Source organism: Methylobacterium sp. Leaf87 (assembly GCF_001422775.1).
Lineage (GTDB): Bacteria > Pseudomonadota > Alphaproteobacteria > Rhizobiales > Beijerinckiaceae > Methylobacterium.
Map to the genome: position 1 here is coordinate 114,016 of NZ_LMMI01000056.1, position 114,498 is coordinate 228,513.

The 114,498-nt window shown below is 69.5% G+C and carries 98 protein-coding genes and 1 tRNA gene (2 of these 99 cut by a window edge); 48 read left to right on the forward strand and 51 right to left on the reverse strand.

Features of this window, described 5'->3' with window-relative positions:
• Together ASF22_RS19480 and ASF22_RS19485 are read right to left on the reverse strand one after the other, a co-directional pair.
• A protein-coding gene (locus ASF22_RS19480) for a hypothetical protein (protein ID WP_056267351.1) crosses the window boundary here: on the reverse strand, positions 1-853 show its 5' portion. It extends 248 nt beyond the left edge of the window; only the first 853 of its 1,101 coding nucleotides appear in the window; it begins with the start codon at positions 851-853; the stop codon falls past the left edge of the window.
• Entirely contained in the window at positions 840-2,042 is a 1,203-nt protein-coding gene (locus ASF22_RS19485) for a glycosyltransferase family 2 protein (protein WP_056267354.1), read from the reverse strand. Before ASF22_RS19485 ends, ASF22_RS19480 begins: the two co-directional genes overlap by 14 nt.
• Before the next feature lie 459 nt (positions 2,043-2,501).
• On the opposite strand from ASF22_RS19485, the gene ASF22_RS19490 reads away from it, so the two are divergent.
• From ASF22_RS19490 to ASF22_RS19500, 3 genes are all read left to right on the forward strand, one after another.
• Complete coding sequence (locus ASF22_RS19490; protein WP_056267356.1) at positions 2,502-3,317, forward strand: WecB/TagA/CpsF family glycosyltransferase; 816 nt, start codon at positions 2,502-2,504, stop codon at positions 3,315-3,317.
• 48 nt (positions 3,318-3,365) lie between these two features.
• Complete coding sequence (locus ASF22_RS19495) at positions 3,366-4,643, forward strand: glycosyltransferase family 4 protein (RefSeq protein WP_082483859.1); 1,278 nt, start codon at positions 3,366-3,368, stop codon at positions 4,641-4,643.
• 192 nt (positions 4,644-4,835) lie between these two features.
• Complete coding sequence (locus tag ASF22_RS19500; RefSeq protein ID WP_056267359.1) at positions 4,836-5,678, forward strand: exopolysaccharide biosynthesis polyprenyl glycosylphosphotransferase; 843 nt, start codon at positions 4,836-4,838, stop codon at positions 5,676-5,678.
• A gap of 138 nt (positions 5,679-5,816) precedes the next feature.
• Here ASF22_RS19500 and ASF22_RS19505 read toward each other — a convergent pair whose 3' ends face one another.
• The 4 genes from ASF22_RS19505 to ASF22_RS19520 form a co-directional block, all read right to left on the reverse strand.
• A complete protein-coding gene (locus tag ASF22_RS19505) occupies positions 5,817-6,080 on the reverse strand; it encodes a hypothetical protein (RefSeq protein WP_244474349.1) in 264 nt (87 codons plus the stop codon).
• Positions 6,077-8,908: a glycoside hydrolase family 9 protein gene (locus ASF22_RS19510; protein ID WP_056267365.1), complete on the reverse strand. Its 2,832-nt coding sequence runs from the start codon at positions 8,906-8,908 to the stop codon at positions 6,077-6,079. Before ASF22_RS19510 ends, ASF22_RS19505 begins: the two co-directional genes overlap by 4 nt.
• Before the next feature lie 87 nt (positions 8,909-8,995).
• Complete coding sequence (locus ASF22_RS19515; RefSeq protein ID WP_162239593.1) at positions 8,996-10,213, reverse strand: glycosyltransferase; 1,218 nt, start codon at positions 10,211-10,213, stop codon at positions 8,996-8,998.
• A 359-nt stretch (positions 10,214-10,572) separates the two neighbouring features.
• Positions 10,573-11,940: an O-antigen ligase family protein gene (locus ASF22_RS19520; protein WP_162239594.1), complete on the reverse strand. Its 1,368-nt coding sequence runs from the start codon at positions 11,938-11,940 to the stop codon at positions 10,573-10,575.
• A 337-nt stretch (positions 11,941-12,277) separates the two neighbouring features.
• Between ASF22_RS19520 and ASF22_RS19525 the strand changes: the two genes are divergently transcribed.
• From ASF22_RS19525 to ASF22_RS19545, 5 genes are all read left to right on the forward strand, one after another.
• The gene (locus ASF22_RS19525; RefSeq protein ID WP_056267369.1) at positions 12,278-13,624 is read left to right on the forward strand and encodes an oligosaccharide flippase family protein; all 1,347 of its coding nucleotides are present in this window, start codon (positions 12,278-12,280) and stop codon (positions 13,622-13,624) included.
• Between the two features lie 10 nt (positions 13,625-13,634).
• Positions 13,635-14,627 carry a glycosyltransferase gene (locus ASF22_RS19530; protein WP_056267372.1) on the forward strand — a complete coding sequence of 331 codons (993 nt, stop codon included), beginning with the start codon at positions 13,635-13,637 and terminating at the stop codon, positions 14,625-14,627.
• Positions 14,628-15,031: 404 nt separating this feature from the next.
• Entirely contained in the window at positions 15,032-16,150 is a 1,119-nt protein-coding gene (locus ASF22_RS19535) for a calcium-binding protein (RefSeq protein WP_056267374.1), read from the forward strand.
• Positions 16,151-16,306: 156 nt separating this feature from the next.
• On the forward strand, positions 16,307-18,055 hold the full coding sequence (locus ASF22_RS19540) for a type I secretion system permease/ATPase (protein WP_156647876.1): 1,749 nt from the start codon (positions 16,307-16,309) through the stop codon (positions 18,053-18,055).
• Positions 18,055-19,413, forward strand: coding sequence for an HlyD family type I secretion periplasmic adaptor subunit (locus tag ASF22_RS19545; RefSeq protein ID WP_082479341.1), 1,359 nt, complete (start codon positions 18,055-18,057; stop codon positions 19,411-19,413). Before ASF22_RS19540 ends, ASF22_RS19545 begins: the two co-directional genes overlap by 1 nt.
• A gap of 19 nt (positions 19,414-19,432) precedes the next feature.
• Here ASF22_RS19545 and ASF22_RS19550 read toward each other — a convergent pair whose 3' ends face one another.
• Complete coding sequence (locus tag ASF22_RS19550; RefSeq protein WP_056267382.1) at positions 19,433-21,463, reverse strand: oligopeptide transporter, OPT family; 2,031 nt, start codon at positions 21,461-21,463, stop codon at positions 19,433-19,435.
• A gap of 372 nt (positions 21,464-21,835) precedes the next feature.
• Here ASF22_RS19550 and gntA point away from each other — a divergent pair, with 372 nt between their 5' ends.
• From gntA to ASF22_RS19570, 4 genes are read left to right on the forward strand one after another with little or no spacing between them, the layout of a single operon-like run.
• Positions 21,836-22,588 carry a guanitoxin biosynthesis heme-dependent pre-guanitoxin N-hydroxylase GntA gene (gene gntA / locus ASF22_RS19555; RefSeq protein ID WP_056267563.1) on the forward strand — a complete coding sequence of 251 codons (753 nt, stop codon included), beginning with the start codon at positions 21,836-21,838 and terminating at the stop codon, positions 22,586-22,588.
• A gap of 48 nt (positions 22,589-22,636) precedes the next feature.
• Positions 22,637-23,584 carry a methyltransferase gene (locus tag ASF22_RS19560; RefSeq protein ID WP_056267385.1) on the forward strand — a complete coding sequence of 316 codons (948 nt, stop codon included), beginning with the start codon at positions 22,637-22,639 and terminating at the stop codon, positions 23,582-23,584.
• A gap of 39 nt (positions 23,585-23,623) precedes the next feature.
• Positions 23,624-24,571, forward strand: coding sequence for an L-histidine N(alpha)-methyltransferase (gene egtD, locus ASF22_RS19565; protein WP_056267387.1), 948 nt, complete (start codon positions 23,624-23,626; stop codon positions 24,569-24,571).
• A gap of 43 nt (positions 24,572-24,614) precedes the next feature.
• Positions 24,615-25,103 (forward strand): DUF2243 domain-containing protein, encoded by a 489-nt coding sequence (locus tag ASF22_RS19570; protein ID WP_056267390.1) that lies wholly within the window; start codon positions 24,615-24,617, stop codon positions 25,101-25,103.
• Between the two features lie 665 nt (positions 25,104-25,768).
• Here the strand turns inward: ASF22_RS19570 and ASF22_RS19580 are convergent.
• The 3 genes from ASF22_RS19580 to ASF22_RS19590 all read right to left on the reverse strand — a co-directional run bounded on the left by ASF22_RS19580 (position 25,769) and on the right by ASF22_RS19590 (position 28,222).
• Positions 25,769-26,629 (reverse strand): SDR family oxidoreductase, encoded by an 861-nt coding sequence (locus ASF22_RS19580; RefSeq protein WP_056267395.1) that lies wholly within the window; start codon positions 26,627-26,629, stop codon positions 25,769-25,771.
• A gap of 211 nt (positions 26,630-26,840) precedes the next feature.
• Positions 26,841-27,698: a manganese catalase family protein gene (locus ASF22_RS19585; RefSeq protein WP_056167237.1), complete on the reverse strand. Its 858-nt coding sequence runs from the start codon at positions 27,696-27,698 to the stop codon at positions 26,841-26,843.
• 257 nt (positions 27,699-27,955) lie between these two features.
• The gene (locus ASF22_RS19590; RefSeq protein WP_056267398.1) at positions 27,956-28,222 is read right to left on the reverse strand and encodes a general stress protein; all 267 of its coding nucleotides are present in this window, start codon (positions 28,220-28,222) and stop codon (positions 27,956-27,958) included.
• A gap of 980 nt (positions 28,223-29,202) precedes the next feature.
• Between ASF22_RS19590 and ASF22_RS19600 the strand changes: the two genes are divergently transcribed.
• A complete protein-coding gene (locus ASF22_RS19600) occupies positions 29,203-29,883 on the forward strand; it encodes a sensor histidine kinase (protein WP_162238656.1) in 681 nt (226 codons plus the stop codon).
• 1,238 nt (positions 29,884-31,121) lie between these two features.
• Positions 31,122-31,198 (forward strand) — tRNA-Arg (locus ASF22_RS19605).
• A 77-nt stretch (positions 31,199-31,275) separates the two neighbouring features.
• Here ASF22_RS19605 and ASF22_RS19610 read toward each other — a convergent pair.
• The 6 genes from ASF22_RS19610 to ASF22_RS19635 all read right to left on the reverse strand — a co-directional run bounded on the left by ASF22_RS19610 (position 31,276) and on the right by ASF22_RS19635 (position 37,367).
• Positions 31,276-32,493: a monooxygenase gene (locus ASF22_RS19610; protein ID WP_056267401.1), complete on the reverse strand. Its 1,218-nt coding sequence runs from the start codon at positions 32,491-32,493 to the stop codon at positions 31,276-31,278.
• A 253-nt stretch (positions 32,494-32,746) separates the two neighbouring features.
• Positions 32,747-33,805 carry an LLM class flavin-dependent oxidoreductase gene (locus tag ASF22_RS19615; protein ID WP_056267404.1) on the reverse strand — a complete coding sequence of 353 codons (1,059 nt, stop codon included), beginning with the start codon at positions 33,803-33,805 and terminating at the stop codon, positions 32,747-32,749.
• Between the two features lie 2 nt (positions 33,806-33,807).
• Entirely contained in the window at positions 33,808-34,782 is a 975-nt protein-coding gene (locus ASF22_RS19620; RefSeq protein ID WP_056267567.1) for an aliphatic sulfonate ABC transporter substrate-binding protein, read from the reverse strand.
• A 57-nt stretch (positions 34,783-34,839) separates the two neighbouring features.
• Entirely contained in the window at positions 34,840-35,037 is a 198-nt protein-coding gene (locus tag ASF22_RS24670; protein WP_056267407.1) for a hypothetical protein, read from the reverse strand.
• Positions 35,034-36,044 carry a 2-oxoglutarate and iron-dependent oxygenase domain-containing protein gene (locus ASF22_RS19630; protein ID WP_056167219.1) on the reverse strand — a complete coding sequence of 337 codons (1,011 nt, stop codon included), beginning with the start codon at positions 36,042-36,044 and terminating at the stop codon, positions 35,034-35,036. Before ASF22_RS19630 ends, ASF22_RS24670 begins: the two co-directional genes overlap by 4 nt.
• Positions 36,045-36,047: 3 nt before the next feature.
• Complete coding sequence (locus tag ASF22_RS19635) at positions 36,048-37,367, reverse strand: PLP-dependent transferase (protein WP_156647877.1); 1,320 nt, start codon at positions 37,365-37,367, stop codon at positions 36,048-36,050.
• Positions 37,368-37,828: 461 nt separating this feature from the next.
• Here ASF22_RS19635 and ASF22_RS19640 point away from each other — a divergent pair, with 461 nt between their 5' ends.
• A complete protein-coding gene (locus tag ASF22_RS19640; RefSeq protein ID WP_056167215.1) occupies positions 37,829-38,935 on the forward strand; it encodes an HD domain-containing phosphohydrolase in 1,107 nt (368 codons plus the stop codon).
• 366 nt (positions 38,936-39,301) lie between these two features.
• On the opposite strand, the gene ASF22_RS19645 is transcribed toward ASF22_RS19640, so the two are convergent.
• Positions 39,302-39,880, reverse strand: a complete 579-nt coding sequence (locus ASF22_RS19645; RefSeq protein WP_056167212.1) for a fasciclin domain-containing protein — start codon at positions 39,878-39,880, stop codon at positions 39,302-39,304.
• A 232-nt stretch (positions 39,881-40,112) separates the two neighbouring features.
• Here ASF22_RS19645 and ASF22_RS19650 point away from each other — a divergent pair, with 232 nt between their 5' ends.
• The 4 genes from ASF22_RS19650 (at position 40,113) to ASF22_RS19665 (ending at position 43,385) form a co-directional block, all read left to right on the forward strand.
• A complete protein-coding gene (locus ASF22_RS19650) occupies positions 40,113-40,664 on the forward strand; it encodes a sigma-70 family RNA polymerase sigma factor (RefSeq protein WP_056267413.1) in 552 nt (183 codons plus the stop codon).
• Positions 40,661-41,392 carry an anti-sigma factor gene (locus ASF22_RS19655; RefSeq protein WP_056267415.1) on the forward strand — a complete coding sequence of 244 codons (732 nt, stop codon included), beginning with the start codon at positions 40,661-40,663 and terminating at the stop codon, positions 41,390-41,392. The genes ASF22_RS19650 and ASF22_RS19655 overlap by 4 nt, the downstream gene beginning before the upstream one ends.
• Positions 41,393-41,686: 294 nt before the next feature.
• Positions 41,687-42,877 (forward strand): Na+/H+ antiporter NhaA, encoded by a 1,191-nt coding sequence (gene nhaA / locus ASF22_RS19660; RefSeq protein ID WP_056267418.1) that lies wholly within the window; start codon positions 41,687-41,689, stop codon positions 42,875-42,877.
• A gap of 16 nt (positions 42,878-42,893) precedes the next feature.
• A complete protein-coding gene (locus tag ASF22_RS19665) occupies positions 42,894-43,385 on the forward strand; it encodes a DUF2721 domain-containing protein (RefSeq protein ID WP_056267421.1) in 492 nt (163 codons plus the stop codon).
• Between the two features lie 21 nt (positions 43,386-43,406).
• On the opposite strand, the gene ASF22_RS19670 is transcribed toward ASF22_RS19665, so the two are convergent.
• From ASF22_RS19670 to ASF22_RS19725, 12 genes are all read right to left on the reverse strand, one after another.
• A complete protein-coding gene (locus tag ASF22_RS19670) occupies positions 43,407-43,958 on the reverse strand; it encodes a hypothetical protein (protein WP_056267424.1) in 552 nt (183 codons plus the stop codon).
• A gap of 77 nt (positions 43,959-44,035) precedes the next feature.
• A complete protein-coding gene (locus ASF22_RS19675; RefSeq protein WP_056167198.1) occupies positions 44,036-44,275 on the reverse strand; it encodes a hypothetical protein in 240 nt (79 codons plus the stop codon).
• A gap of 22 nt (positions 44,276-44,297) precedes the next feature.
• Positions 44,298-45,338: a formate dehydrogenase subunit gamma gene (locus tag ASF22_RS19680; RefSeq protein ID WP_056167194.1), complete on the reverse strand. Its 1,041-nt coding sequence runs from the start codon at positions 45,336-45,338 to the stop codon at positions 44,298-44,300.
• Between the two features lie 64 nt (positions 45,339-45,402).
• A complete protein-coding gene (fdh3B, locus tag ASF22_RS19685; protein WP_056167191.1) occupies positions 45,403-45,999 on the reverse strand; it encodes a formate dehydrogenase FDH3 subunit beta in 597 nt (198 codons plus the stop codon).
• 16 nt (positions 46,000-46,015) lie between these two features.
• Positions 46,016-48,958, reverse strand: coding sequence for a formate dehydrogenase subunit alpha (locus ASF22_RS19690; RefSeq protein WP_056167189.1), 2,943 nt, complete (start codon positions 48,956-48,958; stop codon positions 46,016-46,018).
• A gap of 7 nt (positions 48,959-48,965) precedes the next feature.
• Complete coding sequence (locus ASF22_RS19695; RefSeq protein ID WP_056167341.1) at positions 48,966-49,220, reverse strand: formate dehydrogenase; 255 nt, start codon at positions 49,218-49,220, stop codon at positions 48,966-48,968.
• Between the two features lie 68 nt (positions 49,221-49,288).
• Positions 49,289-49,873, reverse strand: coding sequence for a molecular chaperone TorD family protein (locus tag ASF22_RS19700; protein ID WP_056358464.1), 585 nt, complete (start codon positions 49,871-49,873; stop codon positions 49,289-49,291).
• Between the two features lie 256 nt (positions 49,874-50,129).
• A complete protein-coding gene (locus ASF22_RS19705) occupies positions 50,130-50,804 on the reverse strand; it encodes a DUF3306 domain-containing protein (RefSeq protein ID WP_056267430.1) in 675 nt (224 codons plus the stop codon).
• Complete coding sequence (locus ASF22_RS19710; protein WP_056167181.1) at positions 50,801-51,334, reverse strand: DUF3305 domain-containing protein; 534 nt, start codon at positions 51,332-51,334, stop codon at positions 50,801-50,803. The genes ASF22_RS19705 and ASF22_RS19710 overlap by 4 nt, the downstream gene beginning before the upstream one ends.
• A gap of 11 nt (positions 51,335-51,345) precedes the next feature.
• Positions 51,346-52,356: a DUF6352 family protein gene (locus tag ASF22_RS19715; RefSeq protein WP_056267433.1), complete on the reverse strand. Its 1,011-nt coding sequence runs from the start codon at positions 52,354-52,356 to the stop codon at positions 51,346-51,348.
• Positions 52,357-52,390: 34 nt separating this feature from the next.
• Positions 52,391-52,954, reverse strand: coding sequence for a DUF6505 family protein (locus tag ASF22_RS19720; protein ID WP_056267436.1), 564 nt, complete (start codon positions 52,952-52,954; stop codon positions 52,391-52,393).
• The gene (locus ASF22_RS19725) at positions 52,951-53,700 is read right to left on the reverse strand and encodes a biotin/lipoate--protein ligase family protein (RefSeq protein WP_056267439.1); all 750 of its coding nucleotides are present in this window, start codon (positions 53,698-53,700) and stop codon (positions 52,951-52,953) included. Before ASF22_RS19725 ends, ASF22_RS19720 begins: the two co-directional genes overlap by 4 nt.
• 214 nt (positions 53,701-53,914) lie before the next feature.
• Between ASF22_RS19725 and ASF22_RS19730 the strand changes: the two genes are divergently transcribed.
• Entirely contained in the window at positions 53,915-55,906 is a 1,992-nt protein-coding gene (locus tag ASF22_RS19730) for a 4Fe-4S binding protein (RefSeq protein ID WP_056267570.1), read from the forward strand.
• A 9-nt stretch (positions 55,907-55,915) separates the two neighbouring features.
• Positions 55,916-56,404, forward strand: a complete 489-nt coding sequence (locus ASF22_RS19735) for a GNAT family N-acetyltransferase (RefSeq protein WP_082483865.1) — start codon at positions 55,916-55,918, stop codon at positions 56,402-56,404.
• Between the two features lie 10 nt (positions 56,405-56,414).
• Here the strand turns inward: ASF22_RS19735 and ASF22_RS19740 are convergent, their stop codons facing one another.
• Positions 56,415-57,692: a c-type cytochrome gene (locus ASF22_RS19740; protein ID WP_056267575.1), complete on the reverse strand. Its 1,278-nt coding sequence runs from the start codon at positions 57,690-57,692 to the stop codon at positions 56,415-56,417.
• 237 nt (positions 57,693-57,929) lie between these two features.
• On the opposite strand from ASF22_RS19740, the gene ASF22_RS19745 reads away from it, so the two are divergent.
• From ASF22_RS19745 to ASF22_RS19775, 7 genes are all read left to right on the forward strand, one after another.
• Positions 57,930-59,021 (forward strand): molybdopterin-binding protein, encoded by a 1,092-nt coding sequence (locus ASF22_RS19745; RefSeq protein WP_244473109.1) that lies wholly within the window; start codon positions 57,930-57,932, stop codon positions 59,019-59,021.
• 2 nt (positions 59,022-59,023) lie between these two features.
• Complete coding sequence (locus ASF22_RS19750; protein ID WP_056267440.1) at positions 59,024-60,994, forward strand: molybdopterin biosynthesis protein; 1,971 nt, start codon at positions 59,024-59,026, stop codon at positions 60,992-60,994.
• Positions 60,991-61,545, forward strand: coding sequence for a molybdopterin-guanine dinucleotide biosynthesis protein B (gene mobB, locus ASF22_RS19755; protein WP_056267443.1), 555 nt, complete (start codon positions 60,991-60,993; stop codon positions 61,543-61,545). The genes ASF22_RS19750 and mobB overlap by 4 nt, the downstream gene beginning before the upstream one ends.
• A complete protein-coding gene (gene glp, locus ASF22_RS19760) occupies positions 61,533-62,786 on the forward strand; it encodes a gephyrin-like molybdotransferase Glp (protein ID WP_056267446.1) in 1,254 nt (417 codons plus the stop codon). Before mobB ends, glp begins: the two co-directional genes overlap by 13 nt.
• A 118-nt stretch (positions 62,787-62,904) precedes the next feature.
• On the forward strand, positions 62,905-63,600 hold the full coding sequence (locus tag ASF22_RS19765) for an ABC transporter permease (protein WP_056167165.1): 696 nt from the start codon (positions 62,905-62,907) through the stop codon (positions 63,598-63,600).
• A 5-nt stretch (positions 63,601-63,605) separates the two neighbouring features.
• Positions 63,606-64,316, forward strand: coding sequence for an ATP-binding cassette domain-containing protein (locus ASF22_RS19770; protein WP_156629943.1), 711 nt, complete (start codon positions 63,606-63,608; stop codon positions 64,314-64,316).
• A complete protein-coding gene (locus tag ASF22_RS19775) occupies positions 64,289-65,152 on the forward strand; it encodes an extracellular solute-binding protein (protein WP_056267449.1) in 864 nt (287 codons plus the stop codon). The genes ASF22_RS19770 and ASF22_RS19775 overlap by 28 nt, the downstream gene beginning before the upstream one ends.
• Before the next feature lie 3 nt (positions 65,153-65,155).
• On the opposite strand, the gene ASF22_RS19780 is transcribed toward ASF22_RS19775, so the two are convergent.
• Positions 65,156-65,380, reverse strand: coding sequence for a hypothetical protein (locus ASF22_RS19780; RefSeq protein ID WP_056267452.1), 225 nt, complete (start codon positions 65,378-65,380; stop codon positions 65,156-65,158).
• Positions 65,381-65,390: 10 nt separating this feature from the next.
• On the reverse strand, positions 65,391-66,053 hold the full coding sequence (locus tag ASF22_RS19785) for a PRC-barrel domain-containing protein (protein ID WP_056267580.1): 663 nt from the start codon (positions 66,051-66,053) through the stop codon (positions 65,391-65,393).
• Between the two features lie 156 nt (positions 66,054-66,209).
• On the opposite strand from ASF22_RS19785, the gene ASF22_RS19790 reads away from it, so the two are divergent.
• The 6 genes from ASF22_RS19790 to mnhG are packed head-to-tail and all read left to right on the forward strand — an operon-like array spanning position 66,210 to position 72,126.
• Positions 66,210-69,122 (forward strand): monovalent cation/H+ antiporter subunit A, encoded by a 2,913-nt coding sequence (locus ASF22_RS19790; RefSeq protein ID WP_056267456.1) that lies wholly within the window; start codon positions 66,210-66,212, stop codon positions 69,120-69,122.
• Entirely contained in the window at positions 69,122-69,460 is a 339-nt protein-coding gene (locus ASF22_RS19795) for a Na+/H+ antiporter subunit C (RefSeq protein ID WP_056167144.1), read from the forward strand. The genes ASF22_RS19790 and ASF22_RS19795 overlap by 1 nt, the downstream gene beginning before the upstream one ends.
• Positions 69,457-71,022 (forward strand): monovalent cation/H+ antiporter subunit D, encoded by a 1,566-nt coding sequence (locus tag ASF22_RS19800; protein WP_056267460.1) that lies wholly within the window; start codon positions 69,457-69,459, stop codon positions 71,020-71,022. The genes ASF22_RS19795 and ASF22_RS19800 overlap by 4 nt, the downstream gene beginning before the upstream one ends.
• A complete protein-coding gene (locus tag ASF22_RS19805; RefSeq protein WP_056267462.1) occupies positions 71,019-71,507 on the forward strand; it encodes a Na+/H+ antiporter subunit E in 489 nt (162 codons plus the stop codon). The genes ASF22_RS19800 and ASF22_RS19805 overlap by 4 nt, the downstream gene beginning before the upstream one ends.
• Positions 71,504-71,788 (forward strand): K+/H+ antiporter subunit F, encoded by a 285-nt coding sequence (locus ASF22_RS19810; protein ID WP_056167134.1) that lies wholly within the window; start codon positions 71,504-71,506, stop codon positions 71,786-71,788. The genes ASF22_RS19805 and ASF22_RS19810 overlap by 4 nt, the downstream gene beginning before the upstream one ends.
• On the forward strand, positions 71,785-72,126 hold the full coding sequence (gene mnhG / locus ASF22_RS19815; protein WP_056167132.1) for a monovalent cation/H(+) antiporter subunit G: 342 nt from the start codon (positions 71,785-71,787) through the stop codon (positions 72,124-72,126). Before ASF22_RS19810 ends, mnhG begins: the two co-directional genes overlap by 4 nt.
• A 10-nt stretch (positions 72,127-72,136) precedes the next feature.
• Here the strand turns inward: mnhG and ASF22_RS19820 are convergent, their stop codons facing one another.
• From ASF22_RS19820 to ASF22_RS19910, 19 genes are all read right to left on the reverse strand, one after another.
• A complete protein-coding gene (locus ASF22_RS19820) occupies positions 72,137-72,871 on the reverse strand; it encodes an ABC transporter ATP-binding protein (protein WP_056167129.1) in 735 nt (244 codons plus the stop codon).
• 8 nt (positions 72,872-72,879) lie between these two features.
• Positions 72,880-73,722: an ABC transporter permease gene (locus ASF22_RS19825; protein ID WP_056267466.1), complete on the reverse strand. Its 843-nt coding sequence runs from the start codon at positions 73,720-73,722 to the stop codon at positions 72,880-72,882.
• Between the two features lie 2 nt (positions 73,723-73,724).
• Complete coding sequence (locus tag ASF22_RS19830; RefSeq protein ID WP_156647880.1) at positions 73,725-74,675, reverse strand: aliphatic sulfonate ABC transporter substrate-binding protein; 951 nt, start codon at positions 74,673-74,675, stop codon at positions 73,725-73,727.
• Positions 74,676-74,771: 96 nt separating this feature from the next.
• Positions 74,772-76,808, reverse strand: a complete 2,037-nt coding sequence (locus ASF22_RS19835; protein ID WP_056267472.1) for a family 2A encapsulin nanocompartment cargo protein cysteine desulfurase — start codon at positions 76,806-76,808, stop codon at positions 74,772-74,774.
• On the reverse strand, positions 76,795-78,186 hold the full coding sequence (locus tag ASF22_RS25265) for a family 2B encapsulin nanocompartment shell protein (RefSeq protein ID WP_056167115.1): 1,392 nt from the start codon (positions 78,184-78,186) through the stop codon (positions 76,795-76,797). Before ASF22_RS25265 ends, ASF22_RS19835 begins: the two co-directional genes overlap by 14 nt.
• A 327-nt stretch (positions 78,187-78,513) precedes the next feature.
• Complete coding sequence (cysE, locus tag ASF22_RS19845; RefSeq protein WP_056267474.1) at positions 78,514-79,377, reverse strand: serine O-acetyltransferase; 864 nt, start codon at positions 79,375-79,377, stop codon at positions 78,514-78,516.
• 55 nt (positions 79,378-79,432) lie between these two features.
• Positions 79,433-79,624 (reverse strand): hypothetical protein, encoded by a 192-nt coding sequence (locus tag ASF22_RS19850; protein WP_056167109.1) that lies wholly within the window; start codon positions 79,622-79,624, stop codon positions 79,433-79,435.
• Between the two features lie 308 nt (positions 79,625-79,932).
• Positions 79,933-80,805 carry an ABC transporter permease gene (locus tag ASF22_RS19855; protein WP_056167096.1) on the reverse strand — a complete coding sequence of 291 codons (873 nt, stop codon included), beginning with the start codon at positions 80,803-80,805 and terminating at the stop codon, positions 79,933-79,935.
• Positions 80,805-81,701, reverse strand: a complete 897-nt coding sequence (locus ASF22_RS19860; RefSeq protein WP_056267477.1) for an ABC transporter ATP-binding protein — start codon at positions 81,699-81,701, stop codon at positions 80,805-80,807. Before ASF22_RS19860 ends, ASF22_RS19855 begins: the two co-directional genes overlap by 1 nt.
• 14 nt (positions 81,702-81,715) lie before the next feature.
• A complete protein-coding gene (locus tag ASF22_RS19865; RefSeq protein ID WP_056267480.1) occupies positions 81,716-82,747 on the reverse strand; it encodes an ABC transporter substrate-binding protein in 1,032 nt (343 codons plus the stop codon).
• 345 nt (positions 82,748-83,092) lie between these two features.
• Positions 83,093-85,021: an SWIM zinc finger family protein gene (locus tag ASF22_RS19870; RefSeq protein ID WP_056267483.1), complete on the reverse strand. Its 1,929-nt coding sequence runs from the start codon at positions 85,019-85,021 to the stop codon at positions 83,093-83,095.
• Between the two features lie 6 nt (positions 85,022-85,027).
• Positions 85,028-86,158 carry a VWA domain-containing protein gene (locus tag ASF22_RS19875; RefSeq protein ID WP_056267485.1) on the reverse strand — a complete coding sequence of 377 codons (1,131 nt, stop codon included), beginning with the start codon at positions 86,156-86,158 and terminating at the stop codon, positions 85,028-85,030.
• Positions 86,155-90,063 (reverse strand): DUF4132 domain-containing protein, encoded by a 3,909-nt coding sequence (locus tag ASF22_RS19880; RefSeq protein WP_056267488.1) that lies wholly within the window; start codon positions 90,061-90,063, stop codon positions 86,155-86,157. Before ASF22_RS19880 ends, ASF22_RS19875 begins: the two co-directional genes overlap by 4 nt.
• A gap of 14 nt (positions 90,064-90,077) precedes the next feature.
• Complete coding sequence (locus tag ASF22_RS19885) at positions 90,078-93,899, reverse strand: DUF4132 domain-containing protein (protein ID WP_056267490.1); 3,822 nt, start codon at positions 93,897-93,899, stop codon at positions 90,078-90,080.
• 44 nt (positions 93,900-93,943) lie between these two features.
• Positions 93,944-96,247: a DUF5682 family protein gene (locus ASF22_RS19890; RefSeq protein WP_056267492.1), complete on the reverse strand. Its 2,304-nt coding sequence runs from the start codon at positions 96,245-96,247 to the stop codon at positions 93,944-93,946.
• The gene (locus ASF22_RS19895; RefSeq protein WP_056167072.1) at positions 96,244-97,353 is read right to left on the reverse strand and encodes an AAA family ATPase; all 1,110 of its coding nucleotides are present in this window, start codon (positions 97,351-97,353) and stop codon (positions 96,244-96,246) included. Before ASF22_RS19895 ends, ASF22_RS19890 begins: the two co-directional genes overlap by 4 nt.
• 142 nt (positions 97,354-97,495) lie before the next feature.
• The gene (locus ASF22_RS19900; RefSeq protein ID WP_056167067.1) at positions 97,496-98,389 is read right to left on the reverse strand and encodes an NAD(+)/NADH kinase; all 894 of its coding nucleotides are present in this window, start codon (positions 98,387-98,389) and stop codon (positions 97,496-97,498) included.
• A gap of 7 nt (positions 98,390-98,396) precedes the next feature.
• Positions 98,397-99,392: an SPFH domain-containing protein gene (locus ASF22_RS19905; RefSeq protein WP_056267495.1), complete on the reverse strand. Its 996-nt coding sequence runs from the start codon at positions 99,390-99,392 to the stop codon at positions 98,397-98,399.
• A gap of 28 nt (positions 99,393-99,420) precedes the next feature.
• Positions 99,421-100,158 (reverse strand): NUDIX domain-containing protein, encoded by a 738-nt coding sequence (locus ASF22_RS19910; RefSeq protein WP_056267498.1) that lies wholly within the window; start codon positions 100,156-100,158, stop codon positions 99,421-99,423.
• A gap of 250 nt (positions 100,159-100,408) precedes the next feature.
• On the opposite strand from ASF22_RS19910, the gene ASF22_RS19915 reads away from it, so the two are divergent.
• From ASF22_RS19915 to ASF22_RS19980, 14 genes are all read left to right on the forward strand, one after another.
• Positions 100,409-100,672 (forward strand): hypothetical protein, encoded by a 264-nt coding sequence (locus ASF22_RS19915; RefSeq protein ID WP_056267500.1) that lies wholly within the window; start codon positions 100,409-100,411, stop codon positions 100,670-100,672.
• A 189-nt stretch (positions 100,673-100,861) separates the two neighbouring features.
• Positions 100,862-102,964 carry a caspase family protein gene (locus ASF22_RS19920; RefSeq protein ID WP_056267503.1) on the forward strand — a complete coding sequence of 701 codons (2,103 nt, stop codon included), beginning with the start codon at positions 100,862-100,864 and terminating at the stop codon, positions 102,962-102,964.
• On the forward strand, positions 102,961-104,313 hold the full coding sequence (locus ASF22_RS19925; protein ID WP_056267504.1) for a hypothetical protein: 1,353 nt from the start codon (positions 102,961-102,963) through the stop codon (positions 104,311-104,313). The genes ASF22_RS19920 and ASF22_RS19925 overlap by 4 nt, the downstream gene beginning before the upstream one ends.
• Before the next feature lie 102 nt (positions 104,314-104,415).
• Entirely contained in the window at positions 104,416-105,828 is a 1,413-nt protein-coding gene (locus ASF22_RS19930; RefSeq protein ID WP_056267506.1) for a hypothetical protein, read from the forward strand.
• Complete coding sequence (locus tag ASF22_RS19935) at positions 105,825-106,352, forward strand: hypothetical protein (protein WP_056267509.1); 528 nt, start codon at positions 105,825-105,827, stop codon at positions 106,350-106,352. The genes ASF22_RS19930 and ASF22_RS19935 overlap by 4 nt, the downstream gene beginning before the upstream one ends.
• Before the next feature lie 44 nt (positions 106,353-106,396).
• On the forward strand, positions 106,397-107,548 hold the full coding sequence (locus ASF22_RS19940; protein WP_056267512.1) for a hypothetical protein: 1,152 nt from the start codon (positions 106,397-106,399) through the stop codon (positions 107,546-107,548).
• An 84-nt stretch (positions 107,549-107,632) separates the two neighbouring features.
• Complete coding sequence (locus ASF22_RS19945) at positions 107,633-108,619, forward strand: serine protease (RefSeq protein ID WP_056267515.1); 987 nt, start codon at positions 107,633-107,635, stop codon at positions 108,617-108,619.
• 120 nt (positions 108,620-108,739) lie between these two features.
• Positions 108,740-109,579, forward strand: coding sequence for an OmpA family protein (locus ASF22_RS19950; protein WP_082483868.1), 840 nt, complete (start codon positions 108,740-108,742; stop codon positions 109,577-109,579).
• A gap of 26 nt (positions 109,580-109,605) precedes the next feature.
• Entirely contained in the window at positions 109,606-110,571 is a 966-nt protein-coding gene (locus tag ASF22_RS19955) for a hypothetical protein (protein WP_244474350.1), read from the forward strand.
• An 18-nt stretch (positions 110,572-110,589) separates the two neighbouring features.
• The gene (locus tag ASF22_RS19960; RefSeq protein ID WP_056267518.1) at positions 110,590-111,546 is read left to right on the forward strand and encodes a hypothetical protein; all 957 of its coding nucleotides are present in this window, start codon (positions 110,590-110,592) and stop codon (positions 111,544-111,546) included.
• Positions 111,547-111,563: 17 nt separating this feature from the next.
• Positions 111,564-111,998, forward strand: a complete 435-nt coding sequence (locus ASF22_RS19965; protein ID WP_056267520.1) for a lysozyme inhibitor LprI family protein — start codon at positions 111,564-111,566, stop codon at positions 111,996-111,998.
• A gap of 23 nt (positions 111,999-112,021) precedes the next feature.
• Positions 112,022-112,303 (forward strand): hypothetical protein, encoded by a 282-nt coding sequence (locus tag ASF22_RS19970; protein WP_056267523.1) that lies wholly within the window; start codon positions 112,022-112,024, stop codon positions 112,301-112,303.
• Positions 112,304-112,400: 97 nt separating this feature from the next.
• Positions 112,401-113,903: a hypothetical protein gene (locus tag ASF22_RS19975; protein ID WP_244474351.1), complete on the forward strand. Its 1,503-nt coding sequence runs from the start codon at positions 112,401-112,403 to the stop codon at positions 113,901-113,903.
• A gap of 158 nt (positions 113,904-114,061) precedes the next feature.
• Positions 114,062-114,498, forward strand: partial view of an amino acid racemase gene (locus tag ASF22_RS19980; protein ID WP_056267524.1) — the 5' portion only. The gene runs 295 nt beyond the window's last position; only the first 437 of its 732 coding nucleotides appear in the window; its start codon is at positions 114,062-114,064; its stop codon lies beyond the right edge, outside the window.

Here is a 114,498-nt window from a genome sequence, read left to right on the forward strand (position 1 = left end):
AGTCCTGCAACGCCCTCGCCGTCTGCGGGTCGATCCCTTCGGGAGCCCAGGTGCCGATCGGTGCACGCCCGGTCATCGCCGCATAGGTGACGAGGGCCAGGGCGTAGTGGCCGAGGCGCGTCGGATGAACTTGGTCTTGGATGAGCAGCGCAGTGGTTCGGCCGGCATCCTTTTCCGGCCATCCCGGAGGCGCGGACCCGTTCGCCGCCCGCTCGATCAGCGTGACGAGGGCGGTGGCGGCGGGGAGGATGGCGATGGGGTTGCCCCGCCGGGCGGCCACCGAGCGCCGGTTGGCCGCCGCGACGAGGCAGTGCCAGAGCGGAGCCGCCGCGCGCTCGTAGGCGATCCAGGCGCTCGGCTCATCCTTGTCGTCGAGGGACATCCACGGAACGTAAAACCATGTCTTGATCCCCGGATTGGCGGCAGAGGCGCAGTCGTGCAGCCGACCGAGCGCGCCGATGGTGTCGTTCCACAGGAACGCACCCATGAGGTCGTGCTGCTCGGTCACCACGAGGGTGTCGTAGAGCCCGCCTGGCCCGTCCGGGTCCGAGGCCTCGTCGGTCACGAACGCGCCGTCACGGCAGGCACGCTGCCGGATCGTCGATCCGGAGCCGTGGCGCCGGCCCCAGGCGAGCGGCTGTCCCAGGCTTGCGGCGATCCGTTCGAGATCGTCGGGAATCGGCCGGTCGGTCAGGCTGTGTCCCGAGATGAAGATTCGCGCCGGAGCGGCCGCCTCGTCCGCCCGGGCCGGTCCGGTGCTCGGAGCGAAATGGCTAACAGCCAGGAGGTGAGCGGCGAGGCCGGCGGCCGCGAGACGGCGCGGCCGCCGGCCCGGACGGTCACGGCGTTCCACTGCGATCGGTCCTGGTCCAGGCGACCGGCGTCCGTGCCAGGAGCCGCTGGTAGAGGACGGCGTTGCCCGCGAGGTAGGCCATGAGCGCACGTGGCCCGCCGCCGCCATGGCCCTCGGCACCCGCCAGTCGCCAGCCGGCGACGATCGCGACCGTAAGGGACGCCGCACTGGCCGCACCGATGGCGAACGGCACCGGCGAAGCGCCCGCCACGGCCGCGGCGGCGGCGATCGCCACGAGGGCGGCATTGGCCAGAAGCAGCAGCGTCAGGGGCGGCACCATCGCGTCGAGCATCTGGGCCACGCATGCGCGGTCGCCGCGGCGCAGACCGGTGATGAGCTGCGGCAGCGCCGTGCGGATCTGTCCCAGATGCCCCCGCTGCCAACGCTCGCGCTGACTCGCGACGGCGGGTTGCGCCGTCGGAAACCGGCTCGTCACGAGCGCCGCATCGCACAGCATCGGGGCGTGCCCCGCCAGGGCGCAGTCGAGGCCGAGCTTCAGGTCCTCGACGATCTCGCCGCTGTCGAGCCGGGCCTGCGCGATGATCGGCCAGGGGAAAGCCATGCCGCTGCCCGTGAGCTGGCAGGGCAGGCCCAGGGCGGCGAGTCCGCGCGGCCGGAGCGCGTTCTTCACGAAAAAGGCGAACTCCGCCACTTTGAGGCCCGGACGGGCACCGGGCGGGGCGAGGCAGAGGTAGCGCGCCTGGACGGGACGCCCGTGGGCCAGCGCTTGCCCCGCGAGGGCGTCGAGGGCACCGGTGCCGAGATGGCAATCGGCATCGACGAACACCACCACGTGCGGCGCCGCAGCCTGCAGGTGCCGGATTCCCGCATCCATGGCGTAGCCCTTGCCGCGCGCGAACGGGTTCTGCCGCACCACCACCTCGGCGCCGGCCGCTGCCGCGACCTCCGCCGTGCGGTCGGTACAATTGTCGGCCACGACGACGAGCCGATCGTCCGGCAGCAGCTGTGCCCGGACGCTGTCCAGGGTCGCGCCGAGGTGCCGCTCCTCGTCATGCGCCGGGACGACCACTGCGAGCGAGCGCCGATCCCGCGAGGGAGGCAAGGGCGAAGGCCGTGATCGCGGCCGATGGGCGGCCGCGATCTCAAGGCAGAACAGGGCGGCGGGAATTGCCAGGATCACCGCCACGAGACCGAGGAGGCCTGACAGCAGGAAGAGCGGCACGGTCATCGGAGCCTCGCATCGTTTCGGCCCCCGAGCGGGCGCCCCGCCTCAGGGTTTGCCGATCCGAATCGCGCTCCAAGGCTTCGTCGTGCCTCAAAAGGAAGGCGTCCCTACCGCCTTCGCGTGAGACCGTTCGCCTGCATCGACCCCTTCGCCCACCTTCCGGGGACGGGCCTCTCCGGAGGGCGCATCGAAGCCGTTCAGCAACGCGCCCGATGGAACCGTCCGGAGCCGAGCATCGAGAATTCGAGGTATTCGGAAGTCGTCCGGTGAAGTGGAGATCTGTTGTTCCAATAATATACCGACGATTTCGATCGGTTTTCCGCGAATGTTCGCCCGATATGCGTAGTTTGTGACCCTGCGGCTGCGTGCATCTGTGTCCAGCGAAGTCTTCGGTGCGGGGCCGGCCAACGCGACGCGGGTGGTCGGCATGCACCGCGTTCGAGTCCTTCCTGGAGCGGAACCATGCCGATCGGTCTGGCCGGCGCAGTCAGCCTGCGCGAACATTTCTTCAATGCACCCTTCGACGGTCTCGATCGGTCCGAGGTTCTCTCGCTGCTCGCTCAGGATCCGCCGCGAGACTTCGAGGCGCGATCGTTCCGCTACGTCGTCACCCCCAATGTCGACCACGTGGTCCGCCTGAGCGCGGACCCGTCCCTCGCCCCCTGCTACGAGGCCGCCTGGCTCTCGCTCTGCGACAGCAAGCCGATCCTGGTGATGTCGCGGTTGCTGACCCGCGGCGGATTTCTGCACCTTCCGGGCTCGACGCTCACCGAGATCCTGTTCCGGACCGTGATCCGCCCGGGGGATCGCATCGCCCTGGTGGTCGCCAGCGACGCCATCGCGGCGGATATGCGGGTTTCCTTCCCGGACCTCGATCTCGCGATCCTCACGGCACCGCCCGACATCGACGGCGATCCGGCGGCCTTCGCGACCTGCGTCGCTTTCGTCGCCCGCAGCCGCGCCCGCTTCACCTTCATCGCCATCGGCGCGCCGCGCTCCGAGCGGATCGCCTTCCAGGCCTCCCTCGATCCCGACGCGTGCGGAACCGCCCTGTGTATCGGCGCTGCGCTGGAATTCCTGCTCGGCCGCAAGCGCCGCGCTCCGCTCTGGATGCAGCGGACGGGCATCGAATGGCTTCATCGCCTCGCCAGCGAGCCGCACAGGCTCTGGCGTCGCTACCTCCTCGCGGTGCTGCCGTTCGGACGCCTCCTGCTGAAGGAGGGTCTCGCGCGGCTGCCGTCCCGGCGCGCCCTGCCGCCCCGGACGGTCAAGTCCTGAGCACCCGACGCTCCCCATCGGAACCACGGATCGAAGGACGTGCCGGCGATGAAGATCGCGTACCTGATGAACACCTATCCGTTGCCGAGCACGACCTTCATCCGGAGGGAGATCGAGGCGATCGAGGGACTCGGGCACCGGATCCGGCGCTACGCCGTGCGTGCCTGGCCGCAGGCCCTGGTCGATCCCCGCGATCGCGCCGAGCGGGCGGCGACGCATTACCTGCTCACGCGCAACCTGCGTGGTCTGCTGGGCGCGGCCGTGCGCGAGATGCTGGGCAATCCGCGCGGCCTCGCCCGGAGCCTCGGACCGTGGCTGACGCTCGCGCGCGCCGCTCGCAACGGGCCGGTGCGGCCGGTCGCCTACCTCCTGCAGGCGGCCTACCTTCGCCAGCGCGCGGCGGCCGAGGGGATCGACCACATCCACGTGCACTTCGCCACGAATGCCACCACCGTGGCGATGCTGGCGCGGCTCATGGGCGGGCCGAGCTACAGCTTCACCGCCCATGGCCCGGACGAATTCGAAGAGCCGGAGCGGCTGGGCTTCTCCGACAAGATCGCGCAGGCCCGCTTCGCGGTGGCGATCTCGCGGTACTGCCAGGATCGCCTCATCGGACTTGCCCGCCCGGAGGACGGTTCGAAGATCCGTGTGGCGCGCTGCGGGCTCGCCCTCGAGGAGTTCGCGGCGGTGCGCCCGCGCTGGACCGACACCCAGACCCTCGTCTGTGTCGGACGCCTCTGCGCCGCCAAGGGCCAGGTGATGATTCCGGCGGCGGTCGCGGCCCTGCGCGGACGCTTCCCCGACCTCAAGGTCGTCCTGGTCGGCGACGGCGATCGCCGGGCCGAGATCGAGGCGGCCTGTCGCCGCCACGGCGTCGCGGACCGGGTGATCCTGCACGGCTGGGCGAGCAACGCGGAGGTACGCTCCCTCGTCGCCGCGAGCCGCGCCCTTCTGCTCCCGAGCTTCGCCGAAGGCCTGCCCGTCGTGATCATGGAGGCCTTCGCCCTCGGTCGCCCGGTCATCTCGACCCATGTCGCCGGCATTCCGGAGCTGCTCGATGCGCGGTGCGGCTGGCTGATCCCGCCCGGCGACGTCGAAGCGCTGACGCAGGCGATGGAAGCGGCCCTCCTCGCGACGCCCGACGAACTCACCGCCAAGGGTGCGGTGGGACGGGAGCGCGTCGCGCGCTTGCACGATCGCCGCGCCCTCGCCCGAACCCTGTGGCGGCTGTTCGAGGAGGCCGGCGCAATCCGTCGCCCCGCTTTCGCCGACGAACGCGCGGGTGCGAGCACCATATCGTCGGCCGGACTGGCTGATCAGGTTTGACGTCCGAGTCCGTGGTTTCGATCGAAATATTCGATGTCACATCGATAGTAAGTATTCATATATGTAGCTGCGATGTCTAAAATTATAAATAACAAGCTGTATAATATTCAGACGTGAGACGATTATTTATTTAGAATTTATTTCTATTTTCCCGCAACGTCCATCGTCCATTCGTTGTCAACGAGGCCGGTCATGAGCGCGCAGGCTGCCGCAACGTCACAGGGCATCGCATCGCTGGCGCAGCCCTGGCTGCTCGGGGCCGAGCAAATGGGTCTTCCGACCGCCGGCGAGGCGATAGGCCTCGACCGGCCGGTTGGCACGATGGTCGCGCTCGAGGCGGCCATCCTCGACGCGCTTCCCGCCAGTGCCGGACCAGCCGCACTGCTCGACGCCGGGGCCGGCGAGGCGTGCGGGCTCACCCTGCCGCGCTCGCCGCTCGACGAGACCGATCTGGCGCTCAAGCGCGGCTTCGACCTCGTGGTCGCGGCGCTGCTGGTCTTCCTGCTGGCGCCCCTCCTCGTCGCCGTCGCACTCCTGATCCGCTTCACTTCGGAGGGACCGGTGCTGTTCCGGCAGACGCGCGGCGGCCTGCACGGGCGCCCGTTCGAGATCTACAAGTTCCGGACGATGACGGTTCAGGAGAACGGCACGGCGGTGGTCCAGGCCCGGCGGGGCGACCCGCGGGTGACGCCGCTCGGTCGCTTCCTGCGCAGCAGCAGCCTCGACGAGCTGCCGCAGCTCTTCAACGTGCTGAAAGGCGACATGTCGATGATCGGCCCGCGGCCGCACGCAGTCGACCAGGAGCGGGACTTCGCCCTCCGGGTCGCCGATTACGCCCTGCGCCACCATGTCAGGCCCGGCATCACCGGCTGGGCTCAGGTCTGCGGCTATCGCGGCGAGACCCGGACCGAGGACGCCCTCGCCCGCCGGATCGCGTTGGATCTGCAATACATCGAGCGTTGGAGCTTCTGGCTCGATCTGTGGATCATGGTCCGGACCTGCCGGGCGGTGCTCGCTCCGCAGAACGCCTACTGATCCCGATCACGCGGGCTCGGGTCGAAGCCCCTCGCGGGCCTCGAACCTCCGGGTTGCCCCTGGGCGCGCGCCAAGCGGACCGCAGGGACAGACCATGTCACGCGCGACGGCCGCCGACGGTACGCGCCGCCCCGCAGCTCAGGGTCGAACCGGGAGCTGCGCGAGGACCGCGCCGGCCTGGTTCCGGATCACCAGCGACCAGCCGACTTCATAACCGTGCAGCTCCCCCAGTACCGCGTCGGCTTCCGCGAGGGCATGGTCGAGATCGGTGACCTCGACGCCCTCCTCGTCGCGCAGGATGGTCTGGCCATCGGTCAGGTCGAAGTACAGCCGCAGTTTCGCGCCCGCCGCCGTACCGGGGTCGGCCATGGGCCGACGGCTGGAATCGGAGGCGCGCGTCATCGAGCCGGGCTCCGGGCCTGTGTCGCGAGCTTGGCCTGCGCCGCGAGATGGAGCCACAGCGCAGCGGTGGTGACGATGGTTTGTTGTACGGTGTATTCCTGCTGCATCACCATCCCGGGGTGTTCGATCAGGTATTCGAAATAGGGCATCGCGAAGCGGGCGGGATGAATGCGCCGATGGGCCGGCGCGGTCGAATCGCCCTCCGGGAAGATAGCCCAGGCCGGACCGAACAGCCATTCCGGAGAGAAGGCCGATTGAGGCCCGAACCCGTAGATCGTGATGCCGGGTGGCACCGGCACGCCCATGGCACGATGGTCCTCGTGAAGCGGATGCCGGACCTGCCGGACCCCGATTCCCGTCGTCAGGCTCAAGCCCAGCTGGTTGGTGCCGAGCAGCCCTTGCGCGGTCTGCATCATCAATCCTAGCAGCTCGGGGTTCCCGCTCAACCGGTGAGCGCGGAGGAACAGGCGGGTCATTCCTTCGCCCGGCGCGGTGCCCTGGCCCCAGCCCGCGGGCGCGTAGGGGTGCTTCATGCTGGGATAGGTCCCGCCGCGCTGAACGGCCGCGAACCCGGTCGCCTCGCGGACCAGGCCCACGTCGATCCGTGTGCGGATCTCGGGTTCGGCCTGCGCGGCCCGGGCGTAATCCCAGGCCGCATCCGCCCGGCGCTCGGCGATCCCGAACCCCGTGCTCCAGGCCTCCTCGAAGAGCTGCCCGAACGCCCGTCCCTCGCCCAGCCGGAACAGGGCCGCGGCGGCGGCGACGCGGAATTCCCCCGTCAGCCGCTGCAGCGTCGCCCGGCGTGTTTCCCAGGGCACCGCCGCGAACAGGTCGGTGCGCCGTGCCACCGCGAGGGCATCCGCATAGGCCGCGTCGGGGTCGTTGAAACCGGCCTCGGCCCAGCGCCACGCCCGCAATGCGCTTTCGCGGAACAACTCCGCCAACGCGGCCTGCCCGGCCTCGCGCAGGACCCGCGCGAGGCCGGCGGCCGCGCCGGCGTAACGGTAGGTGGCGAGGGGATCGGGGGCGTAGGCGAAGACCCTGTGGTGTTCGAGAAAGCTCGGCTCGCCGAGGAGCGGGTAGCGGGCACTCTCGATGCCGCCGCTCACGCCGCCGTCCGGCCCCTGGAGACGGCGGAAGAAGTCGAGGAGCCAGATCGGCTCGTGCAGGAGATTGGGCAGGGCGTCGGCGGTGGCGTAGATCGGATCGTCCAGCACCTCGCTCGAACGGGGCAGGCCGAAATCGGCGGTCCGGAGGTGTGGCGGAAGGCCCTCGAATACCTCGAGGAGGAGCGTCGCCACATCGACGTGCTGGATCCGGCGGTCCCAATCGCCCGCATCCATGTAGCCGCCCCAGACGTTCGACGGGGCATTCCCCCCGGTGAGCCATGCCGGCTCGGCCCCCACCTCCGACGAGGCGAACCCGTCCAGTCCCTCCGTGGACCAGGCAAGCGGCATCCGGCTCCGGCGGACCGGGGCCTCGGGCATCGGCCGGAAGGCGGCGGGGCGGCGATAGCCGAAGCGTCCGTCGAGGGCGATCCCGCTGCGGTGATTGTACAACCCCCCGATCGCGACCCGCGCCGCGCCGAGCCAGACTTCGTCTCCGACCGGGAAGGGATCGGAAACGCCGAGCCCGGGGATCCAGAGGCGGTAGCGGCCGGGGCGCTTCGGCTGCCAGGCTGAGTAGTCGAGTTCGAACACGAACGTGCCGGCGCGGTTCGCCGCATGGGCCGGCGCGACGGTGCCGCCGGTGCGGTCGGAGACCGGGAGCGGTCGGTCCGGCCTTGCCGCCACGAAGCCGTCCGGGGTAGGCTGCGCCACCGTGGCGAAGATCGGAATCCGGTCGCCGCCGAGTCCTTCGAGGGCGATCCGCTGGCCGTCCCGCAAGCCATGGGCCCGGGCCGAGACCTGTCCGTCGCGGGCCCGGAACGTGCCGATGGGTCGACGGAGGCCGTCGGCGTCCACGCTGTCGGCCAAGGGTTTGGGCAGGCCGTTGGTGGGCTCCGGTGTGTCGGGTGTGGCCCGCAGGCCGATGTCGCCGGAGAAGGCCGCCGCGCCATTCTCATCCAGGATTGCGAAGCGCTTCACCCCGTAGCGGCGAAAATCCACGGCCCCCAGGTCGGGGCCACCCGGCAGCCAGAGGGCGAGGTAGGCGGTCTTGGCGATGTCGGCCGGGGCGTGCCCGAGTTGGGTGCCGCGTAGGGCGAGGGCCCGGGTGGTGCGGTCGTCGTAGGTGAAGGCCGTCGGTGGCAGCAGGTTGCCGGGCCACGCGAGGGTGTGGGTTCCGCGCGGAACCGGGCCGTCGAGCTTGAGATAGATCTGATGGCGGAAGCTCGCGCCCGTCCGGGTCGCGCCGCCCTCATCGTAAAAGATCCCCGATTCGTAGGGCATCGATTTGCGGTAGACGGCCACCACCCGGCGGCCGCCGATCAGGCCGTAGCCCGCAGCGGCGTCGATCGCCCCCCGATCGAGGTGATGACCCGGCGGCGCGTCGCTCGAACGCAGGTGGTCGCGCTTGGGGCCGATCACCTGGGCCCACGCGTCCCCGTGCCGGACCCAGGTGCCGGGCGCCTCGGATCGGGGCGCATCGAGGGCGAGGATGCGGCCCGGCACGAAGGGCGGGTCGCGCACCTCCACGGCGAGGATGTCCGGGGTGGCGACCGTGATCTCCTGAACGCTCACCAGGCCGGGAGCCGGTTCGGTCCGGGCGGGTTGAACGCTCGGGGCCGCCGCGAGGAGCAGGCTGGCGAGGATCGAGCGGGTGACCACCCTGCCCCCCCCGATGCCTGCCGGGGGGGGCAGGGTGAGCCGTGCGTTGCCCACTTTCATCGGCCATCCGGAACCCGAGCCGATGTTCCGGCCAATCCAGTATCGAGCGCGGGTGACTCGCGCGAGGACGACGCGGCCGGGCACGGTTCAGAGATACCGCCGCAGGAGTTCGGCGCGGGTGCGATAGACCGTATCCTCGTCGAACTGCGTGCCGGTGCGGGCCGCGGCCCGTATCAGGCCCGCGAGACCCGCGCGGTCGCGGTCGAGGTCTGTGAGCCCGGAAACCAACGCATTCCCATCGTCCATCCGAACGAGGCGCCCTCCTCCGTCCTGGCCTATCAGGTCCTCCGAGTAGGGACTGCCGTAGCCGATGAGCGGCGTGCCGCAGACGAGGGCCTCGATGAGACATCGGGGGGATTCGGGCGTGCGATGGCAGAACAGGAACAGGTGGGCCGCGCGCATGGCAGCCAGAAGCTTCTGGCGATCACCCTCGAAGCCGGGCAGCGCCACACAATCGGCGAGGCCGAGTTCGCCCGCCCGTGCCTGCATGGTCTCGCGCAGGGGGCCATCGCCCCACCAGGTCGCCGTGAACCGCATCCCGCTCTGCCGAGCCCGATGGAGCGCGTCCAGCCAGTCGAGCGGCCCCTTCATGGCGTCGGCCCTGCCGACATAGACGATCTTCAGCGGCTCGCCCTTCAGGAGAGCGCGGCATTTGTCCGCGAGCGCGGTCTCCGTGACGAGGTCGTCGCGGGTGGTGTGGGTGTCGTAGACACAGAACGGGTTCCGCGCATGGGGGGCGTAGGTCCGGAACGTATCCTGCCCCTGGAACAGGCCGAGATGGCTGCGCGCGATCAGGTGCTGATGGTAGCGTACCATCAGTGGCAGCGTGAGCGCGTTCTTCATGCGTCTGCGGAGCGGTGCATCCGTCCCTGTCCGGCGGATCACCTCGTGCTCGACCCGGTCGAACCAGACGGCGTAGGGCCGCCGTCGGCGGATCGATTCGAGGGCGGCGACGCCGCCCCAGTCTCCGGCGAGTGAGCCGAGGGTGTAGCAGAGATAGCGGCTTCTCCGGACGAGGTCCGTCAAGCGGCGGCGCGTCCCGGCGTACCGCGCCGCGAACGTCGCGATGCGGTAGGCCTCCGGCAGGGCGACGACGGACAGGCGATCCGCGCAGGCGAGATCGTCGACCGGACGCCAGACGGTGGAAGCCTCACCAACGGCGGGCGGACCTGCGCCCGCGTCGATGCCCGTATAGGTGATCCGAGCGAAGTTCTCGCCCCAGCGATCGAGGCCCGCGCAGGTCTGATCGTCGAGGCACAGCCGCCCCCCGATCCGCCGCAACGCCACGTGGGTGACGAGAAACACGCTGTCCGGGACCGGGTCGGAGGCCGGGAGGGCGATCGCTTCGCCGTGCGTACCGAAACCTCCGTCGCCGTTCGTGTGCGATCGCGCTGCGACGGCGAGCGGGTCTCGTGCGAGAATCGTGGAATCCGATCGGTGGGACATCTGCGGTTCGCCTGCCGGTGGAGATCGGCCCGACGACGCTAGGAACGCGTAAGGATCGGCACAACACCTTCTTTGTACGCGGTGCCCGCATGGCCTCGTCCCGAAGTGGTACGATGGCCGGTGGTCCGGTCGAGCCCTCGCCGCGACCGCCGAGCGCTCCTGCCCTGCTCAGCCGAACCGGAAGCGAAGTAATCCCTGCTCCCCTCGTGTCGCACGGGTTACGTCGCGGGCCGGAGCGCCTTGCGTTCGGGCCTTGGCGACAAGGATCGCATGGACGCCGGCATCGACGCCGGCATGTGTGCCCGCACTTGCACTTGATAGGTCACGCCGAGGATCAGTCCGATCGCCACCGCGAGGAGGTACAGACTATCGCGCAACAGCAGGATGTATTCGAGGGTCGAGTGAAGACAGACCATCAGGAGGCCGACGCCGAGGCCGATGAGCAGATCGCCCTCCGGGCCGGCTCGGCTCGGCCAACCGATCCGGAAGGTGGTGACGAGAGGGTAGCCCAGCAGAAGCACGAAGGCGACGAGGCCGAACCAGCCGGTCTCGGAGGCGGCCAACAGGTAGGCGTTGTGGACGAGGTTGTTCCGGTTGCCCTCGTTGGCGATGACGCCGGCGCGTTCCGAGTAGCCGAAGTTCTTGGCGACATAGACGTAGTGGTTCGCGCCAACTCCGAGCGGGTTGCCGAGCAGGATGGCGGTCGCTGCCCGCTCGAAGGCCGCCCGCTCGTCGTATTCCTCCTCGCGTAGGGGATCGCGTTCGAAGCGCTTCTCGAACGAGGTGACGGCGAGCGGTGCGAAGCTCAGGGCGACGCAGGAGCCGGCGATGCCGAGCAAGCCCTTGCGCAGGGTCAGATGGCGCAGGCTCGACAGCACGTAGATCAGCACGAGGCCGAGAGCCGCGTAGAGCAGCGCGGCCCGCGACGTCGTGAGCACCACGGTCGCCATGCCGGTAAGCGGTACCAGGATGGTGGCCCAGCTTCGACGGCCGGCGAGCAGGAGCGCGACTTGAGGCAGCACCGCGAGGTGGAGGACGAGGCCCAGGGTGTTCTGGTGAGCGAAGGTTCCGCTGGTTTGCACGATGCCGAGGCCGAAGCGTTGGTAGGCCGTGATGGCGCATTCGAGGACGACGCCGAGCGCCATTCCGGTCAGCAGGTTGCCCGCCACCTTCGGATCGGTGCTCGCCCGTGCCACGACGATGAGCAAGAGCGCGGCGCGGCAGATCTGCCAGAAGTAGAAGAAGGCCGCCGTGGGCTCCGCCGCCTGGCCGATCGAGAGCAGGACGGCGACGAGGTAGAGCGCCAGAATGATCGAGAAGGACGAGCGCAAGGGCGGCCGCGCGAGCCCGACATAGATCGCCAGACCGAGGAGATCGAAGGCGCTGACCTCGATTCCGCTGACGAGGCCGGGCCAGTCCGCCCCCCAGCTCAGCACTGCGAAATCGAGCTGTGGCAGCCCCGGCTGCAGGAACGGCAGCAGGCCCATCAGAATCCACAGCCGCTTGCCGAGCACAGCACCGCCGCGGACCCAGACGGCGAACGGCACCATCATGCCGAGGCCGGTGGCGAGGATCAGCTCTTTCACCACGGTCGCTCGTTCCCGTTCATGCCATCGAATGCCTGACATTCGTGACGCGACGATAGCGGCCCACGCTCACGGGGCGTGCCTGCGTCGTTCTGAGGAGCCGGCTCACCCGAGGTCGGTAGGCCGTACGCCCTTCGGCGCGGGTTCGGAGAAGCCGTCCTGCGAATGGCAGCGTTCGCGGGCGCCGGACCCCTTCTAGGCTGACCGCCGCAGCAGCCGAGGCCGGCTGGCGAACGGATCAGGCGGGCAGGGCGACACGTGATCCCTCGGCACGCGTGATCCCGGCCGGCCGTTCTGTCTGATTTCCGGCGAGTGACTTGTTCCAGGAGCGCACCCGATGAGCACACTGACGATCTCGCGTGGCGCGATCCTCAGCGGCAGCGCGTGGATCATCGGCATCTACGGCGTCAGCGTGATCGTGCGCTTCGCCTCCAACGTCCTGCTGTCAAGGCTCGTCGCGCCGGAGATCTTCGGGATGGTGGTGGTGATCCTGGCGATCCGGATGGGGGCCGAACTCCTGTCCGATGTCGGCCTCGGTCAGAACGTGGTCAACAATCCCCGCGGTGATCAGCCGGCCTTCTACAACACGGTCTGGACCCTGCAGGTGCTGCGCGGGCTGTTGCTGTGCGGGCTGTGCTGCGCCTTCGCGGGCCCGCTCGCCGAGCTCTACGGGGTGCCGGCGGCCGCCATCCAGTTCGGGGCACTCACCCTGGCCGTCCTCGGTATGACCTCGACCTCGCAGTTTCTCCTGCAAAAACGCTTGCGCGTTCAGACGCTCACCCTATTCGATTTCTTCCAGGATACCATCGGCACCGCCTTGATGCTGCTCCTGGTCTATTGGAGCCCGACGATCTGGTCGATTTTGCTCGGAAACCTGTTGAGCGCGCTGCTGCGCGTCGGTGGCAGCTTTCTGCTCCCCGAGGGCGGCAACCGCCCAATGCTCGACCGACGTCATGTGGGCGAGATCTTCTCGTTCGGGAAGTGGATCTTCCTCTGGTCGATGCTCGGGTTCTTCAGTCTCAACTTCGATCGTCTGTATCTCGGCAGCGTCGCACCCCTGGCGCTGCTCGGCATCTACGGCATCGCCCGCACCATGGCCGAATTGCCGGCGCTCCTCGCCGGACGGCTCGGCCACTCCCTCGTCTTTCCCCTGGTGTCCGCGGCCGGAGAGATGCCACCCGCGCGGCTGCGACGGGAGATTGGCTCGATCCGCCTCTGTTTCCTGCTCGCCGCGGCGGTTGGGATCGGGGCCGCGGCGGCGGGCGGCGATTTCGCCATCCGGGCGATCTACGACACGCGTTACGCGCTCGCGGCCGCCATGCTGCCGCTGCTGCTGCTCGGCACCTGGGCAACGGTTCTTTGCACCACGAACGAATACGTTCTGATCGGACGCGGCAAACCGCAATACGGCACCGCTGCGAGCAGCGTGAAGCTCGCCTATCTGGTGATCGGCTTGCCGCTCGCCTTCACGGCCGGCGGCATGCTCGGAGCGATCCTCATCCTGGTGACCGCCGACGCGGTCCGTTACGCGGTACTCCTCGTCGCGCAGGTCCGAACGCGCGTCAGCTTCGGCGCGCAGGATCTTCTCGCCACCGCTGTGCTCCTCGCAACGCTGTTGATGCTGACCGCTCTGCGCGCGGGGCTGTCCCTCGGAACGGCCTTCGACGGCCTGTGGCATCTGTGAGGGGGCCGCGATGATCGAGCCTGCGTGCCGGACCCCGATCCTGGGTGTCGTCGTGATCGGGCGCAACGAGGGGGAGCGGCTGCGAGCTTGCTTCGAATCGATCGACCGCACCATTGGTCCCGTAGTCTACGTCGATTCCGGCTCGACCGATGGCAGCGTCGCCCTCGCGGAGAACCTCGGCGTCGCCGTCGTTGTTCTCGATACGGCCCGGCCTTTCACGGCGGCCCGGGCGCGCAACGCCGGTTTCGCGAGGCTGCGGGATCTCGCGCCAAGCCTCGCCTTCGTGCAGTTCATGGATGGCGATTGCGCCCTCGCGCCGGGCTGGCTCGGCGCGGCCCACACCTCTCTCTCGGCACGCCGCGATGTCGCCGTCGTCTGCGGGCGACGGCGGGAACGCCACCCCGAGCGTTCCGTGTTCAATCGCCTGTGCGATCTCGAATGGGACACCGCCCCCGGGGAAGCCCTGGAATGCGGTGGCGATTTCCTGGTTCGCACCGAGGCCTTCGCGGCGGTGGGCGGCTTCGACGGTGGCCTCATCGCCGGCGAGGAGCCGGAACTCTGCGTCCGATTGCGCGCGCGAGGCTGGCGGATCTGGCGCCTCGACGCCGAGATGACCTTGCACGACGCCAACATCACGAGCCTGCGTCAGTGGTGGTGGCGCATGGTCCGCAGCGGCCATGCCTTCGCCCAGGTCGCACAGGTCCATCGCGGCTCGCCCCACGCCATCTGGCGGGCGGCGGTGCCGCGGGCGGTCTTCTGGGGCGTGGGCCTGCCGGTTCTGAGCGGCCTCGGCGTCTTCGTCCACCCCGCTGCGGCCCTGCTCACGTTGCTCTACCCGGTCCAGCTCTGCCGCATCGCGCGCCGCCGGAGCGTCGCCGGACGGGGGGCTTGGGCCTATGCGGGCTTCACGCTCCTGGGTAAGCTCCCGGAAGTCTTCGGAATCGCGACGTTCTACGCAAATCGAATGAGCCGACGCTCGGCAGCCTTGATCGAGTACAAGTGACCGGGAGACTTGTGACCGGGAGACTTGCCGAAGTTCGTTGCGGGCATGGACCCCCGCCGTGTCACCGCCATGCGACGCCCGTGGTGTCGCTCGTCGCGGATTGAGGACGCGGGGGCCCTTTCGTGGCCAAATCGAATCCCAACGAGGGCCTGGAACACCCTGGACGATCGACAACCGCACACGAATGGACATCGAAAGTCAGGATTTCTCACGAACGAAGGCCGTATCTTGCGGCTTGATGCCACAACTCGACATTCGGATCCGCGGCTCTATGCCCTCCCGACAGGAAAGCTTATCGATACGCTTTTTCCCATAGTAATAATACCGATTAACATATGCGAAATCGTGTTCTTTTGTGGCGAATTACAGTGGATGGGCAGGTCCATCAAATGTGAGGATACGCAGTGGCTAGCATTTCGGGTACGAATATCGGCGACCAGCTCACTGGAACGGCCGAGGACGACATCATCCTCGGTTTGCTGGGGAACGATACGATCACCGATCCGGGTGGCTTCAACCGGATCGACGGCCAAGACGGCAACGATTCGATCTTCGGCGGGCCGAACGTGGATTACATCGCTGGCGGTCCCGGCGACGACCTGATCCGGGGCGGCGCCGGTTCGGACCAGATCATCGGTGAGGCTGGCAACGACACCATCTACACCGATGATGGAAATGATTACGCCGCCGGCAATCCTGGTGACGACATCCTGTATGGGGGCGCCGGCAACGACTTCCTTATTGGCGAGGCGGGACGAGACCAGGTCTTCGGCGAGGCCGGCAACGATCTCGTTGCCGGCGGGGACGATGACGATCTCGTCGATGGCGGTGATGGCGACGACTACGTCGATGGCGATCTTGGCAACGACACGTTGTTGGGGTCCGCTGGTAACGATACGGTTTTCGGCGACTTTGGCGACGACAGAATGTCGGGCGGCTCCGGCACCAACACGCTCGACGGTGCGGCCGGGTACGATACGGCGGTCTTCAATTTCAACTTCAGGGATGCGGGCGTCATCGACTCCGCCGGGTCGCTGGCGAAGATCTCCGGAACCGGCAGCTCTGACACGGTCAAGAATACGGAGGCTTTCGAGTTTCAGGACAGGACCATCGTGCAGGCCGATGGGCAGCCCGGCGTGGACGATCTGTTCTACCTCAGCCGGAATGGCGATGTGTTTGACGCCGGTCTCGATGCCGATGCGCATTTCGCCGAGTACGGATGGCGTGAGGGACGCGATCCAAATGCCTTCTTCGACACCAAGGGGTATCTCGCCGCCTACGGCGACGTCGCCGCTGCGGGGATCAATCCCCTCGAACATTACCTGACCTATGGCTGGAAGGAGGGACGTGACCCGTCCGCGAACTTCGATACCAAGGCTTACCTTGCGCAGAACGGCGACGTCGCTGCAGCCGGGCTCAATCCGCTTCAGCATTTCCTCGAGTACGGCGCCGGCGAAGGTCGTGCCGCGGTTGCGGGGGATGGGGCCTTCGCTCAGGCGGCCGGGGTCGGCATCTACGTCTGACCTCGAGCTTTTGCTTCAGTAGGCAGGCGACGGTCCCGCAGCTCTCGCGGCTGCGGGACCAGACTTGCGCCCGAATCCGCTCGACCGAGGCACACCGCCGATGCCTCGCGCTGTCGAACGTATTTGATGGCAACCCCCTCGCGAAAGACCGTGACGATGCAGAAGGACTCCGCCGAGTTGGTTTCGGCACTGTCGCGGTGCCGTACGGCATTTCTCGGCGTGGCCGCCATGAGCGGTTTCGTGAACGTGCTCTATCTGACGGGCTCGTTCTTCATGCTCGAAGTCTATGATCGCGTCATTCCCAGCCGATCCGTGCCGACTCTCGTCGGCCTCTGTGCCCTCGTTCTCGTGCTTTATGGCTTCCAGGGGCTCCTCGAGACCCTGCGCGCCCGGGTGCTGATCCGGATCGGCGCGGCCCTGGACGAGGCTCTCAGCGCGCGCGTCTTCGACATCGTCGTGCGCGCGCCCCTCAAGGGCGCCACCCCCGGCGATGGCCTCCTGCCCTTGCGCGACCTCGATACCCTGCGCGCCTTCCTCGGCGGGTCCGGCCCGTCCGCCTTCTTCGATCTGCCCTGGATGCCGATCTATCTGCTGATCTGCTTCCTGTTCCATCCGCTCATCGGGGTCGCCGCGGTGGTGGGAGCGGCCGTGCTCGCGACCTTCGGCCTCCTGACGGATTGGGCGACGAAGCATCCGGCGCAGACGGCAACCGGCCACGGCCTGCGCCGCAACGGCCTCGCGGAGGCCGGGCGCCGCAATGCCGAGGTTCTGGCCGCCATGGGCATGCAGGGACGCCTCGCTGCACGCTGGACCGGGGCCAACCGCGACTACATGCGGGCCCAGCAGCACGCCTCCGACGTCGCCGGCGGGTTCGCGGCTGCGTCCAAGGTGTTCCGCATGGCCCTGCAATCGGGCGTGCTCGCGATCGGCGCCTATCTCGTCATCAACGGCCAGGCCAGTGCGGGCATCATCATCGCGAGCTCGATCCTGGTGGCGCGAGCGCTCGCTCCGGCCGAACTCGCCATCGCCAACTGGAAGGGTTTCGTCCAAGCCCGGCAATCCTGGGCGCGCCTGTCGGAGCTCTTCGCCCGCATGCCGGCGAGCCGCCAGCGCCACGCGCTGGTGGCTCCCAGCCGATCCCTTCAGGTCGAGAGTCTCAGCGTCGCCCCTCCCGGCACTCCGCGCCTTGTGGTCCAGGACGTCAATTTCAGCCTCCAGGCTGGTCAGGGGCTCGGCATCATCGGGCCGTCCGCCTCGGGCAAGTCGAGCCTGGTCCGCGCCCTCGCGGGCGTCTGGCCGGCGGTGCGCGGCAAGGTCCGCCTCGACGGGGCGGCGCTCGACCAGTGGTCGGCCGACGACCTCGGAGTCCATCTCGGTTTCCTGCCCCAGGAGGTGGAGCTGTTCGCCGGCACCATCGCCGAGAACATCGCCCGCTTCGACCCGCAGCCCCCCTCCGGGGCGGTGATCGCCGCGGCGCAGGCGGCGGGCGTGCACGATCTGATCCTGCGTCTTCCCGAAGGCTACGACACCCGGATCGGCGATGGCGGGGCGGGCCTGTCTGCGGGCCAGCGCCAGCGCATCGGGCTGGCGCGTGCGCTTTACGGCGACCCCTTCCTGGTGATCCTGGACGAGCCCAACGCCAATCTCGACGCCGAGGGCGAGAATGCCCTGACCGAGGCGATCCTCGGCGTTCGACGGCGCGGCGGTCTCTGCATCGTCATCGCCCACCGGCCGAGCGCGCTCGCCGCCGTCGACCTCATCCTGATGATGGCGGAGGGGCGAGCCCAGGCCTTCGGCCCCAAGGACGAAGTGCTGAAGCGCGTGCTGCGCCCGGCGCCCGTTCTCGTGGAGACGCGTCCCGCCGACACCCGCGCCAAGGCCGGCGCCCTGCAGGAGCGTGCCTGATGGATCTCGCGCTCCCCTCCACGGGTCCCGCCTCCCCGGGGCCGCCTGCCGCCACCGAGGAGTCGATCGCGCGGGAGTCGATCCGCCGCCATCTCGTCGTCGGCCTCGTCCTCAGTCTGCTCCTGGTGGTGGGGGTCGGCGGCTGGGCGACGTTCACCGAGATCTCGGGTGCGGTGATCGCGCCAGGTCAACTCGTGGTCGAGTCCGATCTGAAGAAGGTGCAGCACCCGACGGGCGGTGTCGTCGGTGAGTTGCGGGTACGCGAGGGCGCCCGGGTCCAGGCCGGCGACATCCTCATCCGCCTCGACGAGACCCAGGTCCGGGCCAACCTCGACATCATCCTGAAGGCGCTGGACGAGCTGTCCGGCCGCCGCGCCCGCAACGAAGCCGAGCGCGACGGCGCCACCCACATCACCTTCCCGCCCGAGTTGCTGGCGCGCGCCGGCAGCGACCGGGCTGTAGCCCACCTGATCGATGGGGAAACCCGGCTGTTCAGTGCCCGCGTCGCCGGGCGCGCGGGTCAGAAGGCGCAGCTGCGCGAGCGAGCACAGCAACTTCGCGAAGAAATCAAGGGCCTTTCCGAGCAGATCGCGGCCAAGGCGCGCGAGGTCGGGTTCATCACCGGCGAGCTGCAAAGCGTGCGCGAACTCTACAGCAAGAACCTGGTGCCCCTCGCCCGCGTCAATGCCCTTGAGCGGGATGCCACCCGGCTCGATGGCGAGCGCGGACAGCTCATCGCCGCGACGGCCTCCGCGCGTGGCAAGATCGCCGAGACCGAGTTGCAGATCCTGCAGATCGATGGCGACATGCGGACGGAGACCGGAAGGGATCTCGCCGAGATTCGGGGCAAGTGGTCGGAATTCGTCGAGAAGCGGGTCGCGGCAGAGGATCAGCTCAAACGCGTCGACCTCCGCGCACCGCAATCCGGCATCGTGCATCAGATGACCGTGCACACCATCGGCGGGCTGGTGACGCCCTCCGAGCCTGCCATGCTCATCGTGCCAGAGGCCGACCAACTCGCGGTCGAGGTGAAGATCCAGCCGCAGGACATCGACAACGTCCGCCTCGACCAGCCGGCCGTCCTTCGCTTTCCCGCGTTCAACCAGCGCACCACGCCGGAGATCGGCGGCGTGGTGAGCCGGGTCTCCGCGGATGTCAGCGTCGATCCGAAGACGGGTTCGAGCTACTATACCGCCCGGATCCGTGTGCCCGAGGACCAGCGGCAGCGGCTCGGCAGCGTGCGCCTCGTGCCCGGAATGCCCGTGGAGAGCTTCGTGCAGCTCGGGGATCGTTCGGTGTTGAGCTACCTGCTCAAGCCGTTCTCCGATCAGGTCGCCAAGGCGTGGCGCGAGCGGTAGCGGTGTCTGGTGCCGCCGATCAGGGGGCGATGCTCGATCCCTTTCCCGGCGCCCGGGAGACCAGACGATAGAATGTCCCGATCGCGACCACAAAGACGGCCAGACCGATGAGGGGGGTGAAGGGGGTGACCCCGGGACCTGTGATCGCCAGGGAGGCGCTGCGGCCGGTGAGGGTGTCCGCACCGGCCAGAAGTACGCCGATGAAGCTCTCCCCGACGAGGAAGCCCGAGGACAGGAGCACGCCGCGACGGCGCACCGCCTCGTAAGCGTCGTCCGTGGCCGACGTGCGACCCTCGAACCCGCTTCGAAAGGCCCGCTCGCTCAACCAGGCGATGACACCCCCGATGGCGATCGTGACGACGACGTTCAGCGGAAGATAGATTCCGATTCCCACCGTCAGAGCGGGAAAGACGCGTCCGCTTCGGCGCAACCAAGCCTCGAAACCCACGAGCAAGGCGCCGAGCCCCATGCCCGTGAGCACCATGGCCCAGGGCAGCTCGCCGTGAACGATGCCGCTGGCGATCTGCGTCATCAGGGCTGCCTGTGGCGCCGGCAGGGCCGCGGCTTCGTCCATGCCTTCCCGCGGCAGGGCGCCGACGAAGCCGTAGGCGTTGTAAAGGAGCGCCAGCAAGGGTGCGATGACCAGGGATCCGACGCCGACACCGACGATCAGCACCGACTCCTGTCGCCAGGGCGTCGCGTCGACGAGCTGGCCCGTCTTCAAGTCCTGCAGGTTGTCGTTGGCGATGGACGCCATGGTGACGATCACCGCCGCGATGAAAAGGGCGAGGCCGATGACGAACCGGTCTCCCTCAGGTCCCGCCGCGCGGCCAACCACGAGGGGCAGCAAAAGGGCCACCAACATCGTGGTGAGGATGCCGATGCCGGAGATCGGACTCGATGACGAACCGAGGAGACCCGCAAGGTAGCCGCACGCCGCCGCCATGAGAAAGCCGAATGACACGGTGAACACCGTCGCGGCGAGGATCAGCACCGGAAGCAGGCCGGCGAGTTCGGCACCCATCGAGAACTGCCCGAACAGCAGGGCCAGTGGAACGGTCAGCGCGGCGGCCGCTCCGACGACCCAGGTGATGGGAATGTCCCGCTCCTGGCGCGGCAGTTCGCTGAGTCCTCGGCCGGTACCGCGCGCGGCCTTCAGGGCGGCGCGGACGCTGGCGAGGATCGGTCCCACCAGGGTCGCCACGGTCCAGGCGCCTCCGACCGCGATGATGCCCGCCCCGATCAAGCGCACCTGCCCCGACCAGACCGCTTCCGCCGCGGCATCGGGCGCGAGCCCGCCCTCGGGCGCGAACGCCGTCATGAACGGGACGGCCAGGCCCCAGGCGATGATCACGCCGGTGAGCAGGGCGAGGCAGGCGCCGATGCCGACGAGATAGCCGACCCCGACGAGGGCGAGGGAGAAGCCGGTCCCGACGCGAAACAAGGCGTGGCCCGCCTGCAGGGTCGTGTGCAGGCCCTCACCGAGAAGGCGCAGGCCGCTCGTCCCGAACGCGATCAGGGCCGCCGCGCCGCCGGCGCCGAGCAGGTCGCGCAGGCCGGAGCCCCCGGCGCCGTGATCGCCCGATGTGTCACCGGCTTTCAGTACCTCGGCAGCGGCGGCCCCTTCCGGGAACGGCAATCCCGCTTCGGCCACGAGCGCCCGCCGAAGGGGGATCGAGTAGGCGACGCCGAGCAGTCCGCCGAGGAGACACACGCCGCTCGTCTGCCACAAGGGAAATCCGTTCCAATGTCCGATCAAGATCAGGCCCGGCAAGACCAGGATGACGTTGCACAGCGTCCCTGCCGCCGAGGCCTGGGTCTGAACGATGTTGTTCTCCAGGATGGAGCTGTCGCCGAACAACCGCAGCAGTCCCATCGATAGCATTGCGGCTGGGATCGACGACGAGAACGTCATTCCCGTCTTGAGGCCCATGTAGACGTTGGCTGCCATGAACACGACCGTGATGGCGGCCCCGAGCAACAGACCACGAAGGGTCAGCTCACGGGACCGGTCCGCATGCGTGCGATGTCGGCCGGTCTGAGCATTCATCGATCAAACCCTCCCGTGCGTCCGATGCACCGCCATCGGCCGATCGCTCGGCGGCCCGCCCCGGATGTGCCCGGACGGTGTCCACGGTGCCTGGAGAAGCCATTGTGTATGCCATGAAGAGGTTATCGGAAAGGTCGATAGCCTAGAGCGAAGCTATCCAAGCATAAAAATCAAGAATTAACATAGTTTAATTTAGGTTTATCATCGCAGATCGGAACAATAGAATCATACATGCGTTGTCGATCCAACATCATCGCTCAAGCTGGCGCGCCGCTGAATCCGTGCTGCCGCGGGCAAAGTCAGCGCCCGGATCGCTCTATGCTCGGGCGACAGCAATCCAAGACGAACCACGCCAAGAAGCACCGGATCCGCATGCTCTTTCCGACGGACGATGCCAGTCACCCCCTCGCCGAGCGCTTTCGTTCTTTCATTCGCGATGTGTCGTTCCCATGCGTTGGCGCAAAGTCCGCCCTCGCGCGCAGTCAGCTCAAGATTCTCGTTGCGCGCGATATTACGGCACACGCAGACGACTTGCGGATCTATACGGCAGTGCTTGCCTTCATTTGTCGCTATCGCGCCCGGCCCGACCAGTTTCAGAGCTTCGCGGTGCTTTTCGAACAGCCGGCATCCCTCACTGAAGTGGCCTTCGAGCGTTGTCTCTGGACGCGGGCCCAAGCGTTGTCGAACCAGGACAGCGGCTTGGGGCACGCCTACGATTCCCGCGTCAGCCCCGATCCGGAGGATCCGCACTTCTCTCTCAGCCTCGGGGGAGAAGCGTTTTTCATCCTTGGTTTGAATCCACGGGCGAGCCGGCCGGCGCGACGTTTCGGGCGGCCGGCACTCGTCTTCAACTTGCACGACCAGTTCGAGCGCCTCCGGACCGCCGGTCGCTACGAAGGTCTGCGCGACGCCATCCTTCAGCGCGACATCGCGCTTGCAGGTTCGGTCAACCCGATGCTGGCGCGGCACGGTGAACGTTCGGAAGCCTGCCAATACAGCGGGCGTCACGTCCAAGAGACCTGGGCCTGTCCGTTCACGCGTCAGCCGGAGACCCGTCCACGGCCGAATGCTCAGGACGGGATACGCATCGTGGAGGATCTACGGAGCGGTGCCTTCGCGGTCTGACGCCGCCTTCCGAAACGAATCCGATTGTCGCACAGGGAGACGAGCGAGATGAACCCGATACGGCGTGAGACGGAGGACGCGCTCGTCGGCCTGATCCAGGCTGTGCGGGCAACGGGTTACGCTTTCACTACGGTGACGCCGGCGAGCCATGCCCGTGTCAACGCGCGACCGGGCGCAGACTGGGCACGCGATCTCGGCGACGTCCTCGGCTGGAGCCGCCCGTTCCGCGAGGGGGTCGTGCCGCCGGATCTCCTCGGCGCCATGTACCGGGCGGGTGTGATCGAGACCGTGGAGGGGGGTGCGCGCGCGACCATCCGGGTCTCGAGCCTCGATGGGGAACTCTTCCTGCACTCGGCCTACCCGCCAAGCGCCACCGATGCGGTCTTCCTCGGGCCCGATACCACGCGCTTCGTCTCTGCGGTGATCATGCATCTCTCCGAGCGTGACCAGCCTATTCACCGCGCCGCCGATATCGGCGCGGGGTCCGGGGCTGCGGGCATCGCCATCGCGAAGCGCGCACCGGGCGCCGAGGTGGTCCTGGTCGACATCAACCCGGCCGCCCTGTGCGCCGGCCGGATAAATGCCAGGGCGGCCGGTGTCGGCGGCATCGTACCCCGGCAGAGCAATCTGCTACGGGAGATCGAGGGTCGGTTCGACCTCATCGTCTCCAACCCGCCGTTCATGATCGACCGGAGCGGGCGCACCTATCGCCACGGCGGCGGTGCCTTCGGCGAAGGCTTGTCCCTGGCCGTGGTCGAGGCTGCCGCCGAACGCCTCGCCCCCGGCGGCAGCCTCGTTCTGTTCACCGGATCCGTCATCGTGGGCGGCACCGATGGTTTCCGCGACGCTGCGCTGGATCTCTGTGAACGGGCCGGTCTGCAGGCCCAGTACCGCGAATTCGATCCGGATGCCTACGGCGAGGAACTCGACGACCCGGCCTATGCGGAAGCGGACCGCATCGCCCTGGTGGTGCTCACGGCGACCCGTCCCGCGTGACGTCCTGACGTCCAACGAAAATTCCGAAAGATCCGCTTCATGACAGAGACCGTGGTCGACGTGTCGATGGCCCAAGCCGATGTGTTGTCGAGCATCCTGCAGGGATTGTCCGAAGCGCAGAAGCGCCTCCCAGGTAAACTCCTCTGGGACGAGAACGGCTCGGATCTGTTCGAGCGGATCTGCGCGAGTGTCGATTACTATCCAACCCGTACCGAAATTGCTCTTCTGACTCAGGTTTCGGCCGAAATTGCTCCATCGATCGGCTCCTGTGTCACGATCGTCGAGTTCGGCAGTGGAGCGAGCCGCAAGATCCGTACGCTGCTCGACGCCCTTGATCGGCCGGCGCGCTACATCGCCCTCGATATCTCGGGGGATTACCTCGACGCCGCCATCGCGGGTCTCGCGCCGTCCTATCCCGGCGTCCACATGATCCCGGTGCACGCCGATTACACGACGCCGGTGCACGTGCCCGTCGATCTCTCCGGGACCACGGTGCTGGGGTTCTTCCCCGGAACGAGCATCGGCAATTTCCTGCCCGACGATGCGAAGCGGTTTCTCGAGCGGGCCCGCGCCACCCTCGGACCGAGCCGTTTCCTCGTGGGGGCCGATCCGACGCGCGACGTTGCGAGCCTGATGCGCGCCTATGGGAACGCCGACGGCCTGATGCCGGCATTTCACATCAACCTTCTGACGCGCCTGAACCGCGAGTTCGATGCCGATCTCGATAGCGACAATTTCCACCACACGGTGCAGGTGCACCACGATCCGTTTCGGGTCGAAGCGCACCTCGTGGCGCGCACGAGCGCGATCTACCGCCTCGGCGGCACCGCGATTCGATTTCGGGCCGGCGAGAGCATCCTGACGGACGTCTCTTACAAGTATTCACCGGACGAGTTCCAAGCCCTCGCGAGGGAAGCGGGATGGTATCCGGAGCGGGTATGGCTCGATCCGCAAGGCTTGTTCAGCCTCCATCTGCTCCAGACCTGATGGCGGACGGTAGACTTCCGGCAAGGCATCTCGGGGTGCGTCAATGATGATCGATCGAAGTGACCTCGCGGACTTTCCGACCTCGGCAGCGATTCTGTTCGGACTCGGTATCGGCGGATTTTTCGACGGGATCGTGCTGCACCAGGTCTTGCAATGGCACCACATGCTCACGAGCGCCGGGTACCCGCCCGACAGTGTGGAGAATCTTCAAATAAACACCCTGTGGGATGGGCTGTTTCACGCAAGCACCTACCTGTTCGTCCTCGGGGGGCTCGTCGTTTTGTGGCGCCACGCACGCCGGAACCACCTTCGCTGGTCGGGCTGGCTGCTGCCGGGTGGCATCCTGATGGGCTTCGGACTCTTCAATCTCGCGGAGGGCACGATCAACCATCACCTTCTGGGCCTGCACCACGTCAACGAGACGGTTCCACGTGCACAGTGGATCTATTGGGATCTGGGTTTCCTGATCTGGGGCGGTGCCATGCTGATCGGTGGTTGGATCATGCTGCGATGTGGTCGAATGCGCACGTGATCGCTGCGCGGTCGGTCGGAGACATATCGGCCATACCGTGAAGCCCAACGATGTCCGGCGAGGCATCAACGGAGGGAACTGACCGAGATCGGTCGAGTGTTCGCCCGCAATCGCACCGATGCACAGAACAACCGTGTGGTTCTGACGCCAGCACGGTTGTTCCGGGCGCGCGTACGAAACAAATAGGCGTCCGCTCGCTCTACCGCCCACCGCCGCTGCCGCCACCGGCACTTCCGTTCGGAATCGCCCGCTCGGGGAGGCTCGCATTCCCGCCTGCTGCCGAATCCGTGGTCACCGTGTCGGCTCCCGTCGGGCCCCGCGAGATCACCAAGTCGATGTCGTTGCCGGTGGTGTTCGGTTGTTGCTGCACGATGGTTCCGGGTGGGAGCGTGTCCCCGCGCCCGATCGGAGTCTGCGCCAGGGCCAATGATCCGGTGGCGGTCAAAAAGCAGAGTGCAGCATAGGCCGAAGTTTTAGATTTCATTGCACGCTCCTGTGGTCGGATCGATTTGAGGTAAGACAGCTATTCGAGGTTGGCTGCTGTCCGGGAAGTCATCGGCACCATTCGGGCCGGTAAGTCGACCAAAGCCTCGATCTTCTCGGAAGATGACCGGGTGTCACGCCGCCTTAAAGGCGAGTGGGGTGCGGCGCGTACGAATGAGCGTCTAAATGATCGGTTTGCCACCCGTCACCGCGACCGTGGCGCCTGAGACGTAGCTCGCTTCGGAACTCGCCAGCATCACGTAGACCGGTGCGAGTTCGCAGGGCTGCCCCGGACGTTTCATTGGTACTTGCGAGCCGAAGCTGCGGACCTTTTCCTCGGGCATCGTCGCCGGGATGAGCGGTGTCCAGATCGGGCCCGGCGCGACGCAATTCACCCGAATCTCGCGCTCCGCCAGCATCTGAGCGAGTCCGCCGGTGAAGTTCTGAATGGCGCCCTTCGTGGTGGCGTATGCGAGCAAGTGGGGGCTCGGCGAGTCGGCATTGACCGACGTGGTGTTGATGATAGCGCTGCCCGGTTTCATATACGGGAGCGCAGCCTTCACAAGGTAGAACATTGCGTGAATGTTCGTTGCGAAGGTGATTTCCCACTCAGCGTCGGAGATCTCTTCCGGGTTCGCGAAGGTTTTCTGGTGAGCGGCATTGTTGACCAGAACATCGACTCGCCCGAACTCCACCACGGCCCTGTCGACGATGGCGCGGCAATGGCTGGAATCCTTCACATCCCCCGCCATCCGGATCGCCTTGCGGCCTGCGGACTGGACCAGGCGGCACGTTTCCGCAGCGTCGTCGTGCTCGTCGTAATAACTCACGAGTACGTCCGCCCCTTCGCGTGCATAGGCCAGGGCCACGGCGCGGCCTATTCCACTATCGGCGCCGGTGATGATCGTGCTCCGGCCCGCGAGGCGTCCCGAGCCCTTGTAATGCGCCTCGCCGTAATCAGGTTTCGGATCCATATCCACATCGCGCCCCGGCGGTGTGAGGGGGCGCTGATTCTCGAACGGCGGCTTTGGGAATTGCGTCATGGCGAACGAGGTTTCCTTGCCGAATTTTTCTGTCGAACAAGTTCACTTGCAGAACTGACCCTGGAGCCGTCGACCCGGGAGACCGCGTGTCGACCGAGGCCGCATCGTGGATGCGACCTCACCGGTGACGGGTATGCGGGGAACGGGGATGGCGAAGCGACCTCGAGAAGACCCGAGCGGCTCCGACACCGCCGGTTCGGAACGCCTCAAATCAGGCGATCTGTTCCTTTTGCGCGCCGCTGTCGGGGCGTGCGGGCCCCAGAACCGGCTCTTCGCCCATGGGTACGTTCTGCACCACGTTGTAGGTTCCCTTGCCGTCCAGCGACGGACCGCTCGTCCAACGGCCTTCCGGCGGCACCGTGCCGTCCGCGGCCGTTCCGAAGAAGCTATAGCTGAACTTCTCGTGCTCCTTGCTTTGCGGGAAGCTGTTGGGGATCGGCAGGGCGCCCTCGTGGCCCCCCAATTCTTCGACGACGGCGAGCCATTGTTGCTGGTGCATCGTGTCGCGCGCGATGAGGAAGCTCCACATGTCGCGCATTCCAGGGTCGTTCGTGGCGTTGAACAGGCGGACGGCCAATGTCCGCCCCGTCGCCTCCGCCGCCACGTTACAGTACATGTCGGCGGCGAGATTCCCGCTGGCGTAGATGTGTGACATGTCGAACGGAGCGCCGTCACAATTGGCCGGAAACGCAGCCATCCCCGTGGACAGCAGATGTCGGTGCAGCATTCCCTCGACGAGATGCCGGGGGTTCTCACCACCCATGACGGCGCCCACCACGGCGTCCGCCACACCGGCTTCCTGAACCTTCGTCGGGGCCGTCTCCAGATTCATCGCGACGGCGGTCGCCAGCATCTCGATGTGGCCGATCTCTTCGGTCGCGGTGTGAAGAAGCATGTCGCGATACTTCGTTGTCGGTCCCCGTGCGCCCCAACCCTGGAAGAAGTACTGCATGCAGACGCGGATCTCACCTTCGATGCCGCCGATCGCCTGTTGCAGCATACGCGCGTAAACCGGATCGGGTGAATCGACCTTGACGGGATATTGGAGACGCTTGTCGTGATAGTACATGGTTTAAGCCACCTCAATGCATCGCCGCCCCATGCTTGCGGCCCGGGACGGCATGGATGGTGAACCGCGGTCCCACCGCACGGCATGCGCGGCAGGAGAGGACTTGGAGGTGTGGGCCGAGTCCAACGCCGTAAAACGGAACTGGACTTGACTCATGCCTCCTTATCGAAACGGACGTGGCCGACTCGAATACAGGACCAGGAAGGCAGATCTCGCGCTTTAGCCTGCCGACCCGTGTCCTGATGTGACTTCAGCGGTCAGGAACCACGACCGCCGTGGCTCGCCTCGCCGCCTTTTTTGCCGGCCTCCGAAGCCCGCTCGCGGTCGTTGGCAAAGTTGCCACCGCTGGCCTGTCCGCCCTTGTGGCCAGCCTCCGAAGCCCGCTCAGGGTCGTTGGCGAAGTTGCCGCCACTGGCTTGTCCGCCCTTGTGCCCGGCTTCCGAGGCACGTTCCCGATCTTCGGCGAAGTTGCCGGATCCACCGCGATGCTCGGACTGACCCTGATTGCCGTTGGATTGTGTCATCTCACCCTCCTGATTGTTCGGTAGATGAGATCCAGGAACTCCAGACTTAAAAACAATGTTCCAAGAAAAATCGTGGTATCGAACCAAAAATATATAGATATAATCTATGATAAATCGAGATAACTCAGGATAAGCCGATGACAGATGCTGGTTTTATCCGCAGGCTTGGGACGGCGTGCCCCTCCGAACAGATCGCGAGCCCAGGATGGGGTTTCGGGACCCGCGAGGCCCACCGCAGCTCGACAACCGGCGGTCAGGCATGCGCTCGGTCAGCGCAGTCCACAAAGGTTCCGGTCCGACGGAGCTGCTGCATTCCGAGGTAAGGGGCGCCTGCCATGTCTGCAGGCCGGGCGCGCCTTGATTTCCCGCTGGCCCCATCTGGACCGATGTCGCATGCATCGCTCGACGCGCTATCTCCGCGTCAGGGATCGGCGGTCCGGACCGATGTCTGTGGTATCGCCGAGGAGTCTGCGTCCGGACCCGATGACTTGCAATGCGTCTCGGCTGGAGCACTCCCGCCGGGCGACGGCCTCGAGGTCTCGCAGGTAGATGATCACAGGTTCGCGAATGGTGTCGGTGCGGCCGATCACGGGCTCGACTTTAGCCGTGACATGCGTGATCACCGTATCCCAGAATTCCGGGGTTTTCGCGCGATTTCTTGGCATGAGGTACGACTCCTCCGATCGACACCGACACGTGTCGGACATCGAAAGGAAAGCTTCATCAACATAGGTTTCAGGTGGTGTGCGATTCTCGTTGTGCACCTTCGATCCGCTGGGCCGTTCATGGGGCCTGCATCCCTGCGAGGGGGCTTGCATGTTGCAGGTGGGCCTGCAGGTGGGCCTGGAGGTGCGCCTGGGTCGGACTAGGCACTCGGGACAAGGTCGGCGTCGTGTGGGCTTAGGATCTGTTCACGTCCGGTTGTCGACACCTCGGGCACGAGGATGAGCCGTCGAAGGTTCACGCCATGCGAGGATTCCATGAGCAGCGATGACGGGGACGACTGGTCTCCTTCCCCGGACGGCAATCTGGCGGGTCGTTGGTCCGAGCCTGAAGCGCACCCGATCGCGCTTCCACACCGAAGCCGGAACGTCCTGGGCATGATGCGTTCCGTCATCCGGCGTACGGTCGAGTCGAGTGAGACGCTCGAAGATTTCGCCCTGCATATCGAAGGTCGCCTCGACGCGCTCACCCGTACGCAGTCGGCGATCGATTGCGCGTCGGATGGAGGCGTGGATCTTGCCACCCTTCTGGCGACGGAGTTCATGGCCGGCCAAGCCCGTGAAGACGATCAGGTTTCCCTCGATGGGCCATCGGTTCGGCTGGCACCAAGGGCCGCGATGAGCCTGGGATTGGCATTCCAGGAACTGACTACGAACGCGATCAAGTACGGAGCCCTGTCGGCCCGGGGCGGCCACGTATCCGTGACATGGCGCCTGAAACTATCCCACGATGCGCATTGGCTCGCGGTCACGTGGCAGGAGCGCGGCGGTCCGAGGATCGCGGCGGCACCGCTCGTCACTGGCTTCGGTACCGAGATGCTGAACCGTACGCTCGCGGATGAACTCCAGGCCGAGACGATACTGAGCTATGATGCGGACGGTCTGCGCTGTAGCCTCAACTTGCCCTTCACCGATCACGCCTTCGCGCGCGAGACGTGAGATGTGATTCGCTGAGCAAGGCGTCGACGACGGCGGCTCGCCCGATAGGCACGTTCGTGAAGAAAAAGAGGGTTCCGATCCGTCGTGGCCTGCGACGGCACGATGCGATCGCTGCTCGGTGATGTCCAATCCAGATTTCACAACGTGCCGGCTATAGATGTTTCAGTATAGTCTAGCGCCGACCGACCAATAGATCACTGCGTGACGATGGTTCGGTGCTCTACCGAGGTTTGAGCTTTAATCCATCAATCTTATGTGAAATCTACCGCGGAACGAATCCCTGAGATTTGTTTTGGATCGTTTGCCTACGCGCTTCCCGGTTGAGGTCCAGGATCGGGCGAACTCACGACATGAGTGAGGTGCCCGTCCCGATGCTGCGTGTTCTACTGTGGTTCGGGCTCGCCCGAATATCAGGAATTTATATTTCCATCTGGATGACGAATATTTGATCCATCTGATATAAACATTGGCGAGGTTTATACAAATGTCACTCAATGGTAATCAATACGGCTCGGCGGAAAAGAGAAAATCGAAAAACTTGCTGTTAATCCTGGGAATTTTGGTGGTACTGATCGCCGTCGTTTTCTTGGCACTCTACTTGTTCGGACAGCGCTTCGGCGTTCCAGTCTGAGCATGCCCCATCGGATCGGCAGGACGGATTCCAGCTTCATGGGGTCGAAGTCGCAAGGACGACGGATTCGCGTGACCATCCTATCGAGCCTCTGCATCCTATCCTTGACGTGGCTCCCAGCACGCGCGAACCCTTCGATGGCTGGCGCGATGACGCAGAAGTCGGATTGGCGGGAAAAGTGCGAGCGACGTGCCCAGCAGAATGGGATGCGGCACAAACTAAGGGCGCCGTTCGTCACGCAGTGTATCGCAGGATATCGCATCAACGCGGGTAAAGATCTTCAATCGAACAAACAGAAATTCTAGTCACCTCCGGTCGGTCGATGCCTCGTCATTGAGAAGAAAGCGCGCGCCGCGGAGCCGAAAGAGAGCTTTGGAATGGTCGTATCCCTGGAGGGCGAATGAGCGCGGTCGATCTGGGTTCGAATTCGGGCCCCGGGTATTTCATCGGAAGCTCGGCGCCACAGCCTTGTCACTTCGGCAGCCTCCTCGCCATTCCCGGCAATGTACGTGTAGCCGCGACGCTGGGCAGCACGCATCCCGAAAGGCCGAGCGCTCGGGGTTGACCGACCGCGAGACCCATGGCTTCTACGGGCGCTGGCACTCCCGACTCCGTAGCTCAGCTGGATAGAGCAGCCGCCTTCTAAGCGGCAGGTCGTTGGTTCGAGCCCAACCGGGGTCGCCAGTTTCTGCCGCACCAACTCTTCGAATCTCGGAGTGTTTCGATACCGCCGACCCGGACCCCCGGCGTTCGCCCGTCGCTCAGGCGGATCCGACCCGGTACTGGCGCGGCGGGGCCGTGCCGTTCACCGCGAAGTCGCCGACCGTGCGGTCGCGGTAGATCCGGGGATTGTGCGAGGCGATGGTGCGGGCGTTGCGCCAATGCCGATCCAGGCCATGGCCACCCTTCACCGCCGAAGCGCCGAGGGCGTCGAACAGCGTCGTGGTGGCTTCCAGCACGAGGTTGGTGACCACGCTGACGGCCTGGTTGACCTCGACATCCGCGATGGCCGCAGTGGCCTCAGCGGATCGACCGGTGCGATGCACCGCATAGGTCCGTTCCAGGGACTCGGCCGCCTTGAGGACGATGGCGCCGGCGGCGTAGGCCGCGCCGCGCACGCGACCGACCACCTGCTGCACCTGAGGGTCGTCGCCCGAACGGCTGCCGTTGCCGTGGCTGTAGACGCGCTGGCGCTCCGCCACGAGACGCGTGACGTCGAGGGCCGCCGAGCGACCGATCCCCGCGAGGGTCGCGAGATGGACGAGTTGGAAGAACGCCATGGCGTAGGGGAAGCGTTCCGGATCGGGCTTGATCAGCTCCGGCCCGAGGCCGACGTTCGTGAACACCGCCGTGCCGCTGGCCGTCAGCGCCTGTCCGAACCCGTCCCAGTCGTCGAGGATCTCGACGCCGGTTGCGCGCACGGGGACCGCCGCCACCATGGCGACGCCGGCCTCGTCCTGCGCCGAGACGTGGATCCAGTCGGCGAAGAGCGAGCCGGTGGTGTAGAACTTCCGGCCGTCGAGGCGCCATTGCGCTCCGTCCGGCCGCAACACCGTGTCGAACTGCCCGACCTTGGCCTCGCCGGTCTCGGAGACGCCGCTGCCCACGGTCTCGCGGTCACCGATCCGGCCGATCCAACGGGCCCGCCACGCATCCGACGACGAGCACAGCATGTCCTCGGTGAAGCCAAAATGCGCCCGCAGGGCGTTGGTCACGTTGGGATCGGCCTGAGACAGCTCGATGAGCAGATTGAACAGCTCGGGCAGACTCGCGTCGAAACCACCCGCGTCGCGTGCCAGCCGGAGGGTGGTGAAGCCGGCCTGCTTCAGCCAGCCGATCTCCTCATGGGGCAGCGTACGCTCCCGGTCGCGGGTCACGGCGGTGGCGCGGATCCGCGCGAACACCGGCCGGAAGCCCGCGGCGAGATCCTCGTAACGTGCGCTCGGCCCCGCGCCCCATCCCGCATCTGTTTGTACCATTGATCGTTCCCATCCCGGCGAAGGCGCGGAATCGAGGGCACCCGGCAAGGCTCTGCCCAACCCGATGTCACGCCGCATCGCCTTGGAGTCGGCAATCCGCAGGGTCGAAGCAAGTCTCAAATGGCAGGATCATCGTATTTGAAAGATGACTGTCAGTCTTGGTGTCTACAGAGACCAGCTGTTTCCAAGTGGGGTATCGCGTGAAAGATCATGCTCCGGCGTTCTGCGACGGCCGGGCGGATCCCCGGGCTGTTCAGCGCAGGCGCGGTAGGATCGTCTCGGCGAACCGGCGCATCTCCGCCTCGAACGGTTGGAACTGGAGCATGAACAGGTCGATGCCGGCTGCGTGAAAGGCGGACAGGCGTTCCGCGATCCGACCGTAGCTGCCCACCAGCCCCGCGGCGGTGCCACCGTTGGTGCCGACATGGCGGACGGGTCCGTCGGGCTGGGCGAGACCGGGCTTGGCGAACATCACGGCGGCCGGGTCCGTCCGCGCGCGGGTGTCGGCCCGGATGGCGGCGTCGCGTTCTGCGAGTGCGATGAGCCGCGCATGCTCGGCCTCGGCCTCGTCGTCCGTGTCGCGGGCGATGACGAAAGCCGAGAGGCCGTAGCGCAGGGGACCATTGGCGGCCGGGCGCCGGGCGACGTCAGCGATCAGCGCCGCGACCTCTTCCAGGGGCTGGCCGTTGATGAACCAGACATCGCCGTGATCGGCCACCAGGGCGCGGGCCGGTTCGGATTCCCCGCCGACATAGAGGGTCGGCCGGCGGCCGCCGGTGCCGGCGGGCCGCAACTGGTAATCCTCCACCCTGAAATGTTCGCCCGTGAACCGGACCCGTTCGCCCCGCATGAGCCGGTCGACGAGGCCGATCCATTCCCGGCCATAGGCGTAGCGTGCGTCGTGAGCCGGAAACGGCAGGCCGGCCCGCTCGAACTCGGCCTTGTTCCAAGCATTGACGAGGTTGAGCGCGAAGCGTCCCTCGCTGATCCGGTCGATGCCCAGCGCCGCCTTCGCGAGTACCACCGGATGGACGAGGCCCGGCTTGATCGCCGCGATGATCTCGATCCGGTGCGTCAGGGCGGCCAGCGCCGCCGATGCGCTCCAGGCATCGAGTTGGTCGCGCGCCTCGTCGTAGGGGTTCATGGTGTGCTGGGCGACGAGCACGGAATCGAATCCGAGGGTTTCGGCCTCCAGCACCAGGGCGCGGGTGCGTGCCCAGCTCGCGTCGTCGGGCTCGTCGGGATCGTGGTGGGCGGCGCGCGATCCGTGCACGGGCGCCCAGACGCCGAAGCGTGGGGAAGCGGCGGCCATGCTCAACCCCGGCTCGCGGCGGGTCGCCAGATCCGCACGGCGGTGGCGTCGATCTTCCGGGGGATCAGGCCGGCCTCTTGGAAGGTGTCGGCGATGGTCTGCTGCTCGGACAGGGCGGCCCTCACCACGGGCTGGATGGCGTAGCTGCGCCGTTCATTGACCGTGGCGACGATGTCGGGCGGCAGGTCGCCCCAGACTGGGCCGAGAAGCGCGACGGCGTCCTTCGGGTTGGCCTTGACCCATCGCCCGGCCTCCACGAGGGCATCGAACACGATTCCCACCACCTCCGGGTGCGCGGCGGCGAAGCTGTCGTTGACGAGAAAGTAGCGGTTGTAGCTCGACAGGCCGGTCGCGTCGGCAAGCACCCGTACGGGTCGTTTGGCCTGGGCGATGGCGAGGAACGGGTCCCAGATCGCCCAGGCGTCGAGGCTGCCCCGGGCGAACGCGGCGGCCCCGTCGGGCGCTTCGAGATAGGCCGGCGTGATGTCGGAGAACCGCAGGCCTTCGCGCTTGAGGGCGGCGGCGAGGATGAAGTGGCAGCCCGAGCCGCGCGAGACGCCCACCGTCTTGCCCTTGAGGTCCGCCACCGAGCGGATCGGGGATTCATCGGGCACGATGATCGCCTCGGCGCGGGGCGAGCCCGCCTCCATGGCGTAGAAGGTCAGGGGCGCGCCAGCCGATTGCGTGAAAACCGGAATCGCGTCGGCGACATCGGCGTGGAGGTCGACGGCGCCGCTGTTCATGGGCTCGATCACGCCGGTGAACTGGTGCCAACTCGGCGCAAAACCCTTCGCGGCCAGGCGCTCGACCAGGGTGCCCTTGAGCTTGAGCACGGTCAGCAGGGTCGACGAGCGCTGGAAGCTGAGGCGGACCGGCTTGTCTGCGCCGAGCGCCGGGCGTCCACCCGTGGCACCGAGGGCCAGGGCGGCTCCGGCGCCGCCGAGGAGGCCGCGCCGCGTCCAGGGGGCGGAAGTCATCATGGATCGTATCCTTGGGCTCGTTCCCGGAGCGTTTGCCCGGAAGACGGAGGTTGGCTATCGGACGGGACGGAATCGTTGCGGCCGCGGCGCGGGGCCCTTGGGAAGCGGGCCCGCGGCGATCGAACGCCCGAAGGTGTGGTGGCCGAGGAGGGCCGCGGCGCCGGCCAGCAGGGCCGGGTCCGGAGGTGCCTCAGCAGAACCGGACGGATCCGGCAGCATCGCGTGCAGGATGCGGATGAGGCGTCCGGTCATGCCGCCCCCGTCGGCAGCAGGTCGCCGTAATGGCGCGCGGCCACATCCGGGTGCGAGCGCAGACGGCCCTTGAGGGTGTTGCGGCCGACCTCGTGGAAGAGCGGGTTGTCGGGATCGCCCACTGGGCCCCGTGCCTTGTCCGCGAGGGAAGGCGGAAGAGTCAGGAGCGGCACGACGGCGTCGTGACGTGCGCCGAGGAAGAACGCCACGGAGAGCCGGTCGCGCCCGGCCGGTGGCGTCACCACCCGGTGTACCGTGGCGCGCAGGTAACCGTCGGAGGCGAGCTCCAGCAGCTCGCCGACATTGACGACGAACCGGCCCTCCCGCGGCTCCACGGAAATCCAGCCCTCCGGCCCTTCGACCTCGAGCCCGCTCTGCCCGTCCTGAACCAGGAGGGTGAGGAGCCCGCTGTCCTTGTGGGCGCCCACGCCCTGGTCGCCCTCGGTGCCGTCGCGGCCGGGGTAGCGGATGATCTTGATGTGCTGGTTCGGGGCGCCGGCGTAGATCGGCTCGAACGCGTCCTCGGGTTGGCCCAGCGCCTCGGCGAAGGCGCGCAGAACCCGGATGCCGACCCGCGTCACCGCCTCCTGCCAGCGCAGCAGGCCGACCCGCAGCTCCGGCAGACCGGCGGGCCAGAGGTTGGGGCCCTGAAGCCGCGTCCAGGCCGGATCGCCCGCACGCCGCGGCAGGGCGGGACGCTCGGCGCCGATGTCGAACTGCTCGCGCCAGTCCGGGGTGCCGCGGGTGATCTCGCGCCCGGCTTCCGTGTAGCCGCGAAAGTGCGGCGAGCGGATCATGGCCACCGCTCGCTTCTCGGAAAGCGACAGGGCGAAGAAGCGTCGCGCCAGGGCCTGGGTCTCGGCAATCTGCGCCGGGGAAATGCCATGCCCGGACAGGGTGAAGAAGCCGACGTCCCGGGCCGCCTGCCGCAGGGCGGCGAGGAAGGCCGCCCGTTCGGACGGTCCTTCGTCGAGGCGGCGCAGGTCGAAGTCTGGAACTCCGGCCACGGGTCAGGCCGCCTTGGCGTAGGTGCCGACCGCCGCCAGCGCCTGGTCGAGGTCGGCCAGGATATCGTCGATATGCTCGAGGCCGATGGAGAGGCGCACGTAGCCGTCGGACACGCCCGAGGCGCGTTGGTGCTCGGGCGAGAGCTGGGCGTGCGTGGTGGTCGCCGGGTGGATGGCGAGGCTGCGGGCGTCGCCGATGTTGGCGACGTGGTAGAACAGCTTCAAGCCCTCGATGAAGCTGCGCCCGGCCTCGCGCCCTGCGGCGAGTTCGAAGCCGACGAGGCCGCCGTGCCCGCCCCGGAGGTATTTGGCGACCCGCTCGCGCGCCTTGCCGGTGTGGTGCGAGGGATGGATCACCCGCTCGATCTCGGGCCGGCCGGAGAGATAGTCTGCCACCGCCTGCGCATTGTGACTGTGGCGCTCGATGCGCAGGGCCACGGTCTCGATGCCCTGAAGGGTGAGGAAGGCGTTGAGCGGCGAGACCGCCGGGCCGAGGTCGCGCAGGAGACGGACACGGGCGCGCAGCACGTAGGCGATGGGTCCCAGCGGCTTGGCCGCCTCCGTCCAGACGGCCCCGTGATAGCTCGGGTCGGGGGTGGTCAGGGCGGGTTGTCGCTCCGGATGGGCCGACCAGTCGAACGTGCCGCCGTCGATGATCGCCCCGCCGATGGCGATGCCGTGACCGCCGAGATACTTCGTCGTCGAATAGACGACCACGGCGGCACCGTGGTCGAAGGGGCGCGCCAGGAGCGGCGTCGCGGTGTTGTCGATGATGAGGGGGATGCCGAGCGGCCGGCCGATGGCCGCGACCTCTGCGATGGGAAACACCGCGAGTTTCGGATTGGCTAGGGTCTCGCCGTAATAGGCCCGGGTGCGCGCGTCGGTGGCGCGGGCGAAGTTCTCGGGATCGGCGGGGTCGACGAAACGAACCTCGATGCCCTGCTCGGCCAGGGTGTTGGCGAACAGGTTCCAGGTGCCGCCGTAGAGATCGGTGGAGGAGACGATGTTGTCGCCGGCCCGCGCGAGGTTCTGAACCGACAGCGCCGAGGCCGCCTGCCCCGAAGCGACGGCCAGTGCCGCGGCACCGCCTTCCAGGGCCGCGAGGCGCTTTTCGAGCACATCGACGGTCGGGTTGTTGACCCGGGTGTAGATGTTTCCGAGCTCTTTGAGAGCGAACAGGCTCTCGGCGTGGCCGGTGTCGCGGAACTGGTAGGACGTGGTCTGGTGGATCGGCACCGCGACGGAGCCCGTCGTGGGATCGGCACGCCATCCGGCATGGAGCGCGAGGGTCTCGGGATGCGAGGAAGCGTGTGGGCTCGGCATGATGGGATTCCTGCAGGGCATTCGACGAATGCGTCGCCTTCCCACGGAACGAACGAATTTCGATCCAGTAAGGCCAGAGCATTTCGTTCGGTCGGATGATTATCCCAGCGCCTGTCGTCACGATCATTTGCTGAGTTGCCTGATGATGAAGCAACGCAGCCCGTAGTCAATGAAACGGTCTTTTGAAGAATCCTATTCTGCGACGAAAATATTCGCGATCATGCGCCGCACGGGGGACGGAACGTTTGTCGCGTCCCGGGGAACCCATCCAAAAAGGAGCACGCAGGTATTTCCATACGTCGGAAAGGCGCCGATAGTCCGTGCCTTGACGTGGGCGCCGTTGGCGTGGCGCCATCGATTTTTCGCTGATTCCCGTCGCTTCGCGCCACGCGTTCGGCCCGGTTCCGGACGCATGGCAACGAAGGAGCGTGGCGAAGGCATAGGGTATCGGACGCACGGGCATGAACGACGGCGCGATTCTTCTCCTGACCGATCGGCCCGATCGTAGTGCGGCCCTGGAGACGATTCTCAATACAGTGGGGCGTTGCGAAGTCGTGGCCGGAGACGGGAAGCTTTCGCTCGGCACCCGGCCCATCGCCATCGTGGCCGACCTCACCCTGACCCGCCGTGAATCCGTCGGACGTCTGCGTGCGGTGCTGCCGGTGGGCCAGGCCACGCCGCAGATCGTGAGCCAGGTTGCAAATCCGGTCGCCGGCCGCGTCGTTCGCATCCCGGTGATCTGCCTGATGCGCTCGACGTCCGATCAGGACTTGCGGCAGGCCCGCGACCTCGGCGCCACGGTCTGCCTGCCGGCCTATACGGCGCCGCACCTCGTCGCCCAGGTGATCCGGGATCAGGTCTCCGCGCGCGGCGAGACCGCGAGCGGCGTGTCGGGCCAGGGAATCGTGCGCGCCACCGAGGCGCTCACCGGCCTGTTCGCAGCGGCCCGCGAGGGCGGCGACATGGCGCTCGGCGTCGTCGAGGCGGGTCTGACGCCGATCCTGGCAGCGGTGCGCGAAGGCGGGCTGACCCAGTGGCTCGACACCGTCTGGACCCACGACGACGCCACCTACCAGCACTGCCTGCTGGTTGCCGGCGTCTCGGCCCAGTTCGTCAATTTTCTGCAGTTCCGCGAGCAGGACCGGCAGCACTTCGTCCGGGCAGCCCTGCTGCACGATCTCGGCAAGGCCCGGATCCCGCAGGCGATCCTCAACAAGCCGGGCCGCCTCGACGCCGACGAGATGGCGATCATGCGCACCCACCCGGTGATCGGCTACGAGATTCTGCGCGACAGCGGCTGCGACGCCGCGACTCTGAGCGCCGTACGCCATCACCACGAGATGCTGGACGGATCCGGCTATCCCGACGGCCTCGCCGGATCGGCGATCGGCGACACCGTGCGGCTCCTCACCATCTGCGACATCTACGCGGCCCTGACCGAGCGGCGCTCCTACAAGCCGCCGATGCCCATGCGCGACGCCCTCGCGGTCCTCGAGAGCATGGATACCAAGCTCGAAGCCGGCCTCGTGCGGTGCTTCGGTGATGCCATGTCGGCCACGACAGCATGACGGCGACGATGGATGACGGCTGTGCAGCGATCGCGCACGGGACAGGCCCTCGGGCCGCGCGGTTGTCGTGGGACGCGATGGCGATGATCCGCCTGCCGCTGTCGAAGTCGGCCATCGCGGAGGCCGCCCCCCGGCATCGGCTCGATCGCCGTGGCTGCACGGACGCCGTCGGAGAATCCGGCGCACTGGCGACCCGTCGGGACCGTGGCGCTGGCGGCGGCTCGTCCGATGCGGGCGCTGGCCGGCTACGCGATCCGGCCCTTCCGGTGGGTCGGAACGCCGACGGCCCGATACGGCAGGCCCCGGGCCGAAATCGCCCGGAGCCTGCCGTCACACGTCACGGGGGTGGGGCGAACCCCATGAGCCTCAGGGCTGGAGGACGCCGTTGATCACGTGGATCACGCCGTTCGACTGCATCACGTTGGCGACGGTGACCGTGGCGGTGCTGCCCTTGGCATCGGTCACGTAGACCTTCTTGCCCTTGGATTGGACGACCAGGGGCTCACCCTGGACGGTCTTGAGCTGGGCTTCGCCACCGCCATCCTTCGCGAGCTTCATCAGGTCCTTGGCGGTGTAGGTGCCGGGGACCACGTGGTAGGTGAGGATCTTGGTGAGGGTGGCCTTGTTCTCGGGCTTCACCAGGGTCTCGACGGTGCCGGCGGGCAGCTTGGCGAACGCGGCGTTGGTGGGGGCGAACACCGTGAACGGGCCGGGACCCGACAGGGTCTCGACGAGGCCGGCGGCCTTCACGGCGGCGACCAGGGTGGTGTGGTCCTTCGAGTTGACGGCGTTCTCGACGATGGTCTTCGAGGCGTACATCGGCGCGCCGCCGACCATCGGGTTCTTGGCGAGGGCGGCGGCCGGGAGGGCGGCGCCGATGGCGAGGCTGAGGCCGAGGGCGGCGAGCTTGGAGGCCAGCGGGCGGCGGGCGGTGAGGTTATGCATCGGATTCTTGTCTCCTCTGATGTCCCGAGCGGGGCAATCGAGGTGACTTACGGCGCGTTTGGAGAGAAAGTTTCAGGAATGATCTGTTAGACGATCCGCTCGCCCGGTCGGTCCTCCCGTGGGGATCGCCAAGACTTGCGAGAAGGACTTGCGAGAAAGCCAGCGCCTCGGGCGCCAAGGCTTCGAGACCGAGCAGGGAGAAGAGCGATGGGACGTTCGGTGGCGGTGCCGTGTGACTGACGATGTTCTGCTTCAGACGCGACTGACAGCCATCGCGGCCGGTGACGAGACGGCGCTGAAGGCGCTCTATGACGAGACGGGAGCGAAACTCTTCGGCCTCGTCCTGCGTATCGTCCGTAGTCGTGAAGCGGCCGAGGACGTGCTTCAGGATGTCTATCTCCGGATCTGGCAGAAGGCCGAGACCTACGCGCCCGCAGCCGGCCGGCCGATCACTTGGATGTGTGCCATCGCCCGCAACAGGGCCATCGATGTGGTGCGCGCCCGCAAGGAGACTCCTCTGGCGGATCTCGTCGACGGCGAGGATTGGATGAATCAGGTGCCCGACCCGCACGACGGCGAGAGCGATGTTCTGGATCGCGGTGCCCTGGCCCTGTGCCTCGGCCGCTTCGACGCCGTGCACCGGCAATGCCTCGTGTTGGCCTATTGCGAAGGGTTCTCCCGCGAGGAACTGGCGGCGCGGTTCGATCGACCGGTGAACACCATCAAGACGTGGCTCCACCGCGGACTGGCGAGCCTGCGCTCGTGCCTGGACGCCAACGCATGACCGGCGATCCCTTCGATACCGAGGATTCCTTCGGCGCCGGCTCGCCCGACCGCGACATACAGGCCGCAGAGTATGTGCTCGGCACCCTGCCGCAGGCCGAACGCACGGCCTTCGCCCGTGCCCTGGCGACGGATGCGAACCTGCAGGCCGCCGTCGCCAACTGGCAGACGCGCCTGGCGCCCCTCGCGGAGACCGTACCCGAGGTCGCGCCGCCGGCGGGAACCTGGCTGCGGATCCGGGCGGCGCTGAGGCCAACCGGGGACGATCCCCGCGTCGAGAGCCTGACCCGTGGTCTGCGGCGATGGCGCCTGGGAGCGCTCGGCGCGTCGGCCCTGGCCGCCGGTCTCGCCCTGGCGCTGGGCCTCGGCCGCTTCCTGCCGCCCGACCCGGATACGGGCCAGTACGTCGCCGTGGTCAATCGGGGCGGCGAATTGCCGGCCCTGGTGGTGCGGGTCGACACGCGACGCGGCGTCGCGCAGGTCCGCTCCGTTGCAGCCGACACGCCCCGCGAGAAGAGCCTGGAGCTTTGGTACATCGCTGGCGGTGGCGCACCACGCTCCCTCGGCCTTGTCGAGGTAGGGCGTGCGAGCATGGCCATGCCGGAAATCGCGCGTGGCGCCAGCCTCGAGACCGCCGTGCTGGCCGTGAGCGTCGAACCGCCCGGTGGCTCACCAAGCGGGGCACCGACGGGACCGGTGGTCTATTCGGGCAAGCTTCTGCGGGACTGAATCGCCCGACGGCAGGCCGGATCCCTCGCCCCTCGGCGACCGCCCGGTGCGGCCGTCCAGTTGTCCACGTTCCACAAGGGTTCCTGGCGGTCGACGGTCGCGAGGAGCTCTTCGATGGGCTTCGACAGCATGGCCTTCGAGACGAGGGCGGCATCGAGGTTCTATTCGCGGTCGAACGACAGGTCGCCGGGGCTGCAATGCTCGAGATCCCCTCGCCGGGCGAACCGAATGTTTCCGCAGCCATATCGCCGGGGCGGGTTGCCCATGTGCCCGATCGCTGGCAGGCCTCGCCACATGAAGGTCTCCTCCGTTCCACGGCCCGTATCCGCCCTTCGTGCCGCCCTGCGGAGCGATGCCGGCGGTGGCCTCGTCCTCATGGCGAGCGCGGCCTTGGCGCTCCTCATCGCCAACTCGCCCCTGGCGTCAGCCTACTTCGGACTGCTGGCAGCCCATCTCGGGCCCTTGAGCGTGCTGCATTGGGTCAATGACGGCCTCATGGCGGTGTTCTTCCTGCTGGTCGGCCTCGAGATCAAACGTGAAGTCCTCGACGGCCGCCTGCGTACGTGGCCCGACCGGATCCTACCGGGTGTGGCGGCCCTCGGCGGCATGCTCGCACCGGCGTTGATCTACGTGTTCGTGAATCGCGCCTCACCGGAGACCCTGCGCGGCTGGGCGATCCCGACGGCGACCGATATCGCGTTCGCCCTGGGAGTCCTGGCGCTCCTCGGGCCGCGCGTGCCGGTCTCCCTGAAAGTGTTCCTCACGGCGCTCGCCATTCTGGACGACCTCGGGGCGGTTCTCATCATCGCCGCGTTCTATACCGCCAGCCTGTCGCTGCCGATGCTGGTCGGGGCCGTGATCACCGTCGCGGTCCTGGTCGCCCTGAACCGAGCCGGGGTGAGCCGGCTCACCCCGTACCTGCTCCTCGGCGCGGTCCTGTGGGTTCTCGTTCTCGGGTCAGGCATTCACGCCACCATCGCGGGCGTGGTGCTGGCCCTGACGATCCCCTTGCGCACCAGCCCGGCCAAGCCCGACGACCCGGCATCCCCGCTGCACAAGCTGGAGCACGCCCTCCAACCCTGGTCGTCCTTCGTGGTGCTGCCGATCTTCGGCTTTGCCAATGCGGGCGTGGCGCTGGGGGGCATGTCCGCCGCGATGCTGTTGGAACCGGTGACGCTCGGCGTGGGCCTCGGGCTGTTCCTCGGCAAGCAGATCGGGGTGTTCGGCATGATCGCCGTCGCCGTCAAACTCGGCCTCGCCCCGCGTCCGGCCCATGCAGGGTGGTGGCAGCTCTACGGCTTGTCACTCCTGTGCGGCGTCGGCTTCACCATGAGCCTCTTCATCGGTCTCCTCGCCTTCGCGGACACACCCGCCCTGGAGACCGAAACCAAGATCGGCGTTCTCCTCGGCTCCGTCAGCTGCATGGTCGCCGGGGCCCTCGTTCTCCTCTTCGCACCACGGCCCGGATCGACGGCCCGAAGCTGACGCTCGACGGAAACCCATGCTCGCCCAGACGTCTCCCACGGCCCCCGACGACATCGCCCACGTCATTCAGATCGCCCTCGCGCCGGCCTTTCTGCTGACGGCGCTGGCGACCCTGCTGAACGTGTTCTCGACGCGCCTCGGGCGCGTGGCCGACAAGGTCGACGCCGCGTCGTCCCACCTGCGCGGGGCCGGCCCAAACGAAGCAGGGCGGCTCGCGCGGCAATTGTCCTACCTGCGCCGACGCTCGTTCGTGCTCGATGTCGCGGTGGTGCTCGCCTCGATCGGCGGCATCATGACCGGCCTCGCCGTTCTGACCCTGTATGTCGGAGCGTTGCGCGATGCGGCCACCGCCTCGATCCTGTTCGGATGCTTCGGCGTGGCGCTGATCTCCACTGTCGCCGCCATTGCGGCCTTCCTGTCGGAAATCCTCATGGCGGGCCGTGGTGTCCGGGACGAGGTCGATCGGCAGACCCGCCACGCGACGGATCTCGAAGGGTCCGATCCATGAGAACCGGCGTCGGCGCAAAGCCTACCGGCCGGTCTGGAACTTGAGATCGAGGGCTGCGAGCGCCAGGAGCGGCGGCGGCATCGGAACGCCGGCCTTGCGCATGGTGCGGGCCGCCGCGCGGCAGCCGGCCTGGTCGTTGCTGGCGGCTGCGGTCTCGATACCCGCCACGGTGGCGGCGTCGGGTTTCGGCGGCGGGGGCGAGGCCGCCGGTGCAGCCGCCGCCTTTGCCGATGCGTTCGCCTGGGCGAGGGCACCCTTGCGATCGCCGAGCGCCACCGTGTCGCTGGATCCCGTGGCGCCGCTCAAGCCGGATTTCTGTTGAGGCTCACCGCCACCGCCGGAGGGCTTGCCCTCGCTCTTGCCGGACGGGTTCGACACCGCCGTCGTCTGGCTCGGTGGCGTGGCGCCCTCCTGCTTCTTGGCTTCCGGCGCCGTCACGAACGCCAGCAACTCCTTGCAGAGATCGGCCGGTCCGCCTGACGCCGCCGGAGGGGCAGCGTCCTGCGCCGAGGCCGGTAACGCGAGCAGGGTCGCCGTCGTGAGGAGTGCGATGCGCGACAGGGATTTCAGCATGCTCGTTTCCTCAAACTCCTGGGACCGCGCGGGTGTCTGTCCGATGCGACTGGTCCGCCGATCCGATGGCGCGCGCGTCAGGACCGCTTCGGGTGGGAGGCTTCGCCTTCGGCCTTGCCGTGAGCGGCGTCGTTGGCCTCGCCCACCACCGGCATGCCGTTCCATTTCGGTCCGACGAGATTGATACCCGGCTCCGACACGCGCGCACCCGAGGTCGCGAAGGCCTGATAGGCGAAAGTCTGGTTGCTGGTGAGCGCGTACATGGCCAGCACGCCGAGGGCGATGGCGGCGATGACGGCGGCGGCGAAGGCTTTCATGACGTGTTCTTCCTCGTCCGTATCATTCGGCCGGCGCGGGGTGGCGTCCCGTGAGCTGCGGGCCGCTGGCCGTCTTGGCCTGTTCCTTCTCCACCCAGAGGTCATGGTGCGCGCGGGCCCAGGCGAGATCGACCTTGCCGCTGCCCATGGCGTCGTAGGCGCCCTTCATGCCGAGCGTACCGATGTAGATGTGCGCGAGGATGCCGACGATGAAGGCGACACCGATGAGGGCGTGGATCACCTGCATGACCTGCATGCCGTTGATGTCGAGGAGCGCGAACGGGAACAGCATCATCAGGCCGGTGACACCCATGGCCGCACCGAATCCCGCGACCATCCAGAACACACCCTTCTGGCCGGCGTTGAAGCGCTCGGCATGGGGGTGGGTTTTTCCGATGAAGCCGCCGCCGGCCTTGATCCAGGCCCAATCGATCCGATTCGGGATGTTGTCCTTCACCCAGACGGCGATCATGATCACCACGCCGAGCATGAACGGCCACGCGAGGTAGACGTGGCTGTACTTCGCCCATTGCGCCAGGGTGCCGAAGGCCTCCGGGCCGATGACCGGCATGAGCAGGCGCTTGCCGAAGATGTAGTTCAGGCCGGACAACGACAGGATGATGAAGCACGTGGCCGTCATCCAGTGGGCGAACCGTTCGAACGCGTTGAACCGCAGGATCTTCTTACCTGATTCCTGGGTGTCGTCGGTGAGGATGCGTCCGCGCCACAGGAAGAACCCACCGAGCGCCGCGATCATGCCGAGGATGCCGAGCGCGCCGATCCAGGGTAGCCAGGATTCGCGAAAGGCCCGGTACTCGCGACCCTGCGGCTGAATCAGGTTCGCGGATTTCCTGTCGGGGATGCTGACGCGGCCGGTGATCTTGTCGGCCTGCTTGAACAGGAATTCCTCGTTGACCGAATCCGCCGTGGGCTTGGCGCCCATGGGGTTCTGCCCGTCCTGGGTGATCGGGTTCTGCGCCCGTGCGGCGTCGAAGGCGCCCGGGGCGGCCAGGAGCGTCGTCGCGAGGACAAGGGTGCTGAAGAGCGTGACTGCCCGCCGCATCGGCGTTCCTTTCGAATGCTTCTCGTCGTTGAGGCCGCCGCGGGCGGCGGCCCCGGAGGGGCGATCAGATCGCCACGGTCTCGCGGTAGGCGGTCTTCCAGCCCCAGGCGCCGGAGCCGTAGCCGCGCTTGACCACGCGCTGCTTGTAGATCTCGGCGATCATCTCGCCGTCGCCGGCGAGCAACGCTTTCGTCGAGCACATTTCGGCGCACAGCGGAAGCTTGCCCTCGGCGAGGCGGTTCGAGCCGTACTTCTCGTACTCGGCCACCGAGAAATCGGCTTCTGGACCGCCCGAGCAGTAGGTGCACTTGTCCATCTTGCCGCGCGAGCCGAAGTTGCCGACGCGCGGATACTGGGGTGCGCCGAACGGGCAGGCGTAGAAGCAGTAGCCGCAGCCGATGCAGATGTCCTTGGAGTGCAGCACCACGGCGTCGGCCGTGGTGTAGAAGCAGTTCACCGGGCACACGGCGGCGCAGGGCGCGTCGGTGCAGTGCATGCACGCCATGGAGACCGAGCGCTCGCCCGGCTTGCCGTCGTTGAGGGTGACGACGCGGCGGCGGTTGATGCCCCAGGGCACCTCGTGCTCGTTCTTGCACGCGGTGACGCAGGCGTTGCACTCGATGCAACGGTCGGCGTCACAGAGGAACTTCATACGGGCCATAATGGATGCGCTCCTCTCACGCGGCCTTGATCTGGCACAGGGTACACTTCGTCTCCTGCATGCCCGTCACAGGGTCGAAGCCGTAGGTGGTGACTGAGTTCGAACTCTCGCCCAGCACCACCGGGTCGGTCCCCTTCGGGTAGTAGTCGCGCATGTCCTTGCCCTCGTACCAACCCGAGAAGTGGAAGGGCATGAAGGCGACGCCCTTTCCGACGCGGTCGGTGACGAGCGCCTTCATCTTGGCCTTCGCGCTGTTCTCGGCGCCCGTCACCCAAACGAACTGACCGTCCTTGATGCCGCGCTCGGACGCATCACCGGTGTTGATCTCGACGAACATGTCCTGCTGGAGTTCGGCGAGCCACGGGTTCGAGCGGGTCTCCTCGCCGCCGCCCTCGTACTCGACGAGGCGGCCGGAGGTGAGGATGATCGGGAAGTCGCGCGCGACGTTGCGCTCCACCGCCGATTTCTGCACGGAGAAGCCGATGTTCGGCATGCGGAACTGACGCTCGTCCGGCCGGGTCGGATACTTCGCCACGAGGTCGGGGCGCGGCGTGTAGATCGGCTCGCGGTGCACCGGCACGGGGTCCGGCAGGTTCCAGGCGTTGGCGCGAGCCTTGCCGTTGCCGAACGGGATCACGCCGTGGTCGAGGCAGACGCGCTGGATGCCGCCCGACAGGTCGGTGGCCCAACTCACGGTGTCGGGCTTCTCGCCGCCGATCTTCAGGATGGTGGCGCGCTCCTCATCCGTGAGGTCCTTGTCCCATCCGAGCTTCTTGAACACCCCGAAGGTGAACTCGGGATAGCCGTCCGTGAGGTCGGAGCCCTTGGTGAAGGAATCTTCCGCCAGCAGGGTCTCGCCGTTGCGCTCGGTGCCGAAGCGCGCCCGGAAGGTGCTGCCGCCATCCTTCACGTGAAGCGACGTGTTGTAGAGGATCGCCGAACCCGGATGCCGGAGTTCCGGCTTGCCCCAGCACGGCCAGGGCAGGCCGTAATAGTCGCCGCCGACCTCCGGATCGTCCTTCGGCGCGCGCAGGGTGATGAGGTCGAACTTCGCCTGGTTGCGCATATGCGCCTTCAGGCGCTCGGGGCTCTGGCCGCAATAGCCCGTGGACCAGCCGCCGCGGTTGATCTCGCGCAGGAGATCCTCCGCCGAGGGAATGTTGTTCTCGACCTTGATGTTCTTGAACAGGGTTTCGGCGAAGCCGAGCTTGGTCGCAAGCCGGTACAGCACCTCGTAGTCGTTCTTCGACTCGAAGGCCGGTTCGACGATCTGCTCACCCCACTGGATCGAGCGGTTCGAGGCCGTGCGCGAACCCTCCATCTCGAGGGAGGTGCAGATCGGTAGCAGGTAGGTGTTGTCCTGGCGGGCATCGAGGGCTGCGAAAGTCGTGGGGTGCGGATCGGCCACCACGAGCAACTCGAGCTTGTTCATGCCCTCCACCGCCTCGGGAAGGCGGGTGACGGTGTTGCCGCCGTGGCCGAACACCATGAAGGCCTTCAGCGGGCTGCGCTGGTCGATCTGCTCCGGCGGCAGGTTCACCGCATCGAACCACCGGGTCGAGGTGATGCCCGGCGCTTCCATGTTCTCCTTGCGCGTGCGGGCCTTCCGACCCGCCGTGGCCGGCACCTCGTCGAAGCGCGACTGCAGCCACTCGTAGGGTACGTCCCAGACGCGGGCCCAATGGCGCCATCCGCCCTCGACGAGGCCGTAATAGAGCGGCAGCGACGTGACATCGAGGCCCAGATCGGTGGCGCCCTGCACGTTCGTGTGACCGCGGAAGATGTTGGCGCCGGTGCCCGGCTTGCCGACGTTGCCGGTGGCGAGACACAGGATGCAGAGCGCACGCACGTTGGCGGTGCCCACCGTGTGCTGGGTCGCGCCCATGCACCAGATCAGGGTGGCGGGCTTCTCCTTGGCGAACTTCTCCGCCACCCGGCGCAACTGCTCGCCGGGCACGCCGGAGACGCGCTCGACCTCCTCGGGCGTCCATTTGGCGACTTCCTTACGGACGTCGTCCATGGCGTAGACGCGCTGGGCGATGAACTCCTTGTCCTCCCAGCCATTCTGGAAGACGTGCCAGAGGATGCCCCAGACGACCGGGATGTCCGTGCCGGAACGGATGCGGACGTACTCGGTGGCGTGGGCGGCCGTGCGGGTGAAGCGCGGATCGATGACGATCATGTTCGCGCGGTTGATCTCCTTGCCGGACAGCACGTGCTGCATGGAGACCGGGTGCGCCTCGGCCGGATTGCCGCCGAGGATGATCATCGTCTTGGCGTTGCGGATGTCGTTGTACGAGTTGGTCTGGGCGCCGTAGCCCCAGGTGTTGGCCACCCCCGCCACCGTGGTCGAGTGGCAGATGCGCGCCTGGTGGTCGACGGAGTTGGTCCCCCAGAATGCGCCGAACTTGCGCATAAGGTAGGCGGCCTCGTTGGTGAACTTGGCCGAGCCGAGCCAGTAGACCGAGTCGGCGCCGTTCTTTTCACGGATCGCCGCGAGCTTGTCGCCGATCTCGTCGATGGCCTGGTCCCACGAGATGCGCTGCCACTGGCCGGCAACGAGCTTCATGGGGTATTTCAGGCGGCGATCGGAGGAGACGAGTTCGCGAATGGCCGCGCCCTTGGCGCAGTGCGTGCCGCGGTTGATCGGGCTCGCGTAGGACGGCTCCTGACCGACCCAGACGCCGTTGACCACTTCGGCCGTCACCGTGCAGCCCACCGAACAGTGGGTGCAGACGTTCTTCTTGATGACGGTCTCGGGGCCGACCGCCGAGGAGCCGGCGGCGCGGGCCTGCCGCACGGAGCCGAGCTGGAGCGAGCCTGCCGCCGCGAGCGCGCCAGCGGCGAGACCGGATTTCTGCAGGAACCCGCGGCGGTCGAGCATGCCGGAGGCGAGGCCGGCGGCCACGGCCTGATGCTTGGTGCGGCTCGCCGCGCCGCTCTTACGCTTCGTCAGCATGGCTGCCTCACTTCTTGCCGGCGTCGTTGGTGCTGTTCTTCAGCGTCTCGTACCCGTTGGTCCGGTAGAACGCCTTCACGTGGTCGGTGAGCCGGTAGCGCCCCTTGGTCTCGTCCTGGCCGGGGTCGTAGGCCTGGGCGTCCGTCGCCGTCATGGGCGTCGCCGAGACACCGACGGCGGCCGCGACCGTTCCGCCGCCGAGCGCGCGGAAGAACTGGCGACGACCGAGCCGGTCCTTCTGGTCTTTCGGATCCTGTCGCATGGTCGACACTCCTCAAACGGCGGGGGATGCGCCGTCGGCGCGATCCGTTGAATTCGGATGGCGGGGGGTCATGCGTCCATCGCGAAGGCCTGCGCCTCCACCTCGATGAAGGCACGACCCAATCCACCGACGGTCCGATAGAAGCGCGCGGCCTTCGCCCGCTCCAGATCGGCGAAGAAACGCCCGGCCCACGGCTCCAGATGCCTCGTGAAAAAGTCTCGCGCGGCGTCGGGTGCCGCGTCGAACCGACCGGCCACGAGCCCGGCCATGCAATCGAGGAGGATCGCGAGGTGATCCTCGGGCTCGGTCATCGCCGTATCCCGCTCGATCCCGAGACTCCGCAGATCCTCACGCACCCGAGCGAGGGGCCGTTCGTTGAGGAAGCCGGTGAGGTAGTAGGACGCGTAGGGCAGGAGCTCGCCGCGACCGACCCCGACGAAAAGGTCGTGATATTCGCGTGCCACCGTTTCCGGGACCACCTCGCGGCTGGCGCGCGCCAGAACCTCGACGGGCTGGCCGAGCAGACTGTCCCCGCCCCGAAGTCGCCCGAGGGTTTCGAGCACGGCCCGGTCCGGCGCATGCCCGAGGAGAACGGCGAGAAGATCGTAGTGCTGGGCGCGCCCATGATCGACGTCGTCAACGGTCGCGCTCATCGGAGCGTGACCGTTCTGATGTCCTTCGTCCGCGTGCTCGTTGGCCCCTGCGACGGAACGCATCCCACTCTCGAACCTGAACCTTGCGACCTTGAACCCGGGACGATCCCGATCTGCGTGACCTTCACGGAACGTCCGCTGCGCCATGGCGCGAGCCGACGGTATCCGGGTGTTTCGCTCAGCACTGTAAGCCGGGAACGTACTTTGGAGCTACGATAAAAAGCGTTCGAGACTGGCGCAATCCCGATTCCACAGCTCAGCTTGGCCTAGCACCGCCATGGCGTCGCAGGCGTGATACTGAAACTGTATTGATCGATGTTGCGCGTGCTGGTTCCGGGGAATTCGCAGGAGCGGTACTGTCCATCGGTTTTGCCAGGAGCTTCGACGCGTCCGACGCCTCGGCGACCGGCTGCCCTTCGGAAGCAGCGCTCTCGAAAGTCTCGCTTTCGGCATCGGCCTGCGGTGCCGGTTCCACCCGGCTCGTGTCGGCGGCGAGCGGTTCGGATGGATCGCGGTTGAACAGCCGGCCGAGCATGGCCTTCACGTCGTCGACGGGCAGGAGCGGGCCGAGGCCCGGCACGCCGCCGGGCGTATTCCAATCGTAGGCATATTCCCGCGCTTCGCTGACGAAGTCGCGGATGGCGGGATCGACGGACCACATCTTTCGAAGCGCGGCGTTGCGCATGGCCGAGGGCACGCCGGCACGCAGGAACGGCGTCAGGTCCGTCTCCGCCGTGAGGTCCGCGAGGGAGGGCAAATCGGCTAGGAGGTCGCGTTCCGCCTCGGCGGCCGCATCCGACGCGACGGTCTCGTCCGCCGGGGTGGGGGGATGGTCGACGAAGTCCTCCGCAACCGGCGGGATCTCCGCCCGCTCGCTGAGGCGAACGTCGCGCTTGCGCCGGGCCCAGCGCGACAGGAAGCCGTCGCTCATGACCGTCTCCCCTTGCGGCCGGCTCCGGTGCCGGAACCGCCGGCCTGCCGGGCCAGGGCCTCGGGGTCGGCCCGGTCTCGTTTGCGCTTCTCGAACACGCGCTCGATGTGGTGCGCTTCGAAGAAGGCGAGGAGCTTGGCTTGCAGATCGGGCGGCATCGGCACCGCCTCGACCACCTCGCCGATGCCCTCGGCCATGGATTCGCCCTCGTAGGGGTCGGCCGTGACGGTGGCGACCTCGTAATCCCCCTCGCCGAGCTTGCGCAGGGCGACCCAGAGGGAGGGGCGTCCGGACACGAGATTGTCGCGGTAATGCGCGGTCTCGGCCGGGTGCAGATGAACGTCGTAGGCACCCGCATAATAGGTGCCCTCGTCCTCGGTGCCCGAGAGGCGCGTCCCCGGCGGCGCGGCGGGGGCCGCCGGCAGGATCGCGACGGGGAGCCAGGCGTGGGTCGCCCACGGCCCTTTCAGGCGACGCTTCTCCACGACGACACCGACTTCGAAGTGATTGTCGGGGGGGGAGTCGGACATGGGGAGGTTCCTCAAGCCGCCGGGGAGGCGGCACGCAGGGGCAGGCCGGCGACGATGTTCTGCGGCTTCATCTGGACCTGGTTCGTCGTTGTGCCCGCGAGGATCAGGTAGACCGGTCTGTCGCCGACCTTCGGGTCGACCTGGCCCGTGTCGGCGAAAACGAGCCGGAAGAGTGCGATCACCCGCTCCTGCGTCGTGGAATCGACGGTCTCGCCCCGCCAGAGCGCGTTGCCGATGCGCGTGCCCTCCGCGTCGAGGCCGACGAACCAGCGCCAGTCCGTGTCCTCGAGCCGGTCGAGGGGGGTCACCGTGACCTCGGTGTTGAGGAGGTGACGCACGAACACCTCGATGACGCGGGCCAGACCCTCCCGGCTCCGGGGGCTCGATCCGAGATTGAGCGCCATGGAGAATGCGTCCGAGCGGCTCCAGTAGGTCCAGGCATTCTCGTCGTTCAGCACATCGAGCTCGTTGGCGGCTTCCTTGCCGAGCATCGCCACGAGGGGGGAGAGCGGGGCGGAGCCCTCGCGCGCCTCGATCACCTCGGCATCGGCGAGGAGCACGGCGCCCTCGTGCCGGCTCACCCGCTGGGTGCGGAAGAACAGTTCGGCCGCCCGCAGGACGTAGGGATCGTCGCACGAATCCAGCGCATTGCGCAGGATGAGGTGCACGAGTTGGTTGAGGAACAGGGACGGCGTGCCCTGCAGGCCCTCGCGCACGAGACTCAAGTAAGCCGCCTCGATGGAGCGCGCAGCGAGAAGCCGGTCGCGGAACGCCAGGAGCACCGCCCAGTTCTCCCGTGCGTCGGCATCCACGATGGCCGCCAAGGCCTCCGTGGTTACGGTGCGTCGGGGCTCGGCCAGGAGATCGGCGTGGAGCCTCCGCTCGGCGGCGCACGCTTCTTCCGGCGGGATCAATTCCGGCCGCGCCAGATAGGCGAGGATCAACTCGTCGGTGGCCCCGAGGCCGCCGCCTTCCGTGCGGCGGGTGAGATGGTGGCCGCTCGATACCCAGAACTCGGTCATTCCTGGCAACGGCCCCTGTTGGCTGCGTGCGGCATCATGGCTCCGTCCGGTCGCGTCGCGCGAGACCGACGAGGTCGGCGCGCTCCTCCAACTCGTCCTCGCCGGTCTCGACGAAACGGAAGGCGCGGGCGCCGGCATGGAGGCGGTCCTCGCCGCCGGGCTTCTGGTGCAACGTGCGAAACGCTTCCGCGATCGCGCCGTCCGTCTCCGTGCGATGCATCGCCACGACGGTGCCGACGGGAAGGTCGCAGAGGGAGGCGGCGAAATCGATCTCTTCCCGCGCCGCCGCGAGGGCTGCCGCTTGGTCCGGTGCGCCGAGGCGTTCCCGCAGATGGTGCGCCAGGTCCGCGACGGCCTCGTCCCGCTCGGCCTCGCTCGCCTCGCTCACCACCACCAGGGTCGAGAACCCGAACGAGCGCACCCCGAGGAACCCCGAGCGAAAGGCGACCCGGTCCTTGCCCGTCAGGTTCGACAGATCCCGGTCCCAGAACAGGAACGAGCCGGTCACGGCCCATTCGCCGGGCTCGGCGGCATCCGCGAACACGAAGCTGTCGGACGGGTCGAGACGCAGCGTTCGGGGCAGCTTGAGGGGGCTCACAGCCGTACCGCCCGGGTGGCGGGATCGCGCCAGACCGGCGTCGTCAGGCAGGGGGCGAGCGGCAGGCGCTCGACCGCGCCGTCATGCTCGAGGACGGCATCGCCGTTGCGGTCGATCTCCGCCCGCGCCCCGACGGCCGCCGGCATATGGGCGAGGTAGCGCGCCGCGATGCCGTCGAACCCGTCTTCCGCCCAGGTGGCGAACGCCTTCATGAGGTTTCGCGCGAAACTCTCCACCAGGGCGAGGCGGATGCCGGGCCCGAAGCCTTCCTCGTCCAGAGCCGTGGAGTCCGGAGTCAGACCAGGATCGTCGCCGTGAGGCTTCGAGACGAGCAGCATGGCGGAAAAGACCAGCCAGTCCGGAACCGCATCCTCGGCGCAGTCCCGTGGCCAGCCGAGGCGTCCGCCGCCGAGACGCGCCCCGTCGAACCTCAGTTCGTCCGGCCAGAGCAGGGTGATGGGCATCTCCGGCGGCCCGTGAGTCCCCACGGCATCGACGAGAGCCACCATGCCGAGAAGGAGGGCACGGCGGGCCGACGCGAGCGGCTCCCCGGGGGCGAGGACGACCGCGAGATCGAGGACATCCTCCCGCTCGACCAGAACCAGGGTCCCGGCCGCATCGCCGCCTTCGTCCGCGGCGAGCGCACAGGCGCGCGCGAAGGCATCGTCCGTCGCCGGTGCGCGCAGGCCGGTGAAGGCCGGCGGCAGCACGAGGCGCGCCGGATCGGTCGCGGACGGGACTGTCATGGGCGCGCGTTCAATCCGGGTACTTTCGCGGGTGGGACTTCACGGGCCGGACGGGGGCTCCGCCCGGTGCGATCAATTGGTGCGTTCGTAGTTTCGAACCATTCGATTATATAACGGATGCGCGAGGCCCCGCGAAGGGGCCGCGCCGGTCCCCAACGCCTCAGGTTGCCCCGTGTCCGATCGTCTCGTGTTCGCCTGTTCCTGCGAGGGCACCATGCTCCTCGACGCTACCGCCATCGCGCGCGGCTGCGGCGGGACGCTGAAGACCGCCGACCAGCTCTGTGGCCGGGAACTCGACCGCTTCCGCGAAGCCCTCGGCACGGGCGTCCCCGTCACCGTGTCCTGCACCCTTCAGTCGCCCCTGTTCGACGAGGTCGCCGAGGAACTGGGTGCCGAGGACCGCGTCACCTACGCCAAGATCCGCGAGACCGCCGGCTGGTCCACCGAGGCCGGTCGGGCCGGTCCCAAGATGGCGGCTCTTCTGGCCGCCGCGGCCGAGCCCGTCCCCGACGCCAGCACCGTCTCCATCGAGAGCCAGGGCGTGGCGCTCATCTACGGCCGCGACGCCGTCGCCATCGAGGCGGGATGGCGGCTTGCAGGGGATCTCGACGTCACCGTCCTGCTGACCCGGCCGGACGCCATCGAGCCGCCGCAGCGCAACGACTTCCCGGTTCTCCAGGGCACCATCGCGGGCGCCACCGGCCGCCTCGGGGCCTTCGAACTCCGGATCGACGATTACGCCCTCCCCGCCCCGTCCTCGCGGACGCACCTCGTCTTCGGCCTGCCGCGCAACGGTGCCACCTCGACCTGCGACGTGGTCCTCGACTTGAGCGGCGGCACGCCGCTGTTTCCGGCTCACGACCTCCGCATCGGGTATCTGCGCGCCGACCCGCGCGACCCGGCGGCGGTGGAACGCGCCATCACGGCGGCGGCCGATCTCGTCGGCACCTTCGACAAGACCCGGTTCGTGGATTTCCGGGCCGATCTCTGCGCGCATTCGCGCTCGCGCATCACCGGCTGCACGCGCTGCCTCGAAGTCTGCCCCACGGGCGCCATCGCGTCGGCGGGCGACACCGTGGCCATCGATCCCGCCGTCTGCGCCGGCTGCGGCAACTGCGCGGCCGTCTGCCCGACGGGGGCGGCCGCCTACGCCGTGCCGCCCGCGGATGCCCTGATGCGACGCCTGCGCGGCCTGATGCTGGCCTACTCCGAGGCCGGCGGCCAGGACGCGACGATCCTGTTCCACGACGGCGATCACGGCGAGCCGCTCATCGATGCCCTGGCCCGCCACGGTGACGGCCTGCCCGCCCGCGTCCTGCCCGTGCGCCTCAACGAAATCACCCAACTCGGCCCCGAGGCGATGGCGGCGCTGTTCGCCTATGGGGCCACGGGCGTGCATGTCCTCGCCCGTGCCCGGCCCCACCACGACCTCGACAGCCTCCACCGCACGGTGGCGCTCGCCGACACCCTGGCGCAGGCCCTCGGATATGGCGGGGCGGGACCGGCCATCTCGGTGATCGAGACCGACGATCCGGACGCCCTCGGGGCGGCTCTGTCGGAAGCCCACATCGGCGCCGCGTCGTCCCGTCCGAGCCGGTTCATGCCCGTCGGCGGCAAGCGCGAGGTGCTGCGCTTCGCCTTCCGCGAGATGTACGAGGCGGCGCCTCGCCCGACGGCCTATGTGCCCCTGGCGGCCGGTGCCCCCTTCGGCGGACTCGACTTCCGCACGAAAGATTGCACCCTCTGCCTCGCCTGTGTCGGCGCCTGCCCGACGCATGCCCTTTCGGACAGCGCCGAACGGCCGTTGCTGGCCTTCGAGGAGAGCCTGTGCGTCCAGTGCGGCCTGTGCGCGGCGACCTGCCCGGAATCGGTGATCGATCTCCGGCCCGGCCTCGACTTCGAGGCCTGGACCGCGCCGCGCCGCGTGGTGAAGGAAGAGGAGCCGTTCTGCTGCATCAGTTGCGCCAAGCCGTTCGGCACCCGCAGCACCATCGAGCGGGTCGTCGAGAAGCTGCGCGAGCGTCACTGGATGTTCTCGGGCTCCGGCGGCGCAGAGCGGATCAATGCCCTGATGATGTGCGAGGATTGCCGCGTCGAAGCGGCCCTCAACCAGGGCTTCGATCCCCATGCCGGGCCGGAGCGGACGCGCACCCGTACGACCGAGGATTACTTCCGTGAGCGGACGGAGCGGGGCGAGGCCGTCTGAGCGGGTCCGATGGACGGCTTGTCCTGGCGGCCCATGGTGCCGCACGATCTCGGCGCGGTCGTCGCCCTCGCTGAGGCCCTGTTTCCGGACCATTACGAGGCACCCGAGCGCTTCGCGGAGCGCCTCCGGGCAAGCCCGACCTTTTGCCGGGTGCTGGCGCCGGAGGCCGGTGCGATCCGCGGCTATCTCATCGCCTATCCCTGGCCGCTTGGCCGCATCCCGCCCCTGAATCAAGCCTTGGAAAGCATCGCGGGCCACGATGCGATCCACGTTCATGATCTTGGGCTGCACCCGCGGGCGGCGGGCCAGGGCCATGCCCGCGCGGCCGTGGCCGATCTCGTGGCGCGCTCCGACGGTGCGGCCATCGCCCTGGTGGCGGTGAACAGGTCCGTCCCCTTCTGGCGGGCTCAAGGATTCCGTGAGGCGCCCTGCCCCCCTTCGGCGGAGAAGCTCGCGAGCTACGGGGCCGACGCCCGCTACATGGTCCGGCGGCCCTGACCGGCCCGTGTCACGGCAGGGCGGTCGCCTTTTCGAGGAACCGCACCAGGGCCGCGCGGTCGTCCGCGTCGGTGATGGTCTGCTCGGGCATGCGGGTGCCCGGCGTGTAGCGGGCCGGCCCGACCTCGAACAGGCGGGCGATGGTGGTGGTGTCCCAGACGAGGTCCATGGATTTCAGGGCATCGGAATAGCGATACCCGGGCTCGCTCGCGATGCGGCGACCGATGATGCCGGCGAGATTCGGGCCGGCCCGCGGGCCGGCCTCCGGCGTCAGGGCGTGGCAGGCGACGCAGGCGCGGAAGACTTCTGCGCCGCGATCGCCGTGAAAAGCCGCCAGAGTGTCGGCCGGGCGCGGCAAACTCAGGGCGCCGATGGGCTCGCCCGTGGTGGCGTTCCAGCGTCGGACCAGCCGGTCGCTGCCGCCCGTGACGAGTTCGTCGCCCCGCCACGCCACGGACCACACCGGCAGGCCCGGACCGACGAGACGGCGCAGGATGCGGCCGCTGGCGCGATCGATGAGAGCGACGGTGCCGCCCGCCGTGGCTGCGGCCAAGCGGGTCTCGTCCGGCGAGAAAGCCAGGGCTATCACCGGGTTCGGTCCGACATCGACGGCCGCCCGCTCACCGCCGTCGGGGCGCAGCAAGCGCACGATGGCATCCCCGCCCGCCACGGCGATTTCGCCGTCACGGGTCACCGCGAGGGCGTTCAGGGGCGTCGGAAGGGGGGTGACGCGCGGCGGCCCGTCCGCACTCGGCCAGATCCGCAAGGTGGCATCGTAGCCGGCGGTGGCGATCCGTCCGTCGGACAGAAAGGCGACGGCGTTGATGGGGCCCGTGTGCCCTTCGAGCACCCGCCCGGGGCCGCCGGCCAGGGGTCGGACCCGCGCCGTCCCGTCCCAGGACGCGGAGGCGATCTGGAGCCCGTCCGGCGATACCGCCAGCCCGGCCACCGGTCCGGTGTGCTCGGAGAGGACGCGCTCGGGCTCCGACCGCCCAATGCGCCACAGGGCGATGCGGCCGTCCTCCGAGGCCGTGGCGAAGCCGCCGTCCGGTAGAGTTGCGACCGCGTTCACCGCCCCTTCGTGGAAGCGCAGGACACTCAGCGCGGTGCCGGTCGCGATTCCCCACACGATCACCGCCTGGTCGAAACCGCCCGAAATCGCGATGTCTCCACCCGGGACCACCGCCAGCGCCCGCACCGGACCACCATGGCCGCGCATCTGCGCCAGGGCCGGAAGAGTCGCGAGCGACACGGCCAACAGGCCGAACATTCCAAGGACGGATCGCATGACGCGCAGGGGCCGCATGGCTCTCGGTTCCAACGGGCCGGCTCCCCGCCGGTTCGGCCGGACCATAGCCGAGGCGCGACGGCCCTGTCCCCGGACGCACCCTGGGGCCCTGTGCCGCGCAGACCTGCACCGCACACGCTTGATCAACGCAGGCCGATGCCGCATGCGGAGTCGTATGGATGGCCCTGCGTGGATGGAAGCTGGGATTTGCCGACTGCGCGTCCTCGTGAAAACGGCGTGACGCGGCACGCCTCGGCGGCCCTGATGCCGCTGGCCGACGCGGTGGCACGCCTCGTCTCGGGCGTGGTTCCCGTCGCGGAGCGGGTGCTTCCGGCGACCTTGACCTTGGGTTTCGCGGCGGCCCACGACGTGGTCGCGAACCGAAACTCGCCCGAACGGCCGACGGCCCTGCGTGACGGCTGGGCGGTGGAGGCCGAAGGCGTCACCGGGGCCTCGGCATACGCACCGATTCTCCCGAGTGCGCCGCCGGTCTGGGTCGAGGCCGGTGAGATTCTCCCCGACTGCGCCGATACCGTGCTGCCGCCCGAGGCTCTGGAGGGCCGGACGTTCGTCGCGGATGCCCCCGCCGGCGACGGAGTCCGCCGGCCGGGCGAGGATCTCGCGGCCGGTACGCGCGTCCTCGCCGCCGGTACGCGTGTCGGACCGCTGCACCTTCTCGCCTTGGCCGCGGCGGGCCTCGCTCAAGTCCCGGTGCGCAGCCCGCGCGTCGCCCTCATCGCCACCGGTGGTTCGGCGCCCTTGGCCGAAACCCTGGCGGCCCTGATTGCGGCCGATGGCGGCGATCCCGGTACGCCCGTCACCGTACCGGATGATCCCGCGGCGATCGCGTCGGCGATCCGTGCGGCTGCGGTTGACGCCGTTCTGGTCCTCGGCGGAACCGGTCCGGGGCGGACGGACCACAGCGTCGCCGCCCTGGCGCTGGCCGGCGAGGTCCTGGCTCACGGCATCGCGATCCGGTCGGGCGAGACCGCCGCCATCGGGCGCGCCGACGGCCGTTCCGTCCTGCTGCTCCCGGGCCGCCCGGAAGCCGCGCTCTCCGTGTACCTCGCCCTCGGGCGTCCACTCCTCGCCGCCCTGTCGGGTGGCGATGGGCCAGAGCCCGTGAGCGGAATCCTGACGCGCAAGGTCAGCGCCACCATCGGGGTGAGCGACGTGGTGTTCGTGCGCCGCCACGCCGGCGTCGTCGAGCCGCTCGGCGGGGCCGACCTCGCCCTGTCGCGCCTCGCCGAGGCCAACGGAGCGATCCTGGTGCCGCCGGAACTGGAAGGCTATCCGGAGGGCACGACGGTCGAGGTCCTGACCCTGTGACGATGCCGGAGAACGAGATCCCGTTTCGCGAACGCCTGGCCGCCGCCGCCCGGCAGGAGCAGTTCCTGTCCGTGGTCAGCCGGGAGGAGGCCGCGACGCGCTTTCGGGCGGCGGTTCCCCATCGGGTCCTGCCGCCCGAGGACGTCCCGTTGGCCGAGGCCCTCGGCCGTGTGCTCGCCACGGATGTCGCCTCCCCCATCGACGTGCCGCCCTTCGACCGGGCCCTGGTGGATGGCTTCGCCGTGCGGGCCACGGACACCCAGGGCGCCGGTGCGGCGAGCCCCCGGCGCCTCGTCCTCAACCGTGAGATCCTGGCCTGCGGTGTCGCGCCGAGCCTCGCCGTGGCCGAGGGCAGCGCCACCCCCATCGCCACCGGCGGCGTCATCCCGCGCGGCGCCGACGCGGTGGTGATGGTCGAGCAGACCGAGTTCCTCGACGCGGTGCTGGCCATCGACCTCGTTCAGGCGGCGCGGCCGGGCCAGTTCATCGGCTATGCCGGGGGTGACATGGCCGCCGGCGAGACGGTCCTGCGCCGGGGCCTGCGCATCACCGCCCGCGAGATCGGCATGCTGGCCGCCTGCGGCCTCGCCCGCATTCCCGTGGTGCGCCGGCCCAGGGTCGCGGTGCTGTCCACCGGCGATGAACTCAGGGCGGCCGGACTGCCCCTTCCCCCGGGGGCGATCTACGATTCCAACGGGCCGATCGTCGCCGCGTCCGTCATCGAGAACGGCGGCGAGGCCGTGTCCCTCGGCATCGTTCGCGACGATGCGGCAGCCCTTCGCGAGGCCCTGCAGGCGGCCCTCGCCGAGAACGACATCGTCGTGCTCTCGGGGGGCACCTCGAAGGGCGCTGGCGACGTCTCGCATCGCATCCTGCGGGATCTCGGGAGCCCCGGCATCCTCGTTCACGGCGTCGCCCTCAAGCCCGGCAAGCCGCTCTGCCTCGCCGTGGCGGAGGGCAAGCCCGTCGTCGTGCTGCCGGGTTTTCCGACCTCCGCGATGTTCACGTTCCACGATTTCGTCGTGCCGCTCATCCGCGCCATGGCGGGGCTGCCTCCGCGCGAGGACGAGGCCGTCGCGGCCGTGCTGCCCCAGCGCGTGGCCTCCGAACTCGGGCGGACCGAGTTCGTGATGGCGTCGCTGGCCGAGACGCCCGAGGGGCTCGTCGCCCTGCCGGTCTCGAAGGGATCGGGCTCCGTCACGGCGTTCTCGCAGGCCGACGGCTTCTTCTCCGTTCCGGCCGCCCGCTCGGGCGTCGAGGTCGGCGAGACCGTGTCCGTCACCCGCCTGGGGGCGGGGGTGCGCCCGCCCGACCTCACCCTGATCGGCAGCCATTGCGTCGGGCTCGACCGGGTGATCGGCCTGCTGGCCGAGCGGGGTCTTCGCGCCCGCACCCTCTGGGTCGGCTCCGCCGGGGGCCTCGCCGCCCTCCAGCGCGGCGAATGCGATCTCGCCGCCCTGCACCTCCTCGACCCCGAGACCGGGCTCTACAACGGTCCCTTCCTCGCCGAAGGCTTCCGCCTCGCGCCCGGTTGGGGGCGGCTCCAGGGCGTGGTGTTCCGGCGCGGCGATCCGCTGTTCGAGGCGAGGGCGGCCGAGGCCGCCGTCACCGCCGCCCTTGCCTCGCCCGACGCCGTGATGGTCAACCGCAACGTCGGCTCGGGCACCCGCGCCCTCGTCGACGATCTCCTGAAGGGCGCCCGGCCCGCCGGGTTCTGGAACCAGCCGCGCTCGCACAACGCCGTGGCGGCGGCCGTGGCGCAGGGGCGTGCCGATTGGGGCGTCGCCATTTCCACCGTGGCCCGCGCCTACGGCCTCGGCTTCCTACCGCTCACGGAGGAGCGCTACGATTTCGCCTACGCGGCGGACAGGCGCGACACGCCGGCCCTGGCGGCGTTCCTCGACGTGCTCGCGGACGATCGGACCCGCGCGGCGCTACGCGATCTCGGTTTTCGCGTCGGAGACACCCCATGACCGCCCCCCGGATCATCGGCCTCGCCGGCTGGAGCGGGGCGGGCAAGACCACCCTGCTGACGCGGCTGATCCCCGCCCTCGTGGGACGCGGGCTACGGGTGGCGACCCTCAAGCACGCCCATCACGACTTCGACGTCGACCGGCCGGGTAAGGATTCCCACCGCCACCGGGAGGCGGGCGCCGGCGAGGTCATCGTCTCGTCCGCCCGGCGCTGGGTCCAGATCCACGAAGTCGCGGACGGCCCGGAGGCGACGCTCGCCGATCTTCTGCGCAAACTCTCGTCGTGCGACCTTGCCCTCGTCGAGGGGTTCAAGCGCGCGGCGCACGCCAAGCTCGAAGTCCACCGCGCGGCCAACGGCCGGCCACCGCTCCATCCCGGCGATCCGCGTATCGTCGGGGTCGCGAGCGACACCGATTTCCCGGAGGCGGGCGTTCCGGTGGTCGATCTCGACGATATCGCCGGCATCGCCGATCTCGTCGTCGCCCGGGCCGAATCCTTGGAAGCGACCCTCGATCGCCTCGAGCTCCCGGAGGACGCATGGCGCAGCTGAGCGACGATTGCTTCGCCTTCGGCGGGGCGCTGATGCGGATCGAGGACGCGGCGAGCCTCATCGCGGCGCGCCTGCCCGTCCTCGCCGGCACCGAATGGGTGTCCCTGGTCGACGCCGACGGGCGCGTGGCGGCCGAGGATGTGGTGGCCGGTCACGACGTGCCGCCCTTCGCGAATTCCGCCGTCGACGGTTACGCCGTGCGCCATGCCGACTTGGATGGGAACGGGGAAACCCGGCTCCCCGTCCTGGGTCGGCTCCCCGCCGGCGCCGTGCCGGATGCCCTCGCGGCATCCGGTGGCGCCGTCCGCATCTTCACGGGTGCCGCCCTGCCGCCCGGCGCCGACACGGTGTTCATGCAGGAGGACGTGCGCCGCGAGGGCGACGCCGTCCTGTTGCCGCAAGGGTTGAAGCCCGGCGCCAACGCGCGCGCCGCCGGCGAGGATGTCGCGCGGGGCGAGCGGATCATCGCGGCGGGGCGACGGCTCGTGCCGCAGGACCTGGCCCTCGCCGCCGCCACCGGCCATGCGCGCCTGCCCGTCCGTACGCGTCTGCGGGTCGCCCTGTTCTCGACGGGCGACGAGCTCGCCGAGCCGGGCACGCCCCTCGGGCTCGGTGCCATCCACGATTCCAACCGGGTGATGCTGGCGGCCCTCCTCGGGCGCCTCGGCGTCAGGGTGGACGATCTCGGCATCCTGCGCGATGCGCCAGAGCCCCTGGCGAGGCGTCTCGCGGACGCCGCCCGCGACCACGATCTCATCCTCACCTCGGGCGGGGTCTCGACGGGGGAGGAGGACCATGTCCGGACCGCCGTGGAGGCGGTGGGCCAGCTCCTGTTCTGGCGGCTCGCCATCAAGCCCGGCCGCCCCGTGGCCATGGGGCTCGTCGACGGCACGCCCTTCGTCGGCCTGCCGGGCAACCCCGTCGCGGTCTACGTGACGCTGCTGTTCGTGGTGCGTCCCCTGCTCGCGCGCCTCGGTGGGGCGAGTGTCGTACCCCCGGTTCCGCAGAAGGTCCGCGCCGCCTTCGCCTATCGCAAGAAGTCGGGACGCCGCGAGTTCGTCCGGGTGACCCTGGCACCCGGCCCCGACGGGGTGATGGAGGTACACAAGTTCCCCCGTGAGGGCGCAGGCCTTCTCACGTCGTTGACCCAAAGCGATGGCCTCGCCGAACTTCCGGACGACGTCATCGGCGTCGCGCCCGGCGACACCGTCGCGTTCTATCCCCACGCCATACTCTGGTAGCGCGTCCCCGATCATTTACGGTCGGGGATAAGACGCCGCTCTGCATCGGAAGAGAACTTCTTATTGCGCTCGTCCGCCCGGGCGTTGCATCGCAGCCGAACCCCTGCTTCCGGCACGCATGACCGAGACCCTTCACGAGACGTTCGCACGGCTAGCCACCCTCGATCGCGACGTCGTCGCCATCGCGTGGCTGTCCTTGCGCGTCAGCCTGTCGGCCGTGGCCATCGGCCTCGTTCTGGGCATTCCCTTGGGTGCGTTCCTTGCCGTGACACGGTTTCGGGGCCGGTCCGCGCTCGTCGGGCTGCTCAACGCGTTCATGGGGCTGCCGCCGGTGATCGTCGGGCTCGTGCTCTACCTCGTCCTGTCACGCTCGGGACCGTTCGGGTCGCTCGGCCTGCTGTTCACCCCTGGCGCCATGGTGGCGGCGCAGGCGGTCCTGGCGACCCCCCTCGTCGCGGCCCTGACCCGCCAAGTGATCGCCGACGCCGAGGACCATCTCGGCGAGCAGTTGCGCTCACTCGGTCTCTCCGCTCCGCGCCGGGCGGGCGTACTCATCCACGACACCCGCTTCTCCCTCGTGACCACGGCACTCGCGGCATTCGGAAGGGCGATCTCGGAGATCGGCGCCGTGCTGGTGGTGGGCGGCAACATCGACGGTCACACCCGCACCATGACGACGGCGATCTCCCTGGAGACCCAGAAGGGCGATCTCAGCCTCGCCCTGGCGCTGGGCCTCGTCCTCATCGGACTCGTGGTCACGGTGAACGCGGTGGCGGCCCTCCTGCGCGGCCACGCCGCCCGCGCCTACGGGTGAGCGCGATGGCGGGCATCACCCTCACGGACATCCGCCTCGTCCTCAATCGCACCACGATCCTCGACAGCCTGAGCCTCGCGATCCCGCCCTCCGGCATCACCGCCCTCGTCGGCCCCAACGGGGCGGGCAAGAGCGCGACCCTGCGGGTGATCGACGGGCTGTTGGTTCCGACGGGTGGCAGCCTGCGGGTGCCGGGTGCGGCGCGCCGGGCCTTCGTGTTCCAGAAGCCGGCCCTCATCCGGGCGAGTGCCGCCGCCAACGTCGCCCTCGGCCTCGTGCCCCTGAGCCTGTCTCGGGCCGAGCGCCGGGAGCGCACCCGCGCGGCGCTCGCCCGCGTCGGCCTCGCACACCGGGCCGGCGACCCGGCCACCCGCTTCTCCGGCGGCGAGCAGCAGCGCCTCGCCCTCGCCCGCGCCTGGGCGGCCCGGCCCGACCTCCTCCTCCTCGACGAGCCGACGGCGAACCTCGATCCCAGTGCCACCGAGCTCGTGGAAGCCCTCATCGCCGAGATGGCGGCGGAAGGCACCAAGGTGGTGCTCGTCTCCCACAATCTCGCACAGGTCGCGCGGCTCGCCGCCGACGTGATCGTCCTCGCCCGGGGCCGCGCCGTCGAGCACGGCCCGACCCGGACCACCCTCCTGTCCCCGCGCACGCCCGAAGCGCGCGCCTATTTCGATGGAGAACTGCCTTGGACTTCCCTCGCCGCAGCGTCCTGACCCTCGGTCTCCTCGCACTCCTGGGGGCTTCCCCCCTGGGGGCTTCCCCCCTGGGGGCTTTCCCCGCGAGCGCCGAGCCGGCCTCCATCGTCGTGGCCTCGACCACCTCGACGGAGCAGTCCGGCCTGTTCAAGCACATCCTCCCCGCCTTCGCGGCGAAGACCGGCATCACCGTGAAGGTGGTGGCGCTCGGCACCGGTCAGGCCCTCGACGCGGCGCGCCGGGGTGACGCCGACGTGGTTCTCGTCCACGACCGGGCGGCGGAGAACGCCTTCGTGGCGCAGGGCTTCGCCAAGGCGCGGTTCGACGTGATGTACAACGACTTCGTACTGGTGGGGCCGAAGGGCGACCCGGCCGGCACGAAGGGCACCGACATCACCGCCGCCCTCCGGAAGATCGCCGCGGCCAAGGCGCCCTTCGTCTCGCGCGGTGATCGTTCGGGAACCCACAGCGCCGAGCTGCGGAGCTGGAAGGAGGCCGGGATCGATCTGCCCGCGGTGAAGGGCGAGTGGTACCGCGATGTCGGCCAGGGCATGGGACCGGCCTTGAACACGGCCTCCGCCCTCGGCGCCTATATCCTGGCCGATCGCGGAACGTGGCTCGCGTTCAAGAACCGGGGTGATCTCGCGATCCTGGTCAAGGGCGACAAGCGCCTGTTCAACCCCTACGGCGTGATGCTGGTCGACCCGGACAAGCATCCCACCGTGAAAGTGAAGGAGGGGCAGGTCTTCATCGACTGGCTCGTCTCGCCCGAGGGCCAAGACTCCATCGCAGCGTATCGGATCGGCGGCGAGCAGCTGTTCTTCCCGAGCGCCGGGACCGTTCGCGCGCCGTGACCCTCAGCGCGACTGACGCTGGCGCACGACGTACCAGAGGGCGGCCCCGAGCACGATCGCCACGAGGCTTACCCAAACCCAATTGAAATCCATCGCCGCCAGGGTGTTGGCGCTGGAGTTGGAGCCCGCCGGCCCGGTCTCCGGGATCGGCGGGGCCGGGTTCATCGTCTGTGCGACGGCCTCGCCCACGGCGCCGAGCAAAATCGGTACGGCCAGTATCCGGTTCATCGCTCGATCCTCACGGTTGCCGTCCGGCCGTACCGTCGAATGTGAAAGCCGGCGCAGCGGCGAGCTCGGCCTTCGTCAGCCGCAGCTCCGCCCGGACGGGTGCGTTGCCGGAGGCGCCTGCGAGCACGGTCGCGCGTTCCCCCGTGGGCGTCTGCGCGCCCGTCGAACCCGTGGCGTCGGTGACCCGCCCGCTGTGCTTGTCCTCGACGGCGCCGAGGACGTCGCGGGTGGTGTCGCTCCCCGGCATCGTCTGCGGCCCGGCCTGGGCGGCCTCGGCCGTCGACGCGGCATTCTGGGGGGTGGCGACCGAGGTCGGCCCCGAGGTGAGTGGCACGTCGCCGACGTTCCAGGCCAGCAGTTCGAAGGGGACCGCGACGTACTTCTCACCGATCCCCAGGAAGCCGCCGACGCCGATCACGACGGTCTCGATCCGGCCGTCGGCTGCGAGCAGCACATCCTCGATGGTACCGACCCGGACGTGATCCATCCCGACGACGCCGACCCCGATCACCTTCGAAACCCGCATGGTGCCTGGGGCCGGTGCGGTCCGGAACTGAGCCGGCTTCGCGGCACTCGCCTCATCGGCGGCGCGGGCGGGTGCGTTCAGGGTCAGTGCGCCGGGTCCGCACAGGATGGCGGCAAGGAGTACGGCGCTCCACCGATACGATTTCATGGCTGACTCCAGGCGCCGGGACACGGGCTTCACGGTCTCAATGCGCGGGCGTGCGGTCCGGTTCATCGCGGTCCCATTCCGGGCGCCGGGGCGACAAACCACGAAAAATCGTCCAGAGCACCCAGCCGGACCCCGCTTTCGAGGCCCCTGCCCCTGATGCCTGCCGAGCCCCTCCTCGTCGCGGCCGCGCTCCTGCCCTTCCTCGGCAGCGTGGCGGCGGCCCTGCTGCCCCGCGACGCGCGCAACGCCGCGGCCCTTCTCGCGGGGTTCGTCACACTCGCAAGTCTCGCCTGTATCGGAGCGCTGTATCCCCGCATCGGCGGGGCGCCGGTGGTGCAGACCCTCGACTGGCTGCCCTCCCTCGGGGTCGCACTGGTGCTGCGACTGGATGGCCTCGCCTGGCTGTTCGCCGTCCTCGTCCTCGCCATCGGCGCCCTCGTGGTGCTCTACGCGCGTTACTACATGTCGGCGCAGGACCCGGTGCCGCGGTTGTTCTCGTTCTTCCTCGCCTTCGTCGGCGCGATGCTCGGCATCGTGCTCGCGGGCAACCTGATCCAGCTCGTGGTGTTCTGGGAACTGACGAGCGTCTTCTCGTTCCTGCTCATCGGCTACTGGTACGACAACCGCGCGGCGCGGGACGGCGCGCGCATGGCCCTCACCATCACGGCCCTCGGCGGCCTGTGCCTCCTCGTCGGCATGGTGATCGTCGGGCGGATCGTCGGCAGCTACGATCTCGCCGTGGTGCTCGCGTCGGGGGATGCCATCCGGACGAGCCCGCTCTACCTGCCCGCCCTCGTGCTGATCCTGGCGGCGGCGCTGACGAAATCGGCGCAGTTCCCGTTCCACATCTGGCTGCCCCGGGCGATGGCGGCACCCACGCCGATCAGCGCCTACCTGCACTCGGCCACCATGGTGAAGGCCGGCATCTTCCTGATGATCCGCTTCTGGCCAGTGCTGGCCGAGACCGACGCCTGGTACTGGATCGTCGGCACCGCCGGCATGGCGACGATGCTGATCGGTGCCTGGAGCGCGATCTTCCAGCACGACCTCAAGGGCCTGCTCGCCTACTCCACCATCAGCCATCTCGGGCTGATCACCCTGCTTCTCGGCCTCAACTCGCCGCTGGCCGTCGTCGCGGCGATCTTCCACACGGTGAACCACGCCACCTTCAAAGCGTCGCTGTTCATGGCCGCCGGCATCATCGACCACGAGACCGGCACGCGCGACATGCGCCGCCTCAGCGGCCTGTGGCGGGCCATGCCCTACACCGCGACCCTCGCCATGGTCGCCGCCGCCGCCATGGCGGGCGTGCCGCTGCTGAACGGCTTCCTGTCGAAGGAGATGTTCCTGTCGGAGGCCGTCGACAACGTGGGCGACCATCCGCTCCAACTCGCCCTGCCGGTTCTGGCGACCTTGGCCTCCGCCTTCACGGTGCTCTATTCCCTGCGCTTCATCCGCCAGACCTTCTTCGGGGCACCGCTGCACGATCTGCCGAAGGCGCCGCACGAGCCGGAGCGCTGGATGCGCCTGCCCATCGAGGTCCTGGTGCTGGCCTGCATCAGTGTCGGACTCGTGCCCAACCTCACCATCGGGCCGGCCCTGGAGACCGCTTCGCGTTCGGTGTTCGGCGAGGCCGGCCCAGCCTACGACCTCGCGATCTGGCACGGCTTCAACGCACCCCTCGCCCTCAGCATGGGGGCGCTCGCCGGCGGTGTCGGCCTCTATTTGGCGTTCGGCCGGCGCATCAACACCAACCCCCGCGGCGGCCCCTGGCTCATGCACCGCCTCGACGGCGGCTGGATGTTCGAGCGCGCCATGACCGGCCTCGTGCATGCGGCCCGCGGGCTCGAACGGGCGCTCGGGGCGACGCGCGTACAGGTGCAATTGCGCGCCCTGTTCCTCGTGGCCCTCATCGCGGGCCTGTCGGCCGTGCTCGCGCGCGGCCTGCCCGCCCTGCCCGTCCCCGATCCCTCCGGGATCGATCCCGCCTTCGCGCTCCTGTGGCTGGTGGGCGGCGCCTGTGCCGTGGGGGCCGCCGAGCGCGCCAAGTACCATCGCCTGTCGGCCGTGATCCTCACCGGTGGGGCGGGCCTCGTCAGCAGCCTCACCTTCGTCTGGCTGTCGGCACCCGACCTCGCCGTCACCCAACTGCTCATCGAAATCGTGACGACGGTGTTGCTCCTCCTCGGCCTGCGCTGGCTGCCCAAGCGCGATGAGGCCATCCTGACACCGGCGGCCGAGAACCGCCGCGCCCGGCGCCGCCGGGTCACCGACTTCGTCGTCGCGGGCGCCGTCGGCATCGGTCTCGCCGGCCTCGCCTACGCGGTGATGACCCGTCCGTCGCCCGAGGGCATCGCCCGCTGGTTCGTCGAGGAGGCCTATCCCCAAGCCGGCGGTCGCAACGTCGTCAACGTCCTGCTGGTGGATTTCCGCGCCTTCGACACCATGGGCGAGATCTGCGTGCTCGGAATCGTCGGTCTCACGGTCTTCGCCCTCCTGCGCCGCTTCCGTCCAGCCGCCGACAGCCTGGAGCGGCCGAAGCAGCAGCTCAGGCAGGAGGCCGCCGACCTCGCCCACGCGGAGCGCAGCGTCGGCGACACCGCGTCCGACGCCCTGCTGATCCCCTCCGTGGTGATCACCTGGCTGTTCCCGTTCGTGTGCGTGCTGGCCCTTCACCTCTTCCTGCGCGGGCACGATTGGCCCGGCGGCGGTTTCGCGGCGGGCATCGCGCTCACCATCGCGTTCGTGCTCCAGTACATGGCGCACGGGGCGCAATGGGTGGAGGAACGCCTGCGCATCCGCCCGATCGCCTGGATCGGCTTCGGGCTCCTCGTCGCCGTTCTGGCGGGGGCGGTGCCCTGGCTGTTCGGCCGCCCCTTCCTCACCGCCGCCTTCCAGTACGCCGACGTGCCGGTCCTGGGGAAAATCCCCCTGGCCAGCGCCGTTGCCTTCGATCTCGGCGTCGTCGTGCTCGTGGTGGGGGCCAGCGTGCTCATGCTCGTCGCCCTGGCGCGGCAATCCCTGCGCCGCGCCCGCGAAGCGGCCGCCGACCTGGAGACCGACGCCTGATGGAGATCGTTCTATCCCTGGGGATCGGCCTGTTCGCCGCCTCGGGCGTATGGCTGCTCCTGCGGCCGCGCACCTTCCAGGTGGTTCTCGGGTTGTCGCTGCTCACCTACGCGGTGAACCTGTTCATCTTCGCCATGGGCCGCCTGACGATCGGCGCCCCGCCGGTTCTCGAAGCCGGCGCCGATGCGGCGCGGATCGCCGATCCGGTGCCCCAGGCCCTGGTGCTCACCGCCCTCGTCATCAGCTTCGCCCTCACGGCGCTGTTCCTCGTCGTCCTGCTCGCCGCACGGGGCATCACCGGCAGCGATCACGTCGATGGCCGCGAGCCCGGCGCATGAGCGCACCGAGCGATCACCTCGTCGTCCTGCCCATCGTGCTGCCCATCGCCGCGTCGGGTCTGATGCTGCTCCTCGACGAGCGGCGCAGCCGCCTCAAGGCGGCGATCAGCCTCGCGACGACCACGGTCCTGCTGGCCACCGCCCTCATCCTGGCCTGGGGCACGCTGGAGGCTCCCCAGGTCTACCGCCTCGGAAACTGGGCCGCCCCCTACGGCATCGTTCTCGTCGCCGACCGGCTCGCGGCGATGATGCTGGTGCTGACGGGAATCCTCGGCCTCGCGGCCCTGGTCTTCGCCGTCGCCCGCTGGGACCGGGCGGGGCCGCGCTTCCACGCCCTGTTCCTGCTGCTGCTGATGGGGGTGAACGGCGCCTTCCTCACCGGCGACCTGTTCAACCTGTTCGTGTTCTTCGAGGTGATGCTGGCCGCGTCCTACGGCCTCGTGCTGCACGGCTCGGGCGAGACGCGGATCAGGGCCGGGCTCACCTACATCGCCGTCAACCTCATCGCGTCGCTGTTCTTCCTCGTCGGCGTCAGCCTGATCTACGGCACCATGGGGACCCTCAACATGGCCGACCTCGCCCGCCGCCTGTCGGGGCCGGCTGGGGCCGAGGCCGGGCTGTTCGAGGCCGGCTGCGCGGTGCTCGGCGTCGCCTTCCTGATCAAGTGCAGCGCCTGGCCCCTCGGGTTCTGGCTGGCCCCGACCTACTCCGCCGCGAGCGCGCCTGCCGCCGCCATCCTGGCGATCCTGAGCAAGGTCGGCATCTACGTCGTCGTGCGCCTGAGCCTGCTGTTGTTCGGCACCGGCGCCTCTGCGGGGTTCGGCCAGGGTTGGCTGTTCGCCGGCGGCCTCGCCACCGTCGCGTACGGCACCATCGGGATCCTCGCCGCGCGCGACCTCACGCGGGCGGCGGCCTACGCGGTGATGATCTCGTCCGGCACGGTGCTGGCCGCCCTCGGAACCGGCAGCCGGGCCGCCCTGTCGGGCGCCCTGTTCTACCTCGTCGGCTCGACCCTTGCGGCGGGGGCGCTGTTTCTGCTGGCCGAGATCCTCCAGCGCGGCCGCGACCCGGCCGCGGCGTCCCTGGCCGTGTTCGCCGACGAGTACCACGATCCCTTCGACGACGACGGTGCCACCGAGACCGGCCGGGCGATCCCGGCGGCCGTGGCCATCGTCGGCGGCGGGTTCCTGCTCTGCACCCTGATGCTCGCCGGGTTGCCTCCGCTGGCCGGCTTCATCGGCAAGCTCGCGATGTTCACAGGCCTCGCGGGCGGTGCGATGGCGCCCATGGCCTGGAGCTTCATCCTCGTCCTGACGGTCTCCAGCCTCGGGACCCTGATGCCCCTGGTGCGCCTCGGCATCCAGGGCTTCTGGGTGCCGCACGACGGTCCCGATCCGGTGATCGGGCGGCTCGAATTCGCGGCCCTGGCCGGACTGATGACCGTCTGCCTCGGCCTCACACTCTGGGGCGGGCTCGGGCTCGCCTACACCGATCGCACGGTGGCGTGGCTCGCCGACCCCACCGCCTATGTCCGCGCGGTCCTCCCCGGGGGCACGCCATGAACCGGTTCCTGCCCTATCCCCTGCTCTCCCTCACCCTTGTCGCGACGTGGCTGCTGTTGAACCCGCCGCTGACCGTCGCGACGGCATTTCTTAGCGTCGTCGTCGGATGGCTCGTGCCCTTCGTCATGCGGGCCCTGCGGCCCGAGGCCGTGCGCGTGCGTGCGCCGGGCACGATCCTCGGGCTGGCGGGGCGCGTTCTCGGCGACGTGGTGCGATCCAACATCGACGTCGCGAAGGTGATCCTGGGCCTGCGCCGCGGCACACGCCACACCGGCTTCGTGTCGATTCCCCTCGACCTGCGCAGCCCCTACGGCCTCGCGGTGCTGGCGATCATCCTCACGGCGACGCCCGGCACCCTGTGGATCCAGTACGATTCCAACACCGGGCGCCTGCTCCTTCACGTTCTCGACTTCGTCGAGGGCGACGAATGGGTCCGCAGGGTCAAGGATCGCTACGAGCGCCCATTGATGGAGATCTTTCCGTGAGCCCGACCCTCGTCCTCACCTACGGCCTGGGGCTGGCGCAGGCGATGCTGGTCCTCGCGATGGTGCTCGCCGCCTGGCGCGTCCTGCGCGGTCCCCGAGCCCAGGATCGCGTGCTCGGCCTCGACACGGTCTACCTCAACGGCATGCTCGCCATCGTGGTTCACGGCCTGCGCACCGGCAGCGGGCTCTACTTCGAGGCGGCGCTGATCATCGGCTTGCTCGGCTTTGCCGCCACCCTGGCACTGGCGAAGTTCCTGATGCAGGGCGAGGTGATCCAGTGACCGGCGCCGACCTGCCCGCCTGGGCCGCCTGGCTCGTGGTCGCCCTGGCGCTCGCCGGGGCCGGCTTCTCGCTCACCGGCGCCGTCGGCCTGATCCGCCTGCGAACCTTCTACGAGCGCGTGCATGCGCCGACCCTCGGGGCGACCCTCGGCATGGCCCTGATCGTCACGGCCTCCGTGCTGTACTTCTCGGTAGCAGAGGGGCATTTGGTCCTGCGCGATCTCCTGATCGGGCTGTTCCTCACCGTGACTACGCCCGTCACCCTAATCCTGCTCGGCCGCGCCGCCACCTACCGCGACCGGGCCGAGGGCAACGCCGACGCACCCCCCGACCCGTAGAGCGTGCGCCTCACCCGCTCGCCCGCAGCGAGGCGCCGAGGGCCGCCCTGAGCTGGCGGGTGGTGGACGCGTTGGCATCCGGATCGACCGGCCGGGGCGTGGCGATCGCGAAGATATCGTGGATGCGGCCGGGCTTCGGGCGGAGCACCACGGCCCGGTCGGCCAGCACGGCGGCCTCCCCGACATCGTGGGTGACGAGGACGATGGTCGGGCGCGTCTCGGCCCAGAGGCCGAGAAGGTGGCCGTGCAGATCCTGGCGCGTCACCGCGTCGAGGGCCGAGAACGGCTCGTCGAGGAGGAGAACCTTAGGCTGCGCCACGAAGGCTCGGGCGATGGCGGTCCGCTGCTGTTGACCGCCGGAGAGGTCGCGCGGCCAACGGTCCGCGTGCTCGGCGAGGCCGACCCGCTCGAGGGCATGGGCGACCCGCCTGACTCGCTCCGGTGCGGAAAGATCGGCGAGGCCGAAGCCGACATTCTGCGCGATGGTGAGCCAGGGCAGCAGGCGCGGCTCCTGGAACACGAGTCCGACGCCGGGATGGGGCCGGTCGAGCACCTCGCCGTCGAGGCGGATCGTTCCGCCGCTCGCCGTATCGAGGCCGGCGGCGAGGCGCAGGAGCGTGGTCTTCCCGCAGCCCGAGCCGCCGACCAGGGCGAGAATTTCGCCACGCGCCACCTCGACGGAAATGCCCGCGAGCGCCCGCGTCCCGTCGGCGTAGGTCTTGGAGACGTTCCGGAAGGTGAGCACATCCGCCCCTAGAGGATGTCGCGCGCCACGTCCTGCCAGCGCAGGAGCGGTCGGGTCAGGACGACGAGGATCGTGTCGGCCGCCTTGCCCAGCAGCGCGAAGGCCAGGATCGCGGCAAGGATCTGCTCGGGCTTGCCGAATTGCTGGCCGTCCACGAGGAGGTAGCCGAGCCCCTCGGACGCGCCCATCAGCTCGGCCGCCACCACGAACAGGAAGCCGAGGCCGAGGCCCGTGCGGAGCGCGACGATGGTGGCGGGCAGGACCGCCGGGAGCAGAATGCGGCGGGCCAGCGCCGGTTTCGACAGCCGGAAGATGCGCCCGACTTCTACCAGCTTGCGGTCGACGGAGGCGATGGCCCCCGATACGCCGACATAGACCGGAAAGAACACGCCGACGCCGATGAGAACCACCTTGGGCGTCTCCAGGATACCGAGCCACAGGATGAACAGGGGCACCCAGGCCAGCGACGGTACCGCCCGCAGGGCCTGGAACGCCGGATCGAGGAGGTGGCGCGCCAGTGGCAGGGTGCCGGTCACCGCGCCGAGGGCGATGCCGAGGCCTGCCCCGAGGACGAAGCCGGAGGCGACGCGCACGAGGGTGGCCTGGACGTGCAGCCACAGCTCGCCCGAGGCGGCGAGGTCCGACAGGGTGGCGAGAACCCGGCTCGGCGGCGGAACGAGGCCCCCCTGCGCCAGGCCGCCCCGGACGGCGATCTCCCACCCGATCGCCACACCGAGCGGGAGGAGCAACCCCAGCACCGTGCGGCCCACGCGATCGCCACGGAGCGGGAGCCCCGAGGCGGGCGCCTCCCGACCATCCGCCTCCGCCGTGTCGGTCAGCCCCGCAGCCATGCTCAGCGCTGGGCCGTTGCGGGCGAGAAGCGAGTGTCGATCAGGCCGTCGACGGCCGCAGCCACATCCGTCCCGGCCGGGATGACGCCCGCCTGCTGCAGGGCGAGGCCGGCGGCGCGGATGCTCGCCGCCTGGACCGGTCCGATCGTGGGCTGGCTCAGATCGGTGCGGGTCAGTTGCCGGGCGATGACGGCCTCGGGCAGCTTGGTCGCCGCGATCAGCGCTGCCTGCACGGCGGCCGGATTGGCCAGCGCGTAGGTGCGGGCGCGCTCGTAGGCGGCGATCACCGTGGCCACGAGGTCGGGATGATCCTTCGCGAAATCCTCGCGCACGTCGAGGACGCCCCAGGTGTTGGCCGAAGCATCGCGGAAGAACAGCACGTTGCCGCCCTCGATCTCGGCCGCCGCCATCATCGGGTCGAGGCCGGCCCAGGCATCGACGTCGCCGCGCTCCAGGGCGGTACGTCCGTCGGCATGCTGCAGCAGGACGAGCTTGGCGTCTTTCTCCGTGAGGCCGGCGCCCTGGAGGGCGCGGATGAGGAAGATGTGCGGATCGGTGCCGCGGGTGACCGCGATGCGCTTGCCCTTGAGGTCGGCGGGTTTGGCGATGCCGCTGTCCTTTCGGGTGACGAGGGCGGTCCATTCGGGCTGCGAGAAAGCGTAGATCGCCTTCACCGGGTTGCCGTTGATCCGCGCGAGCAGGGCGGCGGCCCCGGCCGAGGAGCCGAAATCGATGGCGCCGCCATTGAGGAATTCCAGCGCCTTGTTGGAGCCGAGCGACTGCACCCAGCGCACTCCGATGCCCTTCTGCTTCAAGGCTTCCTCAAGGAAGCCCTTCTCTTTCAGGACGAGGCTCACCGGATTGTAGGTCGCCCAGTCGAGGCGGACCTCCTTCACCTCGGCCGCCAGCGCCAGGCACGGGGCCGCCAGGAGCGCGAGGGCGCCGCAGGCCATGGCGAGAAGCGTGCGGCGCGGAACGGCTTTGAGGTGACGCATGGGAGGCTCGCTCGTTCATCGCGGCGGCCCGTGGGCCGCCGCCGGTTGGGGAGTCTAGCGGCGCGGCAGGGAGTGCAGCGCCTTCAGGAACACGTCGACGTCGTGGCGGGTGTTGTAGAAGGCGAGCGACGCGCGCACCGACTGATCGACGCCGAACCGGCGCAGGGCCGGCAGGGCGCAGTGATGCCCCGACCGCACGGCGATGCCGCGTGCGTCGAGGTGGTGGGCCACCGCCTCGTTCTCGTGCCCGTCGACGACGAAGGACATGACGCTGGCTTTCTGCCGGGCCGTACCGATGAGGCGCAGGCCCTTCACCTCGGCGATGCCCGCTTCGGCGTACTCGAGCAGGTCGTGCTCGTAGGCGGCGATGCCCGGCAGTCCGACGCTTTCGAGGTAGTCCAGCGCCGCGCCGAGACCCACGGCCCCGGCGATGTCGGGCGTGCCCGCCTCGAACTTTTCGGGTGCGCCCTTGTAGACGGTCCGCGCGAAGGTGACGTCTTCGATCATGTGGCCGCCGCCCTGCCACGGCGGCATCGCCTCGAGCAGGTGCTTCTTGCCGTAGAGGGCACCGATGCCCGTTGGGCCGAACACCTTGTGGCCGGAGAACACGAGGAAGTCCGCATCCAGCGCCTGCACGTCGAGGGGGATGTGCGGCGAGGATTGGGCCGCGTCCACCAGCACCGGTACCCCGTAGGCGTGGGAGAGGGCGATGATCTCCGCCACCGGGTTGATGGTCCCGAGCGCGTTGGCGACGTGGGTCACCGACACGATCTTGGTGCGGCCCGACAGCAGGGCGGCGAACTGCTCGAAGATGATCTCGCCCCGGTCGTTGACCGGTATCACCCGCAGGGTCGCGCCCGTGGCCTGGGTCAGGAGTTGCCAGGGCACGATGTTGGCATGGTGCTCGATCTGGGAGACGATGATCTCGTCACCCGGACCGACATTGGCGCGGCCGTAGGAATTGGCCACGAGGTTGATCGCCTCCGTGGTGCCGCGCAGGAAGACGATGTCGTCCTTGGAGGGCGCATTGAGGAAGCGCCGCACCTTCTCGCGGCCCCCTTCGAACAGATCCGTGGAGCGGGCCGCCAGGGTGTGGGCGGCCCGGTGGATGTTGGAGTTGTGACGGGCGTAGAACTCCGACGTCGCGTCGATGACGCTCTGCGGCTTGTGCGTGGTGGCGGCGTTGTCGAGCCAGATCAGGGGATGGCCGTTGATGCTCTGGTGCAGCGCCGGGAAGTCCTTGCGGACGCGCTCCACGTCGAACGGCGCGGCGACGGGGCTCGCCCCTTGGGTCGAGACATGCGGCGCATGCCCGTGACCCCGCCCGTGACCCTGCCCACGACCCGGCTGCACTCGCGGCGACGCGCTGCCCGGCCGGCTGCGGTCGGCGAGGAAGTAGTACTCGCCCTGCGAGAACGGCTCGTCGCCGATCTCGACCTTATGGGGCGACTCCCGGCCGGCCGGCTCCGGCGAGAGCCGGCCAGTGCGCGAGAACGTCTCCTGGGCCTCGTCCTTGCCGTGGCTGCCGGGCGCTGCCGGAACCAGGGACGGGGCGAAGCCGTGGGCGAAGCCGTTGGCGCGCGGATGGTCCTTGGCGACGGTGCGGTGGAGGTCGACGCCACCGGGCAAGGTGGCGGCCACCTCGGGCACGCTCGGCACGAAGAACTCCGGCAAGGCCCGCCCCGGGCCCTGCGCCTCGGGGTGGACCGACGGAAATGCCGACGGCTGGGCGAAACCCGGCCCGGACAGGCCCGGCAGGCCGACCGGTGGCGTGCCGAACGTGCGCGCCCCCAGCGTCGAGACATCGGGCTGCAGGCCCGACGGACCCGAGCCGGACGGGATCGAGGGCGTGCCCAGATCCGCCTTCGGGGCCTGGGGGTGGCCGAAGCCCTGGGGAAGATTCTCCAGAGCCTGCGGGGCTTGCGGGGTCTGCGGCAGGTTCGGGGTCAGGGGCACGCTTGCGGCCTGCCCCTGACCGTAGATCTCGCGGGCGAGGCGCCCGACGAGATCCGAATGTGCCGCATCGCCGAACACGCCCGTGGGGAGACTGCCCGTGGGAAGACCGGCGGACGGCGCGTCAGGCGTAGTCATGGTAGTTGCCCAGGAGCACGTTATCGAGGCGCGCGATGGCATCCTCGACCAGGACGGCGGCCGAGAAGTAGCGGGTCACGAGGTGCGAGGCGATGGAGTGGTCGTTGGTGCCCATGTAGCGCACCGACAGGCCGGTCTCGATCTCGCCGGTGACCCCGGACTTCTGCAGGCCGACGACGCCCTGTTCGTGCTCGCCGACGCGCAGGAGCAGGATCGAGGTGGTCTGGGCGCCGGTCACCGGATCGCGGTCGATGGGCAGCTTGTCGCTCGGCACGATCGGCACACCACGCCAGGTGAGGAAGGGCGAGCCGAACAGGTGGATCACCACCGGGGGCACGCCGCGCCGGGTGGCTTCCCGGCCGAAGGCCGCGATGGCGCGGGGATGGGCCACGAAGAAGGCGGGCTTCTTCCAGACCAGGGTCAGCAACTCGTCGAGGTCGTCCGGGGTGGGCGGGCCGCCGCGGGTCGGGATGCGCTGGCGCTGGCTGACTTCGTGCAGCAGGCCGAACTCGGAATTGTTGAAGAGTTCCCACTCCTCGCGCTCCTTCACGGCGTCGACCGTGAGGCGGATCTGCTCGCGCAGCTGGTCGATCTCGTTGGAGTAGAGGTCGGTGACGCGGGTGTGGGTGTGGAGGATCGTCTGGATCGTGGAGAGGTGGTACTCGCGCGGGTCGATCTCATAATCCACGAAGGTGGTGGGCAGGCGCGGCTCGCCGGTATGGACGGCGAGCAGCTCGATGCCCTGCTCTCCATGGGAGTTGGTGTGCCCCTTGAGGCGGTCGCGCTCCTCCACGTACTGGGTGATGCGCGAGCGGATGCCCTCGTCCTCGATGGCGGCCCGGTCGAGGGTCAGGAGCGTCACCGCCGAGAGCGCCTTCACGGCCGGCGCGGGCGTGTTCTCGCCGACGAGGTCGCCGTCACCGAAATAGTCGCCACCGGTGGCCAGCCCCTGGCGCAGGCGCCCCTTGAACGGTCCCGACAGGGTGAGTTCGACGGTGCCCTCGGCCACCACGGTCAGGCTGCGGTCCGACGAGCCTTCCTCGGCGATGACGTCGCCGGCCTTGTGCTGGGAGGCCGTGAACCGGGAGGCCAGGGCCGAGAGCTCGGCGTCGCCGAGCCGGCTGAACAGGGGGATGCGGCGCAGGGAGGCCGGGCGCACCAGGCGGGCACCGTCGTCGTTGGACAGCTCGATCCGACCGGGCTTCGCCAGCACCACGGCGCGGCGGTTGACCCGGTAGACGCCGCCGGCGACATCGACGAAGGGCAGCAGGCGATGGAACCAGCGCGGAGTGTTGGCCGCGTTCTGGACCGAAGTGACGGTCGCGGTGGCGAGATTGCGTGCCGCAGAAGCGCTCACGCTCAGACCGGGTCCACTCATTAGGGGTCGTCTCCGTATTTCGGGCAGAGGCATGGGAATGCGCGCGACGCGAATGGAATCGCATCGGAACCGCGCCTGACGTGCCCGCTCTCGGTGGTTATGTTTGCGGCCCGCCGCTCGAAGGGTTTCGGTGCGAGAGCGATTTCGGTTTAGCTTTCGCGATTAACAAAGGTCAACAAAACGTTCTTCTATATATTTGCACTGAAGGAGTTCAATGCATTGTGCATTGGTGTCTCGTAGATAGAATTGGCTAGGCAGCAAGGGATGGGCAAAAAAATCATCTCGTGTTGCTGTCTCGCGTAGAACAGCTGGACTGAAAGAATTTTTTTAAATCCCGTCCCCGAAGAACTGATCCATGTTCATGGCAGGGACTTCGGCTGTCTTGAGCCGCGACACCACCCGGGCCGGCACCCCTGCCACCGTGGTGTGGGCGGGCACGTCGTGCAGCACCACGGCCGCCGCGGCGACCTTCGCCCCCTCCCCGACTCGGATGTTGCCGAGCACCTTGGCGCCGACGCTGAGGAGCACGCCGCGCTCGATCTTGGGGTGGCGGTCGCCGCTCTCCTTGCCGTTGCCGCCGAGCGTCACCGATTGCAGGATCGAGACGTCGTCGGCGATCACCGTAGTCTCTCCGATGACGACGCCGGTGGCGTGGTCGATGAACACCCCCGAGCCGATCCGCGCGGCGGGATGGATGTCGGCGCCGAACACCTCGGAGATCCGGCTCTGAACGTGCAGGCTCAGGGTCGCCCGGCCCTGGTGCCAGAGCCAATGGGCGACCCGGTAGCCCTCGAGTGCGGCCAATCCCTTGTAGAACAGGAACGGATCGAGGTAGCGCCGGCAGGTCGGGTCGCGCTCGCGGATGGCCACGAGGTCGCGCACGGCATGTGCTCCGGCATGCGGATCCGCCTCGAAGGCCGAGAGGCAGAGGTCGCGCATGGACAGGCGCGCGAGGTCGCCGTCGCCGAGGCGGTGGGCGAGACGATACGCGAAGGCGTGGGACAGGCTCGGCTGGTCCAGGATCGTCGCCTGGATGATGCCGGCATAGAGCGGTTCCTCGACGATCGCCGCCTCGGCCTCGCTCCGCATGGCCCGCCAGACCTCGGATTCCGCATCGGTGTGGCTGACGCTGCGTAGGGGCGGCCGCGTGAAGCCGGCGCGGGCGATGCCGGCTTGGAGGGCGCTCGTCATTCGATGTGATCCTGCGGTGGGGATGGAGCCGCGACCGGACGAGACGTGCGCCGGATCAGGCGATGCGTGTGAACAGGGACGCGCTGTAGCCGACGAGGACGCCGTGCCCGGCGAACTCGACGTCGACGGCCAAGGCCTCGCCCGGCGCCGGATGGATGCCGATGACCCGGCCCGTGGCGTGGCGCCAGATGCCCAGAGCCTCCGCCACGTCGAGCCGTGCGAAAACAACCTGATCGCCCTGAGTCATGGTGTTGTCTCCCTGGCCCCGATTCGCCGAAGCGAAATCCGGGGTGTGATACTTTTTTTCGTTTCGGGGTCTGCCCGGAGTTTGTTTTGCTTTTGTCTTCTGGATTTGTAGTATTTATTCTGTATAGGTCTTCATTGTATCCCGATTTTAGGCAATGTCCAAGATAGATCGTCTGTTTTGCTCATGCCATTGCTCCGCTTCCCCCGAGGGCGCCTGCACGAGGATATGGAATACGGGGGAAGCCGTGCGGTTCTGCGGGGCGCCGAACACCAGTGCGTCGGGCCTTCAGGGGCGTCACGCCGGATGGATCAGCGCGCCATGCCCCAGCGGCGAACGGTGAAGCGTTCGAGGGTCGCGAAGACGACGTTCTCCACGAACAGGCCGATGAGCACCACGAGAACGAGGCCCGCGAAGACGCGGTCGGTGTAGAGCTCGTTGCGGTTCTGGAAGATGTACCAGCCGAGCCCGCCGCGTCCCGACGCGGCGCCGAAGACGAGTTCCGCCGCGATCAGGGTGCGCCACGCGAAGGCCCAGCCGATCTTCAGCCCGGACAGGATCGCCGGCAAGGCGGCCGGGATCAGGATCTGCAGCACGTAGGACGGACCGCGCAGGCCGTAATTGCGCCCCGCCATGCGCAGGGTCTCGGGCACGCCTTGAAAGCCCGAATAGGTGTTGAGGGCCATCGGCCACAGCACGGAGTGGATCAGCACGAAGATCAGGCTGCCGGAACCGAGGCCGAACCACAGCAGGGCCAGCGGCAGGAGCGCGATCGCCGGAAGCGGATTGAACATCGCCGTCAGGGTCGAGAGCAGGTCTCGGCCGAACTGCGTCGAGACGGCCAGCGTCGTCAGCCCGAAGGCGAGCACGATCCCGCAGACGTAGCCCTGCACCAGGAGGGAGAGGGAGATCCACACCCGGTCGAGCAACTCGCCGTCGATCAGGCCCTCGATCAGGGCCGACAGGGTGGCGACGAAGCCGGGGAGCAGCAGGTCGTTGTCCTGCCAGCGCGCCAGCCCCTCCCAGACCACGGCGAGCACGGCGATGATGAGACCCTTGCGCAGCCAGTCCTGCTGCCAAAGACGCGTGGACAGCGGCAGCAGGCGCTCCACCGGTGCCTCGACGAACGGCGGCAGGACCCGGTCGTATTCCGGGCGAATGGGCGGCGTGAGCGTCCGGCCCATCATGCGACCGCCGGTGCGGATGCGGGGTCCGTCTCGAACAGGCGTGCGTGCAGCCCCTGCACCGCAGACTGGAATTCGCGGCTGCCGAGGCTGCCGAGATCGAACGCGTGACTGTTGAACTCGCCCCGGACGCGACCGGGATGGGGGGAGAGCAGGGCCACGCGGTTGCCGACCACCAGGGCCTCCTCGATGGAATGGGTCACGAACAGCAGCGTGAAGCGGGCCTCGTCCCACAGGTTCAGCAACTCCTCCTGCATCCGGCGGCGCGTCAGGGCGTCGAGGGCTGCGAACGGCTCGTCCATCATCAACACCTTCGGCTGCATGGCGAGCGCCCGCGCGATGGCGACGCGCTGCTTCATGCCGCCCGAGAGCTGGTGCGGGTAGCTGTCGGCGAAGCGCGACAATCCGACCTTGTCGATGTAGTGCCGGGCGCGTTCCCCGGCCTCCCGTCGGCTCAGCAGACGCGTCGCCCGTAAGGGGAACGCGACGTTCTGGGCCACGGTCTTCCACGGGGGCAGCTGATCGAATTCCTGGAAGACGACGATGCGGTCGGGACCGGGCTCGCGCACCGGCACCCCGTCGAGGGTAATCTCACCCTCGACGGGACGGATGAAGCCGGCCGCCGCCTTGAGGAGGGTGGACTTGCCGCAGCCCGATGGGCCGAGCAGCACGAAACGGTCCGCTTCGTAGACATCGAGATCGATGCGGTGCGTTGCGCGCACCACTCGCTCCGGCGTCCGGTATTCCAGGGTGACTCCGGCGAGGCGCAGGAGGGGCGACGGGTCCGGCTCTGGGCGTGCCTGCGGCGGCGATATCGCGCGCGTCCCGTGGGCGACGGAGCGAGCCGGTTCCCGCTCGAGGAGAGCGAGGTCCGATCGTGTGGCGGCGAACGTCATGGTGCGCGCCGCCTTCAGCTGCCGGTGTCGATGCGCGGATCGGCGAAGAAGTAGTCGCCGATGGCGTTGGGCTCGGTCTTGATCGCCCCGACCCGGTGCATGAACTTGCCGAGACCGATGGTGTTCTCCGGCGCCACCTTGAAGGTCACTTCCGGGTTCTTGATGATCTTCATCAGCAGGTCGCGATCGATCTTGCTGCTGGTGGTCTTGAGATAGATCTCGGCGGCCTTTTCGGGCTGCGTGATGATGAACTTGGCCGCCTCGTCGAGGGCGTCGAGGAAGGCCTTGTAGGTCTTCGGGCTGGTCTTGTAGAATTTCTCGGTGGCGTAGAGCACCGTGGACGAGGCCGGGCCGCCCTGGACCGCGTAGGAGTTCAGGACGATCCGGGCCTTCGGATTCTCGGCGAGTTCCTGATCCTGGAACGGCGGGTTGCCGAAATGGCCCGAGATCTCCGTGCCCCCCTTGATGATGGCGGCCGCCGCCTCCGGATGGGGAATGGCGACGCTGATCTTGTCGAGCCGGGCGTAGTCCTTGTCGCCCCACTGCTTGGCGGAGGCCATCTGCAGGATGCGCGACTGCACCGAGACGCCCACCGCCGGCACCGCGATCCGATCCTTCTCGGTGAAGTCACCGATGCTCGTGACGGCGGGATTGTTGGTTACGAGGTAGTAGGGAAAGTTCCCGAGCGAGGCGACGCCCTTGACGTTCTGCCGTCCCTTCGTGCGATCCCACAGGGTGAAGAGGGGGCCGACGCCCGCGCCGGCGATCTCGATGTTGCCCGACAGCAGGGCGTCGTTCACGGCAGAGCCGCCCGACAGCTGGACATAGTCCACCTTGATGTCGAGACCGGCTTGCTTGCCGTGCTTCTCGATGAGCTTCTGATCCTCGGCGACGTTGAGGAGCAGGTAGACGACACCGAACTGCTTGGCGATGCGCAGCTGGCCCTCGTCCGCCCTCGCCCCGCCGAAGCTCGCCAGGGCCAGCGCAAGGCTTGCGACCAGTCCCACGGCGTTCCGACGCGAGAGCGCGCCGCGTTGCTTTGTCATCGTCCGCGCCTTTTTCGATCAAATCTCCTTCGCAATGTTGCCTTGCGAAGAAGCTTGAATCTGCACAGTCGTTGTTCTTGGGTCAACGAAAGCATTATCTTTAAAGAGCGTCGATTGGAGGTGAAGTGCCCTCGGAAAGCCCTCGAAATTGGACCGGAATCCTTTTGCCCCGCTTTTCCACAGAGGCACGGACGAGGATGGTGTGACAGGCCACGCCGAGGACGCGACGCGGTCGCTCGCACCGAGACCGGCCCCTATGCGCAAGCCCTGCGATCCTCGATCTCGGTATTCATGGAGGCGTTCGCGCGGGGCGAGCCCCGGGGGACATGCTCACCGGGACCCCGGTCAGGCGTCGGCCTCGTACGGTCCGGAATCCTCCAGCATCGCGGCGATCCACAGGGCGGCCCGGCCGAACGCCGCACCGCCCTCCCCTCGCGACCCCATGATTTCCGAGAGGCGTACCGCTGTCATCGCATGGCCGCCGTCTCGCAACCGCGCCACGAGGCGGGGGGCGCTCGCCCCGGCGACTGCCGCGAAGCTGCGCCGCCCACCGTGGAGCGCGCCGGCAAGCAGAGCCGCGGCCTCTTCGAGGATGGTCTGAGCGCCTGCAATCGCGCCGGGCACGAACGCTGTTCCGGCGGCGTCCGGAGCCGCAAGGTCGGGCACCAGGAGTCGATCGGTTCCGATGGACCAAGGATCGCAGACCAGGGCGCCGTCCACGATCCATACGGGGCCGGCGACCTGCCGTACGGGGCCCCACCGTTCGGAAAAGGCGCCCGCGAGGGCGTCGAGGGCGCCGGGCGCGGTTCGGTCGTAGGTGCGCGCGAGGCGCAGCGTACCGCCACCATGGGGAAGATCGACCGCCGCCTGCCAGATCTGCGCGCCCGCCGACCACGCTTGGCCCACGACCTCCGCCACGTCGAAGACGTGGAAGGCATCGAGCCGGTCGCGCGGCCGCAGGAAGCCCGGTGGGCGCTGGGCGAGGCGGCGCAGGATCTCGCCCGTCCGGGTCGCCGCGAGGGGAGCGGGCAGGCGCAGCAAGGGCTCGCGCGGCAGGAGTGCCGTCCGCCCGCGCGCGCCCTGGCCGAGCGCCAACAGGCCATCGGCCCGCCGCCGGGCCACGCTGGTGAGAATCTGACCCCGGCCGAGGGCGCCGAGCGACAGGCCCGGCGTGAGGGCGCGCCCAGGCAGATGCGTGACGAAGTCCGTCTCGTCTTCGGCCGGCGCGTAGGTGCGTTCCAGCGCGAGGGTCGCACCCGTATCCGTGTCGGCGAGTGCGACCCGCGCCAGGACTTCGCGCCCTCGCGTCACCAGCCGGGCGCCGAGGGAGACGAGGCGCGTCTTGGCCATGGGCGTTTCGTACGGCTGGCCGAGGCCGAGGGCGGCGGCACCGCCCACCCGGACTCGCGCCAGGAGTTCGGTCACGAGCTGCAGCACCCTGGCTTCGTCGTGCGTTGCATTGCGGGTCGCGTAAGCTGCGATCTGCGCGGTGAGGTCGGCTTCCGCCAGCAGGATTTGCGTGGCCCCCCGCGCCTGTGCGGCCCGACGCAGCCGTCCGAGGGCCGCCGCATGGGCCTCCGGCCCGGCCGTGACCCCGGCGTCGAGAAGTCCGGCGACGAGTTCGCCCACGGCGTCCGCGAGGTCGTCCGTTCCGTGATCGAGGGGAACTCTGTCGTCCCCGAGCCGCACCTCCGCCCCGCCCCCGGCTTCACGGAAGGCGCGGATCGCCACCGCCACATGGGCGCAGCCGCCGCCGGCCGCACAATCGCAGCGCGCGTAGCCGACGGCGTCGGGAACAAGGAAGCGCACGCTCGCCGTGGGCAGACGCGCCGCCGGGACCGCCCCATGATCGAGCCCCACGGTCACGCCAGCGGAAAGCAGGCGCTTCAGCTCGGCTGCGGCAGCGGAGCTGAGGCCGGCCTCGAATGCCTGGCCGTCCAGGGTGCCGGGGTCCCAAGGTCCCGCTTCCCCATCCGCCCGCGAAGCGGGTGCGCCCGCACTCGCGCTGGCGCGGTAGGCGACGACGAGGGCGACGCGGTGGCGGCACATTCCGCTCGCCGGGCAGGTGCAGGTCGCCTGCCCCGGTGGCTGGCCGGGGTCGAGGCGGGTCAGCGTCCCGTCGGCGAAGCGGGCTTCGACGGTGCCGTCCGGCGCCTCCGCGAGGACCGGTCCCTGCCCGGCCGTGACCTCGCGCACCGCCCGTTTCACGAGGCCTGCGTTGGAAAGCTGGGTCAGGCTCGCGTCGGTGAGTGCCAGGAGGTCGGCGCGCGCCATCCGCCGCTAGCTCCGGATGACGTGGGCGAGCCAGCCGGCCAGTTCGCCCGGCGTCATCGCGGCGATTTCGGCCCCGGCCTCGACCAGACGCTGCGCCATGGCCCGGTCGTAGGCCGGCCGCGCCTGCGAATCGAGGGCGGCGAGCCCGAGCACCTTGGTGCGCTGGCCTGTGAGGGCCCGCACCCGGGCGACGAGCACGGCCTCGCTCGCACCCTCGTAGAAATCCGAGACCACGATGACGATGGCGCGCTCGGGAGCGGTGATCAGCCCGGCCGCGTAGCCGACGGCGCCGCCGATATCGGTGCCGCCGCCGAGCTGGACCTTCATGAGCAATGCGCAGGCGTCGTCGCAGTCGCGGGTCAGGTCGACCAAGGCGGTGTCGAAGGCGACGAGATGGGTCTCGATACCCGGCAGCTTCCACAGGCAGGCCGCCATCACCGAGGCGTGGATGACCGAATCGAGCATCGACCCGCTCTGGTCCACGAGAAGGATCACCTGCCAGGGCTGCATCCGGCGCCGGTTGCGGGCGAAGAAGTGCAGGCGCTCGACGGTGATGCGCCGTCGCTCGGGGTCGTAGTGGCGCAGGTTGTCCCGGATGGTGCGATTGAGGTCGAGGTCCCGGGCGCCGGGGAGCCGGGTGTGGCGGCGCCGGTCGAGGACGCCGCCGAAGGCGACCGCGAGATCGCGGGCGAGCTGTTCCATGAGGCGGCGCACCACCTCCTGCACCAGCCGGCGCGCCATAACCAGCACGTCCGGCGCCATGAGGTGCTTGGTGCGCAGGACCGCCTTGAGCAGGGTCTCGTTGGGTTCGGCGCGGGCGAGCACCTCGGGGTTCGTGATCACGTCGTCGATGGCGTAGAGTTCGATGGCGTCGCGCTCCAACCGCTCGATGGTCTCTTGCGGGAACAGGGTGTGGACCGCGTTGATCCAGTCCGGCACGGTGAGGGCCGAGCCCTCGCGGCCGCCTTGTCGGCGCACACCCCGTTCCGCGCCGCCGCCATCGCGGCCGTAGAGCCAGTCGAGTGCGCGGTCCATGGCCGCCGCCCGGCCGGAGAGGCGGCAGCCTGCGCCGGCGCAGGCGGACTCCGCCGCCTCGCCGAGGATCAGGCGCCAGCGCGTGGCCGGATCGAGGCTCATCGCAGGCGCGTCTCGGCCAGCAGGCTCGGACTCCGCAGCAACTCGCTCGCGGTGACCGGGTCGAGATCGCCGAAGCCGCGCTGGTTCGCTCCCGTGGACGGCGCCCCCCATGGGCTTTCCAGGGTCAGTTCGCCCAGGGTCTGCGAGGCTTCCTCGAACTCGGGCGCCCCGGTGAACAGGCCGTCGGCGAAAGTCAGCGACGCCTTGCCCGGTGCCCCACCGGAGAACAGGAAGGCGTGCTCGATCCACCAGATGCCGCCGCCGTCCTGCGGATCGCCGAGGCGCCAGCCGCGCGCCGGCATGCCGCGCAGGCGTTTCGATTCGACGACCACACCCTCGAACCGCTTCGTCTTGGCCGCGCCCCGTTCGGCTTCGGTGAAGGCGAACGTCTCGCGGCCGAGCTGCGGGAAGGGCTGCGCGATCTCGTAGTCGCCGAACAGCGTGCCCCAGGCGGTCAGCACGTCGGGGTCGAGATGCAGCGGGTGGACGAGGCCGATGAGGCCCGCCGCCTCCGGCGCGAGGTCGATCTCGGCCGGTGCGTCCACCCCGTCCGTGAAGCTCAGGTCCTCGGCGACGCGAAACGTCGCGGTGGGCAGAGTCCGCGGGTCGGCGTCGGCGAAGGTCCCCCAGACGAGGCGCTGGGTGAGGTGGCGGACCAGGGGATGAGCGGAGAAGAACGGGCCGAACACCTCCGGCCGGACCCGGCGCGAGGTGACGAGCATCGCCTCCAGCCGTGCCACCTGCAGGCTCGCCACCGCGCGGGCATCCTTCTTCAGGGCGCTCCAGCGGGCGGTGGCCGCCGCCGCCTTCTCGGCGGCGTCGGACTTGATCGGTTTCGGCAGGTCCTTGAGCCGTGCGCCCGCCGCATCCCGCACCCAGGGCTTCAGCACCTCGTCGAAGCCGGCGCGGAACTGCCGGGTACCGAAATCGAGATCGAGGCCGCCGCGCTCGTCGAGGTCGAGGTCCGGGGCGAGCCGGTCGGACAATTCCTCCGGTGAGAGGCCCCGTGCCTCGGCGAGCTGCGCGATCTTCTCGCGTGCCTTTTCCTGAAGGCCCTTGAACTTGAGCTTCTCGGCGATGCCGTTGAGGTTCATCAGCGCCACGTCCGAGCCGATGTCGACGAGCACGTCGAGGCCCGTGACCGCGCGGACATGGGCCGCCTCCCCCGGCCAGCGACGGATCAGGCGCGTGAGGTCGCGGGCCGTGCCGTCGTCCCCGAACCAGCCCAGGGTGCGCAGGGCCCAGCCGTCCTTCGAGGGCGTGCCGGCGGCGGTCCAGGCGGAGAAGAGATCCCAGGCGAAGGCCGCGAGACTCTCGGGCGTGCAGGCCTCGCGCACCATCGGCACCCCGGCATAGACGGCATCGGGGTTGGTGAAGGACAGCATCTCGCAAAGCGTCCCCACGGCCTCGTCCGGGAGCGCCCCGCCCGCGCGCAGGCAGGGTTTCGCCAGCGCTCCCGGCACGACCCAGGCCGGAGGCTTGCCGACCTTGGCCGGCACGCGGCCGAGGGGGTCGCGATCGAGCACCTGGGCTACCGCCGCGGCGACGCGCGGCTCGCGGTCCGCATAGGCTGCGACCACCGCTTCGATGGCGGCACGCCCGTCCGGGCGGTCGGATACGAAGAGCCGCAGGGCGTGTTCGGCGGCGTCGCGGGTCGCCCCGGGCTTGCCGACGGCGTCAGGCACGAGGCGGGTGATCGCCGTGCTGCGGTGCCGACGCAGCCAGGCCAGTGCCGGGGTACGGGCCTTCTTGAGCTTCACGAGGGCGCGCGCCGCGGGCGGAGCCAGGCCCGCCGCATCAATGGCGAGGACGGTGGGCAGCAATCCGACGGGATCGGCTTCGATCAGGGCGATGAGGCCCGGCATCGCCGTCTCGCCGAACCGCGACAGCATCCTCGCGACGATCTCCGGCCAAAGCGAGATGTGGCTGTGACCCACGAGGATTCCGGTGAGCGACCACAGCTTGAGAGCCAGGGGGGCCGGCTGCTTCTCCGTGCTTCCGACCAGCCCATGATACGGCGACGACACCCAGTAACGGCAGCTCTGATCGATCTGCCGCAGACGCGTGGCGAGCCATTCGAGCAGGGCGTTGGGATCGTCGAGCGGCGGTGGGGACAGTGCCGGCGGGATCCGGACCCAGTCCTGCTCCGGTTTAGACGTCTCGGCCGCCTCGATGAAGGCGGGGAGTTCGCTCATGTCGTTGAGGATGCGGGCGCGATAGGCGCGCCTGTAACTCTCCGGTACTTCCGTCGCCTCGAATTCGAACGGCGTCGGTAGCGGCGCGAGGTCGAGGACGAGATCGTCCGCACCCCGCATCCGGGCCCGCCACGGCGGATCGCGCAGCACACGGGGCCACGCGGCCCGCTCCGCGAGGGGAACGGCACGGGCCTGCACGAGCCCGTCGAGGAAGCGCGCGGCGCGCCCGTCGGTTTCCCCGATCCAGCCCCGGACCGTGTCGAGGCCGTGGGTGTCGAGGGCGCGCACCGCGCGGGCGCGGAGTGCCGGCTCGGCCCGGCCGCCGGCCAGGACCGCGAGGCAGCGGGGGACGATCGCGGCCGGGTCTGCCGCCAGGGCTGCGTCGAGGGCGGCCGCGATCGGCTTCTCGTGCAGGTGTGGCAGCAGGGTGGCCAGGGCACCGGGCTCGCCCGTCGACAGCATCGCCCGCGCGACCGCCGTCCGCTGCTCGTCGAGGGCGTAGTGCAGGATCCAGTCGAGCCCCGGCAGCGCTGGCTGCCCGGTGGAACGGGCCACCGCGATCAGCGTGGCGGCGGCGTCCGACGCATCGAGGTCGCAATAGAGGAAATACAGGTGATAGCTGCGCTTCGTGCGCCAGGGCGCCGCCGCAGCCGGATCGGAATCCGCCACGAGGGGCAGGAAGTTCGTGTCCGCGGCGACATCGATGCCGGCCGCCGTGGCGGCTTCCAGGACGGCGAGGGGCTGCAGGCCGTGCCTCGCTGGCCGGTCGTCCGCGAGGATGAAGGCGAAGGCAGCCGCCGTCGGCCAGTCCGGTGCCTCGGCGATCCGGTCGTTCAGGAAGGCGACCGCCGCGTCGTAATCCGCCTCCGGTGCGTGGACGAGGGCCGCGCGCGTCGCAAGCTGAAGTGGCTCCGCCCAGGCGAGGTTCTGATAGTAGCCCTGCCTGCGCGTGCCGTCCCGCATCCGGTCGGCGAACCGGGCCGCCTCCATCGCCCCCCCGCTTTCCACGAGGAAGCGCAGAGCCGCATCCATGAACCTGAGGAGGTCGGCAGCGTGATGGGTGCCTGCGCGGAAGCTCCGATGTTCGGTCTCGTCCTCGGCCAGATCCCAGATGGATCGGATCCAGTCGCCCATGCTGTCCGGTGGCGGCATCGTTTCGATGAGACGGAGGCTTTCCGTGTCGCCCACGAGGGCGGGCAGGGTCGCGCGGACCGCCCGCAACGCCTCCTCGCCGGTCAGGTGTCGGCCGGGCCTGAGCCGTGTCGGCAGCGGAGTGCCGTCGAACACCGCACCTGACGGCGTCGGGGCCGAAGGGCCCGCTGCGGCCTTCGCCACGGATGCGGCTTCCGGCTCGGCAGCCAGCGAGACCGGATCGCCCGGCGGTTCGGGAGGCGCTTCCTCGGGCGGCGCGACCTTCGAAGCCTTCGGAGTCGCCTTACTGGCCGTCGTTTTGCCGGCCGTAGCACTGGCCGGCGCGGCCTGCTCGACCGCCGCGGCCGGTGCCGCACCGACCCGGGCATAACCTTTCGCCGTCTTCTCGCGGACGAGCTTGTCCTTCTCCTTCACGGCGGCGGCTTCGTCCGGAAAGGTCTTGTCCTTGCTCTGACCCTGGGTGCCGAGGCGTCCGAAGCGCACGGTCAGCGTCGTCCCGGTGACATCGGCTTCCCAGAACTTGGCGGACGAGCCCTCGACCAGTTCGTAACGGTCCATGTCGGTTCCCCTCTCTATTCGCCGCCCGTCGCCGCGAGCAGGCTGGGCGTGCGCAGGATTTCGCTCGCGGTCACCGGATCGAGATCACCGAAACGATGCGCGGTGGATGCACCCCAGCCCGTCTCGGTCAGGGTCAGCGCCCTCAGGGTCTGGACTTCGTCGCCCTCCGGCCCGGACCGATGCCACAGACCGTCTTCGAAGCGGAGCACGGCGAAGAGGTCGGCTCCGCCGAGAGGGGTAGGCCGTTGCACCGAACAGACATGCTCGCTTGCCGTATCCGACGACCAGCCCTGAGACCGCAGACCGCGCAGGCGCCGCCCGGCGACCCGCACGCCGTCGAAGCGATCCGTGGCGGAGGCCGCCGCCTCGGCCGGCGTGAAGGCGTAAATCTCCCGTGCGAGCTGGGGAAACGGCTGGGCGATCTCGTAATCGGCGAACAGCGCGGTCCAGGCCGCCAGGGTGCCGGGGGTCAGGTGCAGCGGGTGGACGAGGCCGACCACGCCGTCGAGGGCTGCGAGGTCGAGGTCGAGTCCGGCATCCTCCGCATCGGTTGCGGTCAGGTCTTCGGCCAGCCGGAAGGCGACCCGCGGCGCGGTCGTTGCCAGCCGGTCTTCGTAGAGTCCCCAGACGAGGCGGCCGGCGAGATGGCGGATCAGCGGATGCCCCGCGAAGAACGGCTGGAACACGTCCGGCCCGATGCGCCGCCCCGTCGCCAGCATGGTCTCGAGCCGGGAGATCTGGAGCCGGCCCGCATCCTCCGCGTCTTTCTTCAGCCCTGCCCACAGCTTGGCCGCCTGCTTGGCCAGTTCGGGGTCGTCGGTCTTGGTCGCGCGCGGCAGGGCGGGAAGCCGCTGGCCGTCCGCATTCCGTAGCCAGGGCCTCAGAGTCTCGTCGAAGCCGACACGGAAGTGACGTGTGCCGAAGGACAGGTCGAGGCCGCCGCGTGCGTCCAGGCCGAGATCGGGGGAGAGCCGGTCGGCGAGTTCGACAGCATCGAGCCCGCGCGTCTCGGCGGCGTCCGCGATGGCGTCGCGCGCCGCCTCGCGCAGCTGCAGCAGCGGGTTCTTCTCGGCCAACGCGCTGAGGTTCATGAGGGCCGCGTCGCTGCCGATGCCGGCGAGGACGGCGATGCCGGCCTTGCCCCGGGGTTTGAGGCCCGCTTGGCCCCAGGCACGGATCTGACGGGTGAGATCGCGGGCGCAGGCGTCGCCGCCGATGAGCGCGAGGGTCCGCATCGCCCATTCGCCGGCCACGTTGGCGCCGGCCGCGAGCCAAGACTGGAACACCGCGAGGGCGAAGGCGTCGAGGCTCTCCGGCGTGCAGGCCGCCCGCACGGGCGCGATCCCCGCATACGGGGTCAGGGGGGACGAGAAGGCGAGCATCTCGCAGAACGCCGTTATCGCCGCATCGGGCAGCGTACCGCCCGCGAGTAGGACCGGACGCGGAAGGGCTGCGGGTACGAGCCAGGGCGGCAGCTTCGGGGGCTTGACCGGCACCTGATCCAGCGGATCGCTGTCGACGCCGGATACCACCGCCTCGGGCACGCGCGGATCGATCGCCGCATAGGCCGCCACCGCCGCGTCGAAAGCCGCCCGGCCCGCGGGCTCGGAGGCGAGGAAGCGCAGCGCCGCATCGGCCGCGTCGCGTTCCGGGCCCGGGGCGCCGAGGGCATCGGGCAGGAGCCGCAGGGCGGCGGTGCGGGGATGGGCGCGCAGCCACGCCACTGCCGCTGGCCGCGCCCGCTTGGTCCGATGAAAGGCCCGCGCGGCGATGGGCGTGAGGGCGGCCGCATCCACCTTGAGCACATGCGGAAGCTTATCCTCCGGCTCGGCCGCCACGATGGCGACGAGGCCCGGCAGGGCGCGTTCGCCGAAGCGGACGACCATCGCGGCAGTCTGGTCGTGCCGGACCCCGGAGAGTGCCAGCAGGGGGACTGTCTTCTCCCAGAGGATGAGCGCCAGCGGTTCCGGTTGCCAGGTGACGCCGGTGAACCAGGAATCGTAGATGTAGCAGAAAAATCCGCCGAACCCGTCCCGATCGAGCCGGCGGTCGAGCCATTCCAGGGCGGCCTCCGGGGAAGTTCCGACCGCCGAGACCGGTGTGACGGGCGGCGGGATCGGCCTTGTGTACTTCGCCTCGCCCTCGGCCTCGGTCTCGCGAATCCGCTCCACCAAGCGGTCCATGCCCTCGACGATGAAGCCCGCCCGGTAGCCGTAAGTCGCGTCATCCATCGCCTCCGCGGCGTCGAATTCGTGCGCGAAGGGTGTCGGGATCGGCGCCAGGTTAAGAGCGATGCGCCCGCGCGCTGCGGCCCCGCGCCGCCAGGGGGGATCGCGCAGGATGCTCGGCCATGCCTCGCGCGGCGCGGGCGGCCGGTCATCCGCGAGCAATCGGTCGAGCCGTCCGGAGAGCTTGCCGCCGCCGGAGGCGGCCCAGGCTCGTGCCGCCTCCGCGCCGTGACGGCCGACTAGGGCAATGGCGCGGGGCGCGTAGGCCGGGCCGCCCTTCGCCTGTCCCTTGCCCTCCATCGCCTCTAGATAGGCGGGGAGCATGCGGTCGGGGAAGGCGATGTCCGCCGCGTCCAGGGCATCGCGGACGAGCTTCGCGCCGGTGAAGGGTAGGAGCGCCATCAGGCCCTCTTCGGCACCGGTGTCGAGGAGGGCCTTCGCCACGATGGTCCGGTCGACGCCGATGGCGTCGCGCAGGAGCCACACGAGACTGGTCGTTGCCGATTCGCCTGCCGCGTGCGCCACGGCGATCATTGTCGCGGCAACCTCGGCGGCGGTCACGTCACGGGTTGCGAGGATTGCCTTGTGCATGGGATCGGCCTGCCACGAGGCGGCCTGCGACGGCGGTAGATCGACGATGAACGGCATGGCGCTGTAACCCTGGCGGACGAACAGGCGCGATGTCCCGTGACGGTCCAGCATGGCGGCGGCGCGTAGCGCATGGTCGGCCCCGGCGCGGTCGTCGGCCAGGACAGACGTGAGCCAGAAACCCAGATGCGGGTCCGGGTCCTCCGCGTGAAGCCGGAGGCAGGCGGCGAGCGCGGCGTCGAAATCCGCGTCCGGTGCCGCCGTGAGGGCGGAGCGCACCCCGAAGCTGTTCGGGATGTCCCAGACCGAGGCTGGCATCGTACCGTACTTGCTGGTCGGACGGGGACGAAGCTGGTCGAAGAGGCTCACCAGGGGGGCGATGCCGGAGCGTGCCACGAGCCAGCGGGCGAAATGCATGAACGCGGCCCGAGTCGCCGGACCCCGGGGGCCGAGCTTCCGGCCCCAGAACCGTTGGTCCATCGTCGGACAGGCGGCACGAAGCAGATCCAACCAATCGCGCGCCTGTGCCGCGTCGAGGGCCGGCGGCTCGCGGTCGAGCCGAGCCGCGAGGGCGACGGCCTCAGCGTCGGCGCCCTCCGGCGCAAAATCCAGCAGGTCGCGGATCGCGGCGACGAAAGCGGGCCAGTCGGCCGCGGGATCGAGGGCCGGGCCGGGCCGGGTTCGGGTCGGCAGTGACGTGCCGGAGAAGATCGCCCGATCGGCCTGCACTGCCTCGGGCATGGCGCTCGCGGAGACGGGACCGGCCTCCGGTGGGACCTCGATCGCCGCCGGGGCGGGTGTCGCGTCGGTCTCACCGGTCGTGGGGCGATACCCCTTGCGGGTCTTTTCCAGGATCAACCGGTCACGTTCCTGCCGCGCACCGTCGGCCTCCGGGAAACGTTTGACCTTGGACTGACCCTTGGTCCCGATCCGTCCGAACCGGACGGTGAGGTCGCATCCCTCGACGCCCACGTCCCAGAACTTGGACGACGATCCTTCGGTCAGTTCGTAACGCTGCATACCGTTCCCCCCTTCCGCGCAGAGATAGACCCCGTCGAACTGATCTAGGTCAACCCGTACCGCGCGAGTCTGTCCGCGACCCTCGCCTCCTGCGCGAGGGCCGTGGCCTGGTCGATGGGCATCGCGCCCTGCCGCATCCAGGCCAGCGCTTCGGCCTCTGCCTGGGCGGGGCCGATACCGCCCCGTCGTAGGATCGCGGCAGCGATGCGCTCGCGCTCGCGCGGTGGAAACCACGCGAAGGCCATGCGCAGCGCGGGCAATGCCCGCAGGAAATCCGCGTCGTCCCAGGCGCTGACCAGTGCTTCGACGGCCGCCAGCGTCGCATCCTGCGCGACCTCTTCCCGGGCGAGGGCGAACAGGCCGGCGAGGAAATCGCCGAGGGTATCGGGCAGGCCGAAGCGGCGTAGCCGGCGCGCGGCTTCGTCCGGCCCCGCTCCGATCTCGCCGCAGGCGACCAGGAACCCGAGGGCGGCCCCCGCGAGCGCTGGCGGCGCGTCCGGGTCGGCCAGCCGCCGCCCCAGCATGGCGACGAAGGGCGGGCGCAACGGTGCGAGGCCCGGCACGGTGTCCCGGCAATCGCGGAACAGGTCGCGGCAGGCGAGGACGAGTTCGATGGCACCGAGCCCTTCGCGGGCATCCACGATGGTCTCGATGAGAGACACCGCGCGCTCCCCCAGGGCGACGCAGAGTTGGGCGAGGGCCGGGGCCGCCGTTTCCCCGAAGGCCGCGCCGAAGCGGTGGAGGCGCACGAGCCGGCGCCCGGTACCTCCGAGGTCGGCAACAGCGTGCGCCGTGGCGATGCCCCGGCTCAACCGCCCGAGCAGGTCACCCTCGATGGGGAGGCCGGCGAAGAGCGCGTCGGAGAGAGCGAGGGCCAGCACGTGCAGGCTGTCCGGGTCGGCCTCGATCCGCGCGGCGAGCCGAGCCGTGGCGGCCATGGCGAGCGTGCCGCCCCAGAGCGAGGCCTCGATCAGGGCGCCGGGCCAGTCGGGATGCCGCGCGATCGCGAAGCTTTCGCGGGGCAGTCCTGGTTCGGCGAGGTCGGGGCCCTCTTCGCGGCCGATGCCCGGAAGTCCCAGGACGACGGTCTGGTGGAGCAGGTGCGCCCGCGCGCGGTCGGCGGGCTCGGCCCAGTCGATCGGCACGCGTCGGCGTAACGGACCGGGTTCCAGGTCGGCGGCGCGCAGTCGCTCCTCCACATCGGCGACGAGGGGCGGCTGTCGGGTGCCCGGGGCGAGCCGTCCCTCGCGGTGGCCGGCCAGGGCCCGCAGCATCGCGGCCAGGGCCGCGTGGCGTGGGGCGGCGGCGGACGCCGTCCAGGCGGGCGGCGCATCGAGGGCGTCCTTGACCAGGGTGGCCAGGGCCGCATCGATCAGGTCGGCGCGCAGGATCGCCGGGTGGGCGCGCAGGCGCGCGAGCGCACCCGCATGCGCCGCCCAGGCGATGCGGTCGGCGGTCGAGACCACCTGCCCGGCCTCGCGCAGGGCGGTCGCGATGGTGCCGGCGGCCCAATCCGCCGCCGGGTCGAGCCCCTCGGCGGCGACGTGTTCGTAGTAGCCCGGTGAGGGCATGCCGGCGCTGTAGCCGGAGAACCGGTCGAGGCGGGCATAGGAATAGGGCACCAGGTAGCTGCCGGTCCGCTCGCCCTGATCCGGCGGTGCCGGTTCGGGCCGGGCGCCGCCGGCCCGAGCCGCGTAGCGTCGGATGGCTTCCGCGTGCCAGCCACCGCAGACCAGCACCACCGGCTTTCCCCCGGCCGCGCGCAGGGCCCAGGCCGCGTGGGCGCCCATGAAGCGCTCGCGCGCCTCCTCGGCCGGATCGTCCGTGCCGGGCGGGCGCAGGAGGGCGAAGTAGCGCGCGAGCCGGTCCGGCAGCTCGTGCTTCGGGGCGGCTTCGGCCAGCATGTCCCAGAGGGCGTCCTGATCCTCGGCGCCGAGGGCGGAGGCGAGCGCCCGTTCGGCGGCTTCGGCCCGGGGGCCGTGCGGGTCGGCGTAGCGGTTTCTCCGCTGGCCGAAGGCCGGATCCCAGGCCGGCAGGTCGCAGAACAGGGTCTCGGCGCCGACGGCCCGGCCCGAGACGAGGGCCTGCCATTCCGGCGAGAAGGCGCAGAACGGCGTGTAGGAGGCGTGGCTGGCGTGCTCCGTGGCCCGGAACGAGAAGATCGCCACCGGCAGGGCGTGGTCGAGGGCGAGGTCGGCGAGGTGCGGGTTGAAGTCCGACGGCCCCTCGATGAGCACCAGGGCCGGGCGAACCGTCTCGATGGTACGGCGCACAAGGCGCGCGCAGGCCGGCGAATGGTGACGCACGCCGACGACCGTGAGCGGCTCGCCGGTCTCGGGGCCGTTCATTGCGGGGTGAGGAGGTGACGGGCGGCGTAGAGCGCGCGCCACGCCGCGCCGTCGCGGCGGCCGACGCGCTGTTCGAGGTAGCGGCGCAGGCGCGCCAGATCCTCGGCATCGTCCTTGGCGGCGGTTCCGGCGAGGCAGGCGACGATGTCCTCCGGCCGTCCCGCGTCGCCGCGCAGGAAATGCGCCTTGACGCCGATGGCGTGGGCGACGCTGACGGCCTCCGCCGTGCTCATCACCGAGGAGAGCCGCTCCAGGCCGGTGCCCTCGTGATCCACGGCCTCGCGCAATTCCCGGAAGCAGGTCACGAGGAGTTCGAGGATTTCGGGGTCGGGCGCGCGCGGCACGCCGGACCGGACGAGGAGTGCGGTGGCTTCCCGGCGCACCAGAGCGAGTTCGGCCGCCGCGTCCGCGATGGGAAACACCGTCTCGAAGCCGAAGCGGCGCTTGAGGGCCGCCGACATCTCGTTGACCCCCCGGTCGCGGGTGTTGGCCGTCGCGATGAGGTTGAAGCCCTCGCGGGCATAGACCATGCCGGCATCGCCCGTCAGTTCCGGCACCGCGAGCACGCGGTCGGAGAGCACGGACAGCAAGCTGTCCTGCACCTCCAACGGACAGCGGGTGATCTCCTCGAACCGCACGATGCGACCCGCGCGCATCCCGGTATGGAGTGCCCCCGGCACCAGGGCGCGTTCGCTCGGCCCTTCCGCGACGAGGAGCGCGTAATTCCAGCCGTAGCGGATTTGGTCTTCGGTGAGCGAGGCGCCGCCCTGGATCGTCAGGGTCGAGCCGCCGCTGATCGCGGCGGCGAGCAGCTCCGACAGGAGGCTCTTCGCGGTGCCGGGCTCGCCGATGAGCAGCAAGGCCCGCGACGTCGCCAGGGTGACCATGGCACGCTCGACCAGGGCCGGCGAGCACACGACCTTCGGCTCCCCTGCCCCATCGCCGCAGATGAATCGCTTCACGCCCTGGAGCGAGAGCTGCCAGCCGGGCGGGCGCGGTGCCGTATCCTCCGCTCGCAGCCGTGTGAGCTCTGCCGCGTGCACGACCTCCGCCGGGGGCCGCTGGCGGGTTTCGCCGTCCGTCCTCGCCCGTTCGACCTTCGCCATGCCGCTTCCCCCGCCGAGGTGCACCGCAGTGCCGCCTCACCCGGCCGGAGACTGCCCCGGTCCAGGGCGGTTTCTCAAGGGCGCGCGATCGCGAGGGTGTTACGTAAACCCCCGTCCGTGAACGCGCGCCCGAGCCGCCACCCTACGCGACCACGAGGTTGAGGGCGTGGGTGGCCGGCGCGAGCTGCACGCGCCGGCCCCATTCGAAGGCGATGAAATCCTGCTCGATCCCGTCCGCGAACACCACGCCGCCGTCGTTCATCCGCGACGTGACCGCGAGGGACGCCCCGGTGAGCTTGCCCGCGCGGAGCTCCGTGGTGCTCGTCACGCTGGGGAACGGCTCGCGCACCCAGTAGCCCACCGCCGCCTCCTCGACGCCGATCCGTAGGGTGAGATGGGTCGCCTCGCCGATGGAGCGGGCCCAGCCGGTCAGACCGGTGCCCGAGGCGACGATGAGACCGCTCGACGACTGGTCCTCCGAAACACCGTCCGCCTCGATCCGATAGCGCGCGGATTGGTGGCTGCGGTGGCCGACGAAGATCTCGTTGAGCGCGAGTAGCGTCTGCCCGTCGTCGAGCACCGCCCGCACCATGGTCCGTCGCTCGATCTGCGCCGCCCCGGCGACGCTGGCCGCGAGCAAGGGCCCCAGGCGCTCCACCGCGACGCGGGCCAGCACGCCGTCGTGGAGATCGGGCGCCGGATTGACGCCGATCACCGGCTGGTCGCGCAGGTACTTCGCCACGTTGGCGACCAAGCCATCCTGTCCGACCGCGACGATCACGTCATCGGGGGCGAACAGGAACCGGTCGAGGTCGCCGCGCCGTGCCAGAGCCTGCCGCCACGCCCCCGGCACGGCGGCGCGCGCCTGGCCGAGTACCGCGTGGAAGCGGGCGTGCCGCGCTTCCATCTCCGCGAGGTTCTGGCCGCGGCTCTCCAGGAAGAACCGGGCCTGGCCACGGGTGGCGTGCCGGGCCAGGAGGGCTTCGTAGTCGGTGTCGCGGATCACGAACACGGCGCGCGGGGGGACGACGGACATGGTGTCCTCAGCGCGGGAAGGCCGGCGGCGCCACCGGTGGGGCCGGCTTGCGGAACTCGCCCAGGACGGCCGCGAGAAGGTCGGGCGTGACGTTGACGTGCTCGATGGTCTCGAGCTTGCCCGCGAGTTCACGGGCGGCCAGCCCGAGCAGCACAGCGGGCGGAAGGTCGCGATAGATGGCCGCGCGCCGCTGCTCGGCCTCGGCCCTGGCACCCTCGACGAGGCGGATGCGCTCGGCCTCGGCCGCCGCCTCCAGCCCTTGGGCCTCGGCCAGGCCGGCCGCGCGGTCGCGGGCATTTTCCGCCTCGCGCGCGATGAGCACCGTCTCGCGCCGAGCGAGTTCCGTGCGGGTCTCCAGCTCGTTCTCTGCGATGGCGCGCTCCTTCTCGACGGCGAGGGCGCGGCGGGCAAAGGTCGCCGCGTCCGCCTTCTGCTGAAGCGACTCGAAGGTCGGCGTCTGCAGGGCGCGCTCCAGTTCGCTCGTGGGCGCGAGGTTGGTGAGCCGCACCGAGACCACGGCGACGCCGATCTCGGCGAGGGAGGGGGCCGCTCCCAGCACTGACTCGAGGGCGATGCGCAGGGGTTCGGGGCCGGCGTCCAGCAGCGCGCCGACGGGGTTTCCGCCGATCTCCTGCAGGACCGCCTGGCCGGCGATGCCGCTGAGGCGCGCCTCGATGCGCTCGATGGGTTCGCCGCGCGGCTTGCCGGTGTGCAGTCCGAGGGAGAAATCGACGCGGCCGGCGAGCAGGTCCGGATCGACGACGCGCCAACCGATAGTCCCCTGGACCACGACGGTCTGAAAGTCGCGGCTGCGGCCGCGCACGAACAAGGTCATCTCGCGGTCGTCCATCGGCACCTCGCTGATGCTCGCGGTCTCCGGCCGGAACCAGAAGACGAGCCCCCGGCCGCTCTGCCGGACGCGGCCGTTGCGGTAGCGGATGACGTGGCTGCTCGCCTCGCTCTTCAATTGCGCGATCGGGCCGAAATTGCGGATCGTGGCCATGAGATCTTCCTCCAGGATGGACGCGGATTCAGAGCGGTTTCCGAACGCGGTAGAGTTCGGCGGGGCGGAACGAGGTGCCGGCCTCGCGGGCCCCCGTCGGTGCCAGCCAGCCGCGGTCGAGCATCCGGCGGCGGAAGGCGGGCTTGTTGAGGGGGATGCCGAGGATCGCCTCGTGCACGTCCTGCAATTGGCGCAGGGTGAAGTGCTCCGGCAGCAGGGCGAAGCCGATCCCGGAATAGTCGAGCTTGCCCCGCAGCCGCAGGATCGCGAGGGCCAGGATGTCGGCGTGGTCGAAGGCGAGGGACAGCGGGCTCCGCCGTTCCCGATCCTGCGCGGAGAATGCCGTGACGGGGCCGCCGGTCTCGCCGGCCCACGGCACCTCGACGATGGCCGCCGACAGCTCCGCCGCGCCGTCCAGGGCCTGCCGGAACGCGGCTTCCGGCAGGAGCGCGAGATAGGCCACGGAGACGATGCGCATGCGCGGGTCCCGGTCGAGGGCACCGAAGGTGTAGAGCTGCTCGAGGTGCGGCCCGGCGATGCCGGCCTTGGCGCGGAGGACGCGTTCGGCGGCCGCGTCGAGGGTCTCGTCCATCCCGACGAAACCGCCGGGCAGCGCCCAGCGATCGGCATGGGGGTGCTCGGTCCGCTTCAGCAGCAGGGCCGCCGGGCGGTCGGCATGGATACTCATCAGCACGAGATCGACGGTGAGCGCCGGGCGCGCGAAGGCGTTCGGATCGTACGCTGCGAGGAACGCGTGCTCAGACATGGCATCACCATATATTTAATCTGCGTATAACTAAGATGCGAATTAGATATATGTCAAGGCATCGCGACCGTAGCGCGTCATGCCGGTTGATCGCTTCGCGATGCGGATGTGGGCTTCGCTCAGGCCGCCCGTGGACCATCGTGGGGACATGAAAGTCGATCGTCCGGGCCGGCCGCCGCGCAAAACCGGGTCTAGCCGACCCATGAGCCCGGGGAGGGCGGCCGGCGCCGCCCAACCAGGGAGACGTCACATGCGCTCGATCTCGATTCTCGTCCTCGTCGGCCTGCTCGGCGGCACGTCTCCGGTTCTCGCCCAGGGGACCGACAGGGCTGCCAGCGGAGGCGGCAATCAGGAGTTCCTCGGCGTCGATCTCGACAATGGCGGGGTCTACTACAACGGCCGCAACTCGGGACGGTACTGCGTCTACCGGACGGTCGAGGTGTTCAACCGCGACACCGGTTATGTCGAGGCGCGCCGCATGCGCCGGTGCGGACGCGGTCTCTACCTGCCGTAGGGAGCGCCATCATGCTGATCGCCCTCTCGCCCCTTCACTTGGCGGTCCTCAGCCTCGCCATCGCGCTGGTTGCAAGGTAATGGCCTTGCGCGCCATGCTCCGGCCGAATTTACCCTCGACGTCCGGTCGGATACCCACCGAGCGTTCGTCGGAACCCGTCTTCTTCCATGTGGCAAGGAGAGCCCGTGCATGAGGAACAACATAACGGTCCGGAATGCGCGGGCTCGCGCCACCCGCTGGCTCGTGGGGGTTCTCGCCCAGATCACGCTCCTCGCCGGTGCCGTCGAGCCGGTCCGGGCCGCGCCCGATCCCGCCATCTTCTCCGACAATGCCGATTCCGTCGCCGTCGTGATCGGCAACCGCAGCTACAAGCAGACGGTGCCGGTCGACTTCGCGCACAACGATGCCGAGGCGATGCGGGCCTACCTCGTCCAGCGGCTCGGTTACCGCGACACCAACGTGTTCGTCCTCAAGGACGCGACTCTCAACGAGTTCAATCAGGCCTTCGGCACCGAGCGGAACCCGCAATCGGGCCGGCTTTGGCGCAGCGTGCGCGAGGGCCGCTCGAACGTCTTCATGTATTACTCGGGCCACGGCGTACCGGATCTGGCCACGAAACAGCCCTTCCTGCTGCCGGAGGACGGCAACCCCAACCAGGGCGAGAGCGGCTACAGCCTGGAGACCCTCTACCGCAACCTCGACCTCGTGAAGCGCAAGATCGGCGCCGAGCGCCAGCTCGTGGTGATGGTCGATGCCTGCTTCACCGGTGAGACCGGCCGCAAGGGCGAAAGCCTGCTCGCCGTCTCGGCACCCGGCTTCGCCCCGTCCCGGCCGAAGGCCGAGACCGGAATCGTGCGAATGGTCGCCACCTCCAGTGCGACGCCGGCCAACTGGGACGAGGCGAACCGGCTCGGCCTCCTCACCAGCCGCTTCCTCATGGGCGTCTCTGGGCTGGCCGACGCGACGGATCGGCAGGGCAACGGCGACGGGCAGGTGCAATGGCCCGAGCTGAAGCGCTACCTGCGCACGGAGGTCGAGGAGGCCGCGCGCCGCGCCAGCGGCCGCGAGCAGGTGCCGGAGATCGACGATGCGCCCATCGTGCTGAAGGCCTCCCTGCCCGTCGAGGCCGTCGCCAAGGGCGTCGCGGCGGTCCGCGACGAGGCGGCGTGGCGCCGTGCCGAGACCCTCGGCACCCGCGAGGCCGTCGAGGCCTATGTGGGCACCTGCGGCGAGGTCTGCGCCCACAGGCCCCAGGCCATGGAAAGGCTGCTCTCCGGTAAGCGCAGGGACGCGGCAGCCATCGACCAGGAGAACTGGGCTCGGTTCGGCCAGCAGCGGCAGTACCAGGCCTATCTCGATTCCTGCGGCGAGGTCTGTGCCTACCGCAGCCTCGCGGAGGGCTATCTCGGCGGCTCGGACCCGAACGGCGATCCGCGCGTGAAGCGCTGCGACGACCTCGCCGCCGGCACCGACGACCCCGACCGGCCCAAGGGCGTGACGGGGGTGAAGCTCGGGCGGATCGAGGCCAGCGCGGCCATCGAGGCCTGTCGCGCCGCCGCCGCTTCGTACCCGACCTTGCGCCGCCTCGCCTACCAGCTCGGCCGCGCCTACGACAAGTCCGACCGCTACAAGGAGGCCTTCGCGGCCTATGACGGCGCGGCCAAGGCCGGCAGCGTCTCGGCGATGAACAACCTTGCCACGCTCTACGAGAACGGCCAGGGCGTGAAGCGCGCGCAGGCGGACGCGTTCCGCCTCTACCGGCAGGCCGGCGAGGGCGGCAACCGGGTCGCCCTCGCCAACGCCGCCCGCATGCTCGAATACGGCAACGGCATCCCGAAGAACGAGGCTCAGGCCGTGGCGCTCTACAAGCGCGCGGCGGAAGCCGGCGACGTCGCCTCCATCTCGAAGCTCGTGCCGCACTACGCCACCGGCGCCCACGGGTTTCCGAAGGATCTGCGACAGGGCTTCGACCTGTTCCGTCAGGCCGCCGACAAGGGCGATCCCGTCGCCATGGCGACCATGGCGGCCCTGATCGACAACGGTTTCGGCCGGTACTTCCCGGGGGTCAGCGCCTCCGGCCTGGTGCTGCGGGCGCTCAAGCGCGGCGAACTCGGCGCCGCCTCCGTCTCGGCCACCGACACGGGCGCCCAGAAGCTGAAGCCCGAGACGATCCGCGCCGTCCAGCGCGCCATCAAGGAGGCCGACTACTATTCGGGCGCCCTCGACGGACGCTTCAACCCGGTCTTCGTGCGCGCCCTCGACCAATACGCCAAGGCGAACGAGGCGGAATGAGACGCGCTCGCGCGTTCGGGCTCCTCGCGGCCCTGGTCGGCACGCCCGCCGCCGCCGATCCGGGCACCGCCGCCCTGGCGCCGTTCGTCGATGCCGTCGCCGCCTGCGCCGGCCGGGCCGACCTCCGGCTGGCCGTGGTCGGCGTCGAGCCCGGCCAGACCGCGCTTTCCCGCGAGCAGGCCGAGGAGGTGCGCCTCGCCGTGGAGAGTCGGCTCCAGGCGACGGGCCGGGTTCGCCTCGCGGCGGCGGCCGACGTGGTACGGATCAAGGCCCTGCGCGAGGGCACCACCGGTCTCTCCGGCGCCGAGGCCGAGGCGCAGATCCGCGAGGCCTTCGCGGGCGACGCCAGCGTGTTCCTGGTGGAGCCCCGCCGGGCCGGCGAGACAGCCGCGTTCCGACTCCAGGCCATCACCCGGAGCGCCGCCTGCAAGGCCACCAGCGAGCCCGTCGTCGTACCGATCCGGGTCGGCGCAGGCGTCGCGGATATCGATGCGGTGATGGAGCTGGCGGTCCGGGCCTTCGCGCAGGCAGCGCCGAATGCCGGCGCCGTCGCGATCTGTCCCTTCGTGGCCGAGGGCGGCCATTCGACCTGCGCGGGCGCGCTGACCGACCGCCTCGTCATCGCCCTGGACGCCGAGGCCCGCTCGGCCAACCGCATCCTGAAGGGCGCCCGCCTCGATGTCCGCCGCAATCCGCCGGGGACGACCTGCGAGGGCCCGGTCACCGCCCGCGGGCGCTTCTCCCAGGATCGCGACGCCGGCGGCAATGCCCGTGCCTGGATGGAGCTGGAGTTCCAGCGCGACGGCGCCGTACTGGCGCCCACCGGGCGACGGCGCATCGGCACCGAGGGGCTCGGCTGCGACCCGACCCCCCGCCCCTTCCTCGACCATCTGGCGGCGACGGCCCGGACCGACGGCGGACGCCTCGCGGTCTCCGCCACCGCTACGCCGTTCTCGGCGGGGCAGCGCCTGGAGATGCGCATCGAATCGAAGGCCGCTCAGAGCCTCTATTGCTGGGTCGTCGCCCCCGACGAGACCGCCTTCGTCGCCCTGCCGGTGCGCGGCAATCCCGCCTCCTCCGTTCCTCTCAAGGCCGGCGACGTCCGGCGCTACCCACGCGGCTACGGGCTCGACGAGATCGTCGCGGGCGCGCCATTCGAGAACCTGTTCGCCTGCTTCGGGGTCTCGGGCGGCCTGCCGCCGGAACTGGAGGCGCGCTGGCTGGCCGTTGCCCCCGGCACGGAATCCGACGCCAGGCTCCTACAGGCACCCGAGGTGCTCGATCTCGTGGACAGGATCCGGGCGACACCCGGCGTGACCGAGGCGGCGGCACGCATCGTCGTGCGCTGACGGGCGTGCGTTGACGGGCGTGCGTTGACGGGGATGACGGCCGAACGCGTGGGCGGTATCGCTGCACCGTCCGGGACATCGCGGAAGGGATCGGGCGGGGACATGACCGGCGGATACGACGAGCGATGCGCGGCCGACCTCGCCAACGTGTGCGAGGGGCGCGACCTGTCCCGGGAGGATCGGGCCTGGCTCGCGCGCGTCGTGACCGGCGCCGTGCGGCCGAACCGCGACAAGCCGCTCTGGGACCTCGCCCACGCGTTATGTGCCCTCGCCCGGCTCACGTCCGCCCGGGACGGACGCGACCTCGTCTCCCTCGCCCTCGATCCGGGTCTCGCCAGGCCGAACGCCATCGCCGCGCGCTTCGGCGAGGCGCGGGCGGACGGGGTTTGCGCCGACGAACGCGGCCTCGTTTTCGCCGACGGCGCGGGTTGGCGCACCACCTGGGCCGGGCTCGCACGCCTGCTGGCGCTGGCCGAGTTCCTGCTGACGGCGGAGGATCTCGGGCAGTTCGCTCTCCTGTCCGGCTGGTTCGGGGAGCTCGCCGAGACGCCCGATGGCGACGCGGCCCCCCTGTTGGGCAAGCGCCTAGGCCGCCACCTCGCCGCCTACCGCAACGCCCATCTGCCGCTCGCGCCCCTGGAGCGACGCTTCCGCGGGCTCCTCGGTTACCTGCGCGGGCGAGCGGAGTTCGACGACGACGACATCCTCGCGTTCTGGTGCAGCGAGATGGAACAGGGCGAACGGCCGGGCTTCCGCACCATCGCCGAGCACTTCGTCACCTTCGAGGCCGCGGCAGGCCTGCGCAACGGCCTCGACAACCTGACGGCGGCCGATTCCCTCGAAGCGCATGTGGGGTGGGAGGAGCGCCTCGATGCGTCGTTGGCCGACCTCGTCGCGGGCGACCCGGCCGAGACCCTGGTCGATCTTCTCGCCGGCCTGGCGGAAGGCCCCAAGATCCTGACGGGGGCCGAGCGCGACGATCTCGCCGATCTCCTGCGCCTGGAGCCGTTCCACCGCACCCGTCCGCTCACCGCGCTGCGGGCCACGAGCTTCGGGCGGGTCCAGGCGGGCCTGTCCAACCGTCTGCGGCGTGGTGGTGGCGGCCTCGATCTCGCCGAGCGGGTCGCCTGCATGGAGGCCGAGACCTATTCGGTCCTGGCGGAGAGGGTCGCTGCGCTGGCGGCGCATCTCGACCGGATGCTGCGCATCGCGGCGGCACTCCGGGTCCCGGCGGAGGCGGAAGGGCTCGCACCGGAAACGCGTGACGCGCTGGCCGCCGCTCGGGCCGATATTCGGCGGGTCCGGCGCGCCGGGTTCGACGATCCCGCCCGTCTGGCCGAAGGCTTCGCCGCCGCCGATTCGGCCCTCGTGCGGCTCGCCGGAGAGATCGACCGGTTCCAGCGCGCGATCGCCGGATTGGTGCGCCACCGTCCCCTGGAGCCGGCTTTCACGGCAGACCGGGACATCTTCGCGAAAACCTTCGCACAAGCCTACGTGGCGGAAGCGACGGCATGAGCGACGAAGCGGCCCGGCTGCTCGCCGAAATCCACGCCGCGCGTGCCTTGGCGCGTGCCTTGGCGCGCGCCGCGACGCCCGCCACCCGGCCGGGCGTCGCCGCCCTCTGGGCACACGCCACCCGCGATCCGGGCGGCCCGGTCGATCTCGCGACGGTCCGGGCGATCCGGGCGGACCCCGGGACGGCCCGACGCTACCGCGCGCTCCTCGCCAGCCAGGCGATGGCGCACGCCCCCTTCGCCGTCGCGGCCTCGGACGGCCCCGTCGCGTCGCGCCGCATCGGAGCCTTCACCCTCGAAATCCTGGCCGCGACGGAGGATGCTCCGCCGCTCCTGATCCTCCGGGGCAGCGAAGCCCGGTCGCCACGCCTCATCGAGGTGATCCTGGGAGACGAGACCCTACGGGTCGCGCTGCCGCCCCCCATTGAGGGCGCGATCCTCCTCGCCCTCGATCCGGCGGTCCCGGAGGCGGTTCGCCTCGGGGCGATGCTGCGGGATCCGGCCTGTGCGGCCTTTCTCCTATGATGTCGCGCACATGATCGGCGCCCCGGCATGATCGGCGCCCCGGCATGACGCAGGCCTCGGTTCTCGTGGTTGTGCCGACGACCGGCGGCCCGCTTGTGCTGCGCGGCTTGACTGCGCGCCCCGGCCTGCCGACCTCAGCCGCCTTCGCGGTGGGCGATTACCGCCCCCTGCACTGGTCCGGGGATTACGCGCGGCTCGCGGCCGAAGGCGGCCCGTTGTCCCGCCTACCCGGCATCACCGCCGGGCCCTACGAACTGCGCCTCAGCGGGTCGTTCGACGCCGGGCGCTCGTGGGAGGTGCCCGTTTGCCTCGCCCACGGCCTCGTCGCACACGGCTTTCGATTGACCCCCGAACCGTCCGAGGCGGATCTCGTGGTCTGGGCGACCGGCGCCGTCGATCTCGACCTCGCTGTCCTGGCCGCCGATTATGCGCTCCTCGACAAGATCGAGCGCTCCCGCGACCTGATGACCGAGGCGGCGCGGGCCGACCTCTACGTCCTTCTCCCCAGCGGTCCCGAAGCCGCGCAGGCCGAACGGATCTTCCGCGCTCTCCCGAGGGCGCGTCCTTCGGCGATCCTGCCGTCCGCATCGATCCCGGCCGCCCTCGCTGCGCTCGTGCGCGGCACCCTGCCGACCGTTGCCACCGCTGGCCGGCGTCGTCGTGCGCCGCCTGCCGTCGCGGCCGGTCTCGTGATCGCGACGGCCTTGGTCGCGATCCTCATGGCGCTCGACGGCCATCCGACGAAGGAGAGACCGGAGGCCCCCCCGGCCCTTGCCGAGGTCGACGCGGTCAAGGCTCGACCGGCCACCCTGCCGGATGGCGGCGCGCCGCCGCCAGGCGTGCAGGTCGAGGAACTCGTCGCGCCGGCGGGCTCCTCGTGCCGGCGCGTAGCGTTCGGTGCCGATCCGCCCGAGCGTCGCGCCGTTCCGTCGGAAGCGAGCGGACGCCTGCGCGCGAGCCGGCTCGCCCCGGACCTGTGCGGCCTGGCCTTTCGCCTCGTGCGACCCGGCGCCCGCCTCGCGGTCGACCCGGCCTTGGCCGCCGCTGCCCTGCCGCCGGTGCGCCTTCCCGACGGGGCGCAGGCCTACTTCCTGCGGGAGGGCAGCCGCCAGAACCTCGTCTACGTGGTCCAAGCCCTATCGGAGGCGGGCGTGCCGAGCGCGTCGGATCGTCTCGAACACGCGTTGCGACGGTGATGCTGCAATCACCGGTCGCAGCCGTCGCTTTTTGACGCAGCGTCGGACGGCGGGCATAACGCCGTCGCCGAGAGGAGAACAGGGATGGCCGAGAGCCGCCGAACGCGCCGCTCGATCCTGCGGGGAACCTGCCTGATCCTGACGTTCGCCGTCGCCGAGGGCGCGCAAGCCCAGAGCGTCGGGTTCGATCCCGCCGATTATGGGCGCGCCCAGCTACCTCTGCGACAGACCACCGGCGATGCGGCCTCCTACGTCGACCGCAACAAGGGCGCGTTCGAGCCCATCGCCGAACTCGACCCAAAGGACGCGCTCGCGGCGCTTGCGCGCCCGATCGGCCGGGTGGACATCGTCCTGCGCAACACTCGCAGCGGCCAGACCGTCGGCGCCTCCTGCACGGGCACGCTGCTGCCCGGCGACTACGTGCTGACGAACCACCATTGCCTGCCGCAGGCGGGCGACCTGACCCCGGTGAAGGCGTCGATCCTCATGGATTACCTGACCCTGGACGGGCAGGGCTCGCGGCGCTTCGACCTCGATCCGAAGCCCCTGGAATTCGACCCGCGCCTCGATTTCGCCCTCGCCCGCGTCGCCGGCAACCCGACCGCCATCTACGGCTCCGCCCGGCTCTCCGGTGCGGCGGTGTCGGGCAACCGGTCCATGCTCGTCATCCATCATCCCCTCGGGCGGCCGAAGGTGATGAGCCGCTTTCGCTGCTTCGCCGTGAAGGATCAGGGCGAGGGACCCGATCTGCGCCACCGCTGCGACACACTCGGGGGCTCCTCGGGCTCGCTGATGTTCGACGCCTCCGTGGCGGGCGTCGCGCTGCACAAGGAAGGCGGGCTCGACCCGAAGGACCCGTCGAGTTTCAACAACGCCACGCGCCTCTCGGCGATCCTCGGGAAGAGTCGCATCCTGGCGGAGATCGCCGCCACGCAAGGGCATCCGCCCGCGGATACTACCCCTGCGGCCAGCGCCGCCGCGACCCCACCTCGCCCGCCTGCGGCACCGGCTGCCGCCGCCGACGGCGCCCTCGATCCGGATCGGATGAACGCGATCCTGCGCGGTCGTTGATCGCCGCTAGGAAATTCGACGCATCACACCGGGCCGGGCGGCGAAAACCGCTCTGGTCCGTCCATGGACAGGGTGTGCGGGGCGGGAGCAAGGCCCCGAATATGAAGAGGATCGGATCCCATGCGGATCGATGACGCGCCCGCCCGCCACCTTGAGCCCGTGCGGCTCACCGAGACAGCCGCCCTCGATCGCGCTGCGCGCGCGCTCTGTGGACGCTCGGGACTGATCCTGGCCCTCACCCTCGCCACCCTGCTCGGTCAGGCGGCCCGCGCCAACCCGCTGACGGAAGTGCCAGGCGCCCGACTCGACGCGGCGCCGCGTGACGGGGTCAGCGAGCGGGCGGAGGGGGCGGTGCGCAACCCCGATGCCACCGCCATCATCCGGTCCCTCGCGCCCTTCGCCGACGGCAACCCGGGTGCCCCGGTGCGGGCCGTCGTGCCCGATGACGGCGGGCCGGCCCTGCGTGTCGATGCAGGCCGCTCGGTCGATCTCACCGTATTCTTCGCCTACGACAGCGCGCGCCTGACGCCCGAAGCGCGCATCCAGCTCGAACCCCTGGGGCAGGCGCTGCGTTCGCCGGATCTCGCCGGTCACGGTTTCCTCATCGCCGGCCACACCGATGCGGCGGGGGCCGCCCCGCACAACCGGCGTCTCTCCCTGGCCCGGGCCAGGGCGGTGAAAGCCCACCTGGTCGAGATCTACGGCATCGCACCGGGGCGCCTGCGCGTCCACGGCTGGGGGCCGAGCCGCCTGAAGGACCCGGCCGCGCCGCTCGCGCGGGTGAACCGCCGCGTCGAGGTGAGCCTGATCGCGCCCGCTCGCACCGGCGCCCTGCGCTTCGTGGTGCCCGTCGCCGAGACGGCTTGCGGCGGCCCCTCCCTCGCCGATCCGCGCCTCAGGGTCGCCCTCGACCTCGACGATTTCGATGCGGCGCCGACGCCGCCAGCCTGCTCCGAATGACCCCGACCCCGAGACTCAGGAGAGAGATGATGCCGCTACTTCGGACCGCCGTGTTCCGCACCGCCGCCCTCGCCGCGATCCTTTCGGCGGGTCTCTCCGGGCTCGTCACGCCGGCCCAGGCGCAGGCAAAGCCCAACATCGTGGTGATGGGCGAAGATGCCGACGAGGATTCGGTGCCGCGCGGCAACCGCATCTTCCAGCGGGTGATCACCGAACTGTCCGAGACGATGAACCTGCGCGGCTACAACGTTTACGACGAGACCGCCGTGGCCATGGGCTTCACCCAGCCCAACCGTGTCCGGCGGCGCGACGCCGAGCTGATCGAGGTCGCCCGCGCCGTACAGAACCCGCCCGTGGACGTGGTGGCGGTGTTCCAGGTCTACGCCTCGGCCTCGAAGTCCGCCTACTCCGACATCGTGCGGCCGGAGGTGCGCATTCCGGGTCGCCTTCTCAACGTGCGGACCGGTCAGTCGCTCGGTGCCTTCGAGGTCGCCGGCGTGCAGCTGCCGCCCCTGCCTCAGGGCTGCGACCGGGAATGCCTCCTCGAGCGGGTCGGGGCCGAGGCGAAGACCATCGCGGCCGATGTCGCGGCGGCCCTGACGGCGAAGCTCGACGGTGTCGTCGCGCCCCGGCGCGGCACCGACGCGGGCGGCCCCGCCTTCACCGCCCCGCCCCTCGCGGGCGGTGCGCCCGCGGCGGTTCCGGGGGGCGAGGCCTGCGGCGGCCTGCCGACGGCCTACACCGTGAAGCTGAGCGGCTTCTCGGCCCAGGAGGTCCAGGCGGCCGAGGAATACATGGCGGCGTTCCGCTGCTACGAGCACCACCGTCCGGTGCGCTCCGGCGGCGCGTCGGCCGAGTACTGGTACGAGACCCGTTCGGATTCGGCGCGTCTCGGCCGCAACCTGCGCCTGATGCTGGAGCACATGAGCGCGCCGGGCCAGGTGCAGTTCTCGGGCAACATCTTCGTCATCAGCCGTGTGGCGACGCGCTGAAGCCCCGGAGTCCCGCCCATGTCGTTTCCGCGCTCCCGCCACGCCGTCCTGCGGCTGCTCGCCCTCCTGGGCCTTCTCGCAGCTCCCGCCCATGCCGCCGAGGCGACGTTTCCGCCCACCGGAGCGGTCGGTCTCGTTCCGCCGCCCGGGATGGTTCCGGCCAAGGCCTTCGCTGGGTTCGAGCACCCCTCCGGCGCCTCGATCGTCATCATCGAGATGCCGGCGGAGGCCTACGGACAGCTCGTCGCCAAATTCACGCCCGAGGCCCTCGGACCGACCGGCTTCGTCGCGAAGGGCACGGGCGAGGGCTTGTCCGTGACAGGGGGCGAGGGCCGGCTCCTGCGCGGCAGCCAATCGGCCAACGGACTCGCCTACACCAAGTGGATCGCGGTGGTGCGGGGCGGAGCCGGCACCGGCCTCGTCACCGTCCAGGTCCCCGAGGCCGCCCGCCGGCAGGTGCCCGACAAGGCCGTGGAGGCGGCACTCGGGACGATCGCGTTCCGGGCACCCGGCAACGTCGCCGACCAGATCGCGGCCCTGCCCTACTCCGTCGGCGATCTGGCGGGCTTCCGCCCGGTCCGCACCCTGATGGGCAATGCCCTTCTGCTCACCGACGGCCCCAAGGACATCGATCCGGAGGGCGAGCAGGCGATCGTCATCGTGGCGCCCTCGCTGGGCCAGGTTCCGGTCGCGCCCGGCCAGGAAGGCGCCTTCGCCCGCAAGGCCCTGGGCACCATCCGCGAGGTGCGGGACATCGCGGTCGCGGACGAGAAGAACTCGACCGTCGGAGGTGCGGCCGTGGTCCGCCTGCGCGGGACCGGCAGCGACACACGGTCCGGCCGGATGATGAGTGTGCACCAGACGATCCGCTTCGATGGCGCAGGGTACCTGCGGGTCATCGGCCTCGCCGGTGCGGACCAGCGGGACGTTCTCGCGCGGATCGATCGCATCGCCGCGTCCATCGCAGTGCGCTGAGCCCGAGGAGCCTCGTCATGATCCGTCCGGCAATCCTTCTCACGGGCTCGTTCCTGTGGCTCGGAACGGCAACCCTCGCAACCGGTGCATCAGAGGCGGACCTCACCGACATCCCCGGCACGACGGCGCAATGCCGGGAGGCCGAGAGCCGCATCGCCTGCCTGCAGACCCTGACGGAGCGAAGCGCCCGGCGGGTCCGGCAGGCCCTGGCGAAGGCGCGGGCGGCCATCGCGCGCAGTCCCACGATCTCCGACGCCGAACGGCCCGCAGCGCGTGAGACCCTCGAGCGGACCCAGCGCGCCTGGCGCATCTACGCGCGCCTGCGCTGCGAGGCGGAGGTCCCGGTCGCCTTCACGGGTGGGACCGGCCGCAACCAAGCCGTGCTGACCTGCCTGCGCGTGCATGATGCGCGCCGCACCGCCGAGCTCGGCGACTTGGCTGGAATCGATTGACGTCGAGGATGAGGGACGCCCCCATGAGATGGCTCGTTCTCCTGATCGCCTCGCTCGGTGCCACCGACGCCCGCGCCTGGCAGGCGGCCGATGCGCGCGCGCCGCTCCTCCAGGATTGGGCGGCCCTCAACGCGGCCTGCCGGGGCGGGCGCGGCGGCGATCCCCGAACCCTCGATGCCTGTGCGCGGCGCGACGTCGTCGACCGACGGCTCATCGCGGAGGGCTGGTGCTACGGGCGGCCCGGCGACGCCGGGTTTCAGCGGGCCTGGCGCCGTTGCACCGATGACCCGCGCGGGCGGCCGTGACGCCCGAACCCGTGACGCCCGAACCCGTGGCACTCGCGGGGCCCGGCGATGCGCCGATTGGACGCCGGAACGCCCGATCTCGAACACGGAGCCCGTCATGACCCCTACGATCCGCCTCGTCTCTGCCCTCCTCCCGCTGCTCCCGTCCGGGGCCCTCGCGCAGGATGTCGGCGCGAGCATCCTGCAGGGACTCCAGCAGCAGCAGTTCCAGGGGCTCGATGCGGCGATCGGCGCCCAGTCCGTCGAGGACACCGCACGGCTGCCCCGGGGGGATGCCGAACCTCCGGTCCGCCGCGCGGCCCTTCCGTTCACGACCAGCGCCGAGCTGCGGGCCGCCACGATCGGCCGGCACATCCAGGCCTTGCGGGCGACGAACCCCATCGCCGCGGTCGAAGTCGCACGCGAGATGGCCAAACACGATTACGACGCGATCTTTCGCAGTTTCCTCACCCAGACCGATCTGCGGGCAGACGATGCCGGCGACGTGCTCACGGCCTTCATCGTCCTGCAGTGGATGGTGGCGAACAACGTCGAGGTCGACCCGAGCCCCACTGCCCTGGAGGCGATCCGGCGCCGGATGGTCGAGCCGATTGCGGGCAAGCCGCCCCTGTCGCGACCCGCCACCCGCGCCGCCTTCGCCGAACAGGTGAAGCTGCGCACGGTCCTTCATCATGCTGGCTGGCAGGCGGCCCGGCGCCTGGGGCTGGTGCCCGATTTCCTGGCCGGGTTGTCGAAGGACTTCATCCCGGTGGCGTCCCTGCGGAGCGTCGCCATCACCGACGAGGGGCTGGTTCCGAAAGGGCGCCGGCCCGGTTCCGCCGGACCAGCCCCGGATGCGGACTCGGCCGGGGGCCGGGCCGGCGCCACCGCGCCGCGGCCCGTCCCCGCTGCCGACGCGGTTGTGTCTAGCCCCGCGCCCCTGGCCGAGCCGCGCCACACCGCGAACTGGTCCGCCGTCGAGGGCGTGTACTTCCGGGCCGCCACGGGCGTCGGCGTCGGCGGCATGGTGGTCATCGAGTATGAGCCGCTGATCCTGTTTCGCGACGGCAGCAGCTACGAGATCGACGACGCGGCCCTGGAGGATGTCGACCTGACGGCCGAGCGGATCGCCGAACCCCGCCGGTTCGGGCGCTGGACCCGCTCGGGCAATCGGTTCGTCCTCACCGGGGCGGACGGGAAACCGCAGGACAACACGCTTCAGGGCGGCTCGTTCTTCAAGGCCTATCCGGCCGATGCGGGGGAGCGGGCCATCGCGCGGACTTACCGGCGCCTGTCGGGCGGCGGCAACAGCGCCATGGGGGGCGACGTCATGATCTCCGTGGCGAGCCGGTACGCGTTTCGTGCGGACGGAACGTATGGGCGCGGCGGCGCCGTGGGGGCCGTCAATTCGGGTGCGACCTCTGGTGCCGGTTCGGCCATGAGCCGACGCGGTGCCCCCGAGGGCGGGCGCTACGCCCTCGACCACCACACCCTGACGCTCATCGGCGAGGACGGGCGAAGCCGGCGGCTGTTCTTCGCCTATGGCTCACGGAAGGACCCGCCGCAGCCGGACCGCGACATGGCCTTCATCGGCGCCAGCGTCTTTTCGCAGCCGGATTGATCCGGGCGGGCATCGCGGGGCGGCCCACCCCGCCCCCATCCGGTGCCGCGAGCTTGCGCCGGCCGGTCCTCATGCGGGATCGGAATAGGGCTGTCCGAGACGGCATTGGACCCCAGGCCCCGACGCGGCGCATCGTATCCGCACAAGGGGAGATCGCGATGCTCGGTGTACTTGGTGGGATGGGTCCGATGGCGACCGTGGACTTCATGGGCAAGGTCGTCCGCAACACCCCGGCCGCCTGCGATCAGGACCATATCCGGATAATCGTCTGCTCGGCGGCCGACATCCCCGACCGCACGGCCGCGATCCTCGGCGAGGGGCCCGATCCCTTCCCGGCCATGCGCGACACCCTGCGGCGGCTCGAGGCGGCGGGTGCGCGCCGGATCGCGATCCCATGCAACACGGCGCATCGTTGGCACGCCGCCCTGCAGGCCGAAACGTCGCTGCCCATCCTCCACATCGTCGACGCCGTGGCGGACGCCCTCGCAGGCGGAATGGGCGATCGCATCGGTGTGCTGGCGACCCGTGGCACGATCGCGGCGGGCATCTACCGGGAGCGTCTGGCCGCGCGCGGGTTCACGTGCCGGGCACCCGA

Coding starts and splice junctions, on each gene's coding strand:
- ASF22_RS19485 (WP_056267354.1), bottom strand. CDS start 2,042: ATGACCGTGCCGCTCTTCCTGCTGTCAGGCCTCCTCGGTCTCGTGGCG.
- ASF22_RS19490 (WP_056267356.1), top strand. CDS start 2,502: ATGCCGATCGGTCTGGCCGGCGCAGTCAGCCTGCGCGAACATTTCTTC.
- ASF22_RS19495 (WP_082483859.1), top strand. CDS start 3,366: ATGAAGATCGCGTACCTGATGAACACCTATCCGTTGCCGAGCACGACC.
- ASF22_RS19500 (WP_056267359.1), top strand. CDS start 4,836: ATGAGCGCGCAGGCTGCCGCAACGTCACAGGGCATCGCATCGCTGGCG.
- ASF22_RS19505 (WP_244474349.1), bottom strand. CDS start 6,080: ATGACGCGCGCCTCCGATTCCAGCCGTCGGCCCATGGCCGACCCCGGT.
- ASF22_RS19510 (WP_056267365.1), bottom strand. CDS start 8,908: ATGAAAGTGGGCAACGCACGGCTCACCCTGCCCCCCCCGGCAGGCATC.
- ASF22_RS19525 (WP_056267369.1), top strand. CDS start 12,278: ATGAGCACACTGACGATCTCGCGTGGCGCGATCCTCAGCGGCAGCGCG.
- ASF22_RS19530 (WP_056267372.1), top strand. CDS start 13,635: ATGATCGAGCCTGCGTGCCGGACCCCGATCCTGGGTGTCGTCGTGATC.
- ASF22_RS19540 (WP_156647876.1), top strand. CDS start 16,307: ATGCAGAAGGACTCCGCCGAGTTGGTTTCGGCACTGTCGCGGTGCCGT.
- ASF22_RS19545 (WP_082479341.1), top strand. CDS start 18,055: ATGGATCTCGCGCTCCCCTCCACGGGTCCCGCCTCCCCGGGGCCGCCT.
- ASF22_RS19550 (WP_056267382.1), bottom strand. CDS start 21,463: ATGAATGCTCAGACCGGCCGACATCGCACGCATGCGGACCGGTCCCGT.
- gntA (WP_056267563.1), top strand. CDS start 21,836: ATGCTCTTTCCGACGGACGATGCCAGTCACCCCCTCGCCGAGCGCTTT.
- ASF22_RS19560 (WP_056267385.1), top strand. CDS start 22,637: ATGAACCCGATACGGCGTGAGACGGAGGACGCGCTCGTCGGCCTGATC.
- egtD (WP_056267387.1), top strand. CDS start 23,624: ATGACAGAGACCGTGGTCGACGTGTCGATGGCCCAAGCCGATGTGTTG.
- ASF22_RS19570 (WP_056267390.1), top strand. CDS start 24,615: ATGATGATCGATCGAAGTGACCTCGCGGACTTTCCGACCTCGGCAGCG.
- ASF22_RS19580 (WP_056267395.1), bottom strand. CDS start 26,629: ATGACGCAATTCCCAAAGCCGCCGTTCGAGAATCAGCGCCCCCTCACA.
- ASF22_RS19585 (WP_056167237.1), bottom strand. CDS start 27,698: ATGTACTATCACGACAAGCGTCTCCAATATCCCGTCAAGGTCGATTCA.
- ASF22_RS19590 (WP_056267398.1), bottom strand. CDS start 28,222: ATGACACAATCCAACGGCAATCAGGGTCAGTCCGAGCATCGCGGTGGA.
- ASF22_RS19600 (WP_162238656.1), top strand. CDS start 29,203: ATGAGCAGCGATGACGGGGACGACTGGTCTCCTTCCCCGGACGGCAAT.
- ASF22_RS19610 (WP_056267401.1), bottom strand. CDS start 32,493: ATGGTACAAACAGATGCGGGATGGGGCGCGGGGCCGAGCGCACGTTAC.
- ASF22_RS19615 (WP_056267404.1), bottom strand. CDS start 33,805: ATGGCCGCCGCTTCCCCACGCTTCGGCGTCTGGGCGCCCGTGCACGGA.
- ASF22_RS19620 (WP_056267567.1), bottom strand. CDS start 34,782: ATGACTTCCGCCCCCTGGACGCGGCGCGGCCTCCTCGGCGGCGCCGGA.
- ASF22_RS24670 (WP_056267407.1), bottom strand. CDS start 35,037: ATGACCGGACGCCTCATCCGCATCCTGCACGCGATGCTGCCGGATCCG.
- ASF22_RS19635 (WP_156647877.1), bottom strand. CDS start 37,367: ATGCCGAGCCCACACGCTTCCTCGCATCCCGAGACCCTCGCGCTCCAT.
- ASF22_RS19640 (WP_056167215.1), top strand. CDS start 37,829: ATGAACGACGGCGCGATTCTTCTCCTGACCGATCGGCCCGATCGTAGT.
- ASF22_RS19645 (WP_056167212.1), bottom strand. CDS start 39,880: ATGCATAACCTCACCGCCCGCCGCCCGCTGGCCTCCAAGCTCGCCGCC.
- ASF22_RS19655 (WP_056267415.1), top strand. CDS start 40,661: ATGACCGGCGATCCCTTCGATACCGAGGATTCCTTCGGCGCCGGCTCG.
- nhaA (WP_056267418.1), top strand. CDS start 41,687: ATGAAGGTCTCCTCCGTTCCACGGCCCGTATCCGCCCTTCGTGCCGCC.
- ASF22_RS19665 (WP_056267421.1), top strand. CDS start 42,894: ATGCTCGCCCAGACGTCTCCCACGGCCCCCGACGACATCGCCCACGTC.
- ASF22_RS19670 (WP_056267424.1), bottom strand. CDS start 43,958: ATGCTGAAATCCCTGTCGCGCATCGCACTCCTCACGACGGCGACCCTG.
- ASF22_RS19675 (WP_056167198.1), bottom strand. CDS start 44,275: ATGAAAGCCTTCGCCGCCGCCGTCATCGCCGCCATCGCCCTCGGCGTG.
- ASF22_RS19680 (WP_056167194.1), bottom strand. CDS start 45,338: ATGCGGCGGGCAGTCACGCTCTTCAGCACCCTTGTCCTCGCGACGACG.
- fdh3B (WP_056167191.1), bottom strand. CDS start 45,999: ATGGCCCGTATGAAGTTCCTCTGTGACGCCGACCGTTGCATCGAGTGC.
- ASF22_RS19690 (WP_056167189.1), bottom strand. CDS start 48,958: ATGCTGACGAAGCGTAAGAGCGGCGCGGCGAGCCGCACCAAGCATCAG.
- ASF22_RS19695 (WP_056167341.1), bottom strand. CDS start 49,220: ATGCGACAGGATCCGAAAGACCAGAAGGACCGGCTCGGTCGTCGCCAG.
- ASF22_RS19700 (WP_056358464.1), bottom strand. CDS start 49,873: ATGAGCGCGACCGTTGACGACGTCGATCATGGGCGCGCCCAGCACTAC.
- ASF22_RS19705 (WP_056267430.1), bottom strand. CDS start 50,804: ATGAGCGACGGCTTCCTGTCGCGCTGGGCCCGGCGCAAGCGCGACGTT.
- ASF22_RS19710 (WP_056167181.1), bottom strand. CDS start 51,334: ATGTCCGACTCCCCCCCCGACAATCACTTCGAAGTCGGTGTCGTCGTG.
- ASF22_RS19715 (WP_056267433.1), bottom strand. CDS start 52,356: ATGACCGAGTTCTGGGTATCGAGCGGCCACCATCTCACCCGCCGCACG.
- ASF22_RS19725 (WP_056267439.1), bottom strand. CDS start 53,700: ATGACAGTCCCGTCCGCGACCGATCCGGCGCGCCTCGTGCTGCCGCCG.
- ASF22_RS19730 (WP_056267570.1), top strand. CDS start 53,915: ATGCTCCTCGACGCTACCGCCATCGCGCGCGGCTGCGGCGGGACGCTG.
- ASF22_RS19735 (WP_082483865.1), top strand. CDS start 55,916: ATGGACGGCTTGTCCTGGCGGCCCATGGTGCCGCACGATCTCGGCGCG.
- ASF22_RS19740 (WP_056267575.1), bottom strand. CDS start 57,692: ATGCGATCCGTCCTTGGAATGTTCGGCCTGTTGGCCGTGTCGCTCGCG.
- ASF22_RS19750 (WP_056267440.1), top strand. CDS start 59,024: ATGCCGGAGAACGAGATCCCGTTTCGCGAACGCCTGGCCGCCGCCGCC.
- mobB (WP_056267443.1), top strand. CDS start 60,991: ATGACCGCCCCCCGGATCATCGGCCTCGCCGGCTGGAGCGGGGCGGGC.
- glp (WP_056267446.1), top strand. CDS start 61,533: ATGGCGCAGCTGAGCGACGATTGCTTCGCCTTCGGCGGGGCGCTGATG.
- ASF22_RS19765 (WP_056167165.1), top strand. CDS start 62,905: ATGACCGAGACCCTTCACGAGACGTTCGCACGGCTAGCCACCCTCGAT.
- ASF22_RS19770 (WP_156629943.1), top strand. CDS start 63,606: ATGGCGGGCATCACCCTCACGGACATCCGCCTCGTCCTCAATCGCACC.
- ASF22_RS19780 (WP_056267452.1), bottom strand. CDS start 65,380: ATGAACCGGATACTGGCCGTACCGATTTTGCTCGGCGCCGTGGGCGAG.
- ASF22_RS19785 (WP_056267580.1), bottom strand. CDS start 66,053: ATGAAATCGTATCGGTGGAGCGCCGTACTCCTTGCCGCCATCCTGTGC.
- ASF22_RS19790 (WP_056267456.1), top strand. CDS start 66,210: ATGCCTGCCGAGCCCCTCCTCGTCGCGGCCGCGCTCCTGCCCTTCCTC.
- ASF22_RS19795 (WP_056167144.1), top strand. CDS start 69,122: ATGGAGATCGTTCTATCCCTGGGGATCGGCCTGTTCGCCGCCTCGGGC.
- ASF22_RS19800 (WP_056267460.1), top strand. CDS start 69,457: ATGAGCGCACCGAGCGATCACCTCGTCGTCCTGCCCATCGTGCTGCCC.
- ASF22_RS19805 (WP_056267462.1), top strand. CDS start 71,019: ATGAACCGGTTCCTGCCCTATCCCCTGCTCTCCCTCACCCTTGTCGCG.
- ASF22_RS19825 (WP_056267466.1), bottom strand. CDS start 73,722: ATGGCTGCGGGGCTGACCGACACGGCGGAGGCGGATGGTCGGGAGGCG.
- ASF22_RS19830 (WP_156647880.1), bottom strand. CDS start 74,675: ATGGCCTGCGGCGCCCTCGCGCTCCTGGCGGCCCCGTGCCTGGCGCTG.
- ASF22_RS19835 (WP_056267472.1), bottom strand. CDS start 76,808: ATGACTACGCCTGACGCGCCGTCCGCCGGTCTTCCCACGGGCAGTCTC.
- ASF22_RS25265 (WP_056167115.1), bottom strand. CDS start 78,186: ATGAGTGGACCCGGTCTGAGCGTGAGCGCTTCTGCGGCACGCAATCTC.
- cysE (WP_056267474.1), bottom strand. CDS start 79,377: ATGACGAGCGCCCTCCAAGCCGGCATCGCCCGCGCCGGCTTCACGCGG.
- ASF22_RS19850 (WP_056167109.1), bottom strand. CDS start 79,624: ATGACTCAGGGCGATCAGGTTGTTTTCGCACGGCTCGACGTGGCGGAG.
- ASF22_RS19855 (WP_056167096.1), bottom strand. CDS start 80,805: ATGGGCCGGACGCTCACGCCGCCCATTCGCCCGGAATACGACCGGGTC.
- ASF22_RS19860 (WP_056267477.1), bottom strand. CDS start 81,701: ATGACGTTCGCCGCCACACGATCGGACCTCGCTCTCCTCGAGCGGGAA.
- ASF22_RS19865 (WP_056267480.1), bottom strand. CDS start 82,747: ATGACAAAGCAACGCGGCGCGCTCTCGCGTCGGAACGCCGTGGGACTG.
- ASF22_RS19870 (WP_056267483.1), bottom strand. CDS start 85,021: ATGGCGCGCGCCGACCTCCTGGCACTCACCGACGCGAGCCTGACCCAG.
- ASF22_RS19875 (WP_056267485.1), bottom strand. CDS start 86,158: ATGAGCCTCGATCCGGCCACGCGCTGGCGCCTGATCCTCGGCGAGGCG.
- ASF22_RS19880 (WP_056267488.1), bottom strand. CDS start 90,063: ATGGACCGTTACGAACTGGTCGAGGGCTCGTCCGCCAAGTTCTGGGAA.
- ASF22_RS19885 (WP_056267490.1), bottom strand. CDS start 93,899: ATGCAGCGTTACGAACTGACCGAAGGATCGTCGTCCAAGTTCTGGGAC.
- ASF22_RS19890 (WP_056267492.1), bottom strand. CDS start 96,247: ATGAACGGCCCCGAGACCGGCGAGCCGCTCACGGTCGTCGGCGTGCGT.
- ASF22_RS19895 (WP_056167072.1), bottom strand. CDS start 97,353: ATGGCGAAGGTCGAACGGGCGAGGACGGACGGCGAAACCCGCCAGCGG.
- ASF22_RS19900 (WP_056167067.1), bottom strand. CDS start 98,389: ATGTCCGTCGTCCCCCCGCGCGCCGTGTTCGTGATCCGCGACACCGAC.
- ASF22_RS19905 (WP_056267495.1), bottom strand. CDS start 99,392: ATGGCCACGATCCGCAATTTCGGCCCGATCGCGCAATTGAAGAGCGAG.
- ASF22_RS19910 (WP_056267498.1), bottom strand. CDS start 100,158: ATGTCTGAGCACGCGTTCCTCGCAGCGTACGATCCGAACGCCTTCGCG.
- ASF22_RS19915 (WP_056267500.1), top strand. CDS start 100,409: ATGCGCTCGATCTCGATTCTCGTCCTCGTCGGCCTGCTCGGCGGCACG.
- ASF22_RS19920 (WP_056267503.1), top strand. CDS start 100,862: ATGAGGAACAACATAACGGTCCGGAATGCGCGGGCTCGCGCCACCCGC.
- ASF22_RS19925 (WP_056267504.1), top strand. CDS start 102,961: ATGAGACGCGCTCGCGCGTTCGGGCTCCTCGCGGCCCTGGTCGGCACG.
- ASF22_RS19930 (WP_056267506.1), top strand. CDS start 104,416: ATGACCGGCGGATACGACGAGCGATGCGCGGCCGACCTCGCCAACGTG.
- ASF22_RS19935 (WP_056267509.1), top strand. CDS start 105,825: ATGAGCGACGAAGCGGCCCGGCTGCTCGCCGAAATCCACGCCGCGCGT.
- ASF22_RS19940 (WP_056267512.1), top strand. CDS start 106,397: ATGACGCAGGCCTCGGTTCTCGTGGTTGTGCCGACGACCGGCGGCCCG.
- ASF22_RS19945 (WP_056267515.1), top strand. CDS start 107,633: ATGGCCGAGAGCCGCCGAACGCGCCGCTCGATCCTGCGGGGAACCTGC.
- ASF22_RS19950 (WP_082483868.1), top strand. CDS start 108,740: ATGCGGATCGATGACGCGCCCGCCCGCCACCTTGAGCCCGTGCGGCTC.
- ASF22_RS19955 (WP_244474350.1), top strand. CDS start 109,606: ATGATGCCGCTACTTCGGACCGCCGTGTTCCGCACCGCCGCCCTCGCC.
- ASF22_RS19960 (WP_056267518.1), top strand. CDS start 110,590: ATGTCGTTTCCGCGCTCCCGCCACGCCGTCCTGCGGCTGCTCGCCCTC.
- ASF22_RS19965 (WP_056267520.1), top strand. CDS start 111,564: ATGATCCGTCCGGCAATCCTTCTCACGGGCTCGTTCCTGTGGCTCGGA.
- ASF22_RS19970 (WP_056267523.1), top strand. CDS start 112,022: ATGAGATGGCTCGTTCTCCTGATCGCCTCGCTCGGTGCCACCGACGCC.
- ASF22_RS19975 (WP_244474351.1), top strand. CDS start 112,401: ATGACCCCTACGATCCGCCTCGTCTCTGCCCTCCTCCCGCTGCTCCCG.